Below are 111789 nucleotides of genomic sequence, written 5' to 3'. Positions count from 1 at the left end.
TTAAGGTGCATTACAGAATTTAATCCCGCATAGTTACTGAGATAATCCACAGCTGGAATTTAGTTTTTCATTTAAGTTGGGAAAAGTGATTTTTCATATAGATGTAAATTCTGCCTTTTTGTCCTGGGAAGCGGTATATCGGCTGCATCATTTGGGATGGAAAGGCGATTTAAGAGAACAGGTGTCGGCGGTAGGTGGGGATATGGCGATGCGTCATGGAATCATTTTGGCAAAATCCATTCCAGCAAAGAAATATCGGATACAGACAGGTGAATCAATCTTGGAAGCAAAACAGAAATGTCCAAATCTTATTTTAGTGCCTCCGAATTATGGATTGTATGAGAGGTGTTCCAAAGCTTTTATGGGAATTTTGCAAGAGTATTCTCCCGCAGTGGAACAATACTCGATAGATGAGGCGTTTGTAGATATGACTGGAACGGAATTGCTTTGGGGGACGCCAGTGGAAGCAGCGGAGAAGATGCGGAGGCAGATTAAGGAACGGCTTGGATTTACAGTGAATATCGGTATTTCAGAGAATAAACTGTTAGCTAAGATGGCAAGTGATTTTCAGAAGCCAGACAGAGTGCACACATTATGGAAGTCTGAGATACGGAATAAGATGTGGCCATTACCGGTAAGCGACTTGTTTTTTGTAGGACGGGCAACAACAAAGACACTTTTCAAGTTGGGAATCCGAACAATAGGAGATTTGGCAAAGAGCAATCCTGGCTACTTAAAACAACATTTAAAGAAACATGGGGAAGTAATCTGGGGATTTGCAAATGGGATTGATGTATCTGTAGTCCAGTCTGCCCCACCTGCCAATAAGGGATATGGTAATTCCACAACGATTCCTTTTGATGTGACAGATGCATCTACAGCAAAATTGGTGCTGTTGGCTTTGGCAGAGACAGTAGGAAGCAGACTTCGTGGAGCAGGAGTCAGGGCAGAAGTGATTGCAGTAGGGATCAAGAATTATGATCTCAGTTATGCCAGTCACCAGATGACGCTTCAGAATGCAACCAATATTACGAAAGAGATTCATCAGTGTGCCTGCCAGTTATTTGACCAGCTCTGGGATGGGACACCCATCCGGCATCTGGGAATCCATACCAGCCGCATCAAGGATCAGGTGAATATGAGGCAATTGGATCTATTTGATACGAATGATTATGAGAAGCTGGAAAAAATGGATGAAACGATAGATCAGATCAGAAAACGGTATGGGAATGATTCGGTAATACGTGCGGCTTTTTTAGGTGGGTGTATTGATCACATGAGTGGTGGCATTTCACGGGAAAAACGTTCTGTGGACTATGAGAAATTAAAGACAGAATAGCGGGAAGGGGGAAGAAACGGTGGCATTTGGAATCGGAATAAATACAGAGCATACAGAGCAGGAGCCTTTATCCGGAACCTATCATGAGGTGGCAGTCCAGTGCTGGTTCACAGCTACCGGAAAATCTCTGCCATTGATGCTGAAGGTAAAAGGGGAGGATGAAGAGATTATCCAGATCAATCATATCCAGGTTCTGACTGTAGAAAAGCAGTGGTATGCGGGAATTTTGAACTGGAAGTATAGATGTCAGGCGGTACTTTTGGGAAAACAAATCAATTTTGTGCTTCTCTTTTGTCCGGAGGATTGTGCATGGAAACTGGTTGTATAAGATACCAGGGATGAAGTAAAATAGGAAAAAGGAGGACAGAAAATGTGCGGAAGATATTATGTGGATGATGAAACCTCACGGGAAATTGAAAAGATTGTAAGGAAACTGGACCAGCGTTTAAAGATAGAGCATGGACAGGACATCCACCCGTCTGAATCTGCAGTCGTTCTTACAAAGGGGTGTAGGGAAGTGGCTGCGAGGCAGATGCAGTGGGGCTTTCCGGGGTTCCAGGGAAAGGGACTGCTTATCAATGCAAGGGCAGAGGCGATACTAGACAAGAAGACCTTTCGAGAAAGTGTGCTACATCGAAGATGTGTGATTCCCGCCCGTCACTTTTACGAATGGAGTAAAAACAAAGAAAAATATACTTTTCAAAGTCCAAAGCAGGATGACACATTATTTATGGCAGGGTGTTATCAAATCTATAATGGTCAAAACCGTTTTGTTATTCTGACTACACAGGCAAATGCTTCCGTAGCACCGGTGCATGAACGGATGCCATTGCTTTTGGAACGACAAGAACTGGAAGATTGGATTATGGAGGATGCAGCGGTAGAAATTATTCTTGCTAAGAAGCCCATACCGTTGAATCGGACAGCAGAATATGAACAACTGAAATTATTTTCGTAAAAAGGGAAACCCACAAAAGTTTCCCTTCTTGACATAATAATTTTTGAATTTAGAATTCATTGTTTATTTGTTCTGTTGTTGCAGGCATAGGAGAACTGGATTTTACATAGAGTAATAGTTTCCCGTTCAGATCCAAATCCTGTTTACTCCATTGCCCATTCTCATAAACCTTTTGGGTAATTGTATTGTAGATAATTGGCGTATCCTCTATACGTTCCATATCAACGACAAGGCAATCCTGAAGGGCAATATATGGATATAGAGCATCTTCAATATATGTCCTTAATTTTAATGCCTGCCTGTGCAGTAGTTCCACATCATACAGTTTTGATAAGGTATAGCTCATTTCTTTGAGCATCCCGGATGTTGTAATTGCCTGTTGGATAACAGAAATCTGCTCTTCCAGAGATACATCTGGATTTATCATAAGCTTTGATAATGTAATTTCTTTTACAAAAGCTGTCGCTGTATCACCAATTTGCTTTTTTAGGGTTTCATAAGGCACCCGATACTGTGTTTGTAAAATTTCAAGTGGAACGTATTCTCGGTTTTTCTTTAAAGTTGAAAGCAATTCACAAAGCTTGCTTCCCAATTCATATATGTTATTCAAGCACACATCACTTCCGATACGGTCTCTGGTGTATGAACCAAATGGTAAATGGTATTTTCTGTTTCGAAAACGATACTGTCATTTGATACTTCCAAAATCGTTAGGATAGGAGATGTCAGAATAGAGAAACCATTGACCCCAGAAATAATAGCACGTTCCCCAACACGTAGCGGAGAATGAAACCATCCAGAGAGTGTTGTTATTTGTTTATCTTTCACATGGTGCTTTCGATTTGTCATAGTGTTCACACTCCTTTTGTATAGCCATAGAAAATCTGTTTTTCATGGCTCGTTTTTATGTAACAGGGTAACTCAAACGAAAATATCCTTTCGATACAGGGATATATTCATCTGGGTGTTCATATAAGGTGGCACGGATACGTTCCTGATAATGCGGATTCTTTTTCGCTTTTGGGTGTTCCTTTAATAAAGCGTACAGGTCTTTTAAAGCCACTCTTCCTCCAATACTCTCCATTGTCATCCGGATTAGATGATGCCAAGTCAGTGCAAGAATATCTGTATTTTGTACAGAAAACACACCTTCTTGCCGGATGCTGAAGGGGATAATGAAAGAATCCGTTTTTTTCAGTAACAGAGCATATTCTGTCACAATGGGAATGAAAGGCTTTTTGTACGTCCGATTGTCAGAAACACAATTAAACTGGCCCTTTACCAGAAAGGATTCAAAATCACCCATCCGCATTAAATCATGCTGCATACTATAGAACTTACCATGGAGCCGCATATCGCCTACCAGTATGGCAAGCCTGCCACCTTTCCGAAGTGCCAGGAAAAATTTCCGGATACAGTGATTTAGTTTTTCTAAAAAATCCGAATAGTTTTCACAGCGGGATAGGTCGTCCGGGTGAGGGTTTCCCCAGATATTTCCGGAATACTGGATCATATTATGGTAAGGTGGATGGAAAAAGATGAGATCAGCGGAATCCTCCACTTCATCTTTTAGGGCATTCCAGTTACCTTTTCCATAAGCAGGTGCCGGATTTAGATCATAGAGCAGGGAACGTACCTGATAACGGTCAGCCGCCGCCTTTGAAGTCCCAGAGCCACTCATAGGATCTAAGAGGGTAAAGGTGCTGGTATCTTTTCCGTAATATCGCTTATCGTCCAGGCAATAGCGTAGAAGTGCTGCAATCACTTCGGGAGAGCAGTTACCACGCCACTGGCTGTTACCGCCTTCGCCCCGTTCTGGGTATGCCATGAAAGAAGTCAGTTCCTTTCCCACACGTTTTCGCAATCCTTCCGTTCCAAGCATGTCAGCGACAGTACGCCATTGGGGACCAAATTCAGCTTCTAATAATTGTGCTGCCCGATGCAGCAGTAAGTCATTCATTTTATGTCACCTTCCTTTCATAATTTTGTTGGATGTAGCGGGAAATCGCCGCTGCAGTCATTTTGGCACAGCCTAAATCCATTTCGCTGAAAGGCTGTTGATTTTTTGCACATAGTAAAAGTCCCAGGGCTTCCCCCAATTCGTCTTTTTTAGAAATAGGGAAAAAGGCTGATATGGGATATTTTCCTGTCATAGTAGGGTATATGCGTTCCTTTTCAGAGAATAATTTCATCTTTCCCTGTTGCAGAAGCCTTTGAATACTTTCTGTTACAGGCATATTAAGTGCTGTATGATAATTCTTGGAAGCAATGATTTTGGAATGATTACATAACAGAATCCGGCAAGGGACATTGCTATGTAAAATATCCAGAAAACTGTCTAACCGGATATCCATAGGGATATGGGAGTCGCATTTACGAAGACAGATGTTGCGTGTGTCAGCTTCCAACATCAATACATCGCCTGTATGAAGCTGTAGGGCTTTTCTTACTTTGGCAGGAATAATGATCCGCCCTTGTTGGTCAATATTTAGTGTTGTAGCATAATCCATAGAGATCCCCTTTCCTTTATAAAAAGAAGCAGTCTTTTCGGCTGCTTCTTTGTTGAAATTCTTTAAGCGACATACATACCATTCAGATATTGCTCTTGTGGCTGTCCCTGCATATAGGAAGTCATTTCATCTGGCTGTGACTGTATATTTTGTGCCATTCTTGCTTCCTGTTGCTTTTTAAGCTGTTGTTTGCCGTTTTGAATCAGGAAGGATGCAACATAGGCTTCCCAATTTACGATATAGGAATCAGCACGTTTTAACAGCATATAAAAATCCATATCTGTCAATTGTATAAAAGCACTTTTTTCAGAGATAAAACTTTGAGCCTGCATATAAGTGCCGCCGTTATGATTCTTTTTCTTGATACCTTTTCCGTTATTAATTTGAATTCTCCATGGACTGGTCAGTATTTCCTGCTGGTTGTTATATACGTGGCGGGAAATAAAAAACTGTTGTGCAGTAGAATAGCCATTGCCATCCGGCACACCAAATATTTTACTTTGTGACCATTCAAATTCAGGAAAGCCAGCGGTAACTCTGGACAGCAGAAATTGAATTTGTTCGGGTGCCAGATGAAAACGGGTGATAATATTTTTATCACCAGTACCACTAGAATAATCCTGTATGGAGATTCCAATAAGGGAGTGAACTTTATGACCATTTTCTTCAAATTCTCCTTTTGCATGAAGTTGTGCATAGCTGTTATAACTTGTGTAGCGGAGGCGGTCATACAGTGCAATTAATTTTTTACTGGTCTGTACTTTGCATATCTGATCTGTAATTGAGTTTTGATAATTTTCACTCATGTATGTTTTCCTTCTTTCTATTTCAAATATTGTTTTACAAGCTGTGTCATATTTTTGGGTAAATCTTCTAATTTGGTAATATCTAAAAAACCATCCTGATAGATCCTGCGGATGTTTTCTTTGTCATCACCAATTGCTGCAGCAAAGATCACAATGCCACGTTTACGATATTCATTCTTGATACCACGAAGATCTGCTTCTGCTTCCGTACCACTGTACCCACAATCCGCGGGCTGTCCGTCAGAGATTATGATGAGGAGTTTTTGTGATTCCGGACGCTTTGCCAGGTGTTCCGCAACATAACGAAGTGCAGTTCCATCCCGGTTGCCATTACGGGCAGACATATCCATCAGCCGGTAACGGTCAGAGGCATCCAGAGAATCAAATTCAGCATAGGAATACAAAGCAACACCCTTAGAATCTGTAGAATGCCCATAAATGGTAATAGGAATTCCCAGGCTCATACAGAAATCATACAGCACGATTGCAGTTTTCCGGGCATGGGTAATACGATCTCCCCAGCCCATAGAACCACTTTCATCAACCAAAAGTCCCACGGAAAGTTTTTGTTCTTCATCCGGAAGCCTGGTTCTGGTAAAGATACCGCCGTCCTTTCGGTGTAAAGCCCGCATATCCAGCCTTTTACCAAATAACAGGTTTTTTTGTTTCCCGCCTTCTGCCTCTTCTTTTAATAAAGGAAGAATGGAACTTTGCAGCCTTTTGGAGGTCCGCAAAAGAGGGGAAGCAACTGTTTGATAAGATTTGATAAAAAAGTCGGAAACTGGATTGATGCGGTGGATTGTTACATGGATGCCTGCATGGGCATTTCCGTAATGTATTTCATCCGCCGATTTTTGCAAGTCTTCTGTTAATTCCTGTTCATAATCATTTTGGGCTTTTTCCGTAGCAACATCATTTAGGATGCGTGCAAGATCATTCGCTGCATTTTCATAACCGGAACCGGCATACTGTGATGCGTATGTGATTCCTGGATTATTTCCATCTAATACTGCTGTAGTTTTAGCAAGTTCAATTCTTCCTCCTTCTTCCTGCAGTACCTTTTCTGCCTGGTTGATTGCATCTTGCCTGTAATTTGGATCAAGACCAGATAAGTCACAGGTTATAGGAGTTTTTGATTTTACTGTAGGACCTGGAATGTTTTTAGGGATTCCTCCGTTTTTACCAGTTGGAAGAGGAGATCCGCTACCTGATTCTTTCCGCAGCAGATCCTCCAGAGCATCGCCAACTTGGGTACTATCCTGCTTTTTTAAAGACTCTCTGGTTAACTCTACCATAGGCTGAATATAGTTCCAGCAAAGTACTAAAAGATAGTTGGAAGCACGTAAGCGTTCTTTCCCCTGTGTGGCAATTAAAGCATCGTCAATATAATCCATGCAGTCTGAAAGGGTGTCTGTGTATTCTCCAGAATAATTCGTGCGGTTATTTATATTACCAGTCCGGCAATAAGACAAAATTAAATTGCTCATAATGGAAAACGGCTGATAGCCACAGTCAATTTGTTCCTGTATAGAAGGAATCAATTCAGACATCCGCAGATTATTGATCTGTATTCCCTGCTTAAAAGTTCCGGGATATTCTTCACACATCCGGGCTTCAATGTAGATGTCCTCCAGTATATTATTATACTGTGCAGCACAGCGGGATAGCGTCAGACACGTTGCGTTATCTTTTTCTTCCATGGCATCTAAGATGTCCTGCAGATTTGCCTTGTATCCAGAAGGCAGATTGTCTGGTGCTTCTGGATAGAAGGAACCATTTTCCATATTGGTCAGATAAAGCTGTAGTGATGCAAAATCAGAGTAACGCAGATGTCCGATTTCATGTCCAGTTAGACCAGTCAGGCTTTGTGACCGCAGAAATCGGGAAGGAAAGCTTTGGGTTATCGAGTTTGCGGCGTTACAGTGAATTCTATAATTATCTGTATAAGCGATGTCTGCATTTTCAGAACTGTCCCATTCCATAAGCACCTGAAGTCCATAGCGAGAACGGCCAGTAGCCGCTTTCGCCAGAGATGTTTGGTATTTTTGGAAAGCCGATGAAAGAAAGAGTTCTTCATCAGTGATTTTTGACTCCGTATCCCGGATCATTCTTTTTAAAGCTTTTTGAGTGTTATTCAATTTTTTCACCTTTCTTTCTTTTTCATATTTTGGGTTAGGAGATCTTCCATTGTACAGCCGTAATACTGGGCTAACCGAAAGACGGCGTAAGCAGATGGAAGCGTATGCCCATTTTCATAGTTCATAATTGTTTTTTCCGGTAGATGCAGAAGTCTTGCTACGGCTTTCTGAGAGAGTTTCGTCTGCTTGGATTTTCTTAAATAAACGAGATTTTCTGCCAGAGTTTTGCGTAGTTCGGCTTCGGTATAAAAGGTGTTCCTCAATAGTGTGTTATGATGCAAGAACTGTATCCAAGCAAGAACCTTCAATTTCGATACGGCTTTCAGAATCGGCAGTGACGGAAGATAAAATGGTATAATGAGCAGCTTCCTGTATATCGCCACATACCATAAAAGACTGAACCCAGGCAATTAATTCCCGGACTCCACAGCAGCCATCTGTTATCAGGTTATCCTGACAATACTGTGCGATGGAACGTACAATCTGTGTCATGGTACGTACTGATTTTTTATCGGAACATCCGGTAATAGCAAGAACACGCTCTACCATGGTCTCTTCATCCGGTTCATCCATATCTATGACCATATTCATCCTTGAAATGACAGACTGGTTCATGGGACGACAGCCGGCATAGTCATGATTAGTTGTGACTATAATGGTAGTATCCGGATGCCGATGGATGACTTCCCCGTTTGGCAGAAATACGCTGTTACAACGGTCCAATAGGGAATTAAGTCCTACCAGTACACCAGGATTGGCAATCACCGTAGGCTCCTGTATTTCTACCAGATAGCCGTTTCGGATGGCTTCAACCAGTGGTGTATCCACATAGCGGAACTGTTGGCTGCTGGAGGTAGCAGCTTGTTTCTGCTTCATTTCCTCAGATATATGATGGATCAATTCTTCATAAACTGTATTTTCTGATACCTTTTCATCATAAGTACCCGTTAATTTTTCATAGGCAGTAGCCGGATCGAGGGTAATGTCTTGAAAAGAGGGCAGTTCCCCTACCAAAGAAAGCTGTTTTTCATCTACATCAGGTAAAATCTGTCCAAGAAGGTCAAAAATTTCTGTATTTGCCGAGCAGGTGATGCATCGGTAAGGAAGGTGAAGTCCTGCAGCAATGGCTTTGGCACCTTCGGTCTTTCCCGTTCCAGCAGGCCCACGGAGCATAAAATTCCTCATAGGCTGCTTGCTGTCAGTTGTTAATTTGGCATGTTCGCATATTCTTTGGATTTCTTTTGGGATTACATACCAATCTTCGAGAATAGGAACGGTTGATTCTTCTTGGGGAGTTAATGTCCGAGAATTGGACAGGATGTATTTATCGACAAAATCTTCTTTGGGAATTGAAACGGCGGAAGCAGTATAGTGATGTCCACCTTTTAATACCTGAAAGGTACCCTGGATAATTTCCGTTGGTGCATAAACACCTTTTTGGATATTCAGTGGTGTAAGTCTTTGGAGCACGCCATTTGCAGGAGTGTCAACTTTGATGTTCCCGATAGGAAGGGAATCACCATAACGGATCCTGCGGTACACGTTATCACAAAGAACCGCAGCCGTTTCTGCAGCTTTGGGCAGGTCAGGAAAACCGTCATCACGGTGTTGCTTTAATTCCTGATATTTTTCATTGAATTCGTCATCTGAAAGGAAAGTAGGCATTAAAGCAAAATAAAGAGCACTTCCGGAATCTTCATCTTTTTTAAACTGATATGGCTCTGGTTTACTGTCCAGATCCAAAGGTTTTTCATACTTTCCGGCTATAAATTTCCCAGTCATACGGTTGTAGACCACTACATGCAGCAACCCGGTACGGCTTGGATATTCTGCGATTGTAAAATTGTTTGCCTGGCTTCCAATGGCTCCGAGTTCTTCCTCTGCTTTTCCAGCAGGTGGATTTTCCAAATTCATATAAGAAAAAACTGCCTGCAAAGTAGCAGAATGGAGAGTAGCCCGTTTTTTAGGCTGATTACAGTATTTGGAAGCGATGTCTTTCATCACTGCACTTTTCCCGGAATAGCTGTCAAATGGAGATGGTAGCGTTCTTTCAAAAGTCCAGTTAGGGACAAAGTTTGTATTTGGCATAGTATTTCCTCCTTTATTCTTTTATCCAGGATAATTCTAGTGCCTGGTCCTTTTCTTTTGCGGTCAATTCATCTTTTTGGAAGATGGAAATGAGAATATCCCAATAGTTTCGTGGCGGGAAATAATCAAAACAATCCTTGATTTCCGCTGTATCACCATTTTGGATGTAAATTTGCCCGTTTTCATTAATATAGAGTTTATGGTGTCCTTTCGCATGGAGCTGTCCGATAAGGTTCTCCAGTTTTTTCTTGCCAATTAAGGAATACCAGGATTCCGGATCAGCAAAAGGAACATCGTCCTCATCGGTAACTGTGACAGTCTTTTTGAGGCTGGCAATGGTCAGCATTTGAAGTTCCAGATATCCGTATTGGTTCATACGTGCTTCCGCAAAGTTGTAGTCCTCCGTATGAAAGGTTCTCAGACGTATGGGATTTCCGCAAAGAAGCTGCTTCATGGATGGCGGCTTCTGGAATTCCCATGTTGCATTTGGAAATGCAGCCTGTAGTTTGTCGGTAATCTGATAGCTGATTTGTCTCCAAAGCAATTCTTCTGTTTCGGAAACTGGCTCAGATGATTTCAAAGAAGACCAAGGGCTTGTTTTGCCCTGGTTCTTGAGTAGGTTTAGAGTCAGTTTATAGATTTTAGGAAGAAGTGTGGAAAGAAATAGCAGCAGGATGCCAAGGATTCCGATACTTGCGACTGCATTACGATTTCCATTTCCTGGTATGAATATAGTTGCAATTAACAAAATTATTGTGAGCATACTTAGAACTTTAAGAAATTTCTTTTGTGTATTCACTTCATTTCCTCCATGTTTGTTTCAATAGAAAAAGGAATTGCAGCAGACCAGTAGATACTGGAAAGTCGCAATTCCTTCATTTTAGGGATCTTTGATAATTTACGGGAATGGAAGCTGCTGTGGTGGTGTATTTTCCGGAATATTGGTAAATCCATCACCAGATACATTGCCAGCCGTAAATCCCTGTGGTGCATAAGCCGATCCCCCTGCCGGAGCATAAGACATCTGTTGTGCGGCCTGTGGCATCATATTGTTATTGACTGGCATTGCGCCAGTAGGCACGGTACCGGAAGGATTCATTCCCGGGTTTCCATTATAAGTAGCACCGTTTGCTGGTACTGGTGGAACATTTGGATTTCCGACCATTGGATTCCCCGGTACAGGTGTTGCTGCATTGGTATCATTACGATTCGCAGGTAAGAACTGCCAGTCCTTTACCATAATTTGCGGCGTGATAGCTGCTTGACCTGCATTATTGCCTTTCTGGTGAATATACGGATGGAGTTCTAAATCTCCGTAGACCATGAGACACGTTGATTTTTTGACACCGGCTTTTATCAGTCGATCTGCAAGAAACTTGTTGCAGTAACACTGATAGAAGATGGGTTCTTCCTTTCCGCTTTGACCTCTCTGGTTGGTAGCAAGCCCCAGACTGATGTATTCAGTTCCGGAATTCTTTGCTTGTTGCATAACCGGATCGGCAGTTACCCTTCCTGTTACAATGATAATAGATGACATAAAAATTCTCCTTTCTGCCCTTTGGGCGATAAAATAGTGATAAATAAAAAAAGTGCCATTATAGCACCGTATAAAACGGCATTATAATGACACGATTTTCCAACTTAAACTGCATGTGTACTGGAGATAGTATCCAGACACCCTATAAAGGGATAACACAAAACTTAAATACAATATCATAGTAACACAAGATATAGCGAAGGTCAATGATAAAATACCATATATAGTATTTTGCGATTCGAAATAATAATTTTTGTGTCAAAATGCTTGGAAGTGTAGTATTTTATGAGGATAATCCCAAATAGATATAAAATTTTCATAAAACACTACTACCTTTTCAGAGTAGATAAAATGTGGTAGAATGAGGAAAAATTATTAGGAGGATGCATTATGGCAAGACGAAAAAAACTGGAAAACACATCTTTGGAAGAGCAACTGGAGTATGTGGAACAGGAGATTCGTACAAAAGAGTCCGATTTAAAGGAACTGCGTCATAAAGCAAAAGAGATTCAAAAAGAGATAGAAGAGAAGCAGAAAGATGAGCTGTTTAAGGCTTTGGTAGCATCTGGGAAAACCATTGATGAGGTTATGAGATTTATAAAGGCAACAGGAGAAGATAAAATCGAATAAAAAAAATGAAAGATGCCGTTGTGGGGGAGTGAATCTGCAACGGTGTTTTTTATGGTCAGCTGAAATACAAATGATTTTCATAGACCACAATCACCGTTACCTTGGAAAGGAATATGTAGTGGTTCGAAGTTGTGTCTTTGCATTTGTAATTCGTAGATTTAATATATACTGCGTGGAAGTTAAGCCATTGTAGTGTCTAAAACTACGGATAACTCAGATGGTGCTTGGACGTATGTGATAGTTAATGAAGTGTTTGTGCCTGAAAAAATTGTTGAGGGTATACCTAGTTGTTTGAAAGTATGAAAAAAGTGAATAGGGTAAAAAATACCGTTACAGATTAATCTTTGTAATGGTATTTTTTGCGTGAATTTATTCTAACGGTGTAATTTATAACCTATTCCCCATACAGTATCGATATAAGGGGCTTGGTTTCCTATATGCTCTAGTTTTTTTCTTAGTTTGCTTATATGGACATTGAGAGTATTATCATCTGAAATATAATCTTTTCCCCAAATAAGTTGATATAAAGATTCCTTTGTAAAAGTCTGTTTTGGATGTTTGATTAGTAGCTGTAAGAGGTTATATTCGGTAGTAGTCAGAGTAAGCTCTGTGTTATTTACAAGTACTTTGTGATCATCCACATTTATGCGAATATCTTTAAAGGAATATTCCGTTTGGGGACTTTCGCTGCAACGGCGCAAAACACTTTCTATTCGTGCGAGAACTTCTTCATGATAAAAAGGTTTAGTTATATAATCATCTGCACCGGATCGGAGAAGGTTTATACGAATCTCAGGCTGATTTTTGGCAGATATAACAATAACTGGAATAGAATTGTTGTGTTTTTTTAGGTGAAATAGTATTTTTTCACCAGGCAAATCGGGAAGCATCAAATCTAATAACATTAAATCATATTTTTTAGAGGAAAGAGCTTCAATTGCTTCTATCCCATTGTGATATGCTGAAACATTGTAATGGTTTCTTTTTAATAATTCTGTAAAAATAAAGCAAATTTCTTTATCATCTTCTACTAATAATATATCAATCATAATAAACTCCTTTGGTAATAGGTATGGTAAAAATACTAACATGATTTGTAATTTCATACAAGTTACTGTTTTAAATAATTTGAAGGTTTCATAGGCGAGTGGGAAAATATAAAGATAAATTTATAATTTTATGGAAATTTAAGAACTGATTTAAGAGAAATGTTAGAATTAGACATTATCATTATCATTATAGGATTTAAGAAACGAGGGAAGTGATTAGAATGAAAGAACCCGAAAAAATATTGGAAGCAAAAGATATTTGTAAAGCATACGGAAAAAATATGGTACTTAATCAGGTAAATCTTACGATAAAAGCGGGCGAGATATATGGACTGGTTGGAGAAAATGGTGCAGGAAAAAGTAGCCTGATGAAAGTTATTACAGGACTAACAAAGCCGACTTCAGGTGAGATAAGTTTATTTGGTAAAAAAAATCTTGAAGATGAAAGAAATAAGATAGGATGTTTAATTGAAAATCCAGCTTTGTATATGGACATGACAGCACGCCAAAATTTGGAAATCCAGCGTACTCAACGAGGAATTCCAGGAAAAAGTAGTATTGATGAAGTTCTGGAAATAATGGATTTAAAGGACGCTGGAAATAAAAGAGTGAAGGCTTTTTCTTTAGGGATGAAACAGCGATTAGGAATTGCAATTGCATTGCTTGGTCGCCCACAGTTGCTAATTTTAGATGAACCAATAAATGGCTTAGATCCAACCAAAATTAAATATGTGCGAGAAGTCTTAAAGAATATGAATGAAGAAGATGGTACAACGATACTTATATCCAGTCATATTTTGCCAGAGTTACATCAACTTGCAACTGTATATGGATTTATACATCATGGAAAAATGTTACAACAGATTACAGATAAAGAATTAGATGAGAAATGTCGTCGTCATGTTCATATCGAAGTAGACAATGTGGAAAAGGCTAGTTGTATTTTAGATGAGAGGTATCCAGAAAGTCAAATAAAAGTTTATTTAAGAAATGTGATTAAGGTATTTGGTTATAATAAAAATATTTCTGATATAACAAAAGAATTAGTATATGGAGGAGTTGGTGTAGAAAAAATAGGATATGAAGGAGAAGACTTAGAAGAGTATTACACAAATCTATTATCGGAGGTGAAATCGAATGAGACAGCTTAAAGCAGAGTACTATAAAATGAAATATTCGCGAGCCTCGAAGTGGGTTTTAGTATTTATGGCATTTATTTTTTTTATACCGTTCGTTGTGGGAAATGATACATTGTTTATGACTTTTGGTGATTATAGAAATATAGATAGCATTGGTTGGATTTGCTACATAGACGACATGAATAATGTAAAAGCTGCAGAAATCGCAAGATTTGCATTATCAATTAATTTTTTTTCTTGGATTGGATTAATTGTCTATATTACGACAATGGTATCTGCAGAATTTCATCAAGGAACAATAAGAGCTTCTGTCGTATATGGGATAAATCGAACCAAATTATTTTTAAGTAAATTACTGGTGATAAATGTTCACTTTTTTATTCTCTATTATATTGTGGAAACTGCATTAGGCTTAGGATTAGCATGGAAGTATGGTTTTCATTATAAAGGTGAGGAATTTTTGATTTTTATCGGAATGGTTACCTTAAATATGATAGCTATGATTGGAATGGAAGCTGTGGCGGTTTTGATTACGGTTTTAGTAAAGAATACAGGAATTGTGGCAGCTTTATCATGTGTATATTTCTTTGCAGGTGCGATTACTTATCCTATGGTATATGAGAATTTTCAAAATCAATCAGTGCTTCTTAAAGCATTTTGTGTTATGAACCCGACCACTTATATGTATAATATTTGTGGATATCGGATGACAAATGGGATTGTTGTTGGAACTATTATGTATGGTATGGGTGCGTGCCTGGTGGGGATAGTTTTAATGCATTTTGCATTGAAACGTCAAGAACTTTAATTTGTGTTTCAAGTAGCTCTTACTACTTTGAAATAAATAAATATTTTACAGGAGGATATTGCAATGAAGTGGATTAACAAAGCATCAGAGGACAAAAGTACAAGAATCTGCTGGGTTTACAATGATAAAGGTTGTGGATCTAAAAAGGCTACATGTGTAATTCGTTACTAAAGATATTTGTAGTCAGTAAAGGAAAATGTGCTCAGCAATATGCTGGGCACATTTTCATTATTGCAAAGAACACTGTGAAAACAAGAGATTAAGAAAAGAGGATATAATAATGAAATTATCAAGATACAATATAGAGAAAAAAGAAGATAAAAGTTGTTTGATTTACAATACGGTCACATCTGCAATACTGGAATTAGATACTGATTATGAAAAATCATATTATGAAATGAAAGAAGGGAAAAAATGTTCAAAGCCTGATTTAGAGTCAGCATTATTAGAGGGTGGTATGCTAGTTGAAGATGATAAAGATGAATTTGCAGAATTGCTTATAAGAAATAAAATAGAAAGGTTTGCGGATTCAAATCTTACATTAACTATTGCCCCAACTATGGCATGTAATTTTTGTTGTCCCTATTGCTATGAAAAAGGGAGAGAATATATTACTATGTCTGAGACTGTTCAGGATCAATTAACATCGCAGCTCAAAGAAAAATATCAGCATATACATGAATTAACGGTATCTTGGTATGGAGGGGAGCCATTATTGGCAATTGAAACTATTGAAAAATTAACCAAAAAGATAAAGTCTGTTTTGCCACTTGGTTGCAAATATAATGCGGATATGGTCACAAATGGTTATAAATTGACTAGAAGAGTAGCTGAAAAATTAAAAGACATGGACATCCACTATATTCAAGTTACTTTAGATGGTTCAAAACAAGCCCATGATAGTAGAAGGATTCTCCATAATCATCAGCCTACCTTCGAACATATATTGGACAATATAAGAGAATGTGCGGATATTTTGAATATTTCGATAAGAATTAATGTTGACAAGACAAATATAAACGAAGCAACAGAAATATTTGATTGGCTAGAAAGATATGGTTTAAAAGGTAGAGTTGGTTATTATTTAGCACCAGTAGATGATATTAATGGAGTATGTAATAATCATATATGTATGGAACGACCACAGTACGCAAAAGAAGAGATTGCGTTTTATAAAGAAGGGATTAAGAGAGGCTTTATGTACCAAGGTGTTAAGCCGAGCAATTATGGTGTATGTGGAGCAATTAGCTTAAATTCATTTGTGATAGGTCCAGATGGAGCGTTGTATAAATGTTGGAATGATATTGGATATAGTGAACGAAGTATCGGTAATTTGGAAAAAGGAATCAAACTTACAAATAAATTTGTAGAATGGCTTTCCTATGATGTCGTAAAGGATCAAGAATGTAAAGATTGTTCATTTTTTCCAGTATGTTATGGTGGGTGTGCTGCTTATAAAAATAAGATTTGTTCTTCAGTAAAATGGAATGCAGAAGAGATGTTGGAGCTGATGAAAGAAATGGCTCAATGAAATAGCAGGGAGAATTGGAATGATAAAATTTTGCAGTAAATATGTTTTTCAATATAAAATAGAATATGGGATATATTTTTTGTTGGGTATTATACTGTGCGGGTTAAATACATTTATACCGGCTGCTATGGGACAATTTATTAATATGTTTAATGTGGAAACAACATATTCAGCAATGTTAAAATTCATATTTTTATTACTGTTATTGTATGTTGGTAAGGAAATTGTCTGCTATGTCAATAAAATACTTTATATAAGGATACAGACTAATGCAGCATTTTCATTAAATTTCGAAATTGTAAATCATTTAAAAAAAGTTTCGCCACTCGTAATTGGCAGAACTGATTTATCGTACTTATCTCAAAGGATAAACAATGATGCGAATGATGTACTTATTTTTTTCATCAGCTCCTTGACTGAATTGATATTTTCAGTTTTTTCAGCGGGTATAATCTTATTTATGATTTGGAAAATGGATTCGATTGCTTTTATAGTTACAATGTTTTTATTAGCACTTTATTTTTTTATATATATTGGCTTCAAAAAGCGTATTTATAATTGCAGTTATGGAATGAAAGAGGAGAAATCCAATTTCTTCTCCAGACTGCAGGAACAATTAGAAAAAATAGAGTTTATAAAAATACATAGTATGGATTCATTTTTTTTAAATAGGTTAGTAGCATCATATCAAAAATTATATCGATCTATATTTAAACAACAAGCGACTATCCAGGCATTTGCAAATCTTGAAGGGATTGTAGGGGCAATATCTGTATGCATTTTACTTTGGATTGGAGGAAAAAAGATACTTACTGGAGATATGCAAATAGGATATTTCTATATGATTTCAGTATATTTTAATATGATTTTGGAATATGGAAAAGAAATAGTGGCATACGGTCAAGAATACCAAGAGGCTTATGTATCCTTTGAACGTATAAAATCTATTTTAGAAATTAAGGAGCAGTCTAAGGGGTGTATAAGACTTAATGAAATCAAACAAATTAGAATTCAGGATTTGAATTTTGCATATGACCAGAAAGAAACCATAAAAAGTTTTTCTACAAACTTAAAAAAGGGGAAAGTTTATGGATTGAAAGGAGAAAACGGATGTGGGAAAAGTACACTTATTAAAATTTTAATGGGTATGTATGTAGATGAATATCAAGGGAATATAATATGGAACGATACAGAAATGAGAAATTTAGATATGGATTATATAAGAGAACATGTAATCAGTGTAACAGAACAGGAGCCGACTTTAATAGCAGATACAATATATAATAATATTGCTTTATATCGAAAGCTTGATGTAAAATGTATACAGAGAGCCGTTGATTGCTTTGGTGATAGTATTTTGAAAAGAGATAATTGGGATTTGCAAATTAATGAAAAGTCAAGTAATATTTCCGGTGGAGAAAAGCAAAAAATTGCAATTATTCGCCAAGTAGTGCAAGACGGTCAGGTAATGATTTTTGATGAGCCTACCTCAGCTATGGATGAGAGTGGAAAAAAACAATTTTTACAGTTGATCGATCAAATTAAAAATCATAAAATAATTATTATTGTTTCACATGATAATGCAATCTTGAATACATGTGATGAGATTCTAATATTATAAGGAGATATGAAGTTTGCTAGTTGTCTTTTTAATAACAGGAGTGTTTATATTATTAGGCATATTATACATTTTTCATCTGAAGAGGGAAATTAGAAGAATTATAGAATGGATAGAACATAATGAGCATATCTACTCGGTCAATGTATTGGATAAAGATATTGAGAACCTTGCACTTAGTATCAACAAGCGAATTAAAGAAGATGAACGAAAAGAACATCAGCTAAAAAAACAGGATAAAAATTTTAAAAAGATGGTAGCAAATTTATCACACGATTTACGTACTCCATTAACTGTTATTATTGGTTACTTGCAGTTAATTAGATTAGAAAAAAATGTGAATGAACCTGTTAATAGCTATATAGAACATATTGAAAAAAAGGCGGATTATTTAAAAAAATTAGTAGACGATTTATATTTATTGTTTTGGAGTGAAGCAATAGAGAGCGAAGTTGATATGAAATCAGTCAATATTACAGAGGTAGTCACTTCTTTGTTAAAGGAATATATTCAAAATTCAAAACGTGCCTCAGAACAATTAGATATTAGACTGCCACATGGAAACATTTGGATACTTGCTCAAGAGAAAATATTAATTAGAATTTTATGTAATTTAATAGATAATGCTTTAAAGTATAGTACTGGTGATATAATGTTTTACATGTGGGGAGAATCCGAGTATTGTCATATACAAATAAGCAATCCTTCTGATTATATTAGTGATGAAGAATTAAAATCTATATTTGATTTGTTTTACACAAAAGATGAAGCAAGGATAAAAAGCAGTGGTATCGGATTGTATGCTACTAGAAAGCTAGTAATACAAATAAGTGGTGATATTCAAGTGAATTATGAAGCGGGAATTTTCACTGTCAGTATAAAGTTGCCCTTAATATGAAAAAATTGGTCACAGTAGAAAAATAAAAGATATTGTTACTGCATTTTGAAACCCTGAAAGTGAAAGCACTGTCCATTTTTTGAAGAGTCTTCTGGAATACAATAGATTATTATTCCCTGCGATTGCTGTTATGCTGTCATCCTTGAGACAGAATACGTGGTAGTTCGGAGTGGTTTTTGTCATTTCACTGGGACGGCAGAAGGAAAACTTATAAAGCATAATAGAAGTGGGTATGTGAAAGTGGCATATCCACTTCTATTGTATTTAGAGAAGAAATCTAAGAGTTCTTCGGGGAAACATCTTCATTTAGGGATAATTCCTCATACGCAAGTAAATCCGGAGTAACCTTTTCTTCACCCGAAAGGTTTGCTACATTCCGGAAATATAGGCGATAATAATGTCCAGATAAAAGGCGGATATTTTTATCGAATGTAAAGTGATATTCTTTCTGGTCAGTGGAACGGAAAATAATTTTCTGTTTCTTGGTAAGTGGGCTGACTTCACGTTTTGTACAGGTTCCAGTTAATTCGGTATAGTCATGCATCTTGATGGTATGTAGCAGACTCACAATTCGTATGGCAGTTCCAACACCGATGCAAAGACTCATGAGGAGAAATATCTGGTCGTGCGTTACAAATCCGTAAATACATCCAAATAAGACACAGAAAAAGCCGATTGCCCCATGGACAATCAGCTTATTAAGAAATGGTTTTGGCATAATTTGCTCCTTCCTATAATTTTTCAAATGCAATCTGTTTATTGAGGTACAAATTACTGATGGCTTCCAGTATAGGATAACCGGCATGGGTGAATTGGATATCCTGTGCCAGGGTACGGAATGTTGCATCCGAGGTTTCATAGAGCTGCGTCAAAAGTTGTTCTGTATTTTGTGGATGGATGCCCTGTTCTACACAGGTTACAAGCTCTGCCGTAGAAATCTGTACTTTTTTTGCTATTTGGAGTACCGTGTCCTCTATAGCAGTCCGTGCCGGCTTTTTTAGATAATGGATCAGTTCCTTTGTGTGCAGTTTTTTCTTCATGCAGAGATAGATGCAGGTAAAAAGCCGTACTGAAAAACTGTCCTGCAATGGGCTGATATAAAGTTCTCCTAAGAGGCGGTACAGGGCATCCACACCAGTTAAACCATCCCCTTTTACAACCAGTCCTCGAAGCAGCAGCCGATTCAGGTAGGGTTCAATGGGAATATTTTCCGAACGGTGATGTTTTTTCAAACGTTCCGAAAAGGCAGACTGCAATTCATGGATCTGTCGGATTTGAAATGCGAGGCTGCTCCACAGAAAGAATTCTTCTTCTGTCAGTCCGTATTCCTGCCGGTTATTGATAACTGTCGGTGTTTTATGTTCCTTTATGGAATCCTGGAATCGTAGGATTCCGACTGCAGTATAAAGTGTCAGCATAATCGTTCTCCCTTCAAGATAAAAGAGTATATAATTTGGTATCCTGCTGTAAGTATTTCCGGGCTTTGCTTTGCCATGCCCGGACATGATTCATTGGGACACCATAATGTTTGGAAATTTCTTGGTTGGTATATCCTTTTTGCTGCAGGAGCAGGGCATGTATTCCTTTTCTTAGTGTATTGCAGCTTCTCGCTTCTAAGGACTGCAGGTGCTTATAAATGGGTTCCTGGTTCATACATTGTTCCTGCCATAGTTCGGTTTTTTGGTCTACAAGCAGGGGTTCCATGTCAAATTCGGAAGATGCATACATGGAACAGGTGTATTTTCGTTCTTTTTGCAGTTTTCTCCAATAACTGTAAATGGCATTTCGTATGGCAACTCTGGCGTAAACTGCAAAGGGACGGGTGTTGTCATAGTTCATGGCGGCTTTGCATAAAGCTAAGTTTCCGGCTTGCAGAAGGTCTTGCTGCTCATCGTATGAGACATAAGCACAACGAGTAGTCAATTTTTTTACCATTTCAGGTACCAAATATAAGTACTCCTCTGTCAATCGGCGTTCATCATCTGTCATCGGGATGATCATACATATCCCCCCTTTCAACCAATGGCCCTGAGAGGGATATGGTTATTCTCCAGAATCTTCATGGATTCCAGAATTAGTTGATCACACATATAAGTGCTAAATTCTCCGATGTGTGCTTCCTTGGCAGTCAGACAGAATTTATCAGCAATCCAGCGGTAAGCCTCCGATTTCGTAAAGATGTGGTTTAGCCATATCTGGTCAAACACCCGGTGTGCTTGGATCCTTTTTTGCCGAAGCTCTTTGTTTGCCAGTTTTCCTTTGGCATTGGTAGTGCCAGGATGAACTCCTACATAAGAATTACACTGTGGGAAGTGACTGCACACATAGAGTTTTCCATCTTTCGCTTTATTTCCATATACATAGGACGCATCCCTTAAAATTGCGATGCTGCCGCAGTATGGGCAGCGGATTTGTTTCTGTTTCATAAAGATTCACCTCGCTTACGTGTTTTATACGTATATTGTAAGAAAGCAGGTGATGAATTCCCATAGGATGGGCATAGAAACTACTCCCAGATTCGGACTAAATGGCACAAAATGGCAGAAAATCTAAGAATAGAACAGTGCCTTGATAAGCGGAAAGAAACCGCTGTCTGCAAAACGTGAGTAATTTACTGGTGTAAAGATGAACCCTGCACAGAAAATCCGGATGACATAAACAGAAATCAGAGCTATACATAGCCGATACAGATTTCTGGTGCGTTTGTTCCAGGGCTTTCTCGGACGAAACTTCAGGTACAGGATTAAAAGTGCAGGAATAAAAATAAAGTTCGTAAATATTGTATCGATTCCTTGAATCATAGCAGTGAAATTCAACATAAAATCGCCTCCTTTCTTATCCTGTACGCAGAAAGTGCCAAAAGTGCAACCTTTTACCAGTGATAATGAGATGCTTCCTGGTGCCGCAGTAAAGCAAAACAAGGACATGGCTTATCGGTCAATGCTTCTTTTGCAAAGTAGAGTCCATATAAAGACTGAAATTGTTCCAGTGTTATGGCGGATAGACATTCCGTTGGTTCCGGTATGCGGGAGAAGAGCATACGGGCATCTGCCATGGGCAGGACACATGGACTGCCGTTTTCATCTGGATGATATAAGAAGTGTGGGCCATTACAATAACCTGGGGTTTTACAGGAAACACAGCGAACATAAATACAGGAATGCCAATTTCCATCACAAATATCTAAAAAATGCCGGATGTGTTTGGCATCGGCATTACAACGAGATTGTTCCATATTCATCACCTTTATAGCAGGCAGCCGTAATAAGCTGCCTGTGAGCATATCTATTGATAGTTACTTATCTTTTTTCCGCTTACGGATATATAAGATACCAAATCCTGCAGCAAAGAGGAGTGCGGCACCTGCCAGTAAAAGATAAGGAAGAACGGTTGTTTCATCTCCGGTCTTGACTGGTTTGGAAGGTTCAGGTGTGTCTTTTGGAGCTTCCGTAAGTTTTATCGTCTGTCCTTTATCGTCCAGATCCTCATGGGAAGCAATTTCAAGTGCTGTTTCTCCTTCAAGGGAAAAAAGTTTTTCAAAAACGACTACATCATGTCCAGCCAATGTGCTTCCATCAAAAGTGAAGATGACTTCGACAGAACCATTGGAATCCTTTGGTGTAAATTCTGTTTCTGCCGTGACAGGTTTTCCATCAATCATAACTTCCTTTTGGGTTGTTTTGTCCATCAGTGTGCCGACCAGTTTGTATGGAGTATCCGGAATCAGATTTTGGTAGGATACGGTGTCAATGATGGTTACTTCTTTCGTAGCAACGGCTTCCTGATCCCCATCCGCTTTGTCCTTCGCAGTAGTTCCAATTCCCGGGAAGTAGATAGACTGTTCATGGTCTTCTATATCGGCGTGAACAGCAATCTCTTTTTCCTGATACGTTAAAGACTCAAAGACAACAATTGTTTTGCCGGACAGGATGCTGCCATCAAATGTAAAGGTAAGTTCAATACTGCCAGAGGCATCTTCAGGAGTAAAGGTCGTAGTGGCAGTAATCGGTTTACCATCTGCCTGAAGAGGTTCTTTTGTCTCTTTGTCCATCAAGGTACCGGTAAGTGCATACTCTTTTCCTGGAATTAGGTTACTATATTTAACCGTATCAACAATAGTAATCTCTTTATCGGTTTTGGCAAAATGATCTCCGTCTGCTTTGTCTTTTGCAGTGGTAGCAATTTCCGGGAAGTAGATGGTCTGCCCATTATCTTCAAGATCAGCGTGTGTTGCAAATTCTTTGCCGTCATAAGTAGCAGATTCAAAAACAACTACGGTTTTTCCGGCAAGGGAAGTCCCATCAAAAGAAAAAATCACATCTACCGTTCCAGAGGATTCTTTAGGAGTAAATGTGGTTTCGGCAGTAACCTCTTTCTTATCTATTTCGACAGGTTTTCCGGTTTCTTTATCCATAAGGGTTCCAGTCATAACATATTCTTCGCCGGGCAGAAGATTTTTGTAAGCTACCGTATCTACAAGGGTAACTTCTTTATCTGCCTGGGAAAGATTCATATCTGTTTCCTTATCTTTTGCAGTGGTCCCGATTTCTGGGAAATAGATAGTCTGATCCTGATCTGTAATGTCCGCATGAACAGCCAGTTTTAAATCCTCCTGGTACAGTTCTTCAAATACTACGATTGTTTTGCCCTTCAGAGAAGAGGCATTGAACGTAAAGGTCACTTTTGCAGAACCAGAAGATTTTTTTGGTTTGAAGGTGGTTTCTGCTGTGACAGGTTTTCCATCTATTTCAATTGGCTTTCCGGATTCCTGATCCATCAGTGTGCCGATGAGCTTATAAGACTGTCCCTTCTTTAAGCCTTCGTATTCTACGGTATCAACCAGAGTGATTTTTTCTTCTGGTTTGGCAAAGTGGGAGTTGCTGTCTTTGTCAAGGGCAGTAGTTCCAATGGTAATCTGATCATCCGTTAAAGTTCCCATATCCACGACTACGTGATTTTTATATACAGAGACCTCAATTTTTAAGAGGTTCATACCTTCATTGGAATCGCAGCGTTGTTCTTCCAAAATATAGGTATCATAAATCAGGGCTCCTTTGGTATCATCAGGTTTAGAAGAGCCAAACCAGATTCCGTCTTCAGAAGTTTCCCCACGATTGGTATTTGTAGTGTGCTTATTCCATTCTGAGGAGGTACTGGCATAGCCATTTTTGTCTGTTACAATGGTATGACTTTCTCCTGTAGTTTTGGAGGTAATGGAAAATGGGACATTTGCCAGCCGGTTTAAATCTCCGTCAGATACCTTTACGAATTCTAAATCGCCACGGATTACCTGATTGGAAATCGCTGTTTCTTTTGCAGTTAAATCCAAAATTTTCCCATTTTCTGTGATATGAAACTCCTGAGAGAGTTTTCCCTCGTTCAAATAACCTTCCGGTGCTTTTGTCTCATCAACCCGGTAATGACCATAAGGGAGCGTATCTTTTTTGGTGGAAGCAAGCCCCTTTTCATCTGTCTTCAAAGTGAGAACTACTTGATCTTTTTCGTAAAGGGTTCCATCCACAAGAACAGGATTTGGACCAAGATTGGTGATTGTAAATTCTGCATCCTTTAAAGAAGCATTTCCCTGTGGTTTGGCTTCTCCTGTTTCCAGATCCCGTTTTTGGATTTTGACACCGCCACGGATAATCTGGTTAGAAACAGAAGTCTCTTCTGTTGTTAAATCTACGATTTCTCCATTTTGGGTGATGTCAAATTCAAGAGCCTTTGCACCATCGGTTAGGTATCCGGAAGGCGCTTTGGTTTCTTCTATCCGGTAATGTCCAAGGGGCAGGGCATCAGCGGCACTTGCAGCAATACCATGTGTATCCGATTTGATTGTAAGCACTGCCTGACCATTTTCATAGAGCTTTCCACCTACCCATACTGGCTGTTTGTTCAGAGTGGTAATGGTAAATTCGGCATCTGCAAGAGATGCGGTTCCTTGTGCTTGTGTTCCCTGAGTTTCCAGATCCCGCTTCTGAATTTTGACGCCGCCTCGGAAGACCTGTTCTTCGACAGAAGAAGCGTTATAAATAGAGATAGTTTCTTCCGTACCGGTACTGGTGATTTGCTGCACGAAAACAGATTCGTTTGGAAGATAGCCGGCAGGGGCTTTGGTTTCCTGTACGGTTATTGTACCCAGTGGGAAGCAGACGGTCTTTCCATCACTGGCATAGAAAAATTCATCCCCGGATACCAAATAATCTTTTGTAAAATGGATTTCTCCAGAGGCATCTGTTTTCAATATCCAGGTGCGAACCGGTTTCTTACCATTTGCTCCGGGATCGGTAGCTGACTGCTCTGTATAGAATTTTATTGTAAATTCGGCATTGGCGAGAGAGCCGGTTCCCTGTGCAGAATTTTGCTGTGTGTCAGCATCCAGCTTTTTAAGGAGCAGTTTTACGGGATTATTTTGAGGAATATCCTTTACTTTTACGGTAGATGTTCCTTCTGCTTTTACCGTAACATTATGGGCGGAAGTATCTATAGCAAATCCTTCTGGGGCACTGATTTCTTTAACGGTGTAACTTCCTTCTGCCAGTTCTTTGGATTTTGCATATCCTTTTTTATCGGTAACAAGAGTTTCTACCAGTTCTTCCCCTTTGTAGATTCCGTATTTGGCTCCTTCTAAAGAGTAATTGCCATTTTTATCGGAAATATCGGTATTGGCAGAGGATTTCTGCAGTTCGATAAAGCCGTTTGGAACCTGATACCAGCTTCCTGCAAAAGTTTGGGAAGCATCGCCAGGAACGATAAAAGCACGGAAGGATTCTGGTGGGGCAGGAAGCCCTTCAATGGCGTTGGCAACTTCCAATGCTTTGTCAATATAATTTTGAGGTGCGCCATGGAAGGCACCGGTGTCCCCGTTATTTCCAGCGTGGATATAGGAAACGACCAGATGACCAATGACATAAGAGTTGTCATCGGACCATCCTTGGAAATATTGATCTTTTATGAGCTTTTCGTAGCCGTATCCACCATTGACATAGTAGAGTGCTTTTCTAAGTGGGGAATCCTTTCCTAAAAGATTATAAGGATATTGTCCGGAAGCAGGTGTTTTCTTTAATGGTTCAACGCAATAAGCCGTATTATTACCATCAAAACTCATGCGGGAAGTATAATAGTCCCCGTATGGAATTTTGGCTCCTGCCGTATAATCAATGGTTCCATCTGCAGCATAAGCGGTATGGGCATTGAAAAAGAGTGTGCTAAGAAACATCGTGACACAAAGAAAAAGGGCGGTTAGCCGGATATGAGGTTGTTTTGCTGGTTTTAACATAAATCTCCTCCTTTGTTAAAAAGAAAAGCAGCCATATTCGGGCTGCAGGTAACATTAACCGACTTTTTTATCCTGGCGTTTCAAGATTTCCAGGAGTTCCTGTCGGTCTGTGGTAATTAATTCTTTTTCCAGGTTGGAAGCTTTAAATTCCACAGTGATATTATTGTTGTTTGTTGAAATCAGTCCGTTTCCACGTTGGAAATGGGTGATATTCATAACTTCGGTTTCGGAAAGACGAAGAATGGTTTTTACACGTTGTGCCTCTTCATCTTCCATGTTAAGAATAATTTTGGTTTTACAGTTATTGATAATGCCTTTTCCATATTTTCCGTCATCCAGAGCAAAAAAGTCATTAAGATCCTGGGTTGCAAAAATACCGGCACCAGAGTATGCCCGGATAATCTTGGCAATCTCCAAAACAAATTCAGCGGCCAGGCGGTTACTGGAAGCACCGATGAGCTGCCATACTTCATCTACGAAAATAGCTTTTTCTTCGGTACGGTTTTCTTTGGCTTTATCCCATACATAGTCCAGAGCAACAAACATCCCCACCGTTAAGAGATCGCTGGAGCCGGTCAGCTCTGAGATGTCCAAAACAGTATATTTATTGGTCAGGTCTACATTGGTCTGCTGGTTAAAAGAGGAAGCAGAGCCATGGACAAGACGGTTCAGGATGTGAGCCAGCCGTTTGGTATCTTCGGTTTCCATCAAAACATCATATACATCTCCAAGAATTGGCATCGCTTTATAATGCTCCGGGTGTTTGGGATCAATGAGGGATTCATTCTTATGGGTGATTCCCTTTCTTGCATAGGTTTTAATCAGTGCTTCGTCCAAAAGCTGTTTTTCCTCATGGCTCATATCTGGAATGAGCAGAGAAAAGAAAACGTGCAGACGCTGAATCTTACTGGCTAAGGCAGATGCGTCTAAAGTTGGACCGTCCAGCAGCTCATTGACAGAGTTATCTACTTTTCGGATCTCCATGACATTGATGCAGTTTTGGCTGGCAGGAGAAATCTGGATAAAGGTTCCTCCTACATTTCTGGCAGCCCGATAAAACTCATGACCTTTTAACGGTGCGATGATAAATACCTGGATTCCTTTACGCCGCATACGAAGTGCCATAGTCTGCATGGTAAAGGTTTTTCCGGATCCAGAAGTGCCAAGAATCGCAATATTGGAGTTTTTATATTGTTTGGAGTCAAAAATATCAGCAATCACTAAAGAGTTGTTATGCTTATTTACTCCAAATAGGATGCCGTTGTCATCGCAAATGCTGTAGCTGACGAAAGGATAGCAACTGGCAGCTCCGGTGGTTAAGACATTTCGTTTTGAGAGTTCATAGAGCTTCTTATCCAGGTTTACAAGAGGAAGGGAAGATAAAAATCCCTGTTCTTGCAGGAAGTAACAAGACCGCAGATCCATATCCTGTGAGATGAGAAGTTTTTTCATCTCCTGAATCCGCCATTGCAGTTCTTCCAGATCACCTGCCGTAATTGTAATCAAAAGATTCATGTAATAGAAATCTTCATTATTAGCAAGTCCCTGTTTGAGGAAATAGCCGGAACGGATGGCAGAATCCAGATCATCAAAATCCGCATTGGTATCAGAGGCATCTTTGATCTTTGAACGGTTGATCCGGATTTGCTGTCCAAGACGTTGCTGGATCTTATCTTTGGGCTGTTTATGCAGAAAAAAGTCAATGTCAATTCCTTCGCCAGCATTGATAAGCAGGGACAGCCAACCTGGCATTACTTTTGCTTTGTAACCATCGCACGGCACCAGCAGGTAAGAATGGTAGATGCCATTTACCAGCACATAGTTGCTGTGCTTAAAGTCCAAAGACTCTGGTGCAATGAATTCATTGATATGGATGTTATCCACTTCCTGCTCACGGCCAGATTCCATATAGCGGGTAAGTACCTGGTTAATCCGTTTTGGCAAAGGTGTTTCGGTACATTTGGTACGGTTCAGTAAAGTGTAGAGTACATCGGTTGTAAACTCATCTTCATTGTCATGAACCAGCACATCGTTGCCGCATTGATATAGAAAGGTTTTTGCGGTCTGTGCAGCAGTTTCCAAAGCTGCCAGGATTTCCTTTTCCTCCACCTTCCGATTCACATTGAAAGGTTCGTATTCAAAGATTAGGAAAAAACGTCTGGAAACCGCTTCTCTGGAACTTAACTGCCGGACAAATTGGATATAGTCTTTTTGTAACTGCCGGCAGTTAGGATCTGATTCCCGTTCCATTTCCAAACGGGACTGTTCCAGATGTTTGTTGATATCCGCTTTTTTGGAGATCATCTTAATCTGCAGTTTCACAGGACTGATTTTTAGGTAGGAGATGAAACTGAAGATGATCCCCTGTTGTTCCCTGGCACTGCGTAAGAGGAAATTGATCGGTTCAATCTCCAGGATTTTTACATAACGATGGTCTGTCGTGTAGATAACACCATTGGCAATCTTATCAATAGGAAGATAATCTTCCAAGGTGATTTCTTTTCGCTTTTTCTTTTTGCTTTTCCCGGAAGCAGGAGGCTGGTTGGAAGCTTTATTCGCAGTTCTTTCTTTTTTTCGTTCCTCCGAAAGTTGCTGCTTTATCTGTTGTTTTTCAAGTTTTGCCTGCCTTTTCGCACTTTTACGTGCAGCGGTTTGTTCTTTTTTTAATTGTCGGGACTCATATTTAAGAATCCGGATGTCTTCACGAGCCTGTTTGCGTATTCCACGTTTTGTAGAAGTGTCAAACTGCCGGCGTTCTTTTTTTTTAATAGCAGAGGATTCTTTTGTCTCCTCTTCGGAAGACATCTGTGAGCAGTTCTTTTCAGAAGAAGATTCTGCAGGTTGTTTTGGATGCCGTTTGCGTTTCTTGGTTTTTGGTTCTTTGTTGCGGGGCTTTTTTATCCGGTACTTTTTTTTCGGCTCCGGATGTACATCCATACGGTAAATAACCCGGCGGTTTTTCAGAAAACGCAGAGCGTTCATTAAAAACGCAGTAATGCTTTCTCCACCGATTCCAATTAGAGAAATCATAGCTGCAGGCAGAGCAGTCATACAGAGAATAATAATCCTGACAGTGAGTGTCAGAGGCAGATTGATAACAGGAATGGTGATCAGGATTGCCAGGACACCGCCTTCGATGGCATTACGGATTTTAAACATTCCGCCCATAAAGGTCCCTTTTTCTATAAAATTGCGAGGGATGAAGACAGGATGTTGTTCTTCAGTATTGTTCATGGCTGCACCTCCTTTGGTTCTTCCATGGAAGGAGTTTCAGGAACTTCTGTGACAGGGGCAGCTTTTTCCGAATTCACGGAGGTATCGTCATAACCTCCTTCTTGCAACTGTTCAATTTCCTCTGTTGTGATGGAAGGAAGTTTGTCATCTGTCGGACGTTCATAGATGATTTCTTTTCCAGAATCAGGGGTACGTTCCTCACCGAAAAAGAATCTTCCAGTAGGGGAAGTGTAGTACACAGGAAGAACGGACTTATCCGGAAGCTGGAACAAAAAATTAATATCAGAAGCATTGGGATAGGTAGTATCATCAGCAAGGAAACGGATGGAAGTTAGAGACATCTGTTTTACGTTTTTAAGATAGGAGGTCAGTTCTTCCTGAAAAAGTTTCACCTGTTCCTTGGAGAAAAAGTATTCCAAAGCTTCAAAATCCTGAAAGCTTATGGATTCGTTATTTTCTGCTTGTTCTGTCTCGGTATTTTCATTATTATCGTGTTGAGTATTTTCTGTCTCGGATTTTTTGTTTCCTTTTTGGGATTTCCAGATGGAGGGAAAGACAAATCCGATGATAATTAAAAAGGCCATCATAAAGATAGCCAGAATTGCTTTTTTTCTGTTCATAAGTGTCTCCTTTATTTTTTAGCGAAGATCCAATAGGCATTTGCGGTTGCATGCACTTCCGTCATCATATCGAATTCACGGTTGATGTAGTTTTTGGAGGAACTGTCATTGGGATCATTGACTAATACTTTACCTCCAGCCGTTACACCACGAAGGACAATAAAATGTCCGCCACTGGTAAAAAGCCCAGCTCTTTGGGAACTGATGACCGGATGACCTTCAGATAAAGCCTGAAGTACCTGGTTGGGATCACTGGTCTGTGTGACAGCCCCACACCCAAAATGATCGGACGCTGCCTGGAAATAAGACCAGTAAGTGCCGACTCCTGGTTTGTAATAGGAATTTCCGCACCAGGATATTGCATCAATAGGTGTAATGGTAGTGCCTGTAAGATAACTGGCAATCATAGCAAAGCTTGTCGGACCGCATCCGCTGCTGGCGATGGAACCCCCGCCGTATGGAATGTTTCCATAGTCTGTCTGGAGATAGTGTGGAATCTGCATACCGTTTGCGGGATAGCTGCCACCACTGGCAGTAATTTGGTAATACCGAAGGACATGATCCACATATTCTTTATCACCATACAGGTCATAAGGCCAGCTTGGTCTTGCACACATCATATCAGAGTAGGCAATCGCATTTTCCTTGGTATAACCACCGTCACGCTCCATTGCCCAGTCAATGTATGCAGAACCGTAGTTGTAACCCTGAAGAGCCAGTTTAATCCGGTCTAAGTCCGTAGGTCCGGTACAGCCGGCTTTGTCGAGGGCATATTTTAATTCCTGTACTCCACATTCAATGGAGTATTCAGGATCTGTAATCCCATTTGGCACATGGGGATAGCGGGTATTAAATCCACCTTCCGCTGCTTGCATAACATCCAGCCCTCGTCCGCCAGATTCCTGCATCATGACTGCCAGAATTAAATCCACATAATCACTCATACCATATTTCGCAGCAGCTCTTTCTACAGCAGGGCGGTAGGACAATACCTCATCGCTAAGATTGATAGCAGCTACTATGCCGGAAGAAGCAGTACCAAAGAAAGCAGTCAGGTTTTCGGCATAGTTTTTGGCAAGTTCTTTCTGCTTGTCTGTAAGATGGAATACATGGTCTGCAAAATAGGAATCTCCAGCATAAACAACGGTATAGGTGTGTTTCGTAAAAGTAACCGTCTGTGTTTGTGCCTGCCCCTGTTCTGTGCCGGCTTCTCCTTCTGCATCGCCATCAACGGTAACTTCCATGGTAACTGTCTCGGTTGCTACATCATAAGAAAAAAGTCCTTCTTTGTTTTCACGGATGAGTTTCTTTAATTGGTTTAGGTTGATGTTTTTATAGTCATCCTGGCTGGCACAAAATTGTGAAATCAGCAGATTGGCATTGACGGAGATGCTGTATGTATAGGGGTCATTGATGGATGCAGTATCACCTTGTGGAAGACGGGAAATTGCTGCATGGATCTCTGCCAGAATGTCTTCATGGCTTTCTTCTAACACTTCAACGATGGCTTCACGGGAAGCACGGATGTTTTCACTGATCATAGAGTTGCTGTTCAGTACATCGCTTTGTTCGGTCAGACTTCCAAAGATCAGACCAGGGAGCATCACAATAAATAAAACCGGAAGCAGCAGTATGGCGAGAATAACAAGGAGAATTTTAGCGAACTGATTCCGGTTGGCTATGACTGCTCCAATCGCTGCTGAAAAAGGCCCGCCAAGGGCTGCACCATATCCTGCTTTGGAGAAAGTGGCTGCTGTTTTTAAGGACTTTAGGTGAGAAATGGTACTGGAGCCTACATCCATTGCTTCGTCAAGTCCAGAGCGTTCTGTATCCATCACTAAATCCGATCCTTTCTTGGAGGAGTAGGAGGAAGCTTTTGGACAATGGATTCGTTGTAGGCTATCTTTCCATCGCCAGCATCATAAGGAATTTTGGATACCGTATTTTCAGCATACTGTTTGTACCAGGTAGCTCCGTCTACAGATTGAACAGTTTCATAGGTTCCATGGGTAGGAGCCGTATATTGATCGGCATGGTACATAGCAAATTCCCGGCTGTCTCCATTGGAACCGGACTCAACTCCTGTTATCCTGCCGCCGCCAATTTCAACATTGGTATAGGAATGATCTGTTTTATCTTCATTTTGAATTCCCATGTAGGATTGAAATGCAGAAACAGCCCCATCACCTTTGATCGAGCCAACTTGACCATAGTTTCCCTGAGCAATATTGCTGATAACGTTATTGGCAAAATCTCCGCCCTTTTCAAGGGAAGACTGATAGAGTGCATTTCCGATACTTGGTCCTTCGGTATATCCGGTGGCTGCATTTACCGCAGAACGCTCTGTCTGCCTTCCAACGGCTCCGGCTAATCCTCCGGAAAGGAAAGAACTTTGTACTGCAGCACTTCCGGGAGAGGAAGAATGGGAACTACTATGGCTTCCACCTCCATGCCCTCGAAAGGAACTTGCAAGACCTCTTCCGGCGATTAAAAGTTCAGCCATCATATTTCCACCAGTATTTCCAACATTGACTCCCAGACTTGCCATAAAGCTGTCAATCTTTTGAGAAACCTTCAAAAAAGCAATGGCACACAGAAACCAGATAAAGACATTACCGGTGACCGTTTCTTTTCCCTGTGCATCTACAGCTTGCTGCACCTCTGCTTCTGTAAGTTCAGCGGCAAAGACCGGCATGGAAGTTACAAGAATCAGACAAGAAATCAATAGCAGGCTGCAGAGCAGTGTTTTCTTATGTTTCATAATCTCCTCCTTCCTAGAGTGATAAAGGGTTTGCAAGGAATGTTCCGACCATGGAAGTAAACAGCCGCAAACACCAGGCGTTCATTAAAAGCAAAAAGAACTGTCCGCCGAGCATACGGCACCAGCTCTTAAAAACATTTCCGGTAGCCTGGGAAGCACCCGTGGAAAACGCAACAGGTGCGGTGTAGACCAGAACTCCAAGTAGTATGTAACGTTCCGCAGCTTCAAAAAGCAGCTTGATGTAATTCCAGGCAAGGATCAGTACCAGTATGAGGGCAACAATGGCAACAGCACCATTGGCACATACCCCCAGGATTACTGTGATCACAGAATTGAATTTGGCAAATTCCAGTGGTGGAAGATCTTCAGTCAGAATCCAGCTATACGGGGTTCCTGCAATATTCAATAGAAGATCCACGATGTCCTTGGCATAGAATGTCAGGAAAAGGAACATAAATGTCCGCAGTGATAATTTGATTGGATCTTCAGCATCAATCCCTGTCCCCATAAAATAATTCTTAAAAAGCTGCCAAACCCAGTTTAAAAGGATGAGTCCGATAGCCAGTGCCAGAAAAATCTGGTACATTGTTTCCGCTGCTGGAAAATAACGGAGAAAAGTATCCATGGAACATCCCAGTGCACCCAGAACAGAAGTAGTAATCAAATCCAGAATGTTCATGACCTGTTCGGCAATCCATTCTACAATTCCGTCAAGTATTCCCATGACAGAGCCACCTCCTTATCTGCATTATCCATTCCACTGCCCGCCGGCAAAGAACGGTGTAATGTAAGCCATGATAAATCCCAGACCATTGAGAATCGCCCATGTAATGATGATTCGTTTGAGCCATGCCCTGGATTCATCCACGGTTTTTCCAGATTTGGAAAAATTCATCAAGAGCAAAGCAACCGATGCAGTTACAACAGCCGCAATGGTGGAAATCAGAATAATCTGGTTATATACGTCTTTCATGATTTCTGAAGCTTTGTCCCAGATGGTAGCAGCCATAACGGGTTGTACATTACAGGCAATCAGAGTGAAAGCGAGGAAGGCAGTATAGAGATATTTTCCATAGTTCCGATGATGTTTCATGCCCGGTGGGGCTTCTTTGTGTACATGGTTTTTCAAGTAAATGAACCTCCTTCATAAAAAGAGGGCAAAGTGAGATCTTTCACTTTGCCCTGGCTTATAGTTTTCCTGCCTCATAAAAGCTTCAATCCGGTCAATACGGAGGAACGCTTATTCTATATTTAGTTGTGATACTCCTTTCCATGCACTAAAAAACGCAGCTTGTACCAGAGAAGAGGCATTCCCTGGAAAGCTACGTTTTCGCTACATATAATTTTGACAGTATCATTCTAACATGGGTAGATTTCCCTGTAAATCGCAGAAGTGTGCCAAGTTGGGACATAAAAAGGAATAGTATGCGCCAACGAGGAAAGAAAAAAGACAATGTAGACAAAAAATATTACTAAAAAAAAGAATAAGGGTATATTGAAAATGTCTTAGATAGTTGAACATAAAAAATAAGCATATAGATTGATACTGGGATATAGCTTCGGGGATTAGGATTTATGTTTATGTGAATATGAATTTTAAAAAAGAGAATGAACGTATGGAATAAGATCTAAAATGAAAGGGGGAATGAGTATAATGAGGATTGGTGTGATTGATTCAGATGCCATATTTCAACACCCGTTTTTTTATGGCAAAAAGATAGAAATAAAAAGAATGAATCCAGGATATTGCATTAAAAATAAAAATTTCCCATTTTCTCATGCGGAATATGTATGTGCATGTATTTTGTTGGAAAATCCTACGTCTGAGATATTACTTTATAATATAATAGGTGGCAATGCTGGGAATGAGGGAGAACTACTTTACAGAAGTTTGGAAGCATTAATTGAAAAAAATGTAGATATTATTAATATTAGTTTAGGAGTAGAGATTCCATTCTCAAAAGAGCTGTATGATTTATGTAAAAAAAGTCCAGTGCCAATAGTGGCAGCACATGCAAATAATAACCAAACTGCATATCCTGCATCGTATGATAATGTTATTGGTATTAGGCGTGAGTTTGACGGAAATGTTATTCTCAAAAGGAGTGGAAATCAGAATTTATTATTGAATAATAAGACTTATGTTTCGTTTAAACAGTTAGATCAAGAACATTTGATGCAAGGCAATAGTTGGTATACAGCGAAACTTACGGGAATAATAAGTTGTTTTAGAGAAAACAAAAATCTGGGGATTGAAGATATAGTTGATTTAATAATGTCTTCTAGTCTGAACCAGATAAGTAGCGTTAAACAGAATAATTCTGAAAATGCAATTTTGGTAACTAATAGGAGTGATAACCAGAGGCAAAAAGAATTTATCAAACAATGTTTTTCTAAAGTTCATATTATAGACATAAATAATTTAGAAGCACAAAAAATAGTTGGTTATTACGATAAGTTGTTTATAGATATTGATAAATATAGCGATTTTATGTCAGCTAAAAAGGATTTGCTAAATTTTGTATATGATATCCGTGATGCTTATAAGCACTGTTATATTCGATATCCTTTTTTGGGGTATTATGATAGATACAGGTTTTTGACTGAGAAAGGAATTTTAATAGAACAGCTATATTTTTAGTAGATGATAGGAGAGTAAATGTATTCATTAACATTAGAAATTACTAAAAGATGTAATTTGAATTGTTCATATTGCTACGTGGAAAATAAAGAAAAAGTGAATATGAAATGGAAAACAGCACAATTGGCAATAGATATAGCTATGCGTGAGGCCATCAAGCAGAAAGATAAAACTTTAAGTGTGTATTTTATTGGTGGAGAACCTTTGCTTGCTTTCGGGCTTTTGAAAGAGATTATTTTTTATATAGAAAAGAAAAACGAACAAATTGGATTAAATATTTTTTATAGTACCACTACAAATGGAACTGTATTTACAACAGAGATTATAGAATTTATGATTGAAAAAAGAGTACGATTCAAAATTAGCATAGATGGTTTAGAGGATGTTCATAATGAAAACAGGAAATTTGTGAATGGTGTTGGAAGTTATAGTGAAGTTAAAGAAAAACTTGTATACAAAGAAGAATTTGAGAAAATGACAGGAATTGCTGTACATGCAGCACAACTTATTAATACTAATACGTATACTAAATTTTCAGCTTCATTTAGGCATTTACATGAATTGGGATTTCGATATATAGAAACGGAGATAAATGCCTATCAGAAATGGAATAAGGAAGATAAAATTTGTTTGTTTCAGCAAATTGATGAGGCATTTGAGTATTACATTTCTTCTAGAAATAGAGGACAACTATGGGTATGGAAATTTTATAATGATATGTTAGAAGGCTTTGTAGCAGATTATTTGCCTTTTTTCCCTTGTAAAGCAGGATTGGTTTCGTTATTTGTAACAGTGAAAGGAGAGTTATATCCTTGTATAGAAACTGGGAAAAAATATATGATAGGAAGTGTAGACAAGGGGTTAGATGCAGAGTATATAAGAAAAATTATTAAAATAGAGAAAACGCAAAATACGAGATGTTTACAGTGTAAAGAGTATAAAGAAAATAAATGTAGAATTTGCAGTTGTTTATTTGGAAATTACGAAAATACAGGAAATTGTTATATACCTTCTGAAATTAACTGTGAACTTACTCGACATGTAAACAATATATTTCGAGAAAAATATAGTGAAGAACAAGTAGCAATGCTTCGAAAGCATTATAGGAGAGAGTTGTAGTATGGGATATAAATATAGGGTGGTGGAAATTGGAGAATATGTTCTAATTATCCAAAGAGAAAAAAATATTTGTTTTAAAATGAAGAAAAAAGAATTTGAAGAAGAGGGTGACATAAAGATTCGGGAAATTATAGATGGAATTTCAAAAATGCGAAAGAAATATGATGTGACATTTCCTGAGAATAAAAAACAGATGAATACAATTTATCTATTTGTTACGGATTATTGCAATCTGAACTGTGAATTTTGTGCTATGCGTTCTAATAATAAGGATATCAAAAAAGAGAAATTGTCTCAACTTGAAGTAAAAGAACATGTAATTGATAAAATTAGGAAGGCTAACCCTAGAAAGTTAATAGTCAGTGGTGGGGAACCGTTTGTCCTAGAGGACATACTAGATATTCTTAAAGAGTTGAAGGAAAATATTAATACAAAAATAATTGTTCAGACAAATGCGACTCTATTAACAGAAAAGACTATTAAAAGCCTTAATGGAATTATTAATTCCATAGAAATTAGTACAGCCCATTATAAAAATACTGAGCAATTAAAAGAAAAGATTGCTTTATTGAATAAATACAAAATAGATGTAGTGTTAACATTTACATATCAGAATGAAAAGGAAAAGATGTTGCTTCGAGAAATCATAGATATGGCTGCATATTACGATGCTGATTTTTTGTTGCATTTTGTAGATTATGCAGGGAGTGCAGCAGATAGAGGTTATCCATTATTAAATTATCAAGAAAGGTTAAAGGTATACTGCTATTTTGCTAAATATATCATAGAAAAGGGCTATACGAATAAACGTTTTGCCGGAAATCTTTTTCATGCGGTAGAATTGAGCCATCCATGTTCAGCATTTGGAAAAATGGCTGCTTTTTTCCCTGATGGAAATATATATTTGTGTCATTCTCTGGTTAAAGAAAAATATCGAATAGGCAGTATAGAACAAGAGACGGATATAGAGCAATCGATCGAAAAAATATTGTCTAATGACAATGTGGAAAAGTTATTTTATATGCCTAATGAAAAATGTAAGACTTGCAAATTTAATTGTGTTTGTGGAGGAATGTGTCCAGCACTTATAGAAGAAGGAGTAGATTCTGACTGCACATTAAGAAAAATTATGTTTATATATAGCATGTTTATATTTGATAAAAATGAAAATATAGCAATAAATTTGGAAAGATTTATAAAATTTTGTGAAGAGGAAGAGTATCAGCAATTTTTGTGATATGTATATAATTAGTGAAAACTATTTATATAAATTTTTAATGAAAGGAGGAGTCAAAATGCTGGAACATAAAGAGAATAAGGAATTAACAGAGGCAGAAGTTAATGCGTATGATCTCGTCATTATTTGCTACGGTAAACTGAGAAAAGATTGCTTAACTGATTGCTTAGACGGTACTTATTGGTTATCACCAGAGCAGTAAGATGTGCTAGGAAAAACCCATTTTCAAAATCAGAATTTGGTTTTGAAAATGGGATTTTTCGTAAATTTATATAGAATTGAGGTAGGAAAAATGAAAGGCAATAATGAAAAAAAGGTAATAGGGCATTTAGCAAGACAGGATTTGAATAGTGTGAGGTTAAAGAAGTTTTGTGGCATTTTAACGATAATATTGTCAACAGCATTAATTATAGTGGTAACACTTTATTTTGTACAAACACAACGTTTTTCAATTCAAGATGCTGAAGGTCGGTATCAAGCGACATTTATGGATGTTAATTCTAAGGTTGTCAATAAAATGAAAGCCATGAAGAATGTTGAAATGGGAGAAACTAGAACACTGGGGACATTAAACCAGGGGACTTATAAAATTACTATAAGAACAATGACAGAGTCGTTACTAAAGTTAGGAAGATATCCCGAATTAAAGGGGAAATTACCTGAAATGGAAAAAGAAGTTGTAGTAACTGATTCATATTTAGAAGAGGTTCAATCAAAGGCCAAAATAGGTGATTCTATAGAGATAGATTTAGGAGATGGAAAAGAAAGCTATGTTATTGCAGGAATTTTACCTATGCAGAGTACTGCAGATACACATTCGATATATGTATCTGATAAATTGATTGAAAGAAAAATGCCAGGGGCTTTATATAGCATATATTTTAAAATTAACGATACTCAAGGCTGGAACGAAGCCGGAATAAAGAGTGAAATTGATAAAATAGCACAACAATTAGATGTACCAAAGGATAGCATTGTTTATTCATCTTATTATTTTTCTCTTATTAGTCAGAAAAGTATTCAATATATAAGTGTTATTTTGGGCGTGAGTTTAGTCATTGCAATTATATCAAGTATAGTTATTTATAGTATATTTTTTGTTTCTGTTTTGGAGAGAATTGGAAAATATGGACAGATGAGAACATTGGGTATGACTAAAAAGCAAATCAGAAAAATAATAAAAATAGAAGGGAATGTTTTAACTCTAAAAGGTTGTTTTTGGGGATGTGTTTTTGGGGGTATTATAGCTTACTTTATTCAACCAAAAGGATGGTATTTAGTGAATACTATTTTAATATCAGGTATGGCGAGTGCGTTTGTTTATTTTGTTGTAATGTTATCTCTTTATAAACCAGCAAAAATAGCATCTGCAGCCTCTCCAATAGAAGCATTACGATATTTTGCAGATACAGAGGTAAATATAAATAGGAAACATTCATATAAAAAAATTACATTGTGGAGATTAGCATTGTTAAGTGTGCAGCGTAATAAGAAAAAAACGTTTTTAACAATACTTTCTTTAGGAATTTGTGGAATAGTTCTTATGGCTAGCTCTTCCTACTTAAATTCTATTGATCCATATAATATGGCAAAAAAATCAATGCCAAATGGTGAAATAAAAATTGAACTTGGAACATACGGACCACAGTCTTATACGAGTAAACAATATTTTGATTTACAAAAAAATAATATTTTAAATCAAGAGTTGCTAAAAAAATTAGAGGATATGCAAGCTGTCGAATCAATTAAACAGTATAAAGGAACAGTTTGTGACATAACATTACCGAATGGCGATACAGATATTTTTGTTGTGGACGGAATACAATCGGGGGATATTACTAATTTAAAGAAATTTTTAGTAGATGGTGAAATAGATTTTAAGAAAATGCAACAGAAAAATGGAATTGTAGTTTCGGAAGCAAGTGAGTGGGAAACTTTATGGGATTGGGAAGTTAAAATTGGTGATACAATTAATATTTTAGATAGCGAGGGTGTACCAGTAAAATATGAGGTTGTAGGAATTGTAGAAAATGGTGCTGATTATGGCGGCTACAATATGGTGTATATGCCTTTATCTAATATGGAAGAATTAAGAAAAGATGTATTAAATTTAACTTATCAATTGAGTATAAAAACAACAAGTGATACAAATGTTTCAAAAACAGAAGATATGATTAGAAAGATGTTTCAAAATGAAATGCCTATCCAATTTACTACCATAGATGATGTTGCTGCTTCATATAAACAAAGGATAGATGCATATAGAAAGCCAGTTTATGGTTTAGTTATATTTGTAGGAATTTTTGGTATTGTTAATTTGCTAAATATGCTGTTTTCAAATATGGCAACACGTAAACGAGAATATGGAATGCTACAATGTGTAGGTCTAACTGATAAACAATTATCATCTATAGTAGTAAAAGAGGGAATCTTATATTCCGTTGGTTCGATTTCAATTTCTTTGATTTTTGGAACTATTTTTGGGATTATACTGTGTAATGTATTTAGTTCCTTTAGTGTTTTTGGAAAAGTGATATATCACTTCCCATTTAAAGAAATGACGGTATATTTTTCAATACTTATTATTGTTCAAATGATATTTGCCTATATAATTATTAATTTTTACAAGAGAGAGAGTCTGATAGATAGAATAAAATAGAGTATATCTACTAATAAAAGAATTTTATAAATTAATATATGGGCATTGTATTTGTTCTTTTGCTTCATAAACTGCAATATATTTTTGGTTTGAAAATTGAGTATGAGGGTGAGAAAAGATAACAGAAAAGGTAGGAAAGCGTTCAGTTGATTTCCTACCTTTCACATTATGGACTGTTAAATACTCTGTTTAATAATACGAGTGATAATCCCCACTGCAACATTCCGTTCTTCATCAATATGTGTCACAACAAAGGACACCTTATCTTTCTTCCCAACGGTGCGGCTGTCGTAGCAACTGTGAGCAATGGCGTTGACGCCCAATTCTAACCGGACAAAAACAGTTCCTTTGTGGATGTCTTCCACCGTTCCGGCATATTTTCCCTGTACCCGACAACTTTTCAGATTTTCTTTGCTGGTGTTGCCTTCCACGCTTTTTACATCTGCATGGATGGAGAGCGTTTCTGGGGAATCTCCCGGGATAGTTAAGATTCGGACCAGAATATGTTCCCCTACCTGGAATCGTTGTCAGATTATTCTAGTATGGGTGAATTTTTTTTAATTGTAGAGGTTTGTCAAGTTGAGATGAAGAAATAAAAATTTGATATATAAAGAGTTAGCCAAAATGGTTCGATATATGAATTACAAGAATATTGTAAGATACAAACGGTTAATATAGTGATAAAATAATTACCAATATAATTGTTGCAATCAATTTGAAGAGATATACATATTACTGGAGGCTTGAGATGAGAAAAGATATTATAATTATTGATGATGATAGGGATTTATGTACACTCTTGCAAGAGAGTCTTTTGCAAGAAAATATTTGTGCAGATATTTCATGCAACGGTTTTGATGGGATAAAATCAGTAAAAGATAAGGAATATCAATTAGTTGTATTGGATGTGATGATGCCAGGAATCAGTGGTTTTGAAGTTTTAGAAAGAATACGAGACATGAGTAATGTACCAATACTAATGCTTACAGCGAAAGATGACAGCACCTCAAAAGTAAAAGGGTTGCGGGCGGGAGCTGATGATTATTTGACAAAACCTTTTGAAATGGAAGAGTTTTTTGCAAGAGTATTATCTCTAATAAGACGTTACACACGTTTAAATAATATGGCTAGTAAAGCAATTTTGAAATATGGCGATTTAAGAATTGACTTAGAAAGTGGCATAGTAGAATTGTCTGGTGAAGAGCTTAAATTATCTGCAAAAGAATATGATGTACTTATATATCTTGCAAAAAATCAAGGAAAAATTCTCACGAAGAAACAAATATACGAAAATGTTTGGAACGAAGAGTATGTATATGATGATGATAACATAATGGCAGTTATTAGCAGATTGAGAAAGAAAATAGAGCGAACAGCAGAAAATTCGTATATTCAGACTGTAAGAGGTCTTGGATATAGATTCAATAAGGAGTTATGAGATAAATGAAATTATTTTATGTGGTGCTAGTCATACTTTTATTTTATAATTTGGGATTGACACTTTATGTGTTTAAAATTAATAGAAGACTAAAAGAGTTCAATCAAATACTTTTAGAAATAGAGAAAGGTCAAAGCAAACAAAAGTTTCTATTGAAAAAAAATAATAGGATAGATCAAGTTGGATTTAGAGTAAATTCTATATTGTATAAATATGAAAAAAGGATCGAAGAGAGTAACATAGAGTTGGAAGCAAATAAGCAACTCATGACAAGTTTATCACATGATGTCAGAACACCCATGACAACCTTAATAGGGTATTTGGACGCTCTAGATTTAAAACTGGTAAGTTCAGATAAAGAGGAACAATATCTAAGACTAGCGAAAGAAAAGGCGTATGACTTAAAAAAATATATCGAAGTGTTATTCGAGTGGTTTAGGATTAATTCAGATGAGGAACAGTTGGAAATAAAAGCAGTTGACATTACTGAAGAAACCAGAAGGATTTTTTTGGATTGGATCCCTATAATAGAAGAACATCGAATAGGATATAATATAGAAATTCCTGAGAAAGCTATAATTGTTGAGATTGATGAGGATTGTTATATGAGGGCTATAAATAATATTGTGCAGAATATTTTTACTCATAGCAAAGCAGCAAACATATCAATAACAGCATCAGAGGGGAATGGTAAATTTAGACTCGAGATAGGTGATGATGGGATAGGGATAGCAAAGGAAGATTTGAATTATATTTTTGAAAGATTATACCGGTGTAATAAAGGAAGATCCGGAAAAGGGAATGGACTGGGATTAAATATTTCAAAATTATTGCTAGAGAAAATGGGTGGGACAATTAGTGCATTTAGTGAACCGGGTAAAGGAACAGTATTTTGTATTGAATTTTCAGTTATACAAAGGTAACAAAAAAGATGATACGTTCGAGTATCATCTTTTTCGTATTAAATAAATTACAAGGTTCTTGTCAGGTTTCTGTCAGGTTCCTGTCAGAAAAATATATTATACTGTAAAACATAGAAGATTCTGAAAGGAGAAAAACCAAATGTCACAATACATTATACAAACACGTGATTTAACTAAAACATATGGAGAACAGAAAAGTGTTTCCAATCTAAATATGCATGTAAGAAAGGGAAAGATATATGGACTTTTAGGGAGAAATGGAGCTGGAAAAACCACAACTATGAAAATGCTGCTAAACCTCATAGAACCGACATCAGGTTCCATACGTATTTTTAATAGAGATATAAGGCTTGAAGAGAAAAAAATATTACCTCGAATAGGATCACTGATTGAAAGTCCTGGATTTTACCCTAATTTGACAGGTACGGAAAATCTTAGAATTTTTGCGAAATTGAGAGGAATCCCAAGAACTGATGCTATCGAACAGGCATTAAAACTTGTTAATTTACCATATAAAGATAAAAAGTTATATTCGCAGTATTCATTAGGAATGAAACAGCGATTAGCTATAGCATTAGCGGTAATGCATGATCCAGAAATATTAATTTTGGATGAACCAATTAATGGCTTAGATCCGATAGGAATCGCAGAAATAAGAACATTTATAGAAGATTTATCTAAAAATAGAGGGAAAACTATATTGATCTCTAGCCATATACTTTCAGAAATTGCTGTTTTAGCAGACGATATTGGTATCATTGATAAAGGCGTACTCATTGAAGAGGGAAGTATGAAGGAATTAGAAGAAAAAAATGGAAAATATATACACTTCAAGGTTTCTGATAATGCCCAAGCAGCAAGAATACTGTCAGTGTATTATAAAGAATCAAATTTTAAGGTATCAGGAAACCAAGATATAAATGTGTATAATCTCAGTATATCAATACCAGATATAGTTCGTTCCTTTGTTCAAGAAGGAGTAGACGTGATGGACGCTCATTTGTGTGAAGATACTTTAGAGGACTATTTTAAAAAAGTGACAGGAGGGGAAGGAATTGCTTGATTTAGTCAGATGTGAGTTTACAAAATTGAAAAGAAGGAAAATCACGCTCATGCTGATTGTATTATCATGTTTTTTCCCCTTAATTGTGGTTATGACAACTAAGAACGGGATGTCTGGTGATCTGAGCACACATTATTTGAAAATGAGGTTTGATTTATCCTTTACTATGACACAGGGCTATGGTCTTGTATTCCTTGCACCTTGTTTAATAGGAATGCTTGCGACAATCTTGTTCTTTATGGAACGAGATAATGATACATTTAAAAATATTAAAACAGTGCCCGTGACAATTACCAAAATGATCCTTGCAAAGATCTGTGTACTTTTTATATATGGAACTCTTTTTAGCCTGACGAGTGTATCATTTACAATATTCTTTTCATGGATATTGAAGGTTGGTATTATATATGATTTAGCATACAAGCTAGGATTTAGTATTATATTTGGGCTTGTGATAACGATAGCGTCACTTCCTATTGTGGTTATAATAGTATATTTTAATAAATCCTATTTAGTGTCTACATTGTTGGCATTTTTTTATTCGATTCTAAATTGGGGAATTATCGGTTTATTTGAAACAATGGCAGTGAAAGGTACCGCAAAATTTCTAAATCTATTTCCAGTTATATGTGCGATGGACTGGACAAGCGGTAAACTGGTAGATCATGTAATAAAAGATAATTTGTCAAAAGAAGCATATATTATGTTTCCGTCAGATCTTTATGCATTTTTGGTATTAGGAGTAACATTGTTCTTATCTTTAATGCTTATGATTAGATTTTATAAAAAATGGACGAGGTAATTTAAATGGGAAATATTATATCAACAGAGTTATTAAAAATTAAAAGATATTCAGTTGTAAAAGCTGGATTAGTTATGATGTCGCTATCTGTGTTAATGAGTTGCTTTTATTCAATTGCAAGCACAAATAAAGTATGGGATTTTCAGTATTTTATACAGCAGGTAATTATTAGTAATTGTACATTATTTTTCCCGATTATTATTACATTAGTCGCTGTGTACATTATTTCCAGAGAAACAACAGATGATACATTAAAATCTATTTTAACAGTACCTATTTCATATAAAAAGTTACTTATTGCTAAATTTTGGCTGCTTTTATTTTTAACTATAGTATTTAGTATTTTTAACGCTCTTTTGTCAATATGTTTTAATGCTTTTTTAGGATTTTCTGGAATGAATATTCATATGATGCTGATGTCAGCCGCTCAGATTATTGTATCTGACATATTGGTGTATATATCAGTACTTCCCATTATTATTGTTTGTGCTTTTGCAGAAGGAAAATCATTGCTGGGAGTTGCCGTTGCATTCATCTACGGATATTTTGCAACAATGGAAGGAAGTATGCTTAATTGGTTTCCAATCAAGGCTGCAATGATACTTGTTGATCCTAAATGCGGAAGCGAATATGGAATAACATATAAAATTCCTCCTGCGGCGATGTCTATAATTGGGGTTTTGGTGGTTTCCATACTATTGTTTCAAATGCTAAACAGAACCAAAAAGAATGTTTATATGAAATCAAAAAGAAAAGTAAAGGTAAAACAAACAAGACGGAAAGGGTGGTAAAAAATGGTGGATTGAATGTAAAGAAATGTTGTCCGTAATCATAATCATAAACAATTTTAATATATGTTTGTAAGGAAGGAGAAGAGAAAATACATACTGCTAGTCAAGTGAACTTAACAGAACCTTTTAAGGAAATGAGAAATGAAAAAATAAATATCTTAGGATGAACCTGAAGGGTTCTGTATTCCTGCAGTATTTTGTGAAAAATTAAATCGTATAGATATAGACATTTTGAATTTACATATGGTATCTATGCAAGAAGCAGTTAGGAGCGTGCCTTATGAAGAAAAATTATAGAAATCCAATGACAAGACCAGAAAATTTTATGAATCCGGCAGGAAATGTAATGAAGGAAATTAAAGAGGCGGATTTAAACAATTTTTCCGCAGGTGCTGGTGAACCAAGAGTTTCCGATGGCTCTCAGTTCTGTACATCAACAAAAGAATGTAACTGGGGAACAATTATGTTTGTTTGCTGTTAGTTTATGAGAGTGGTATGAAACCACAGGTATGATGACTACTGAATGAATAGGTTTGGCTTCTATGCATAGATATCATATGCAAATTCAAAATTTTTTACGTAATGGAGGAGATTATTATGGATAAAAATAATTGTGACAATAATTCCTATTTTTATGAAAGAAATTATTATAAGGATGTTCCAATCAAAGATACTCAAATATTAGAATATTGGAATAACATTTTAGGTAAAGATGTTATTGAATTAATAGATAAGGCTTATGGGGTTTCTATAGAGCAGATATTATTTTCAGAGTATTCGTTAAATCATAAATATATTAGCTTTGCAACGTTAAATCAGGAATATTCTGATATGTGTAATGAGAAGGCTATATCCTATTTGACTAAAAAAGGAACAAAAGTATTATTTGATCAATTTGTTCTCAGGTTTCTGGGATATGGGAAACGGGTTTTAGAAAGAAAGAGTAGAAAAGGATATATTGTTAAAGTAGTTCAGGACTGTTTTTTGAAAAATTTAGCGGAAAGGATTTTAGATGTTTCTTTAAGCACTCTTATTTTTGAAATGTATTTAGCAAAAGAACAAGGAGAACTTAGAGGAAATGATGAAGCAGAAGAATATAAAGACTATAATCAGAGATTTCTTGGTAATGATAAGTATATAAAAGAATTATTTTCCATATATCCAGGTCTTAAAAGAATGCTGATAGAATTAATGGAAAATTTGGCAAATAATTATATATTATTGCAGGAAAGAATGGAAAAGGATACTTTACTTTTAGAAGATAAATTTGGTGGGAAAAAGGGCTGGACTGAAGTAAAAAACATAAGAACGAGTGGTTCAGATTCACATAAGAAAGGAAATAGTGTTTTTTTAATTCAGTTTCAAGATGGAAGAAAAATAGTTTATAAACCACACGGACTGAAGGTGGAGAAAGCATATCAGTCATTTTTGGAGTTTATTTCTTCCAATTGTAAAAAGGACTTTAAGCAATTTTTGATTTTAGATTGTGGGGACTATGGATGGGAAGAATTTGTAGTTAATCTTCCTTGTAACAGTGAGGCTGAAGTCAGGAATTATTATTATCGGATAGGAGTGCTTGTTTTTTGCAATTATATATTAAATGTCAATGATATACATACTGAAAATCTTATTGCTAATGGGGGATATCCGGTTGTTGTAGATGCCGAGACTGTCTTAGATAATAAAAGGGAGAAAAAGAAAAAATCAGGTAGAGAAAAAATTTACGATAAGATACATGAATCAGTGTTGTATTCTGGAGTACTGCCTTTTTATAAATACACTAAAAATGGAAAAGGTATAAATATGAGTGCTCTTAATGGCCAAGAGGGAGAGCAATATCCAATACTGATTCCAAGATTAAAAAATGCTGGGACATCAAATATGCATTATGAATATGAAAGACCTATTACTCAAGCTAGTAATAATTTACTGAGACTGGGGGAAAAGGTAAAAGAACCTAATCAGTATATAGATGAGATATGCGAAGGTTTTTTTGACGCATATACATTTTGTTTGGACAATAAGAAGCTTATATTAAACTATGTTTCGATATTTGAAAATATTGAAGTTAGGCATTTAGTCCAAGATACTCAGCGGTATTCCATGCTATTGCACACATCATACAATCCGGATTTTCTTCAAGATGCGAAAGATAGGCAACTATTTTTGTGTGCAGTGTTAAAAAATGTGGAACAGATGCAAGGGAATATGGAAATTGCAAAACTGGAAATAAAGGATATGCTGAATATGGATATTCCATATTTTTATAGCAATACTTCAAAAGAAGATCTTTATGGATCAGAAGGGGAAGTGGTGAAGAACTATTTTGCTGAGTCTAGTATTCAACATCTTAGAAATAAGATCTGTTCTATGGGCAAGAAAGATAGAGAAGAACAGATTAGATTTATAAAAATAATTTTAACAGATTTGAATGATGTAAAAGTTGAGAAACCTAAAAAAGATATAAATGAACTTTGTATAAGTAGAAGCGATAATGAACATGGACAAAAGGAATATAAAAAAAATGCCATATTAAAAATTTTACATACATTAGAGCAAAAAGCTTTTTATGGTGATGATGGGCAGGATATAAATTGGATAGGAATAACATCTATTGGAAATTCTGAAAATTCTTCTTGGAATATCCAACCATTAGGGGTTTATTTATATGAAGGATTAGGAGGAATTGCCCTTTTTTATAATGCACTACAGCAATCAGATTTTGATGTGGATTTGTCAGCAGCCTGCAAAGCATTTGAGACCATGATGTTTCAATATACCGATGATATGTTGGAACGATCCACGGATTTAGAAAAGGAAAGTAGCGGTGCTTATGCGGGGGAAGCTTCTGTTATATATGTATACGAAGTTTTATATAAGATAACAGGAAAACAAAAATATTTAGAATATGCAGAAAAACATTGCAAAATTTTAGAGTATGCATTGAAAGCAGATGAAAATAATGATCTGATTTATGGTAATGCAGGTGCCGTTATTGTTCTTCTTAATCTTTATCACTTAGCTCAAAAGGATATATATTTGCAATTGGCGTGCGAAGCAGGGAACATTCTTATAAAAAATCAGAATAAGGGTAAGTGGTGCTGCGGAAACGGGCAGAGCTTATCTGGGCTGTCACATGGAATTACAGGTATAATTTATGCTCTTACAAAGTTAAATAATGAGCAATTTCATATTGAATATCAAAAGGCAATACACTCTGGATTAATATATGAAAATACCATGTATTCTGATAAATATAATAATTGGTTAGACAATCGGGAGGAGGCAAAAAAAGAAGAAAACTCTGATAATAGATGCATGGCAGCATGGTGTCATGGGGCACCAGGGATTTTATTGGCAAGAAGTAAGATGTATAACCTGGTTAAAGACAGTAGTGATTATATAACAGTACAATGTGATATTGAACGTGCACTATTTGCGACAAAAATGTATGGATTTACAGATAATGACTGTCTATGTCATGGGAATTTGGGGAATACAGAAATATTACTTGAATATTCAAAAGAATGTAATGATGAAGAAGTAAGACATATGATGTTGTCTGCGAGAACACAAATTGCTATGGATATTATAAATGAAAATTACGATTGTGCAAGGTCTTATTTGCATGGGTATAAGATACCAGGATTTATGACAGGAATCTCAGGAATGGGATACTCTCTATTAAGAGATTTGTACCCAGAATTACCATGCATTTTGGCTCTGGAGATTTAGGAGCGTAATTGCTAAGTAATATTTAACAAAGGGAGGAACTTGATGTTTCAAAAAAAAGTGCATTATGTTTCACAGCTAGGAAGCATGGATTGTGGCATAGCATGTCTGACAATGATTCTTAATTATTACGGGTGTAAAAGTGATATCGTGGACATAGGGGCAGAGATTCAGATTGGCAGAGACGGTATGACCTTAGCTCAAATGAAAGAATTAGCAGAAAAGTATGGATTTAAATTTGCTGCATACCAGTATAATCATGAAGAAAAAAACTTAATAGAGTATCTTCCAGCCATTTTGTGTAATGATTCCCACTATGTGGTAGTTGATAAAACTAAGAAGAAAGGAAAATATATTCTGTTTGATCCAGCAAATGGAAAAAGAGTTGTCGATTTTTTAGAATTAAAAAACGGATACAAGGATATTCTTGTATCCGTTATTCCAAGTAGAAATATTAAGAAAATAAAAAAAACCAAATTTAAAATAGAGGTAAAATTCTCTCAATTTATGATTGCAATTATGTTGATGCTTATGTGTCAACTTATTACATTAGCTGTTCCAATGGTTGTGCAAAAAGTAATAGATAGTTTATCTTCTGCCCATATTACAATTCATATATGGAAAATTACACTTTTAGTTCTTCTGATTATGTGTGCCCATTTTGTATTGAGCTTACTAAGACAGAAAATTTTATTGAATATTAACATGAAACTTTTTAAAACAATGATTTCTAATATGATTCATAAAATTTTCCGTTTGGATGTAAGTTTTTTTGAATGGCATTCCGCAGGTGACATAGGGAACCGTTTCAATAGTATAAATCAGTTGAACGACATTCTTACCAATGGATTTATAAACATTATAATCCAAGGGATTACATCCTTGGTATGTTTAGCTGTTATGACCAGTATATCTCCATATTTGACTGCATTTGTTCTAGTTGTTTCTATTATACAGATCGCCATAATGATTTTATTAAATGGTAAAAATCTCATAAAGACGAAAGAGTATATATACTCACAGAGTACAATACAGGGAGAACTGATAGATACTCTGGAGAATATAATGGAAATAAAATGTATGGGGATGGATAATGCAGTTAAATCAAATTTACAAAATTCTTATAGTAAGTTAATAGAAAGATTCAAGGGAAAAACTCGAATTAGTAATTTGATGAATAGTTTTTCCTCAACCTTAAACTTGATTTTCCCTTTAATGATTTACGTGATTGGAAGTTATAGTGTGAAGCAAGGAGGGTTAACGATAGGACAACTTATAGCCTATGCAACCTTAGTGGGATATTTTACAGCACCTTTTACTACCGTTGTATTGTTGTTACCGAGTATCAATAGTATTAAAGAAGTGCTTTTACGTTATAAGGAACTAATGATTTTTAGAGAAAATTATCATACGGGAGTTCTTGTACCTGGAAAATTTGAAAATTTAAAAATAAGTTCGGTTTCATATTGCTACAATAGTGGGCAGGCATACGCATTGAATAATGTTTCTCTTGATCTTAGGCGAGGCGAGAGAATTGCTATTGTTGGTTTATCGGGTAGTGGAAAATCAACCTTGATAAAAGCCATACTGGGTGCCGTGGATATTAATCAAGGATGTATTGAGATAAATAATTATGATATCAGATCAATGTCGAAGGAACAGATTTATAAATGGTTTTCAGTAGTTACTCAAAATCCTATGTGCTTAAATGCAAGTATAAGAAAGAATATTGATATTATAGGTGATGCTCCGGATGAGAAAATATGGAAGGTACTAGACATTGTAGCATTAAAAGAGGAAGTTTTAAGTATGCCGTTGGGATTGGATACACTTGTTGGAGAAGGAGGACAAAATATTTCAGGTGGTCAAAAACAGCGTATTGCCATAGCAAGAGCTCTGCTTAGCGATACGGAGGTAGTTATTTTTGATGAAGCTACCAGTAATCTGGATCAGCTTACAGAAAAGAAAATTTATGATAACCTAAGGTCTACCAATAAAACGCAAATTATCATTACTCATAGACTTTCCTCTATTCGAGATACGGATTATATCTATGTATTGAACAGGGGAAGCATCATTGAACAGGGAACACATTTGGATTTGATGAAGAAAAAGGGATGGTATTTTGAGAGTATTCAATGACAGATAGGAATTAAATTATGATATGAAAAGCCATTGTATGGGGAGGTATTACAGATGAAGAAGAAAGAGATAGTTATTGGGGTGAGCGTACTGATTAGTGCATCACTTCCCATTTCAGTTTATGCTGCTTCAAATGAAAGTATGAGTTCTAGAGGTTTTATAATTGATGAAACTAATGAGTTTGAGGATATCGTTAAGCAAATTTTAGATGTTAAGTCAAAACATCCGGAATGGAGTGAACAGCAGATAAGTGATTTTATGGATCAGATTCATGCTATTAAGAAAGATGGCGTCATAGACATTTGGAACGCACTTACTTCTTCTGAGAAAAAATTAGTGATTCGATATCCGTTTGATGCACTAAAAGTCAATAAAGCAAAGGAAATTGCCACTAAACAAACCGAAAGAAAATTCGGAAAAAATGGTTTGGGTGACAGGAGTGACGCATTTAGACACGGAATATGGAATGCCGAAATGACAGTTTTGATAGGAAGTGAAAAAGCAGAGCTTTTTGCGACAGCACATGAAGATAAAGATACTACTGGAAACGAAAGCGATGGATATACAAAAGATGAGCACAAAAAAATGGATTTACATAACAATGAAATAGGGAGGAAATTAGGTGCAGATAACCTATCTGCACCAGAAGAGAAAATGGCGGAAATCATATATGACGAGATAATGAGAGAAGATTCGCTGTTTGTATGGCTGCATGAATGAAAAAGTTAGAACGTATGAACTGAAATGAAATATATCTCTAAGACAGTCGCAGATATTTTATTGATGTTTAGATATCTGTGACTGTTTTTGAATAGAAATAATAGTCGTTAAAAATGTCTGCTCTGACTAAATTTGAAAGAAGAATCAGAATGAGAACCAAGTACTAATGTATAGCCATGAATTAGATGTGAAATCTGTTAAATGATGGTCAAATGAGAATGAGGGGGCTGTAGAAAAATATTTATCAACATATTATTTGTCGATTTAGTTTAAGTAATGACAATAACAATAATAAAGGGGGACTTGATTTCTCATATCCCCCAGTGTATAATCTAATTAAGAAAGGTAATCAGATGCAAGATCTGATGCCCTCAGTAAAATTTAATTTTTTTCTATGTTAAGACATAGCATCCATCAAACTTTCTCAGGGTTTATCGTGGATGCTATTTCTTATCATGTCGATTATCTATGTAAGTCAGAGCCGCAAAAACTACTAAAAGCAATGTGAGTACTTCCATTGTGTTCATGGGCATCACCCTCCTTTAAAAACTAGAGGGCTGGTCGAAATTGCATCCGCATCTCTTTCTCGATTAGCTATACTCGCTCAGTATAGCATGGAATATCTTGTATCGCAATAAGAAATGGATGTAGTGAGCTCCTTTTCATATTGCTTTTGGTAATCAGATATTTTGTTTGATAATCCTTGTAATGATGCCAACAGCAACATTCCGTTCTTCATCAATATGTGTCACAACAAAGGACACCTTATCTTTCTTCCCAACGGTGCGGCTGTCGTAGCAACTGTGAGCAATGGCGTTGACACCCAATTCTAACCGGACAAAAACAGTTCCTTTGTGGATGTCTTCCACCGTACCGGCATATTTTCCTTGTACCCGACAATTTTTCAGATTTTCTTTGCTGGTGTTGCCTTCCACGCTTTTTACATCTGCATGGATAGAGAGCGTTTCCGGGGAATCTCCCTGGATAGCTAAGATCCGGACCAGAATATGTTCCCCTACCTGGAATCGTTCCCTGGCATCACCCAGCCAGTCAAAAGACAGATCTCTTGCAAGGATGGAAGTTTCTACACCAAAGATTTCTGCCCGGACTACTTTTTCAGCAACGGCAATGACTCTGGCCTGCACAATACGGTCTTCGTGGATTTTATTCTGTCCGGAAGAGTCCTGATCAAAATAGAAAATCTGACGTTTCTTCAGCATAGCATCTTTCCGGCTGGCAACGATGCTTCTGGATTTGGTATCCAGTCCTTTGATTACAAAGTCGATTTCACAACCAAGCATGTTATTAAGGACTTTGTTCTGTCTAAGAGAGAAATCTCCGTAATCATGAGTTTCATCTTGGATCAGATTGATCATCATTTCCGAGATAGGGATGACTGCCCGATAATCTTTATAGTAAATAATTGCTATTAAGCTGCCGGCTTCGGTCTTTTCAATACCTCCCAGAATGCCGGTGAGAATTTTCCGGGTACGATAGGCATTTTGGATGTCATGCCAGATTAAATCCGCTTTTGATTGAGCAGTTTCTAATACAGTATCGGAGTCAAGGGTTAAAATAGGGGTGTTCAGGTTCATTGTTTCGTTTGCCATAAATGTTATCTCCTTTCAAAATGTGTTATGACATGATGGAATCTTTATCTAAAGGAACCATGCCAGAGTCGGGGGAATCTTCTATAAAATTTTCCTGAAAGAAATGAATAATCCGGTGCCCGTGTCCCTGCTGTCCGGTGACAGGAAACCGCAAATCCGTTTTTTAGGAAACCATCCTTCCGGTAGTGGAAACCTTTATCATAAATCCTTTAGAATGTAATCATGCACCAGCTGGTGTAAATTCATTCAAAGGAGGTCATGACCATGACCAAGTATCGAGAGATTCTCAGGCTAAAAAGTCTGGGACTCAGTCAGCAGAGCATTGCCGACAGCTGCAATGTCTCCAAGAAAACGGTTAATCGCGTTTTGAAGCGTGCAAAGGAATTAAATATTTCCTGGCCGCTTGATAAAAGCGATACCGATGCTGTTCTTGCAGAAATGTTTTTTCCTTCTACAAAGCAAGTCAGATCCAATAAACGGATGCCTAACTACGATTATGTCCATAAAGAATTACTCCGTAACGGAGTCAGTAAGAAACTCTTGTGGACAGAATACATGGAGGATTGTCATGCAAATGGCGAAGAACCACTTATGTATTCCCAGTTCTGCTATCACATCCAGCAGGATGAGCAGAAACGACGTGCTACCATGCATATCAACCGGAAACCTGGTGAGCAGGTTGAGGTCGATTGGGCAGGAGATCCTGCAACAATCCTTGATCCGGATACCGGTGAGATCACCAAAGCCTATATATTTGTCGGCGTGATGACTTATAGTCAGTACGCATATGTGGAAGCATTTCTGGATATGAAGCAGAAATCATGGATTAATGCCCATGTTCATATGTATGAATATTTTGGTGGTGTTGCCAGAATTCTCGTACCGGATAACTGTAAAACAGCGGTTGTCCACAATGGTGGCTTTAAAGACCAGCAGGTCAATGAAACTTATCAGGAAATGGCCGAATACTACGGCACCGCTATTATCCCGGCGCGTGTCAGGGCTCCAAAAGATAAGCCGAATGCTGAGGGGACAGTAGGAAATATTTCTACTTGGATCACAGCAGCTCTTCGGAATGAACAGTTCTTCTCCCTTGCCGAATTGAATCTAGCAATCAGAGATAAGCTGGAACTGTTCAACCAAAGGCTCTTTCAGAAGAAAGAGGGTAGTCGGCGAAGCTTATTTCTTGGGGAAGAAAAACCATTGCTGTCACCATTACCTGCTACCCGTTTTGAACTGAGTGACTGGAAAGCAGCCACTGTCCAGTTCAATTATCACATATCTGTGGACGGAATGCTATACTCCGTTCCGTACGAATACATTAAAAAGAAAGTTGATATAAGGGTAACAGACACCACGATTGAAATTTTCTACAACCATAACCGCATTGCTTCCCATCGTCGTCTAAAAGGACGCCCTGGGCAGTACAGCACCATTACTGAACATATGCCGGCAGACCACCAGAAGTATCTGGAATGGAACGGTGACCGCTTCCGTAAATGGGCTGAGCGGATTGGCATAAATACGTACACTGCAGTCAATGCAATATTGACCTCCAAAAGTGTGGAACAACAAACCTACCGAAGCTGTATGGGGCTTCTTAAGCTTGCTGAGAAGTACTCAGATGCGTTACTGGAAGCTGCCTGTAAAAAGGCATTATCCTATACAGCATCACCCAGTTACAAGAGTATTAAAAACCTACTTGTAACCGGTTCAGAAAAGCTGGCATCGGAAGCAATCGATACCAAGACCACACATAAAGCACATGGCATCACACGAGGTGCCGATTACTATCGGAGGTAAACACATATGACCAATCAGAGTACAATGGATAAGTTAATAGAAATGCGCCTTACCACAATGGCAGATGCATTCCGCAATCAACTCAATGACCCAAAATTCAAGGAGGTTCCCTTTGAGGATCAATTCGGTATGCTGGTGGATATCGAATACAGCAGTCGCAAAAACAACCGTCTCAAAAGACTGATCAAGAATGCCGGTTTCGATCAGCCGGAAGCGAATATCATGGATATCAACTATACTTCCGGACGCAAGCTAAACAAGGAACTGATTCGCAGACTTGCTACCTGCGAATATATATCTGAACATCGGAATCTTTTTATTACCGGTGCTACAGGCTGCGGTAAAACTTACATGGCCTGTGCCTTTGGCATGGAAGCCTGTAAGCAGTATTACAATACCAAATATATCCGTCTGCCTGATCTGCTTATTGATCTGGAGGTGGCACGGACAGATGGCAACTACAAAAAGGTGATGGCTAAGTATGCCAATCCCGTTGTCCTGATTTTGGACGAATGGCTTCTATTGAAACCAACGGAATCTGAACAAAGAGATATCTTCGAACTACTCCATCGGAGACGCAAGAAATCTTCAACGATTTTTTGCTCCCAGTATGAGTTCGAGGAATGGTACGACCAACTGGGTGGTGATGATAGTCCTCTGGCAGATGCAATCATTGACCGCATTGCTCATGACAGTTATCGTATCAACATTACAAGCATTGATGCCGAACATGATATCTCGATGCGAGAGGTTTATGGCTTGGACAAAACATTACGTGAGTAAACTCGCATAAGCGGTTCCCGCTAGCCCGGACAGACGGTTTCCCGTCTGCCGGACTTGCGGTGTTACCGCACAAGAATATTCAAGAAATCCTCCATAAAATCATCGGGAGTAGGTTCCTGATAAACGGGTTCGGATGTAAAATGTGGTTTCTGTTTTGCTATTGACGCAGAAGATGAACGGCGTTTCCTTTTGGCTGATCCGGGTGAGGGCTGTGGTCGATACTCTGTTTCTTCCGAAGACCCATTTTTGCGCCATTCAGGTATGTGTTCCGATGCTTTTCTTGGTGTCAGCTTTTTGGCATCTGGATGCAGGGTATAATCGTACTTTTCTACTTTTAGGACTTTTTGCCCACGTAGGATAACCAAAGCAGTATCAAGCGGGAGCCGCAAGATTTCATCTGGTGTTAAGAGTTTTCGTTTGCCGATAGATTTTGTCTGCCGGTATTCCGGTGTATAGTCGGATACCCGCCAGCTATTGAGCTGCTTGGCTTCGCTGCTTACCCCTACGGTCACATCGCCGCTGCGGTTGCTGATAAAGGTAGCAGTAACTTCATCTGTGCAGCCCAAAAAGAGCTGGGTATCACAGTTGCCAATGATTTCCTGCCATTGGTTATAAGGATAGCGGTTCTGCATCTGGGGCAAATTCTGAAAGATGCAGGAAATGCTGAGATTCCGGCTTCGGATTACACTGATTTTCTTATTCAGTTCCAGGATAGCTCCGGTGTTGGCAAGCTCATCAGCCAGTATATGTACAGCAACAGGAAGTTTTCCTTCTTCTCCATACTTATCTGCATAACGGACCAGTTTGATGAAGATGAAGGTCATAAACAGGGAAGATAAAAAATCGAAGGTGCTGTCCTGGTCTGAGGTAATGCAAAAGTAAGCACATTTCTGTTTCCCTGGAAGTGTCAGATCAATCTCATCATAAGAGGTAATCTGCCGAATGAGTTTATTCTGAAATACCTGAAGTCTGGCACCCAATCCGATAATAACTCCGCTTCGCACGGTATCACTGGCTTGTTTGTAGATGCAGTAAGGAACTTTTGCTGGATGGGACACTGGGAGCAGATCAAAAAGACTGTTCAGCTCCTTTTCGGAACTCATGGTCAGCAGCTTATAAACCTGTCCAATATTTCTGGCTTCCGGCGGAAAGCCCTGATCTACATAGAGAACCAGGGCTTTTAGCAGGTTCATCTCCGCATTATCCCAGAAATGATCTCCTTTTCCGGAACCTGTATTCTGGATAATGACATCTGCAAATACCTGAGCCATCGTTTCTTGTCCATTGATTTCACCCAGACAATTCCAACTATCCGAGTTTTCCGGATTGACCAGATTAAATGCTTTTACTACATAGCCCTCATTTTCCAGATAAGCAGACATGCTTTCATAGAGTTCGCTTTTGGGATCGGTAATGATTAAACTTTCCCCGGAAGCGTTGTTGCCTTCCTGCCCTCTGGCGACACACTGGAAAATCATATTCCTGGCAAATGCCCTGGATTTCATGGAACCGCTGGCACCATACACGGCGATATTTTTATTCATTCGTGTTTGATATGGAAGACATACGGCTTTGCCATTTAATTTTCCTAAAATGGTTCCTTTATTTTTCTTGACATCTCCGGTCAGTTCCAAAACTTTCATCATTTCATCTGGAGTCATGAATCCGGATGTACCGTAGGTTCCTTTTGTAGAGTAATTTAAGTTCCGGTCATGGTCACTAATTTCCCCGTTTCTGTCATATCCCATACGCATAAGTAAAAAAGTAAGAAGCCCAAAGAGAACCAGGCAAAGAAAAATCCCATACAAATTGTATGGGAAATCGGTAAGGGCGGTATGAAAGCAGACCAATGGGTGTAAAGAAGCTGCTTGCGGATAGGTTCCGTTGCCGGCAAAGTTTCCGGCAGAAGTCCATTCCTGATAGTTTTTAATAAATTGTGCTGCGTATCCTCCGGCATACAGAGTGCAGACGCTTATGGGAAGCAAAAACAGGAACTTCCACCATTTACGGTTCATTGAAAAACCTCCTTTTAAACTTTTGAAAATCAATGCTGGAGAAGTGTATATCTGCAGTTAGGTATTTTTTCAGGCAGGGAAGCTGAAAGTCAAAGCAAATCAGGTTCCCGGATAGCCCATATACATTTAATCCAGTATTGAAGCGGTTGATACGCTGCATGTCAAAATCATACGCAAGCAAAATAGGATTTTCCTGGCTGTCTATTCCATCATGTTCAATTGGCAGATCCTCACGCTGGGGAAAACAGTCGGACAGTAGTAGCTGATTGAGCTGCATCATACGCTGGGGTTGTACCAATAAACGGAGCAGGTATTCTCCGTAGCTGTTATTGGGCAGGAAATAGAAGTGTTCATACGAAGTATCCAGCATGAACAGTGTTTTTTTGTATCCACCGGTACTGGTAAGGAGCCGGAAAGCCATATCCATATCACTGCCAGTCATGATGGCATAAACGGTAGGTGGCCCATGGTAAGGAAGTCCCTGAAGATAGTGCTGCAAAAAAGCATTGAGTCGGACTTCCGTTTTGTATTCCCATTTTAGAAGTGTATTTCCGGTATTATAAACAGCATAGACACAGTGAGGAGCCATCAGGATTCCTATACAACGGGAATTTTTAATTTTGGTAGTGGATGCTCCAAGATTTTTTATTTCTCTGGAAGAGTAAAACAGAGGAAGGCTTCGCACAGGAAACGTAGCCGCTTCGCTGGATTCAGAAAAAAGCAGCGGCTTTTCATCTGGAAAGAATGGGATTCCGGCATGTGAAAGCGTTAAATAGGTTTCTGCTTTTTGATGAAGTCGCAGCCGTCTTGGTAATTCACTACGTATGAGGTTGGTTTCTGCATTTCCGGTTAAATAGTTTTGAAAACGACAGGGATTTTGCGAAAGCAGCAGTTCTTTTGCCCGTTTGGTAAGGCGATAACCTCGTAGGCCATCTTTATAGTGTGTTCTTATAAGCTTACTCTGCTTTAAATCTGTAACCACCTTCTCTGCATAGGAATCACTCTCAATCAATCTGTTAAGCTGTCCGGAAGGGAATTCCCCACATAGCCCAACCATTTCCAAAAGCTGATATTTTATAGAATCGGTTTTTATCAAATAAGCATCACCTCAGTTCGATTTTTACCTATGACAGCCTATACTTGGGTAAAGTAAGGGCGGTATTAAGCATAAAAAATGCAAAGAATATGGCTTCTTTGCAGAAAAATTACCCATATCGGAAAAAGAAAGAAAAATATCAGGAAATTTCCGATATGGTTTTGATAGACTCTTTTCTATCTTTCAGCCAGCCAGGAAAGATTTCCGGTTCCATTACAAAGATAACGGTGTGATCGTAATTCCCCAGTTCCGTAGTGTGATAGGAGTCGCAAAAGAGTCCCGTATCATCAACCAGAACATAGGAAGCGATAGTATCTAAAATCTGTTTGAACTCCAAATTATCGTAATCACGTATCCGTTGTAAAGAAAGGCTCTGGTCATAAATTTGACTAAAACAGACCACACATCTTTTATATAACGGAATAGAATGTTCTGTCACATAAGTCTGCAAGGCAAGGTTTAATGGCTCATGTAGAAAAGCGGTGTTGGTTCGCAATTTACGTTTGGGCAGTAGTCCTGGCATGGTAATGGAAAGAACACTATTTGAAAAAGAGATTTTGATTCCCTGCACAGCCGCAGCCTGTTTCAGATAGTCTTTCTTTCCAGTGTCAGTTGTGGTATATACCAGATTTCTGAGCTGGCAGGCAATCCTTTCAGAACGTAGGGCAGCACTGATACTCAGCTCTTCGTATTTGTCGGCATACGCTTGAATATCTGTTGTTTTCAATGCAAAAATAGTGTTGTGAAGTTTTTGGACTTCATCATCAATGCTCTGTAAACGGTCAAAAACAGTTTTGGTGTTCATACATACCTCATTTCTTTGCATAATAGCTGACAGATCCGGTAGAGGAGTCTACAAGGCAAAAGGCAATCACGCCTGTGATATGAATTTTTGCAGCCTGTTCTTCTGTTTCTAATACAACCAGCCGTTTCGCATCGCTTTTTGTCTGGCTTTCCATGACATGATTGATAAGATATTCTTGTTCCTGGGGGACATAGAGGACTTCATACCACTCATCTTTAGAGAAAAAGTTCAGTTTCACAGGAAATTCACCGTCAGTATGGTACACAATGGCTGTTTTGAAGTCCAAAAGCACCCAAAAGGATGCAATCATGCCATAATCAGGATTGTTTGCAGATTCCTGGCTGTCGAAGAGAAGCCCGTTCTCCTTATCATAGATAATGCGTTTTTGTTTTACCAGACTTGTGATCAGAGATTTGATAGACTCTCTGTTTTTGGAAAAGAGCCGTAAGACCTGTTCATATTGCAACGAATGGTAAGTTGTAATGAACCGGAGCAGTTGGGCACCTTCCCCTTGATAGATTTCATTTCTTGTTTTCATGGTAATCTCCCTTCATTATATAATAGGAAGTTTTACTTACACTGTACGCACAGAATACGTTTTATTTTAGGGGAAGTACGCTGTACGTACTGTGTAAGTATTGGCTACTGTCAGCGAAAGGTTTACGGGTACAAAAAAAGCACCGATTAAGGTGCTGGGGAAAATAGGAATACTATAAGCAATACCTATTGTAACATGGGTAAAATTACCCTTCAATCGCAGAAGTGTGCCAAGTTGTGGCATATTTAGGAAATGATAAAGACAGTTGAAAACCAATTAGGAAGAAAAAATGTCAATCTATACCAAAAATAAAGACGAAATTCGGAGATAGGATATAATAAAAATCAAGATACTTAGGTATCAAAAGGCCCTAGTTCTGAAGAAAGGAATGGTGGATATTATGAGAAAATTTGACAGAACAAATATGAAATATAACAACCCGGCTGGAGATCTTTTGACAGAATTAGAAGCAGCAGATTTGACAAGTAACAAAGTTGATAGTTTAGCTTCATCAGGTGTGGTTTGCACAATTTCTGTTGAATGCGGAAGTATTTTTACACTTGCTTGTTGCTAATTAACCAAAGATGATTTTAGAACTAGGGCCTGGATTAAGAGAAAGGGAGATAACATGAAAAAATCTAGTTATTTATCTGAAAGAGTGTATGATGCTATTCCGTCTGAAATAAATATGGAGTCTTTAGAGTATTGGAAGAAAATACTGAAGGAGGAAGGATTACAATATGTAAAGAAAAACCACCTTGAGTATTTTTTTGGTTTTATAAATAATTGTGCTTTTAGTAGCCACGAGAAGAGTCAACCACGAAATTTTGTGAAATTGTCTTTGAACAAAAAGGCGTTTAGGCATGAGGGTGAGAAAATGGTTTTCGGAGCATTTTATGATCCTTTTGTGCAAGAGGCAAATAGACAGCTTAGAGAAATAGTTATACAAAGACGATATATCAATGAATCGATTCTATTTGATTTTCAGCAATTTTTGTTTAATTCGCTTAATAATCTTTGTATCCGAACTTTAATTTATGAAATGCATATATGTGGACAAGAAGGCGTGTTAAGGGGAAATGAATCTGAACAGTATCAATATTATATCGACCATTTTTTAAAGGATAAACAATATTTGAATGATTTATTTTCGCTTTATCCAGTGTTAGAAAGAAGGATAAATGAAATTATACAAAATGCGATAGATATTTACAAAGAAGTGATAGAGCGCATTGAGAAAGATGCAGATGTTTTAATGAAAAAATTTAATATCACTGAAAAAGGATTTGTCGTAAACCATCTTTCGACAGATTTTTCTGATTCGCATAAAAAAGGGAGAAGAGTATTTTGTGTGGAATTTGTATCGGGAGATAAAATTTTATATAAACCACGAAGTTTGCAAAATGAGATTAAGCTACAAGAGATTACAAATTATTTCTATAGAATATGTAATTTGGGAAGTTATGAGTATTCTATACTTGATAAAGAAATGTATGGTTGGTGCGAAATTGTAATACAAAGAGATTGTAAGTCTATAGAAGAACTTTCAAGATATTATCAAAGAATAGGGATTATTTTGTTTATAAATTATCTTTTGGAAGGAGGAGATATTCATTTTGAAAATCTCATTGCATGCAATGAATATCCAGTTATTATTGATGCGGAAACATTTATAGGAAATATAGAAGAGAATAATGGGAAAAGTGCAGCAGAAAAAGTGGCTAGTCTTTTAAGAAAATCGGTGTTGTATTCAGGAATACTCCCCTTTTATTCATGGAATAACGCAGGAGATACAGGAATCAATATGAGTGCCATTAGTGGAGAAGAAGGACAAAAATTCCCGATAAAAATCCCCTTTATTATCAATCCGAAGTCGGTTAACATGAGGGTTGTCTATGATTATCCAGTATCGAAAGGAAATCACAATTTGGCAATGCTAAAAGGAAGGTTTATTCAACCCTCCGAATTTGCAGATAAAATTATCCAGGGATTTGAAAGTGCATACTTAGGTGCAATGGAAAATACAGAAACACTATTAAGAATCATACAACAATATGGTGAATTAGAGGTGAGATATCTGATTAGAAATACACAACAGTATGCAATTGTGTTGAGTAGTTCATATCATCCTGAATTATTAGTGGATGGAGGAGCACGAAATTTATTTTTTTATTCATTGGCAAATGGAAATCTTCAAAATCAAAGGAGTAGATCTCTTATTGAGTATGAAATTGAAGATTTATTAAGTGGTGATATACCGTATTTTTATTTTCGTGGAAGTAAAAAAAACATTTATACTTGGGATGGCAGAGAAGTAAAGGATTTCTTTAGTAAGCCAGCTTTGCAGCAAATTGAGGAAAATATACAGAATTTGTCCTATAAGAATTTAGAACAACAGACGCAATATATTAAAATTACTTTTAATATGGAGAATGCAGGAACAAGGAAAATAAAGAATAAAAGGTTAAAACTAGATCTTTATAGTAATATGGCCAAAACGGCAGAAGAATTGGCAAAAGAGCTGCTAGATAAAATAGGAACAAATGCGATTTATAGCGAAGATGGAGCAGACGTTAATTGGATTGGCGTAAAATTATTTGGTATAAAAGAAAATCAGTGGATGATCCAGGCATTACCGAATACATTATATGATGGTACGGTTGGGATTAATTTGGTATTCCATTTATATGAATGGATATACCATGACAGAAAATATCATAAGATTTGTGAGGTTTTAGATAATCGTTTGTTGAGGTATATTGATACTATAAGTGAAGGGGAACAGAATATCGAAGACTTTAATACAGGAATCTTTAGCGGCGAAGGTTCGATTTTATATACGTTGGGTATTTTATATGAAATATATGATGATATCAAGTATAAGGAATATTTCGATAAGTGGCTAAATTGTATGGAAACACTTATCTTAGAAGATCGTTTGTTCGATATGATTTCGGGAAATTCGGGAATAGTTTTGGTTCTGATTAATATGTATAGAAAAACAAAAAAGCCTATTTATCTACAAAAAGCTATACAAATAGCAGAACAATTGATAGAGAATATGATTACTGAAAATGGAAAAGTTGGTTGGAAATCAGAGGTGGTTCCTGAAGTATTGGCGGGATTTGCACATGGAAACAGTGGTTTTATAGAACTATTTTCAAGATTATATGAGGTATATCCACAAACAAAATATTTAGATATCCTTTCAAGTTTAGTAGAATATGAAAATTCTTTATACTCAGAAAAGGATAATAATTGGATTGATTTAAGAAAGTTTTCAGAGGTTGATCAGCATAAGAGTCAACCAATAGCGTGGTGCCATGGAGCTGCGGGTATTCTGTTATCCAGATTAACCTTATATAATGCCATCAAGAATTTAGGAGAAACTGCATTGCTTCAGCAAGCTATTAAAGATATAAGCCTTGCTAAAAATAAATTAATTGAAGACGGGTTACATGCAGGTTTCTGCCTATGCCATGGAAACATGGGAAATTTATTGATTTTAAAAAGATATGCAGAAATTTTTGATGATAAGCAGGTAAGAAGCATTTGTGATTCTCGATTTGAACAGATTTTGGAATTCCTTAATGAGGAAAATATATTACCAACAGAATTATACAATCCAGGTTTTATGACTGGTTTATCAGGAATCGCTTATGCTTTGTTAAAATATAAGATGCCCAAATTACCATTGCTTATAGGAGTTGAGGGAATATATGATAGAAATGAAGTTTAGTAAAAATGATGAAGAAGATGGGTTGTTCCGCATAAGTTCGAGAGACATAGTTGGATTTTATAATTGTAGTAGTAAACAAGAGCGTAAGATAACAGACATTATAAAATGCTATGGAACAACAAAAAGCATAAAAGAAGTTGAACTGAAAAACATGAAGCCAGAGGATAATGTTACAGTATCTCGGTATATAGAGAGAAATGTAGGTTCAATTATAAACAAAGATTATGTGATTGAAGGCTTTCTGGGAATGGGGAAGTTGTCCGATTGTAAAGACGAAATGGTTAGCAGATTGGATATATCTAAGAGATACTGCTTAGAAATATTAGTGGCATTTCTTCAAGAAGCAGACATTATTATTTTGCATGAAATGTTTGAAAATGTTTGGAATCATACTATAGAGGAAATTTTAGTTGAATTTTCACTAAGAGGAGCAGTGGTTGTGTTCTCAGAACATGGTGAAGAATCATTGATGAAATTACCAATGCACAGTTACGACCTAAGTGGTAGGTGTGTTGGATGGTAGAATAATTGGGGAATATGATTTTTCATATTCCTTGAGATATATAGGGTAGAAAATATATTTAGCTGCAATGTTTTGTCCCTCCATAGTTAACGAATCTATCTAAATAAGAAATAGGTTATATCAAACAGATTTTACAAAGGAGAAATACATGGAGAGAGTTTTAATAATATCTTATATTATCAGTATGATACTTACGGCAGGCTTTATTTATTGTATTTATAGAGAGAAATATTGGGTTTTTGAATTTGTAAACAGAATAAAGAAGCCGATACAGCAACTTGTTTATGTTTTTCTTATGCTCCTATCATCGTATGCCTATATATGCTTTTCGTTACTCATAAAGGCTGATTTTAATGCTGTGATATGTGCGGTGCTATTACTTCTTTTGATTTGGGCTATGGACTATCTGTTTTCTTTATGTTTTAAAAAAAATGATTTGGGGATAAGTGAAAAAAAACGCTATATTTTTATGGCGTATGTGGGAGCCTGCATATCGGGATTTATTATTGCAAGTCGTGATGCTTCGAAAATGGCTTTAGAAATTCCAAATATAACAATTAGCGTTTTGATCGGAGCTTATGTACCTTTTACATTATTATTAGAGGATGGGAAAAAAGGGAAAGTAGAATTGCAAAGTATGAAAGAAGAATGGGAGGAAAAGTATAAGAAGACATTTCGTGAACGTAAGGTCAAAGACATTCTTTCTGCTCTACTATTTGCGATGGTATATGGCGTTTTACTGGTAGGGGCGTTATCTCCTGCTCAAAATATCATCAATGATATTGCTTCAGGGATAGGAATGGGGATGGCTACAGTGGTTGTTGCCTTTGTAGGGTTGGTTGAAGTGAAAAACAGGTTAACGAAAAGGAGGAATAAAAGAGAAGACGCAGATCAAGAGAAATCCGATACAGAGTAGAAGGGGCAAGACAGCAAGGAGTATTTAGCCGGAATTATTTCAAATGTACCTCACAAGATTGGATGTTGATGCGATATAAATGATATGATATACTGAAGTCCATATTATTAGATTTGTGGAGAAATAGGGATAGCCAAGAGAAAAAATATAAAATTAAATTTTGCAGAAAGAAGGCATTTTTATGAAACTTGTAGGAAGCAGAAAATTAACATGGGGAATTTGCAGTATTGGTGTTTTATTAGCAATAGTAAGCGTGTTTTTCTTACCTCAGATTATTCCTGTTCATTTTGCAAATGGGATAGCAGATGATTTTGGAAATAAGGTAGAGATTTTTTTATTTCCTATTTTGTTAATCATAATTACACTTTTGACTGGAAAAGAAAACATTAAATATTTCCTGACACATTCAAAAACATTTTTGACAGATATACAGTATAATTTGATGATAGATGGCGTTCTCGGAATTGTTTTGATTGCAGAAATTTATGTTATTTATGCTTCATTTGTTTAAGTGTTTCAACAAAAAATTCCAGTTTCTATAAAGAGCAAAGGAGAATGGTCATGATTGATATGCAGAATCAAGAGGAAATTCCGATCTTAGAGGATTTTGCGGCATATATTAGAAATCCAGTATTTATGAAATTTTGTTCCGAGATTAAAAAGAAGTACAGGTGCCATGAAAAAATAGAATTTAGCCGTTGTAGTTTAGAACGTGGTTGGAATGTAAAATTTAAAAAGTCTGGGAAAAGCCTGTGTACGATATATCCAAGAGAAGGGTATTTCACAGTGCTGGTTGTGATTGGTTCAAAAGTAAAAGAAGCAGTTGAGAATATTTTATGCGACTGTGCCCCAGAATTAAGAGAACTTTATGAAAAAACAAGATGGGGAAATGGACAAAAATGGCTTATGATTGATTTAGAAGATCAAGGAGAAATGTTTGCGGATGTACTTCAGCTTATTGAAATTCGCAGGGGATAATCAATTTTGGAGTGTGGAACAAGGAGTAAAGACGGAAGACTGCGAGGTAAAGATTGAAAATGAGAAGTAGAGGGTATCCATTACCTTAAGCACACGACAAATAAGCCATCTTTCGGTGGCTGCTTTAAAAATTGAATATTGAGAAGTTAAGGTTATGCGGTTGCTGACTTGATTTTATAACCCTGATTTCTTGCGATAAGGATTGCCTGTTCTACCGTAATTTCACGGTCAACTGGAGGCAGGTCTGATTTCCTGTAAAGTTCTGCATTATAGTTTTCACCGTTTTTCAACATGTGGTATAATGCGGTAAGAAGCATTCTTGCTATGGCAATGATTGCTTTCTTGTGACCGCGACGCTTTTTGAGACGGAGATAACGGTTACGCATTTCAGGATGCTTTGAGCTTTTAACAACAGCGTTTGCGCACTGTACTAAAAGCGGCTTGATATAGCATCCGGCTTTGGAGACCCGGACAGATTTTTTCTTCCCTGCGCTTTCATTGTTGGTCGGAGTAAGACCAGCCCATGAGCATAAGTGTTTCGCCGAAGGAAAAGCCTCCATATTGGTACCGATTTCGGAAATAATTCCGATGGCAGTGAAGTCACTGCTGATACCAGGAGCGGTTTGAAGAATGGCAAATTCCTGCTGATAGGGAGCAGCGAGCGCAAGAATGAGTTCTTCAAGCTCTGCTTTCCGGGATTCAAGGCTTTCATAATGAGCCTTGATTATCTTGAGTTTTCCCGCTTGTTCCGGTGTGATATAGCCGTCAATGGCATCACGCAGTTCGGGAAGTTTCTTTTTCAAACTTTTGAAAACAAGGGGTTCAAGGTCAAAGGAAGTATCTTCAGGGTTTTCTAAAATCTTATCCAGTATTGCCTGAGCAGATTTGCCGAAGGTGTCCGAAACAACGTTTCCCAACTGGATATTGGAAACCGTGAGACAGTTCTGCAAACGATTCTTTTCGCTTGATTTGAAGCAGGTCAGTTTGAAACGGTAACGCATAAGGTCACGAAGCTGGCGGATGTCAGCAGGAGGCATAAAGCTACCGGAAACAAGGTCATGCTTAAACAGGTCAGCAATCCATTTGGCATCTTTCTTGTCAGTTTTCTTTCCACGGATAGCCTTAACATACTTTGGATGAGCAAGGACAATCGAACAATCTTTTTCGAGAATGTTATAAACAGGAATCCAGTATTTACCAGTAGATTCCATACAGACATCCTTGCAATTATGTTCGAGCAGCCATTGTAACAAATTTTTCAAACCCTTCGTGTAGGTAGAAAAACGGTGGCGCTCGTAAGAGGTAACGCCGTGCTTGTCAGTAGAAGCAATGCAGGCGACTACAAAAGTCTTGTGGACATCAATGCCACAACAGATTTTGTACACGATTTTTAAAGCCATAGGGACTCCTTTCAGAACCGGAGCGGTTCGCTAAAGATTATAGGGAGAGACGGAATTGACTGACTGTCTAAGCCATAAACGAAGTTGTTTAAACAGAGATAAGATTTCGTGCTTGGTGTCACACTTATTTGTGCCTGAAAAGACAGTCTACACATATAACAATACGGTCATCCGGCAAGCCGGACAGCCCACTCACCTCCTCGTGATTTGTAGTATACCGAGTTCCCTACAAGAAGAATTATAAAGAAAAAATAAGCTCAGGGAAACATTTTCATTACGTTTTGTGCCTGAGCGAAGCGAAAGGAATGGATATAACGATGAAGACGTATGAAAATAAAGAGGAACTAAAGGCAGAAATCAAGAGGGCTTACGACAAATATATTGCAGAGTTTAAGGATATCCCGGAATCCTTGAAGGACAAACAATGTATGGAGGTAGATCGAACACCTGCAGAAAATCTTGCATATCAGGTTGGGTGGACCGCATTAGTATTGAAATGGGAAAATGATGAACAGGCTGGACTTCCAGTGAAAACACCATCGGATGGTTTTAAGTGGAATCAATTGGGGGAATTGTATCAGTGGTTTACCGATACCTATGCCCATTTATCTCTAAAAGAACTAATGGGCATGCTGGATGATAATATACAGAAAATTTTTACAATGATTGATTCTATGACGGAAGAGGAGCTATTTTTACCACATAAAAGAAAGTGGGCAGATGAAGCTACCAAAACAGCAGTATGGGAAGTTTATAAGTTTATTCATGTAAATACAGTAGCCCCTTTTGGAACATTTCGGACAAAGATTAGGAAGTGGAAGAAGCTTTTACTTTGACACACAGATAGAGTTTTAGAAAATATCGTGCTTTTTTGTGCAAAAGAAAATAAATATATAATGCTATTTGGAGTGCATATTCAGTTTCAGGATATGCACTTTTTTAATAAAATAAAAGAGACAAACATTATTCAGATTCAAAGGGTAAGAAATTGTGATAAATCTATACGGTATGCTTTAATGGTTTTGGAATTTAACTTTTTTATGGTTTCACATGTTTTGAGATATTCGGATATAAAATTTGATAATTGATCCATAATAGGCACCCTCCTTTGTTTTTTTCAATTATGAGTGCCTATATGGAAAATGTCGATTTTATTTTGGGAAAAACTTATTTAAAGTTTCCAGTGTCCCCTTTGCAGAAAATCCCCATAGTATGCTGCTAAGAGCGTTAATAGCAGCCTGCCTCCTTCGGTAGTACGTCCGGTAGGAGATACTGGGAACGTGCTTTTCCAACTCTTCCAGGATTTCCTCTGTATTTTTCAGTTCATGGGGAGACAGAAAGGCGTAATATAATATCCAGTAATATTCTTCCCCATGCTTATGATTTTTCCGGAGCAGATCCACAGAAGAGAGAAGCAGCTTTATCATTTTGTTACTGCGGGCAATGCTTTTTGCCCATTCTTCAATCTGGCTGTCTCCCAGATCTGCTCCTGCAGCATAGATGGAATCTAGAAATTCGTCTACACTGGTGTTGTATTCCAGTTGGAATTGAATTTCCACCTGCCGGACAGCAACCATCAGGCTATAAGTAGAATCCCGGTAACAACGGAGCAGCTTATAGGTATCATGGTACAACGGATTATTTTCTACTTCAGCAGAAACAGGGTGGTGATTTTTCTTTGCCATTATACAACCCCTCCTTTCAACAGAACTTCTGGGATTTCAGCGAAGGCAGGTAAGGTATGCTGCAGAGGCGGAGTATGCCCTGGGACGTTGGTGACGGCGTGATTTTCCGGTTTTAGTTTTAATTCAAACTGATAGGCTGCTTTCCCCCAGGGGCAGATAATACGTAGTGAATATAGATATATACTATCCTTGCAGGCTGATAAAGGAGATAATATATACTTTGTTTTGGGGCATCTACAACAAGAAATGCCTTGTATTTCCAGTATTTCAGCGACTTTGCGAACAATGACTTTGATGTGCGATTCTGGAACGCAGGAGCCTTCCTGTGAAACGATGATTTGTTCGTCAGTAATAGATTCTGAAACGCATTCAGAATTGTTTTTGTCAGGCAAGGTATCTTCGGTTATATGTATTGGCAGTTGCATTTTCATGGCAATTTCCTCCTTATCAATCATGACATCACTGATATTAAACATAACGGACAGATAATTACGCAGATATACCATGCTACCATGTTTCCCGGAATAGGAAATCAGTGTGATCATGTCGGTATCTTCAAGTTTTTTAAGCAGACGGGATACAGAAGATTTCGACTGTTTCCAACGTCTGGCAAGTTCCTGATAACTGAACAAGGGATTTCCAGTCTGATTGCGAAAATATACTACTGGACCGGCATCAGAGCCTTGCACAGATGGATCATTATAGACTGCATGAATCCAAAGATCCAAAAGAGCATCCATTTCTGAACATTTTCCCAGTCCGATTAGTTTATGAACATCTGCGATTGGAAAAAAGAAAAACCCGATGTCTTTTTTGCATGGGTAATTATAGGAAAGGGCAGTATTATCTTTTGGCCAGTCTTTGATCTTGTATTGGATAATCTTATTTTTTTCGTGTAGTGAGTAGGTTAGAAGGTTTTGCTCTACCAGGGTATCCAGTATGGATATGACCTGGTGCTGGAATTTTTGGCGGAAGTGAATCTGTAGTTCTTTAAGAGAACAGATCCATTCTCCAGGAACAACTTTGTAAGTAAGGTGTTCGATGTTCCGATAAGAGGAACTGTAATTTGCATAAGAACATAAAATGAGAAAATAAAAAAGACAGGAACCTCCGTTGGTACGGATGCTTCTGTCTTTCATAAGGGTTTGTATAAATTCCCGGTAAATCCGGCAGCGTGGAAAATCCACAATTTGTTTTAATTCTAATTGATAATTCACGATAAACCTCCATATAATATTGTAGTTGTAGTAAAATAATTGTAGACGAAAGATACTAAAATGTTTATAATATGCCTATAGGGGTGCTAAGTGGCATAGATTTGGCACAGTAAAATACCTGATATGGCATGAAAGCAACATGAAAATTAGGGTGGATATAAGGTGGACAGTTTGGAAAACCTTAGAGTTTTAGAGGGTTCCGAGGTTTTTTTCCGGGGTCTGCAACACCTCTATCCCCGGTTCAAATCCGGGTGGCACCTCTACCAGAGTCCAGAGTTTAATGCTCTGGACTTTTTTGCGTATATAAATATTTTACGGACTTCATCACACAAAAGCGATATGCTATAATCTTCTTATAATGTAACGAGAGAGGGGAAATATAATGCTGGACAGATTTAATAAATTTATAGAGAAATGGATGGCTTTTGTTACGCCGTTATGTTTGCTGGTAGGAGTGTGTTTTCCGGATGTTGCGAAACATGGCCTTCCATATGTGACATATGTATTTGCATTTATGACATTCACAGGAGCATTGAAGTCCAGGTTCCGGGATGTGGCAAATGTGATCCGTAATCCCGGAAGTTTGATCACGATCATGCTTATGCTTCATATAGCGATCCCGGCAGCGGCCTACGGGATGGGACATCTGCTGTTTCCGAATAATATGAACCTGATTACGGGAATGGTACTGGAGTTTTCGATTCCGACAGCAGTCGCCAGTATGATGTGGGTATCGATCTTTGATGGAAACAGTTCCCTGTCACTTTCACTGGTCGTGATCGACACGGTTCTTGCACCGTTTATCATTCCCTTTACCCTGCATTTTCTGATCGGTTCCAATGTATCAATTGATGTTGGGGGCATGATGAAAGAACTGCTCTATATGGTGGCTTTGCCGGCAGTCGCAGCAATGTGTCTGAACCAACTGAGCCACGGAAAAGTCATGGAAACCTGGCCAAAGAAACTGGCACCTTTTTCCAAGATGGCACTGATGTTTGTCGTGACTTCAAATTCATCTAAAGTAGCACCATATATCCGCCAGATGAATTTACAGCGCGTTGCGGTAGCGGTAGCGATCCTTGTACTGGCGGCAGGCGGTTACTTCCTTGGCTGGCTCATCGCCAAACTGACACATCAGGATCAGAAGACGACCATTTCCATGGTATACGGAACCGGCATGCGAAACATCAGTACAGGAGCTGTCCTTGCGGTAGCTTACTTCCCAAGTGAAGTCGTATATCCAGTCATGATCGGAACCCTTTTTCAGCAGATTCTCGCGGCGATTTCAGGAAAAATGCTGACAAAAAACAAATAAAGTGTCTCAGAACCCAACAAAATAAATACGGATAACGTTTTCACAAAATAAACCTCAATAAGCAAAAATACACGAAAAACTGCAAGATTTCAGTTCAAAAACAACTGGATCTTGCAGTTTTTTACGTAGAAAAAGACATCGTTTTCTGATCTTATGATTTCTTTCTCGCAGAAAATATGGTTTTATAGTGTCACAGCAAAACACAACACGAAACCATACAGGAAAGAGAGGAAGAGTATTATGAAAAAAAGACTTTTAGCATTAGGAATCGCGGCAGTTCTTGGAGCAAACATCGCAGGCACATCAGCAGTGTGGGCGGCAGATAAGGTGGAGATCACAAACGTATCCTACGATCCGACCAGAGAATTATATGAGCAGTACAATAAGGTATTTGCAGAGCACTGGAAAGAACAGACAGGACAGGAGGTGGAAGTGACACAGTCTCACGGCGGCTCAGGCAAACAGGCACTGGAAGTTGCAATTTCAGAGCAAATAAAAATTTCCCCCGGCAGGACAGCAGGACCGCTGCACCGGGGGAGATTTTTTGCCGAAAATAATTTATTTATCCACGATAAACGATCTTTCCATTGCAGATCGTGTAATGGATCTTTCCATAAAGTTCTGCGCCTTTGAATGGGCTGTTGGAGGCTTTGGAGGCAAAGTCTGTAACGGTCCATTTTTCATCAGGATCAAAGATCACGAAATCAGCAGGAGCGCCTGCCTGGATACTGCCGCCCGGAAGTTTGTAGAGAGAAGCCGGATTGCAGGTCATTTTTTCCAGAAGCTCTGTCAGAGTGAGGTATCCTGGCTTTACAAGGGAAGTGATGCCGAGACCAAGAGAAGTTTCAAGGCCTGTGATACCGCTTGGGGCTTCTGTGAGAGGCCTGGATTTTTCTTCAGTACTGTGTGGAGCGTGGTCGGTGGCGATCAGGTCGATCGTGCCGTCTTTGAGACCCTGAATGATCTCCTGGCGGTCTTTTTCGGTGCGGAGAGGCGGATTCATCTTGGCAAGTGTACCGTGCTCAAGAAGTGCTTCCTCTGTAAGTGTGAAGTGATGCGGGGTTGCCTCTGCGTGGATGTCAGCACCGAGTTTTTTCGCTGTGCGGACAAGCTCTACGGAGTTTCCGGAACTGATATGCTGGATTACGACAGCGGCACCGCTTCGAAGGGCAAGCATACAGTCACGGGCAACCATCACTTCCTCGGCGATCGCAGGTGAACCGACGACACCAAGCCTGGCGGATGTTTCTCCGGCGTTGATTCCGTTATTGGTGATGAATGCTTTGTCTTCTTCGTGGAGACTGATCGGCATATGAAGTTCAGCAGCTTTACACATTGCTTCATAGCAGAAAGTGGCATCGAGAAGCGGGATCCCATCATCGGTAAATCCGCAGGCACCGGCATCTGCCAGGGCATCGAAATTTGTCATTTTTTCGCCGCTTAAGCCGTAGGAGACGGAGGCAGTCTGATAGATATGTATGTTTTCGTCCTGGGCACGTGTAAGGATGTCTTTGAGCGTGCCTACGGAGTCAACAGTAGGTTTGGTGTTTGCCATGCAGATGACGGAGGTAAAACCGCCTTTTGCCGCGGCAAGGGAACCGGTATGGATATCTTCTTTGTAAGTAAGTCCCGGGTCACGGAAATGTACATGTGTATCAACAAGTCCCGGTGCGACAGTCAGACCGGAAAGATCAAGAACTTCTTCATTATCTTTGGCAGAAAGATCTTTTCCGAGTTCGACGATCGTTCCGTTCTCAACGCGGATGTCCACAGGTTCGTTGGTTTTTGTAGCAGGATCAATAAGATGACCATTTTTCAAAAGCATAATTTTGCCCTCCTGACGGAAAATATTAAAATCAGTATAGAAGAAACCGGAGAGCTTTGTCAAGTCGACAGAACCCTCCGGTTTCGAAATAATTATTAGAAATACTACTTAATTAAAGATCTACAGTATCAATATGCTGTTCTTTGATATTGTGTTTCTTTGCATATCCTGTAAGGATCAGGGTCAGGGCTCCGTCGCCTGTTACGTTGCAGGCTGTACCAAAGCTGTCCTGAAGAGCAAAGATAGTAAGCATCAGAGCTGTTCCTGTTTCGTTGAAACCAAGGACACCGGTGATGATACCGAGTGATGCCATAACAGTACCGCCAGGAACACCAGGAGCGCCCAGAGCGAAGATTCCAAGAAGCAGGCAGAACAGGACCATGGTTCCCGGAGACGGGATGGAACCGTAGAGCATCCTGGAGATCGTCATACAGAAGAAAACTTCTGTCAGAACGGAACCGCACAGATGGATGTTGGCAAAAAGCGGAACACCGAACTGCACCATATCTTTACGAAGTGGCTTTGCCTTGCCTGCACACTGTAATGCAACGGCGAGAGTGGCAGCAGAGGACATGGTTCCGACTGCAGTAAGGTATGCAGGACCGTAGTGGCGTACAACTTCCCATGGATTTTCGTGAGAGTATGCACCTGCGAGGACATACAGAAGTGTCATCCAGATAAAGTGGCCGATCAGCACGATCACGATGACTTTGAGGAATACAGGAAGCTGTTTGGTGATAGAACCTTCATATGCCAGTCCGCAGAAAGTCAGTCCGATGAAGAATGGAAGAATCGGAATGATGATCTTTGATACGATGGAAAGGACGATCTTCTGGAATTCATCAAGGAGTCCTGTGATGAGTTTTGCTTTGTTCCAGGTAGCGGCAAGACCAACCATGATGGAGAATACAAGTGCACTCATAACGGACATGATCTGCGGGATAGAAAGTTCAAATACGACTTCCGGAAGCTCTTTCAGTCCTTCTACGTTTGTCACGATAGAAAGATGCGGGATCAGCGTATAGCCGGCTGCAACAGAAAACAGGGCTGCGCCGATGGAAGAAACGTAAGCGATCACCAGAGCAACACCAAGCATGCGGGAAGCACTGTTTCCGAGTTTGGTGATGGAAGGTGCGATAAAGCCGATGATGATCAGCGGTACACAGAAGTTGATAAGCTGCCCAAGGACATATTTCAGAGTAACGACAATATTCAGGATTGCCATAGTGACAGAAGAAGAATCTGTACTGCTGAGGATAAGTCCTGCGATAATGCCGAGTACAACGCCTACCAGAAGTTTAAAAGGCAGGCTGGTAAAAAAACTGTTTTTTTTCATGGATTTGATCCCCCCTGTAAAAGTTTGAATAAATTTCAGCAGTCCTGATCGATATCTGCCTGGTCAATCATGACATTGAGAATTTCCGTATCGGTAGCGCGCATTCCCACACGTCCGATATAGCCCATGCTCTTGATTGTTTCCTCGATATCATCCTTGATGATACCTTCGCCTGGCAGAAAGCTCTTGTTCTGGATGCTGAGCTGGAATGCCATCAGAGCCGCATCGACAGAAGATGCGATCTTGGCAGCGCAGGATGGTTTGGCACCGTCACAGACGATACCGCCTACATTTCCAAGCGTGTTGATGATCGTCAGAGAAACCTGCTGATAAGTTCCGCCGTACATATAGGTGATCCCTGCACCGGCACCGCAGGCAGCACTGACTGCACCGCAGTAAGCGGAAAGACTTCCTATATAATATTTCTGGTGGATGGCGATCAGGTTGCTGACAACGAGAGAACGGCAGAGTTTCTCGTGTGAAACTTCCCATTCGGCGGCAAAGACGATGACAGGAAGTGAAACCGTCATTCCCTGGTTTCCACTTCCGGAGTTGATGACAACCGGCATGGAACAGCCGCCCATACGTGCATCGCTTCCGGCAGCAGCTCTGGCACAGGCTCTCGTGGTGACACCTTTGCCCCATACATGCATCAGTGTCTTGCCGATCTGTGCACCATAGTTGTTGTCAAGCCCCTCCTGTGCGATCGCAGAATTCATTTTGATCTGACGGTCGATGGTCGGCTGGATATCCTCCATTCTGACCTGATCGGCAAAATCCAGGATATCCTTCACTGTAAGAAGAGATTTGTCAACGGTTGCTGTGACAGCAGACTGATAAGGATTGTCAAGGATCACCTCGCCGTCCTTCTCAATCCTTGTGATGTTGGTGTGCTGATGCTCGATCGTGACAGAAGCGGTGTGCTCACCACTGGTAACGATGGCTGTGATAAAAAGATTATCAACACCTTCGACCAGGGTACAGGAACAGACTTTCTGTGCGATGAGCTTGCGGGTCCTGGCAATATCCTCAGGGGTGACTTCACTGAGTACCTCAAGGGCACGGTCGGCATTACCGCCGACGATACCAAGAACTGCCGCTACATCGATTCCTTTGAGTCCGCCGGAATTGGGAACAGTGACACCCTTGACATTCTTGATGATGTTGCCACTCAGGTGCATTTCCACATGCTCCGGGAACTCTCCGAGGACCTGCCGGGCTTTTGCCGCTGCATAGGCAATGGCGATCGGTTCTGTACATCCAAGGGCAGGAACAAGCTCCTGTTTCAGGATGTTCAGATAGTTTGCATATAATGCAGAGTCCATAGTTTTTCTCCTTTCCATTGATCACGCGAATGCGTTTGTGCAGATAGTATAGTCTATTTCGACAAATAATACAATACTTTATGCAAAATAACGACAAAAATAAAACCGAGTTAGTTGGTATTTATTGGAAATAAAAAAATTTTCAAAAAAAGTTTGTGTTTCGACAAAAAATACTTTACAAGCACAAATTTCTATGTTAGAATAATTAGCTGTGTGATATATTTTCATATCCTTGCTCTCTGTAACAGGCAGAGGGCCTTAAAGACCATAAGGAGGTAAGAAAGCATGAACAAGTACGAATTAGCATTAGTTGTGAGCGCTAAAGTTGAAGACGAAGTTCGCGATGCAGTAGTAGAGAAAGCAAAAGCTTACATCGCTCGTTACAACGGAAACGTCACAGAAGTAGAAGAATGGGGTAAGAAGAAATTAGCTTACGAAATTCAGAAAATGCATGAAGGCTTCTACTATTTCATTCAGTTTGAAGCAGACGCACAGTGTCCGGCAGAAGTAGAAAGACATGTACGCATCATGGACAACGTATTAAGATACTTAGTCGTTCGTAAAGACGCATAATCTTTTTACAGATGGATTTTAGAAAGCACCATTAAGAAACCCGTTCACTCACTAAGAAGAAAGAGGTATTACAATGAACAAAGTAATTTTAATGGGACGCTTAACAAGAGATCCTGAGGTGAGATATTCCGCAGGAGAAAACGCACTGGCAATTGCAAGATACACATTGGCAGTAGACAGAAGATTTCGTCGTGACGGCGAGGCGACCGCTGATTTTATTAGCTGTGTAGTATTCGGACGTGGCGCGGAATTCGCAGAGAAGTACTTCCATCAGGGCATCAGGATCGTAGTGAGCGGCCGTATCCAGACCGGAAGCTACACCAACAGAGAAGGACAGAAGGTTTACACAACAGAAGTTGTTGTTGAGGAGCAGGAATTTGCCGAGAGCAAAGCATCCAGTGACAGCTATGCAGCATCACATCCTCAGCAGAGTGCACCGTCTGCACCATCCATGCCGAATCCTGTTTCAGCATCTGCTGACGGATTTATGAACATTCCGGACGGAATCGACGAAGAACTTCCATTTAATTAAACTGAAAGAAATTATATAAGGAGGAAACCATCATGGCTTACAATAGAGGCGAAAGACCGGACTCTCCTATGAAAAGAAGAGGCGGACGCAGAAGAAAAAAAGTTTGTGTATTCTGCGGTAAAGAAAACAATGAGATCGATTACAAGGATGTAGCAAAACTCAGAAAATATGTTTCTGAGAGAGGTAAGATCCTTCCGAGAAGAATCACAGGAAACTGTGCAAAACATCAGAGAGCTCTGACTGTTGCTGTTAAGAGAGCACGTCATCTTTCCATGATGCCATACGTTCAGGACTAATTTTTAGTTGAACATCAGGCTGCCATGAATCTGTCGGACAAGCATTTGCATGTGGACCGCAGACGAATGGCAGCTTTTTTTATTCAATAAAACGCTTATAAAACACGATTATTGACATTCATATGGTAAAATGTATAGAAATCTGCTATAATAGCAGATAGCATCTTGAAAAAATTATAAAAAGAATGGTAAAGAATGTTATGAGTGGAAAATTAAAACTAAAAGGTCATCTGAAGCATCTTGCACGTTGGCCTCTGTATTTGTCTGTTCTGCTGATAGCTTTGAACGTTCTGGTGTATGTGATCAGCATCAAAGCCGGAATAGTGGTTACAATGGGAATCATTCTGTATGTAGGTGCAGCGATCGGGCTGCTCTTTTACCATCGGCCACTGATGTTCAATGATCTGATAGCCTTTGCCAGCCAGTATGAATTTCTGGAAAAAAGGGTTCTGGAGGAGTTTGCTCTTCCATATGCAGTAATGGATATGCAGGGAAGGATGATCTGGTCCAACAAGGTATTCTCACAGATCACCGGCAGGGATCAGTTCTACCGCAAAAATGTCAATACGATTTTTGCAGACATCACAGCAGACAAGCTTCCGACAGAACCTGACAGAGAAATCACAGAGATCAGTACACAGTTTGGAGAGCACATTTATCGTGTATCCATGCAGAGAGTCCTCCTTGGAGAATCCGTGGCACCATCGAAACTTCTGATGGATATCCCGGACAGCACCAGCCTGATTGCCATGTATCTCTATGACGAGACAGAACTTAAGGATTATATTCAGGCGAATGAGGACAACAAACTGGTAGTTGCACTGGCATATCTCGACAACTACGAGGAAGCACTGGAGAGTGTGGAGGATGTAAGACGTTCTCTTCTGATCGCTCTGATAGACAGAAAGATCACCAAATATTTTTCCAACTATGATGGTCTGGTACGTAAGCTGGAGAAGGACAAGTATTTCCTGATCATGAGACAGAGTTCTCTTGAGGCACTCAAGGAGCAGAGGTTCCATATCCTCGAGGAAGTCAAGACCGTAAATATCGGTAATGAGATGAATGTGACCTTAAGTATCGGTGTCGGACTGAATGCCGCTACTTATCTTCAGGATTATGAATATTCCCGTATCGCGATCGAGATGGCACTTGGACGAGGCGGCGATCAGGTCGTGATCAAGAATGGCGACAAGATCACTTACTATGGCGGCAAGGCACAGCAGATGGAGAAGACCACCCGTGTCAAGGCACGTGTCAAGGCGCAGGCCCTCAAGGAGTTTATGAGCACCAAGGAGCGCGTTGTGGTCATGGGACACAAGATCACAGATGTCGATGCACTTGGAGCTGCCATCGGTATCTACCGTGCAGGTAAGACACTTGGTAAACCGGTTCATATCGTAGTGAATGACCCGTCTACATCCATCCGTCCGCTGATGGCAGGATATATGAACAACCCGGACTATGAGCCGTCCATGTTCATCGACCGAAACCAGGCGATGGAGCTTGTAGATGATAATACGGTAGTAGTCGTTGTAGATACCAATAAACCAAGCTATACAGAATGTGAGGAACTTCTCTACATGACCAGGACGATCGTTGTTCTGGATCATCACCGCAGAGGCAATGAGGTCATCCAGAATGCAGTCCTGTCCTATGTAGAGCCGTATGCTTCCTCCACCTGTGAGATGGTAGCGGAGATCCTGCAGTATTTTTCAGACGATCTGCGTCTGCGCAACATCGAGGCAGACTGTATTTATGCCGGGATCATGATTGACACGAACAACTTTATCACAAGAGCCGGAGTGCGTACCTTCGAGGCAGCAGCATTCCTGCGTCGTTCCGGAGCAGATATGACCAGAGTGCGCAAGATGCTCCGTGACAACATTGATTCTTATAAGGCAAGGGCAGAAGCAGTGCGTACTGCTGAGATCTACCGTGGCTGCTTTGCCATCGCGAAATGCCCGAGCAAGGGACTTGAGAGCCCTACTGTTGTCGGTGCACAGGCGGCCAATGAACTTTTGAATATTGCCGGAGTCAAGGCTTCATTTGTACTTACAACATATAACAAAGAAGTTTATGTCAGTGCCCGTGCGATCGATGAAGTCAATGTCCAGGTTATGATGGAGAAACTTGGCGGCGGCGGTCACATCAATATCGCCGGAGCCCAGGTAAAACGTCCGATCGACGAAGTAGAAGATATGTTAAAAGAAATCATTGATGAGTTATATCAGGAGGAAGAAAACAAGAAATGAAAGTAATTTTATTGGAAGATGTCAAATCTCTTGGAAAAAAAGGCGAAATCGTTAATGTCAGTGACGGATATGCAAGAAACATGATCATTCCGAAGAAACTCGGTCTGGAAGCAACTCCGAAGAACCTGAATGATCTGAAACTTCAGAAGGCAAATGCAGCCAAGGTAGCACAGGAAAACCTGGAAGCAGCACAGGCTTTTGCCAAAGATCTCGAGACAAAGGAGATCATCCTCACACTGAAAGTAGGAGAGGGCGGAAGAACCTTCGGTTCCGTATCTACCAAGGAAATTTCCGAAGCTGCCAAATCACAGCTTGGTCTGGATATCGACAAAAAGAAACTTCAGCTTCCAAGCCCGATCAGAAACCTGGGCGTTACACAGGTTCCGGTCAAACTTCACCCGAAGGTAACAGGAAGCCTGAAAGTATGGATCAAAGAGGCGTAAGTGCCGGGAGAAACTAAATGGAAGAAGCACTGATAAAGCGTATCCTGCCTCACAGTATCGAGGCAGAGCAGTCGGTGATCGGTTCCATGCTTCTTGACCGTGATGCGATCCTCGTGGCATCAGAAATCCTTACCAGCGACGATTTTTATCAGAACCAGTATGGTATCATCTTTGATGCGATGGTGGAGCTCTGTAATGAGGGCAAGCCGGTTGATACGATCACACTTCAGAATCGTCTGAAGGAGAAGGATGTTCCACCGGATATCAGCAGTATGGAGTATGTGAGGGAACTTCTCGAAGCAGTTCCGACTTCCGCGAATGTTAAATATTACGCCAATATCGTAAGTGACAAGGCACAACTCCGTAAACTGATTCGTGCAACGGAGGAAGTGGAGAATGCCTGCTATCTTGAGAAGGACAGCACAGAGACGATCATGGAGGAAGCAGAGAAGAAATTATTCAATATCCTCCAGAGAACGGTGGGCGGAGATTACGTCCCGATTCAGCAGGTTGTCCTGAATGCGATCAATAATATCGAGAAAGCATCCAAACTCAAGGGCAGCGTTACAGGAATCCCGACAGGTTTTATCGATCTGGATTACAAGACCTCCGGTATGCATCCGTCAGACCTGGTGCTGATCGCGGCCCGTCCTTCTATGGGAAAGACGGCGTTCGTTCTGAATATCGCACAGTATATGGCGTTCCGCAAGGATGTCACCGTTGCGATATTCAGTCTGGAAATGTCCAAGGAACAGCTCGTGAACCGTCTGCTGGCGATGGAATCCCATGTGGATTCCCAGAATATGCGTACAGGTAACCTCAAGGATGAGGACTGGACGAAGCTGGTAGAGGGAGCAGATATCATTGGGCGTTCCAACCTGATCATTGACGATACACCGGGGATCAGTATTGCGGAGATGCGTTCCAAATGCAGGAAATATAAGCTCGAGCATAATCTTGGAATCATCATGATCGACTACCTTCAGTTGATGAGTGGAAGTGGCAAGAGTGATTCCAGACAGCAGGAGATCTCTGATATTTCCCGTTCGCTCAAGGCTCTGGCACGAGAGCTGGATGTTCCGGTCATTGCACTGTCACAGTTAAGCCGTGCAGTAGAGCAGCGCCCGGACCACAGACCGATGCTCTCAGACCTTCGAGAATCCGGAGCGATCGAGCAGGATGCCGATGTGGTAATGTTCCTGTACCGGGATGATTACTATCACAAGGACACAGAGAAGAAAGACATTGCCGAAGTTATCATCGCCAAACAGCGAAACGGCCCGATCGGAACCATCGAACTGGTATGGCTGCCAAGATATACGCAGTTTGTAAATATGAAGAAGTAAAATTAAACAGACATAGAGATGAAAGTAGCAATATTTTATCTCTATGTCTGTTTTTTTGTGATTTATCAGGAAATCCTGTGAAGTTCTGTCAAACGGTTTTCGTTGAATTTACCGGGATTCCTGCTTATAATGATAGGTGATGAATTTCATAGGGAGGTGCACCGCCATGGAAACGAGGTATACCGTCAGACAGGCAGTGGAGATGACCGGAGTGAAGTCGTATGTCCTGCGGTACTGGGAAGAAGAACTGGAACTGCGGATCCACCGGAACGAACTTGGTCATCGCTATTACACCGGATATGATATTCAGCTTTTTATGAATATAAAAGAACTGAAGAAGCGTGGACTCCAGCTCCGCGCAATCCGCGAGCTGATCCCGAAACTTGCCCGGACAGCACCAGGCTCCACAGAAAGCCGAACGAAACTCCTGGAAGGAGAGATGGTGGAAATACCGCCGGACAAAGAAGAAGTTGTGACAGAAGAGATCATAGAAGATCCACATAAGGACAATGATGAGAAGATCCTGGAATTCCAGACGATCCTCGAGCGTCTGATCGCGCAGGAACTGAAGCTTCAGAATGAAAGCGAAGATGAAGAGAGATGCCGCTCTCTGGATCTTGCAATCCGCAGACAGCAGATGGCAAGGAAAGAAGCCGCGGCAACTGTTGAAAAAAGACAAAAAAAGAAGCTGTAGCATAATTGCTACAGCTTCTCTCAATTCTGTCTGTATGAAGCTTATTCAGCTGGGTGAATAGCTTCGGTTGGACAGGCATCTGCACATGTTCCGCAGTCAAGACATGCATCAGCATCAATCTCGAAATGCTCTGCGCCCTCAGAAATAGCCTCTGCTGGGCATTCTGCTGCACATGTTCCGCAGCTTACACAATCGTCAGAAATTACGTATGCCATAATGATATCCTCCTTTATATCTTTCGTACCCTTTACAGGTATCCATAAGGCTATTCTAATATATATCCGGCAAGAATACAAGTATTAATTTATAAACAAATTTTTATAAATTATGTACAGTTTTTTTGATGTCGGGCGTTGCGTACTGGTGGGTTTTATATTATAATGAGATCTATCACTGGGAATACGGATTTCGGTCTCATCCCTGAGAAAAGGAGGAAAATATAATGGCAAAGGTTACAAAAGATATGCTGATCGGCCAGTTAATCACTTTAGATCCGAATATTGCACCGATTCTTATGAGAGCAGGAATGCACTGCCTTGGATGCCCGTCTTCACAGATGGAATCTCTGGAAGAAGCAGCTATGGTTCATGGAATGGACGCTGATGTTCTGGTTCAGCAGATCAACGATTTTCTTGAGAACAACTAATTAATACCAAAATAAAAGACTGGCAGAGATGCCAGTCTTTTTAAGTCATGGTTAAAGCTGTATTAACTGTTGCAGAACATTGGTGGAGATCAGTTCTCCATGCTCGATCAGGTGAGCCTCGCCGGCAGGTGTGCAGGCGCGTCCCTTGCCATATTCAGAAAGAATATTGCAGACCTTGTTGAATTCCTGTGCTGTGTGAGAAGACTGGTGAATGATAAGCTGATAGCTGCCATTGCCAGGGATCTTGTATAAGCTGTTCTCGCCGGTAAAGAATCCATTCAGTCCATGAGATGCTGCGATTACATCATCCAGATGAGTGAATGTATACTGACGGATCAGATTTACAGCGGAAGATTCGCCGGAATCGGAAGAATCTTCTGTTTCCTGAGACTCTGAGGCCTGTGAAGATTTGCCCTTGAGCTTGGATTCGCAGATCTTCTGGAAGATATCAATGATACTGTCCGCTCCGTCAAGCTGAAGCGGTTCCGCCTGGGTATTCTCTTTATATGGAGAAAATTTGGAAAAGCGGGTATCTAATTCTTCCGGGTCTTCGACTTTGGTAATGATGAGGATAATGCTGTCAAGATTTACAGGAATCGCCTCGATCATCAGCGGAATGTTGTCCGCCTCAAAACCAAACTCTATCTGAGCCTGCTGCATCATATCGCGAAAAAGTTTCTTGGCTTTCTCTGAGCCGTAAGCCAGTTCACGTAAATTTACCTGATGCATTTCCAGATCTTCTCGTGTTAAGGTACAACGAATCTGATTGTCGTTGATCTTCTCTAATTTCATTTCATCACATCCTATTCTTCGGATCCTGTTGTATTATATGAATATATATAGAAATCAGGATATAGTCCATGACTTATATGGTTACTGTTCACTACGTTCACAGTAACTTGGTCAAAATCCATTCCAAATCACCTTCGGTGATGGGATTTTGCCCTGTATGTCTCGGGATTTTGCCATATTCATGGCAAAACACCTCGCGGGATACTACCTGTTCACAGTAACCTTGTGTATATTATATACCACAACCATAGCGAATGTAAAGAAATTAGAATTACCTATTTCTAAAATATTTGGAAATAAAGCGGGAATTTTTCGTCAAATAGAGAAAAGTCCTTGCAAGCACAGAATAAATCTGTATAATAAAGGATAAGAAAAAATACAGATTCTGTGATTGGACAACTGAAGACGTAACATCTAACTTACATAGTAACCATCATTTTCTTATTTCTACAAACAAGTCATTGCCATCATTTACATGTCATGCAGCGTTTCAGGCTGCGGCAGATGCAATTTCCATGAGATTAAATTCAATTATAGAGGCTTATTTTTTCTTGCAGGTGTTTTCTAAAATCTTATTCCGAGAGAAAGGAGGAAAGACCAGCGAAAATATGTCACATGCAAAGTGCAGCAGGAAATCCATGAAGCCTCTCAGAGAAGAACTGAAACTCTATCAGAAGAGCGGGATACAGCTTTTTATGGATGGAGAGCCAAGTACGCCCAAAGATATTGCGAAAGCCTGTTTGATCGCAGAGGGCGGAGGCTACATGAGAGATTACACCGAAGATGAATCGGGCAGGATCGCGAGAGTTGATTTTGACCGGATCAGTGAAGCTCCCCGTAAGAAATACCGATACAGATAAACACCGGAGTGCAGATCCTGCGGAAATACATAAGAGCAGGCAGGGGGATCTCCCGGAGAAAAAGGTTTCCTCCGTATACTTGACCATTTGGGAAAATCCTCCTGCAAAAGTGAAAAAACTATAAAAACTCCTAAAATATATAAATAAACAATACATTCAAAACAAAACATGATATAATGATACAGAATCTTTACAAAAAACAGGATTTTATACATTTTGAACCGAAAGAGAGGAACGAATGAAAAAGTCAAACGATATACAGAGCCGGCGTAAGCAGCTTAAACTCAGGATCACCATTGTTATTCTGATCTTTTTGCTGGCAGCGATCGGACTGGGTGTACACGTTGTTCAGAATTATATCCCATCCAGGGAGCATATGAGTCTGACAGAGTACTATGGTCAGCCGTCAGACGGTGAGATGGTTGTTGTACTTGGTACAGATATCATGGAAGAGCGGGCTCTGAAATCAGGAGATCAGATCTATCTGCCTCAGACTATGGTAAGCACCTATCTGAATCAGAGATATTACTGGGACAGCGCTAACCAGCAGATTCTGTATGCAACACCGTCAGCACTTGAGAATTATCCGGCATCAGAATCAGGAGACGGGGATGTCTGGCTTAAGGATGGGACCGTTTATCTGAATCTCGCACTGGTACAGAAATACACAGATCTCGATACTTATACTTACGAAGATCCATCCAGGATCGTGATACAGCATGAATTTACAGGAATCAATACAGCAACTGTCCAGAAGGACACAAGTGTCCGTTATCGTGGAGGTATCAAATCACCGATACTTACAGACGTAAGCAAGGGCGATACCCTGATCTATATGCAGGCACTGGAGGACTGGGTACAGGTTTCTACCCTGGACGGCTATATCGGATATGTACAGAAGAAGGTTCTTTCCGATATGGAGACGACTGATTTCGAGAGAAGTTTTGAGAAAGAAGATTATACCTATCTCACCATGGATGACAAGGTCAATATGACCTGGCACCAGATCACCAACACGGATGCAAATGCTTATTTCGCGGATATGACAGCGAATGTCAGCGGTCTGAATGTGATCTCTCCGACCTGGTTTTATATTCAGGATACTTCAGGCAATCTTGGGGATCTTTCTTCCGCAGATTATGTGACACAGGCACATCAGAAGGGCTATAAGGTATGGGGCTTGGTGGATAACTTTACAGCAGATGTGAGTACGACAGAGACTCTGTCACAGCTTGCTTCCAGACAGAATATCATTAAGCATCTGGTGCAGACAGCAGCCAATATCGGAATGGACGGCATCAATGTCGATTTTGAATCGCTCAGTGAAGATGCGGGTCCGCATTTCCTGGAATTCCTGAGAGAACTTTCGATCGAATGCCATAAGAACAATCTCGTTCTTTCCGTAGATAATCCGGTTCCAGAGGATTTTACAAGCCATTATGACAGGAGAGAGCAGGGACTGGTTGTAGATTATGTCGTGATTATGGGATATGATGAACATTATGTCGGTTCCGATGCAGGTTCTGTTGCGTCCCTTCCGTGGGTAGAACAGGGCGTAGAGGATACGCTGGCAGAAGTTCCGGCACAGAGAACCATTCTTGCGATCCCATTCTACACCAGACTGTGGAAGACAACAGGCGGCGCTGTGACAAGCGAGGCGATCGGTATGACAGAGGCCCAGAATGTCCTTACAGAGAATAAGGTAGAGACTGTATGGGATGGAAGTATAAGCCAGAATTACGGGGAATACGAGAAGGACGGCTCTACATACCAGATCTGGATGGAGGATGCACAGTCGATCGCAGAGAAAGTCAAGCTGATCCCGAAATACGATCTTGCCGGAGTTGCACAGTGGAGACTGGGATTCGAGAGTAATGATATATGGAGCACGATCAGTGAGAATCTTCAGAGTGCTTCATAAATAAGAAATTTTCTATATGATAATAGAATGAGAGCATAATAAAAAACACACTTTGCAGGGGATGCAGAGTGTGTTTTTTGTTAATTATATAAATGGGAAAATAAAAAAAGTTCCATAAATGGAAGGAGGCCGGTACTTTCGTACCGGCGCGTATGAAAAAGAAAAATATTTTATAGAAAGCATATCGCCTTCTATGACTAATACTATACCCTATAAATGTGAAGAAAGTGTGATGAACTTTTGAAGAAAACGTGAAGAAAACATAAAATTTAACGTGCTTTATACAGCGTTTTTACGTGAAAAAGCAAAAAAAATTCCCTGCCGCTTAAATGTAAGGGCAAGGAAGGGATTACTGCATCAGAATTTTTTCCAGGTTCCTTTGAAGAAGAGCAGGAGAAGCGGGAAGATCTCCAGACGTCCTGCAAGCATATCAAAGATAAGGACACATTTGGACAGATAGGAAAAAGAACTGAAATTTCCCATCGGACCAACGATCTCAAATCCCGGACCAACGTTGTTGAGTGTAGCTGTTACCGCCATGAAGTTTGTGATCAGATCAAAATTATCGATCGCGATCAGCAGAACAGATGCGGCTAAGATCATAAGATACAGACTGATATAAATATTGGTGGATCTCAGGATATCATGGGTGATGACCTTGTCATCCATCTTGATCTTCTTGACTGCATTCGGATGAAGGTAAAGCTGGAATTCTTTCTTGGCAGCTTTACACAGGATCAGAATACGGGAAACCTTGATTCCACCGCCTGTACTTCCGGCACAGGCTCCGACAAACATCAGAAGGACCAGAACCGTCTTGGACAGAGCAGGCCATTGGTTGAAGTCGGTGCTCGAAAAACCGGTCGTTGTGATAATGGAACCTACCTGGAATGCAGCCTGCTGGAATGCAGTCAGGAGGTTGCGGAACAGGTGGGCTGTATTCAGGGCGATGATCACGATCGCCACAGCAATGATCCCGAAGTAATAACGAACCTCCTCATATTTGAATGCCTGGCGGAATTTCTTGGTCAGGATCAGATAGTATGCGGAGAAGTTGACACCAAACAGGATCATAAAGATCGTAGTAACAACCTGGCAGTAAGTGCTGTAGCTTCCAAGACTGTCATTGACAATACCGAATCCACCGGTTCCGGCAGTACCAAAGGTAATGCACAGAGAATCAAAAAGCGGAACCCTGCCGATCAGAAGCAGAGCCAGCTGGATCAGTGTCATTCCAAAGTAGATCGTATAAAGGATCTTTGCAGTGGACTGTACCTTCGGGACAAGTTTGCTGACGGAAGGCCCCGGGCTCTCTGCTTTCATAAGGTTCATATGATAACCTCCGGCAAGCGGAAGAAGAGAAAGCAGGAACACGAGGACGCCCATACCGCCGATCCAATGAGTGAAACTTCTCCAGATCAAAATACAATGAGGGAGGACTTCCACATCTGAAAGGATACTGGAACCGGTCGTTGTAAATCCGGAAACAGTCTCAAACAGTGCATCGATCGGATGTGGGATATATCCGCTGACAACAAACGGGATCGCACCAAAAATACATAAGGCAAGCCAGCTCAGTGCAACGGCAACGCAGCCATCCTTGATATAAAAGACCTTGTTTTTGGGTTTCTTGCGGGTAAGCGGAACGCCAACGACAAGGCACACCAGCATGGCAAGCAAAAAGGCTGAAAAATCCTTTTCACGATAGATCCCTGCCGTAAGAAGAGGCAGTATCATAAAGGCCGCCTGAAAATTACATACCCAGCCTACAATATAGGCGATAATACGAAAATTCATAATACCACCCCGTTCTATGCAAGAATATCGCGGATGTCGCGAAGTCCCTTGTTGGTGGTTACGATGACAACATTATCCCCGATCTGAAGCGTATCCTGGCCTCGTGGAATACGGACAGTACCCTTGTGGGTAAGACAGCAGACCAGAAGATTGCTCTTGAGGTTCAGCTCGGCAAGCGGAATACCGACAACAGGAGAGTTGTCACGGATGATGAACTCCAGAGCCTCTGCCTGGTTGTCCAGGACGTGATACAGAGTCTCTACATTACTTCCGATCGTATTCTGCATGGCGCGGACATAACGGAGAATGGAATCCGAAGTGATATATTTCGGATAGATCACACTTCCGAGATCCAGGTCGTCAATAACATCCTTGTACGGCAGGCGGTTGACCTTGGCAACCAGCTTGGCGTTGGTAAGTTTCTTGGCAGAAAGTGACAGGAAGATGTTTTCCTCGTCCATATTGGTGAGGGTTACAAATGATTCGACAGTTGCAAGCCCCTCCTCCATAAGAAGAGAACGCTCAGTTCCGTCTCCGCAGATGATCGTTGCCTCCGGGAGCATGTCACTTAATTCTTCGCAGCGTTCCTTATCCTTCTCGATGATCTTGACATTGATCTTGAGATCGGACAAAGTTTTGGCAAGGTAATAAGAAATAGTACCTCCTCCGATGATCAGTGTATTTCTGACCTGATGGGTCTTGAGACCGATCTTCTTGAAGAAAGTAGCGGTATTCTTAGGTGTGGCGATAATAGAAACAAAATCTCCATTATGAACAAGATGATCACCACCTGGGATCGCCAGGGTATCCTTGCTCTCAATTGCGGCAAAAAGAATGTCGCAGCGGTACTTGTCTGTGATCTGAGAAACAGACATGCCATCCAGTCCAAATTCAGGCAGGACCTTGAATTTGAGAAGTTCTACACGGCCTTTGGAAAAAGGATCGATCTTGATCGCGGCCGGAAAACGGAGCAGACGGGAGATTTCCCGTGCAGCAGCCAGTTCAGGATTCATGATCATGGAAAGTCCCAGACGTTCCTTGATGAACCCGATCTCCTTGCTGTAGATCGGATTTCTTACACGCGCGATCGTCTGACAATGACCGGTCTTCTGTGCGATAAGGCAGCAGAGAAGGTTCAGTTCATCAGAAGCGGTGACAGCGATCAGGATATCGGCAGTCTGAACACCGGCCTCCATAAGAGTATTTATACTTGCGCCGTTTCCAACAATTCCCATAGCGTCGATATCTTCTGTGAGATCGTTGATAACATCGGCATCCATATCGATCAGAGTCAGGTCAGTTTCTTCTTCCTGAAGCTGTTCTGCAAGAGTGCGTCCAACTTTGCCGCACCCGACAATTATGATATGCATGATTCCCTCCAGTAATAAAAAATAATTATTATAAGCTAATCTATTATATCACTCTACATAAGGTTTTTAAATAGAGAAAATGTAAATTTCATGGTATACTGGCTGCAGAAGCCGCTGTGAACAGCAGCTTACAGAAGTTAATGAGAAAAATGTTATAGTACGGAAAACAGAGAGGAAGTGACGGACAATGGATACACTGAGTGAAACCGCGGATAAAGTCGATCAGAGTCTCCAGAATATGGGGATTGATGGAACTTCCGTGAAGCAGAGCATCAGGGACTTTCTGGATTTCAAGGAATATCTGGCAGAGCAGCTGCCTGCATTTACCGGATTCTGTATCAAGGTAGTTCTGTCGATCATTGTATTTTTTGTAGGCCGCAAGATCATATGCTGGATCGTGAGCATTATGAGGCGTTCTATGGAGCGTGCCAATGTGGATGCTGGAGTTGTCCAGTTTATCTCATCGGCGGGCAAGGCTATTTTGTATACACTGTTGATCTTTAATATTGCGATTAGCCTGGGAGTCAAGGAATCTTCTGTTGCAGCACTTCTCGGAACTGCCGGTGTTACGGTAGGTCTTGCACTGCAGGGCGGTCTTGCGAACCTGGCAGGTGGTGTACTGCTTCTGATGTTCAAGCCTTTTGTTGTGGGGGATTATATCATTCAGGACCAGGCAAATGGCTGTGAAGGTACTGTTTCCAAAATCGAGATTTGTTATACCACACTTTTGAGTATTGACAACAAGAAGATCGTAGTACCGAACGGAACTCTGTCAAACAGCATGATCATCAATGTGACAGCAAAAGAAAACCGTAAGCTTGAGATCAAAGTAGGAATCTCCTACGAAGCCGACATCCGCAAAGCAAAAAAAATCCTTGAGGATATCCTGAAGGCAGACCCGGACACCAAGAGCGACAATGCAGAGATGGTGGTTTTTGTAGATGAACTGGGAGAGAGTGCGGTCATCATGGGACTTCGTGTCTGGGTACCGACAGAGGCGTACTGGGCAACGAAGTGGAGACTGAACCAGCGGATCAAGGAAGAATTTGACGCAAACGGAATCGCGATCCCATACAACCAGCTGGAGGTTTACGTACATCCACGCAAATAGCTGTTTATGAGAAAACGTAAACCGGAAATAAATAATAGGTTGACAATCCGAACTTTCCTGTGGTAAAGTAATGCACAGAAATTACAGAAGCTGTGAAAACAGTTGTTTATCAGTTACTGTGAACAGTAACGTTTATCACGAGGAGGACAAGATGAGTACGGTGGCAGTTCAAAGAAGCAAAACATATGATATTGTTTACATTGCAGTGTTTGCAGTGATCATGGCAATCTGTTCCTGGATTTCCATTCCGGCAGCAGTACCGTTTACATTACAGACATTTGGTGTTTTTATCGCAGCAGGTGTTCTGGGAGGCAAGAGAGGAACTTTATCTGTTCTGGTATTTATCCTGCTCGGTGCAGTAGGAATCCCGGTATTCGCAAACTTTTCCGGTGGGATCGGAGTCCTGGCGGGACCTACAGGCGGATATATCATCGGATTTTTATTTTCCGCACTTGTGATGTGGGCGATGGAGAAACTTCCTGGTAAGAAATCCATTATGCAGATCGTGTCCATGGTCGTAGGACTGGTCGTATGCTATGCATTCGGAACCGCCTGGTTCATGGTAGTCTATGGCAAAGCAAACGGACCGGTAGGACTTGTAACAGCCCTTGGATGGTGTGTATTTCCGTTCATCATCCCGGATCTTATCAAGATCGCACTTGCCTATGTGCTTTCCCGAAAACTGCGTAAATACGTAGCATAAAAAATAAAACAAATACAGCCGGAGCGTATCGGATGATATGTTCCGGCTGTTTCTTATATGGTAATGAAGCGTTTATTTGTTAAGAGGTGTACGTTCTGCAAAGATAAATACGATCACGGCACCGAAGAGTGCAGAGACTGTTGCGAACAGAAGCATGGAACTGACTCTCGCGAAGTCAATAAGCGCACCTCCGAGGAAGGAACCGATCACGCTTCCAAGTGTATAGGTCATCGTGAAATACGCCTGTCCTTTGATGGCATCTTCCGGTTCCATGATGGCGTTTACGTAGTAGACAGAAGCCGCAGTCAGAAGTCCCCAGCCGAGCATCTGGAAAACCTGAACTCCATAATACATGGAAATTCCGGGAGCAAGGAAAGTCCCCAGCGCCTTCAGCACAAAGAAGATCCCCGCGAAACGGACCAGGAGGTCACAGCGGATCTTTTTGATGATATATCCAAAGAGAAACAGCGTAGGAAGTTCGCACATTGCTGCGATCGCGGATGCAGTACCCATTTCTGCACTTCCTCCGCCTTTACCCTGTGCGATCTGGAAATTGAAGTTATTCAGGAGCACATGACTGAGGTAGATAAAAATACAGCCAATCAGTACCAGTGAAAAACGTCTGTATTTCCGGAAAAACAGAAGAGGGTTTGCCAGGCTTTTGCTGTCGGATGATGTCTGGGCAGATTTCTGTGTCTTGACGAAAGGAAAGATGATCAGGCAGCCAAGTGACAGGACGGTGATGATCGTCACGGAAGCTGGGATGGAAAGCACGCCGGCTTTGACGGTGATGATCCCGAGTACATAGCAGATGACTGCATAGGCGACAGAGCCCATTCCACGCGCAAGTCCGAAGTTCAGCTTCTGACCCTGGTTGATGCTCTCCATGCCGAGCGCGTTGATGAAAGGAGTCATAAGCTGCAGCAGTGCGATGCTGATCCCGTAGAGAAGTCCGGTCAGGATAAGCGTTCTGGAAAAAAACAGCCCGATTCCGAGAAGCAGCTGGATGACATAGAGAATCTGGATGATCTTTTTGAGGGATGGGCTGTCCGGGCGGTCTGCGTAACCCGCGAGCACAGGCTGCAAAAGTGCAGACATAATGCCGGCAACAGCGGCGATGATGCCGATCTGAGTATTGGAAAATCCCCCTCCCAAAAGGAAAAATCCGGAAAAACTCATGATCGCAGCGAAATACATCCAGTACAGAGCCTGGATACAGGAATAAGATCCCGTGAGGTTTTTGCTTTTGGCAGATGACATGATAAAATCTCCTTATGTATGAATAATTATTTCTATTATACAACAACAGAGAACAAAAAGCTTGCCAAAAAGCGGTCATTATTTTATGATTAATAGCAGAAAACAAAGACAGATCAGGAGGAATTCATATTATGAAGAAAAAAATAGACGTATATGAACATATGGGAGAAATCCTCAAAGGAGTGAAATCTGGTGTCCTGGTAACAGGCAAGGCAGATGACAGAGTAAACTCCATGACAATTTCCTGGGGAATGGTTGGTATCGAATGGGCGAAACCTGTATTCGTAACCTTCATCAGAGAAAGCCGCTTCACCAGAAGCCTCATCGAGAAAAACGGCGAATTCACCGTTAACATCCCGGTAGACGACAGCGCAAAGAAAATCCTTACATTCTGCGGCTCCAAATCAGGAAGAGATGTGGACAAAGCCAAAGAACTCGATCTTACTTACGAAGAACCGGAAACCATTTCCGTACCTGGAATCAAGGAACTTCCGCTGACTCTGGAATGCAGAGTAGTCTACAAACAGACCCAGGACATCAGCGCAATGACCAAAGAAGACCAGGGAAAATTCTATCCACAGAATGTAGACAGCACATTTACCGGCTCCAACAGAGATACCCATGTGGCATATTATGGTGAGATCGTAAATGCATATATTATTGAAGAGTAAAGGTAATTACAACAGGGCATTTCCTCATATCAGAATGGGAAATGCCCTGTTTTGAGTTAAGGACTGAAAAGATGCACTTTTCTGTTGCCAGAACATAAAATATAAAGAGCTCTTCTGAAAGGTCTTGTTTATGGAAATCTATCAGACATCCCGGCCCTGTGGCCGCCCATATAATGCAACCTGCGGTATGGCACGTGAAATGATGGGAAACCAGCCATGTTCCTGCCGTCCATCACCGCGAAACTCGAGAACACCGTCCGCACCATGCCCATCCTGCCGCATGCCGTCTGCATCGTCCAGAGATCCTGAGATGTATACGCATATTGATGAAATGCAGATCGCGATGGCATATGTACCCTGTCAGAAATTTTCGACGACTTATGATCTTGGTTATGCTTTAAATGTTGGAACAGTTTTCCCTGATCTGTGCAAACCATTTTGCGGAAAGCGAGGTGGCAGACGATGATGTGTCCGAATCAGTGCACCCCAAAAGAAAAACTCCTTCAGCGGATCAATGAGGTCAGTTTTGCTGTCAACGACATTCTTCTCTATCTCGACACGCATCCATGCTGTCAGGAAGCACTTGCATTTTATCAGGAATGCGCCGCCGAGCGCAGGAAACTGATGAAAGAATACGCCCAGTGCTATGGACCTCTCACTGTCGATGATGCACTGGAGACAGACGGCAACACCTGGAAATGGATGGAACAGCCATTCCCATGGGAGCAGGAAGGAGGGTGCAGATAGTCTATGTGGAATTATGAAAAAAGATTGCAGTATCCGGTAAATATCAAGACTCCGAATGCAAAGATCGCACAGTATATCCTAAGCCAATATGGCGGTCCCGACGGGGAGGTCAGCGCATCTCTCCGTTATCTTTCCCAGCGATTTACGATGCCGAACCGTATGGCTGCCGCCGTCTTAAATGACATCGGTACGGAGGAACTCGCACACCTCGAAATGGTCTCTACCATCGTTCATCAGCTCACACGCGACCTCTCAATGGAAGAGATTGAAAAGAGCGGTTTCGGGCCGTACTATATTGACCATACAGTTGGTGTCTGGCCGCAGGCGGCGGGCGGTGTTCCGTTTAATGCGTGCGAATTCCAGAGTAAAGGTGATCCGATCACAGATCTGTTCGAAAACCTTGCTGCCGAACAGAAAGCCCGCTCGACTTACGATAACATTCTCCGCGTAGTACGTGACATTCCGGAGATTGCCGACCCGATTAAATTCCTGCGTGCAAGGGAGATCGTTCATTTCCAGCGGTTTGGGGAAGCTCTCCGAAGCATTCAGGAAGAACTGGATGCCAAGAATTTCTACGCATTTAACCCAAGTTTCGACAATCCATGTAAAGCCTCGTGTAAAAGTTGAATGAAATAAAAAGTGTCTGGCACATTGACACCAGGCTTAGAATGTAGTGAGAAATGGTGCTGGGCTTATAACTGGCGCCATTTTTCCTTAATAAAACATAGCATCTCACAAGTTATTCCAAGGCAAAATGTCTTCATAATAGAGTTTTGCCCCGGAAAATGAATAACCGGTTAAATCCGATGCCGATAAACTGCCTGAGCATTAAAAAGGAAGAACTGCCAGATTTTGAACCATGTTTTTCCAGGCTATAAATCTGAATTCCTTGTCATTTACACTTTACTCTGGTAAAATAAAACCGAAAAAAATCCCCGCCAGTAGAAGCAGGGACAAAAAAGACAGACAGGGAGAGAAAGATAAATGGAATACTGGGATATCTACGATGAAAATAAACAGCCGACAGGCCGCACAATGAAGAGAAACGACTGGTGTCTGAAAGACGGGGAGTATCATCTGACCGTGCTTGGTGTTGTTGCAAGACCGAACGGCACATTCCTGATCACCAAACGAGTTATGACAAAAGCCTGGGCTCCGGGCTGGTGGGAAGTTTCCGGCGGCGCGGCACAGGCAGGAGAGGATTCCTATGAGGCAGTGCTCCGTGAAGTAAAAGAAGAAACCGGTCTGGATGCAAGAAACGCAGAAGGCGGTTATCTTTTTACCTATAAGAGAGAAAATCCGGGCGAGGGCGATAACTACTTTGTAGACGTTTACCGCTTTGTCATGGACATTGATGAGAAAGACCTGACACTGCAGACGGAGGAGACAGACGGACACATGTTTGCAACTCTGGAACAGATCCAGGCATTTGCAGCAGAAGGCAAATTCCTCCATTACGACAGCATCCGCAAAGCCTTCGAGATGTAGGAGGCTGCCATGGAATTTGCAGTATTAGGGCTGTTTTGCGGCATCCTTATTCTGTGTATTGTATGTAATGTTTCTATTATATATGCATTACTGGCAGGTTTCGTGATCTTTGGCTGTTATGCAAAGAAAAAAGGATTTTCAGTAAAAGAGATCCTGCATATGGCGGGCGAGGGAATCTGGAAGGTCAGAAACATCCTGATCACCTTTATGCTGATCGGAATGCTGACCGCACTCTGGAGACAGGCAGGAACGATCCCGGTGATCATCTGCTATACGATCCATTTTATAAAACCATCGGTCTTTCTTCTGATGGTATTTCTTTTGAACTCGCTGGTTTCGGTGCTGACCGGAACTTCGTTTGGGACAGCGGCAACAGTAGGCGTTGTCTGTGCGACGATGGGCTCTGTCCTTTCGGTATCTCCGTGGCTCTGCGGCGGTGCGATCCTTTCGGGAATCTTTTTTGGTGATCGCTGTTCACCGGTCTCGACCAGCGCCCTTCTTGTGTCAGAACTGACAGAGACCAGCATTTACAGGAACATCAGAAATATGCTCCGCAGTGCACTGATCCCCTTTGTACTGGTCTGCATCCTGTATACAATGATCGGAATGAAGACTTCCCATACACAGGAACTGCCGGATCTTACCGGAGTTTTTCATCAGGAATTTCGGATCGTCTGGTGGACACTTCTGCCGGCACTGGTGATCCTGGCTTTGTCCGTGGCGCAGCTCGGAGTCAAAATCTCTATGCTTGCAAGCATTGCCGTGGCACTTGTCTTATGCGTCTGGATACAGGGGATGCCGCTTATGGAACTCCCGCACATCCTTATCTTTGGCTTTCACAGCGAAAATGCAGAGATCGCTTCCATGCTGGATGGAGGAGGGATCGTTTCCATGCTGAGGGTCGGTGCGATCGTGTGTCTTTCCTCATCCTATTCAGGGATTTTTGAGAAAACGGGGATCCTCGACGGGATCCAGGCGACCGTAGAAACTCTGGCACAAAAAACATTTCCGTTTCTTGCGATCCTGCTCACATCAGCAGCAGCCAGCGCGATCGCCTGCAACCAGACACTTGCGATCATGCTGACACAGCAGCTCTGCGCCAGAACAGAACGAGACAAAGAAAGGTTTGCGAATGACCTGGAGGACAGTGTCGTGATCCTTGCACCAATGATCCCATGGTCGATCGCGGGGGCAGTTCCGCTTACGGCAGTCGGTGCACCACAGAGCAGTATTTTATTCGCGTTTTTCCTGTATCTGCTGCCGCTTTGCAGGGTATTGGATGGAATTCGGAAGAAAGGATAAGAAAAATGAAATTTACAAGAGAACAGATAGCAAAAGCGCTGAAACTTTATGTCATTACGGACCGAAGCTGGCTGAAAGAAGACGAGACACTTCTTTCTGTCTGCGAAAAGGTGATCCAGAACGGGGCAACCTTCCTTCAGCTCCGAGAAAAAGAACTGGGTGCAGAAGAGACAAGAAAAGAAGCCATAGAACTTCAGAAACTCTGCCGCAGGTACAATATCCCCTTTGTAGTGAACGACAGTGTGGAAATCGCATTGGAAATGGATGCGGACGGTGTACATGTCGGTCAGTCAGACATTAAGGAAAGAGACATCCGTGCCATGATAGGACCGGACAAAATCCTCGGGATGACAGCCAAGACTGTTGAACAGGCGATCGCAGCCGAAAAAGCCGGAGCAGATTACATCGGAACAGGGGCGGTTTTTGGCAGCACGACAAAGAAAGATGCCAAATATCTTTCCATGGAAGAACTGAAGAAGATCGCAGCCTCTGTCAGTATTCCGGTCGTGGCGATCGGCGGGATCAACAGCGAAAATGTCTCACAGCTTGAGGGCAGCGGAGTCAACGGTGCAGCCGTGATCTCGGGGATCTTTGCAGCGGAAGATCCGGCAGCAAAAACAGCACAGATGAGCAGGCTGACCGATATATTTTGTTAAAAATAGCCCAAATGTATTGTAATTTGTCAAAAAATATGATACTGTATAGAAAATTGAATAAAGAAGATAACAGGTGCCGAGGGCATTGTTCATGAGGTTAAAAGGGAAACAGGTGAGAAACCTGTACGATCTCGTCACTGTAAGCACGGAGTACGGTTCTGTATGCATTAAGCATGATCACTGGGAAACTGGGAAGATAGAACCATATGTTGAGCGGCAAGTCAGGAAACCTGCCTGTTGTCTGGTACGGGAATATGGATTCCAGATCACGAGTAATTGGTCGTACCGTTTTTTGATAGACCACTTACCCCTTTTTTGAGGGCTTTTTTTGTGTGCAGGATTCTGTTCAGTTTTCGTACTGTAATGTCAAAGGAGGACAAAAACATGAAAAACAAAACTGTAAAAGCACTTGCAACACTGTTAGCGATCACAACTGTATCTATGATGGGTACAGCAGGAGTTATGGCTTCTGACAACACCGCAGAGGACACTGCAACAGAGGCAGCAGCAGATGACGCAGATGACGCAGAAGCAGCAGACGATACAGCAGAGGCATCTGATGATGACCAGGCAGCAGCAGACAACGTTGCAGCACTGATCGACAAGATCTACGTTCAGGAAAGAAACGACACAACAGATGAGGACTGTAAGGCAGCCAAAGAAGCATGGGATGCTCTGACAGACGCACAGAAAGAACTGGTAGAAGGTGAAGAAGCAAGCCCGGAATATTTCGGACGTGACACAGGCGATGCTTCCAAGGATGACCCACGCAACCAGGATGAGATCGGTGAGAACGAACTTCTTGTTGTAAGCTTTGGTACTTCCTTCAACGACAGCCGTGCACAGGATATCAAAGGAATCGAAGATGCTCTGGCAGCAGCTTATCCGGACTGGTCCGTAAGACGTGCTTTCACAGCACAGATCATCATCAACCATGTAGAGGCAAGAGATGATGAAGCAATCGACAACATGGATCAGGCTCTTGACCGTGCAGTAGCAAACGGAGTTAAGAACCTTGTTGTTCAGCCTACACATCTGATGCATGGTGCTGAGTACGATGAGATGGTAGAAGTAATCGACAACTACAAAGACAAATTCGAATCTGTAGCAATCGCAGAGCCAATGCTTGGTGAAGTTGGTGATGACGCTACTGTGATCAACGACGACAAGAAAGCAGTTGCACAGGCTATCACAGATGAAGCTTGCAAGGTAGCAGGATATGACAGCATGGAAGCAGCCGCAGAAGACGGAACAGCATTCGTATTCATGGGACATGGTACTTCTCATACAGCAAACGTAACATACGATCAGATGCAGACACAGATGGAAGACCTTGGATTCACAAACGCTTTCATCGGAACTGTTGAAGGTGAGCCGGAAGACACCGCATGCGAAGAAGTTATCGCTAAGGTTAAAGATGCAGGCTTCAAGAAAGTCGTTCTTCGTCCGCTTATGGTTGTAGCTGGTGACCATGCAAACAACGATATGGCTGGTGATGATGAAGATTCCTGGAAGAGCCAGTTCGAGGCATCCGGAGCATTTGACAGTGTTGACTGCCAGATCGAAGGTCTTGGGAGAGTCGCAGCAGTTGAGGATCTGTATGTAGCACATACAAAAGATGCTATCGATTCTCTGGGAACAGCTGATGATGCAGCAGAAGTAACAGATGACACAGAAGAAGCTTCTGATGATGCAGCAGCAGAGGAAACAACAGACGATGCAGCTGATACTACAGAAGAAGCAGCAGAATAATAAAGAAACAGTTTTTATGTAAGATAACGGGGCTGCCCGGGAGGATCTAGGTCTTTCCGGGCATTTCCTGTAAAAGCAGGAGGAAAATATTATGAAACGTTCAGTGGCAATGATGGCATGCGTATTAAGCGGAGCACTTATGTTTGGAAGCTTTACGCCGGTTCTGGCAGAAACAGAAGTCAAGTCAGTTTCTACAGCAACAGCAGATGCCAAGAAGGATGATGCCAAGGCTGATACAACCGATAAGAAGGACGATGCAAAGGATGCAGTTCTGGAAGATGGCACCTACAGTGCTGAGTTTGACACAGACAGCGGAATGTTCCATGTAAACGAAGCAAACGATGGCAAGGGAGTCCTGACAGTCAAAGACGGTAAGATGACACTTCATGTAAGTCTGGCTTCCAAAAATATCGTAAATCTGTTTGTGGGAACAGCAGAGGATGCACAGAAAGATGGTGCAGAACTTCTCCAGCCGACAACAGATACTGTTACATACAGCGATGGAATGTCAGAAGAAGTTTATGGTTTTGATATTCCGGTTGAAGCTATTGACGAAGAATTTGACCTTGCCCTGATCGGAAAGAAAAACAAATGGTACGATCATAAGGTAAAAGTCACCAATCCTCAGAAAGAATCTGATGAGACAGCAGCAACAGAAGAGACGAAGGACACTTCAACAGACGATACAAAAGAAGCGTCAGAGAAATAAAATTGTCTTTGGACAAAACGATAACCAAATATGCAGTACAATAAAAATATCCTGTACGGATCCAGTGTCATAACTGAACCCGCCAGGATATTTTTTTATGTAGTAATATCGATCAGTGAAACTGAGGGATATTATTTGATGCGGATCTTGAATGTTGCTTTCTTTCCAGATCCGTCTGTTGCTTTGGCAGTGATGGTAACTGTACCTTTTTTGCCTTTGATGGTTTTGACTTTACCGTATTTGTCAACGGTAGCAAGTTTTGTATTGCTGGAAGACCATGCAAGTGATCTGTTTGCGCTTCCGCCCTGAGAAGTAACGGCTGCGGTTACTTTTGTGGACTGACCGTTGGTAACGGTAGTTTTTCCGGAAAGCCTGATGCTCTTTACAGAACCTTTCATGCAGGCAAGGGTGATTCTTGCATATTTCTTGCTGCCATCTTTTGCAGTAGCTGTGATGGTGACTTTTTTGCCGCCTGCATTTTTGTTGAAGGTTACAATACCGGTAGAGCTGACAGTTGCGATTCTGGTATTGCTGGATTTCCAGGTTACTGCTTTGTTTGTTGCATTGGAAGGAGTGATTGTAGCTCTGAGCTGTACTCTTTTGCCTGCTGTGATGTAGCGGGAAGGAGCAGCTGCAAGTTTGATGCTGGTTACTTTGTAAACTGGGTTGGCAACAGTAACTTTGCATGTTGCTTTTACTTTTCCTGCCGTAGCGGTGATCACAGCAGTACCTGCTTTCACTGCTTTTACAGTACCGTTAGCGGATACAGTTGCAACTTTGGTATTGCTGGATTTCCATACAACTTTGTCTGTTGTATTGGAAGGTGCAACAGTGGCCTTTAATGTAAAGGACTTACCGGTAGTGATTTTTTTGCTTGTAGCATTCAGCGTAACTTTGGCAGCGGCTACAGGTTTCTTAACCAGTGCTTTTACAGCTGCTGTAATATCAGAAGCCATCTTGTCAACATCGGCCTGCTGGTATACGGTACAGTTTTTGTTAACTGCGTCTACAGCAGCTCTTACAGCAGCAACCGTTTCGTCAGTGTAGATGGAGAGATCCTTTGGAACAGCAGCCAGAGCCGCATCTACAGCGGTGTAATCAGCAGCAGCAACCGGTGTAATGGTAAGTGTGCCATTTGTCTTGCTTACATTGAAGACACGCTCATACCAGGTACCATTTTTTACAGAATGGAAAGAGAAGATTACTTCTTTGTCAAGATAATCTGTAGTAGCTTCTCCACCCATAGCGTTTGCCTTCATATTGAAAGAAACTTTGCGGTCTGTGATGTCAGCCGTTGTTTCAGCTTTTGCTGCATCTTTGGCAAAACCGATAAATACTTTGTCAAAGCTGTCGCTGCCCATGGTCAGGTGAAGGATTTCCTTATAATTGTTAGAATTTGGTCCGCCGATGGTTTCAAGAGAAGCAGCAGCAACGTTGAACATCTTAACGCTGTTGTCAACGGTCAGATCTTTTGTATGATCGTAATCACCGGTAACTAAAGTAGCAGCGTCTTGATCGATCACAGCCTGGCGAGGATAGAAAGCTCTTTTCAGAGAGTTCTTGCCTTCTTCATATTTGGTAAGGTAGCTGTTGGAGATAGCTACGATCGGAAGGTATGTCTCGCCTTCTGCTACAGGGACAGTAAACTGCCATTTACCGTTAACTTCTTCACCGGCGATCCAGTTGTCTCTGTTATCACCATTTGCAACAGCTTCTTCATAAGTACCTTTGTACAGATAATGATAACCTGTTCCGTGAAGGGTAAGGATGAGATTGCCGTCTCTGAGAATAGCTTTTTCAACGTTAAACATTAATGTTTCGTTTGTAACAGTGAGAAGTCCTCTTTCAACCAGAGCGTTGACCGCATCGGTGATAGCGGTGGCCAGTTTGTCAACGTCATCCTGTGTTGCAGCTTTGTATGTACCGCTAAGTGCTTTCACGGCAGAAGTAACAGCATTGGCTGTTTCGTCTGTATAGATGGAGAGGTCTTCAGGAACAGTTGCCAGAGCAGCATCTACAGAAGAATAATCCAGGGCAGCCTGTTTGTTCATGCCGGAAGCATCAATATCGCTCTTGTCAGTATCTGCCATGGAGGTGGTGTCAAAAGTGATGGCCTGGACATTGCTCCATTTTGAGCCTTTGTTGACGTTTGTGGTCTTACTGAAGCTTGCATAAACAGTATCACTGAGGCTTGCAACAGGAATGGTATAATAGTAGGAAGAATCCGCAACATACCAGTCAACCTTGTGCTGAGTAGCAGCAGCTATGTCGTCTGCCGTTGTACCATTTACGAGAGCCATGTAGTTTCTGTTCTCGTTTGCCTGATGCATTTTTACGAGATAAGTGCCGTCGTCCTGCTTGGTAACGATAGCATCATCCATGGCATACATGCCGGAAGCAACACCTTCACTGTTGGTAACAGAAACTTTGATGGAATGAGTCTTGGCTTCTTCTACAGCTTTTTTGACCAGAGCATTGACTGCATCGGTGATGGCCTGTGCCATCTTGTCAACATCAGCCTGCTGTGCCATAGTATAATCTCTTTTAACTGCTGCAACGGCAGCTCTTACAGCATCAGCTGTTTCATCAGTGTAGATGGAGAGGTCTTCCGGAACAGTGGCCAGAGCTGCATCTACAGATGTGTAATCAGCAGGACCGTTTGTAGCCGGAAGTTTGTTGATATCGGATGCAACTGCATCTCTTTCTTCGGTTTCTGCCATGGAACTGACATCAAAGGTGATTGTCTGAACATTTCCCCAGGCTTTGCCTGCATTTACATTTTTGGTATAGCTGAAACTTGCATAGAGGGGATCTGTCAGACTGGCAACAGGAATGGTATACCAGTAGCCGTCGTCTCCACCAGCAACATACCAGTCAACCTCATGATTGGTTGCTTTGTTTTTATCATCTGTGAGAGCCATGTAGTTTCTGTTTACGTTTGTCTGGTGCATTCTTACCAGATAAGTGCCATCGTCCTGTCTGGTGACAACAGCACTGTTCATAGCGTACATGCCGGAAGCAACCCCTGAACTGTTGATAACAGAAACTTTGATAGAATGAGTTCTGGCTTCTGAGACATCCTGTTCAGATGTCTCACCAGATGTAAATACATCTGCTTCATCCGCACTGAAGGTAGATGTATCTGCTGTAAATTCATCAGTTGTCAGGTCAGAATCCTCTGTCGTAATGTCGGCCGCTAAAACAGAATCCTCTGTGGAAGTGGAAACTTCTTCTGAATCAGAAATTTCTTCTTCGGGTACTACGTCAATTTCTTCGACTGCTGCAAAATCCAGATCCTCCGCAAGAACTGAGACTGAAGCTGCCGGAGTAACTGCCAGTGATGCACTGAGAAACAATGCTGTCAGAATTTTACTTCTTTGTTTCATTTTCATAATCTCCTTATTATTGAATAAAATTGAGGCATCATGAAGGATGCCCTGTGCAACTGGAATGTCCCGCGAATTACATTCTGTTATTAATCATATCACTTCTTGTTAAAAATAACAAATGCTAACAAGAAAAAACACTGCTTTTTCTGTGCATATTGGCACATTTTTGGCAGTACAAATCAGGCTCAGACTATTGCACTAGGATGCATATATTGCTATAATAAAGCAGAATATAGGAACTCCAGTGCTGTCACTGACAGATAATAGGGAATCAGGTGCGAATCCTGAACGATCCGGTCACTGTAAGCGTAAGAGAGGATTGCAGAAGCCATTGCATGTGAAGTTGTGTGAGAAGGCGTGATCTTAGAATACTCTGCAAGTCAGGAAACCTGCTGGAGAATCAGTGAAAAGCTTCCGAAGAAAGCAGAATTTCACAGAAACGAAACATCCGGTTATGCAAAGAAGGATGTTTTATTTGTGCGACTGAAGTCTACTCATCTGGATCGGAGAGTAGGCTTTATATTTTTGCAGTGTAAGAGGAAAAATCCTATATGAGATACTTACAGAAATGCGTTTTATAAGAGGAGAGAGGCATATGCATTCGAAAAAATTTCTCGCTGCATTCCTTGCATTGAGTATAACAGCTGCACCACAGGCATCGGTCATGGCATCAGCAGAAAATGCATCGGCGCAGGAAAGCAGTGAAGACTCATCAGGAGAATCTGATGAAAATACAGCTCAGGAAACAGAAGAAACTGATGCGGGCGAAACAGAGCAGAACACAGACGATGTATCATCAGGAGAAGAATTCCTTCAGATAACAGACAAAAAAGCGTATGCAGAGGATGATTCCATTCTGATCGAGATTGTCTCTGCCAATACAACTTATAACAGAGTATATATCGGAAACAGAACAGACGAAGACCGCACACCGGTAATTGAGGGCTCTCTGGATGAAGCGGGCAGATATCATTATCTGTTTTATATCGACCCGAAGTACCTTGGTGAAAAAGCGGCTTATGTCCCGGGAAATACAGAGGATGACAGCTGGTATACAGAGGAAGAACTGTATTTTATGCTTCCGTCTGAAGTATCAGAAACACCTGTACAGGAAACAACGGATACAGCAGAACCTTCTGAAACAGTACCGACAGCAGAAGAAAATACTTCTGCAGATAATTCCGGCGAAGGAATGATTTCAAAGAGCTCAGACAGTTCAGACAGCGATTCTGCTTCTCTCTGGCAGATCGGAGCACTGGAAGAGACTGGTGCAGAGCAGACTACAGCAGCCGAGGACTATCGTATTGAAAGTCTGGAAAAAGACAATACGACAGAAGACAGTATTGCTGAGACAGAAGCAGATGCCGTTTCCATGGCAGATGGTACGTATAAAGCAGATGATTTCTCATTCAGCGGCGGTACAGGAAAAACAAAGATCACCTGTGAAGGGATTACTGTAAAAGACGGTCAGACCTATGCAACGATCAAATTCAGCAGCAGCAGTTTTACGAAACTGGTTGTGGACGGCAAAGAATATCAGCCTGCAAGTAACGAAGGCGGTTCTTACTTTGAGATTCCGGTGACTTTTAATACAGATATGACGATCACCGGAACGACGATCGCCATGACAGAGCCGCATGATATTGAATACGTTATCCATATCACAAAGAGCGGTGCAGCCACACCGGATGCCACTCCGACAGTCACACCACAGCCGACAGCCACACCGAAGCCGACTTCTGCACCATCCAGTGATATTCCGAAGGATGGAACCTATACAGGCACGGTGACACATGTATCTGGTACGGCTACGATGTTCAAGATCAATGCATGTGAGATTACGGTCAAGAATGGTAAGGTTACTGCAAAAATCACATTGAGTGGAACAGGATACGACAGGCTGTTTCTTGGAACCAAAGAAGAGGCTTTGAAGGCGGCAGACAGCAAGCTGATTTCCTACAAAGTTGATGCAGAGGGTAAATATACCTATGAATTTGCATTGGAAGGTCTGAACAAAGATACGAAACTGGCTGCGCGCTCTCATCGTTACTATGAGGCTGGTGATAAGGATAAAATGTGGTATGACCATACGCTGAAATTCAACGTAGATACCAGCAATTCCGGAACTGGCGGAGATGGTTCCAAAGATGATAATTCGAACGGAAATAATTCAGGGAATAACTCTAATGGAAATAACAGTTCCAATGGAAGTAACTCCAATGGAAGCAGTTCCAGCGGCAGCAACAGTTCCAATGGAGGCAGCACCGGTGGAAGTGGTTCTAATGGAAGCAGTTCTGGCGGCAGTTCAACTGGTTCCGGCGGAAGCAGTGGATCCGGTGGAAGCAGCTCGAGTACAAATAACTACAAATCAAATACAGATGGCAAGACAAGCCAGGTAGATTCTTCTGCCGGCGGCTTAAAGGATGGGGAATATGGCTCTGATCAGTTCTCTTTCTCCTGGTCAGGTGGAACAGGTACGCATGGCCTTAATATTACCTGCGACAAGATCAGCGTCGAAGATGGACAGGCATGGGCGTATGTGACATTCAACAGTGGCAAATGGATCTATGTGAAAGCAAGTGGAAACCAGTATGATCCGGTAGATCAGGGGGACAAATACAGTACCTTCAAGATCCCGATCCAGCTGAATGCCAACAATAAAGTCGTAGGCTGTACAACAGCGATGTCCAAGCCGTACGAGATTGAATATACTCTGTATTTCGGCATGGATATCCCGGACAGCAGTTCCGGCAGTAAGAGTTCCGGTGGCAGCAGTGTGACTGCAAAGGCAGCAGGAAATTCCACAAAGCTTGCAGACGGTCAGGAAGCCGAGACAGATGCTGGCACCGTATACAAGGATGATGCGGCGCCAAAGATCACAGGTCTGGAATATATGAGCTCCCTGAAACTGGAACATTCCAAAATGTTCAAGATCCATTATTACAACAACGATATGACCGTGCTTGAGATCACTCTGAATGATGAGTTTGGCAAGGACAGTGTGGATCTTACACAGAATAACGCGGCACAGACTTCCACAGACGGCACGAATGAAGAAAGTACAGCAAAGACTTCCAGTGCGGATGGAGAGGAGAACGCAGCGACAGAACAGGATTACGCAAAACTTTATAAGCAGGAAGTCATCCGCTACCTTCTTGTTCCTGAGGACAAAGCCGATCAGATTCCGGCAGGAATCGACAAATCTATTATTGTGATCCAGCTTCCGATGGACAAGACATATGTTGCTTCTGACGTGGCACTGGAAATGATCGATAAGATCGGTGCAGACAAAAATGTATCTGCGGTTTCTGCGACAGCAGACGACTGCAAGATCGCTGCAATCAAAGAATCCCTTGGAAAAGGCGATATCATTTCAGCAGGCACTTATGATAAAGCAGACCTGAAAGAACTTGTAAAAAATAAATGCAAACTGGCGATCGTACCGTCCGATATCCTGACAGCGAAAGCAGAGGATACAGGGGACGACAGTACGGAAGATACTGCTGATGCAGAACAGACGGATGATGCACAGAGCGATGAAAACCAGATCGCAGCGAAATATCCGGAAATGACTGCCTTTGCAGAAAAACTTGCAATCCTCAAGATCCCGATGATCCTGGATCGTTCCAAAGATGAGAAGGATGTCCTTGCAAAATATGAGTGGAGCAAAGTATATGGGGCTCTGTTCGGATGTGAGAAGGAAGCGTCCAAACTTTATGAAGCTGCTGTAAGCGGACATAGCGGAGATAACTCAGAAAGCTCAGACACATCGGAAAGTACAGATACAACAGAAAATACAGATACAGAACAGTAACACAGTAATCATGGGAGCGGGCGGTCTTCGGATCGCCCGTATATAAAAATCGGAGGATAAAATAAGAATATGAAAGAAAGAAGTACAGGAAAACTGTGGCTGCCGCTTATGGCAGCATGCCTTCTCATGATGGGGATTTTCAGCCTGTCCGTGAGCACAAAAGCAGCAGATAACGATTCCTCTGCACCGGAGATCCCCGGCCTGACTTTTCAGTCAGAAATGCAGAATGAGTTTGCAGAATGCTTCCATATATACTATTACAACGATGACTATACTCTGATCGATGTGCCGGACAGCGGCCAGTTCCTTCTGGTACCGGAAGGAAAGAGTGCCCCTGACGGACTGGATGAGGATATCGTGGTGCTTCAGAAGCCGCTGGATAATATTTACCTGGCAGCGACATCTGCAATGTCTCTTTTTTCTTCCCTGGACGCACTGGATGACATCAAGTTTTCTTCCCTTCAGGCATCTGGATGGTATGTTGATGCGGCAAAACAGGCAATGGAAAACGGCGACATCGTTTTTGCCGGCAAATACAGTGAGCCGGATTATGAACTTCTCGTAAATTCCGGATGTAATCTGGCAATTGAATCAACGATGATCCTTCACACCCCGAAGGTACAGGAGATGATCGAGCAGATGGGAATCCCTGTATTCACAGACCGTTCCAGTTACGAAAACCATCCGCTTGGACGTACCGAATGGATCAAAGTTTATGCAGAAATGGTTGATAAGAGAGATGAGGCGAAAGAATTCTTTGACGAACAGGCAAAGATCATCTCTGATCTGAAAGATTTCAAAAATACAGAAAAAACAGTCGCTTTCTTCTATATTAATACAGATGGCTCCGTAGTCGTAAGAAAACCATCCGACTATGTGCCGAAGATGATCGAGATCGCAGGCGGTCGTTACGTTCCGACACAGGTGGACTCTGAGGAAGAAACAAAGCGTTCTTCCGTGCCGATGACGATGGAAGAATTTTATACACAGGCGATCGATGCGGATTATCTGGTATACAATGGAACGATTGATGATCCGATTAACAGCGTGGATGACCTTCTGCAGAAGAGCGAACTTTTTGCAGACTTCAAGGCTGTCAAAGAAGGCAATGTATGGTGTGCCGGCAAATATCTCTACCAGGCAACCGACATTGTAGGAAATATGATCACAGACATTCATCTGATGCTCACCGGCGGAGATGCGAGCCAGATGACCTTTATGACAAAAATTGATTAAATACAGGAGAAAACATGATGAAAGCACAGACAGGTGAGGGCACCGGAACCTTCCACATGGAAAACTTCCGGCGGCGTTCACGTTACGCAGCAGTATTTGCAGTACTTGCAGCGGCACTTTTTGCAATTCTGATATTAAACATCAATACCGGAACGACAAACATTCCGGTCTCACGTATCCTGAAGATCATTTTCCTGCGGGAAGGTGCACAGACAGAATACAATATTATCTGGAAGATCCGAATGCCGCGTCTTCTGATGGCGGCGATCCTGGGCGGTGCACTGTCCCTTTCCGGATTTCTGTTACAGACCTTTTTTGAAAACCCTATCGCCGGACCATACCTGTTGGGTATTTCTTCCGGAGCCAAAATGGTCGTAGCACTGGCAATGATCTATTTCCTGGAGAAATTCAACAAAGTTTCTTCCTATACATTAGTAATTGCCGCTTTTATCGGATCTCTGATAGCAACAGGATTTATCCTTCTGGTATCCAGACGCATCAAACATATGGCGACACTTCTGATCGCCGGAACTATGATCGGTTATATCTGCTCTGCGATCACGGATTTTATGGTTACGTTTGCAGAGGATTCCGATATCGTAAACCTTCATGGCTGGTCCCAGGGAAGTTTCTCCGGTATGAGCTGGAGTAATGTACATATTGCAGCAGTGATCGTAGCTGTTGCAGTCGCACTGACATTTATGCTCTCCAAACCGATCGGTGCCTATCAGCTGGGCGAAGCTTATGCACAGAGCATGGGCGTTGATATCAAGGTCTTTCGTGTGACACTGATCCTTCTGTCCAGTATCCTTTCGGCTACAGTAACTGCTTTTGCGGGTCCGATCTCTTTCGTGGGAATCGCAGTTCCACATCTGGTAAAACAGGCACTGAATACTTCCAGGCCACTGGTCGTCATTCCGGGAACCTTCCTGGGAGGAGCAGTCTTCTGTATGCTCAGTGACCTGATCGCAAGAACAGCATTTGCACCGCTGGAACTGAACATCAGTACCGTAACTTCAATCTTTGGCGCGCCGGTTGTCATCGCAATGATGCTGAAACGTCAGAAAGGAAAACAGTGATATGGCAGAGCAATATATAAATATGGATAATCTGGCAGTTGGCTATAACGGAAAAGCCCTGATCCATGACATCTGTATCGGAATCGAAAAAGGAGAGATCGTGACACTGATCGGACCGAATGGTGCCGGCAAATCCACGATCCTCAAAAGTATCACACGCCAGCTCAAGATCATTTCCGGAAATGTAAAGATCGCAGATGCAGATCTCTCTAAGCTGTCTTTCCGTGACCTGTCTACCAAGATGGCGGTAGTCCTGACGGACCGTATGAAACCGGAACTTATGACCTGCCATGATATTGTGGCTACCGGACGTTATCCATATACCGGCAAGCTTGGAATCCTGAGCAGGGAAGATGAGCAGAAGGTTGATGAAGCGATGGAAGCAGTCCATGCACAGGAACTTGGCGACCGTGATTTTAACGCGATCAGTGACGGACAGCGGCAGCGAGTTCTTCTGGCAAGGGCAATCTGTCAGGAACCGGAGATCATCGTTCTGGATGAACCTACTTCATTCCTGGATGTGCGTTACAAACTGGAACTGCTTTCAATCCTCAGAAATATGGCAAAGAAAAAAGGAATCACCGTGATCATGTCGCTCCATGAGATCGATCTGGCTGAAAAAGTGGCCGACAAGATCATCTGCGTAAAAGGCGATCGCATTGCACATTACGGAAAACCGGAAACGATCTTTAAGGAAGAAGCGATCCGTGATCTTTATGGAATTGACAATGGATATTTTGACCCGGTCTTCGGAAGCCTGGAACTTCCAAGACCAGAAGGAGAACCAAAGACCCTGGTCATCTCCAGCGGTGGAACCGGAATCCCAATTTACAGAGAACTGCAGAGAAAAAATATCCCATTTGCAGCCGGGATTCTCTATACCAATGACATCGACTATCAGCTGGCACGCCTTCTCGCTGTACGGACTGTGACAGAGAAGCCGTTTGAGGAGATCAGTGATGAGACATTTGCAGAAGCCATGAAATTGGTGGATTCCTGTGAAAAAGTCATTGATGCCGGAGTAACAGTGGGGAAAACGAACAGCAGAATCGCAGAGTTGATCGAAAAAGCAAAGAATGATAAAAAACTTGAAAAAAGATGACAGAATCACGGGGACGGAGTTATATGGCACTTCAGGGTCATTAACTCCGTCCCCGTGGTTCGTCATGGGTATAACTATCCAGTATCCCATCGATCGACCGATGCAGATACGGCCTATATTCACTGA

100 protein-coding genes and 2 riboswitches (1 of these 102 cut by a window edge) are annotated in these 111789 nt (G+C 40.5%); of the genes, 59 read left to right on the top strand and 41 right to left on the bottom strand.

Annotation, left to right across the window (positions count from 1 at the left end):
• Nucleotides 1–76 precede the first annotated feature (76 nt).
• The 3 genes from WMO75_RS00970 to WMO75_RS00960 are packed head-to-tail and all read left to right on the top strand — an operon-like array spanning nt 77 to nt 2297.
• Nucleotides 77–1339, top strand: a complete 1263-nt coding sequence (locus WMO75_RS00970) for a Y-family DNA polymerase (RefSeq protein ID WP_195196771.1) — start codon at nt 77–79, stop codon at nt 1337–1339.
• A 19-nt stretch (nt 1340–1358) separates the two neighbouring features.
• The gene (locus tag WMO75_RS00965; protein ID WP_054337543.1) at nt 1359–1667 is read left to right on the top strand and encodes a hypothetical protein; all 309 of its coding nucleotides are present in this window, start codon (nt 1359–1361) and stop codon (nt 1665–1667) included.
• Between the two features lie 42 nt (nt 1668–1709).
• Nucleotides 1710–2297, top strand: a complete 588-nt coding sequence (locus tag WMO75_RS00960) for an SOS response-associated peptidase (protein ID WP_015526831.1) — start codon at nt 1710–1712, stop codon at nt 2295–2297.
• 49 nt (nt 2298–2346) lie between these two features.
• Here WMO75_RS00960 and WMO75_RS00955 read toward each other — a convergent pair whose 3' ends face one another.
• The 10 genes from WMO75_RS00955 to WMO75_RS00910 form a co-directional block, all read right to left on the bottom strand.
• The gene (locus WMO75_RS00955; RefSeq protein ID WP_347028937.1) at nt 2347–2913 is read right to left on the bottom strand and encodes a hypothetical protein; all 567 of its coding nucleotides are present in this window, start codon (nt 2911–2913) and stop codon (nt 2347–2349) included.
• Nucleotides 2904–3146 carry a hypothetical protein gene (locus WMO75_RS00950; RefSeq protein WP_015526832.1) on the bottom strand — a complete coding sequence of 81 codons (243 nt, stop codon included), beginning with the start codon at nt 3144–3146 and terminating at the stop codon, nt 2904–2906. The genes WMO75_RS00955 and WMO75_RS00950 overlap by 10 nt, the downstream gene beginning before the upstream one ends.
• A gap of 55 nt (nt 3147–3201) precedes the next feature.
• Nucleotides 3202–4257 (bottom strand): TRM11 family methyltransferase, encoded by a 1056-nt coding sequence (locus WMO75_RS00945; protein ID WP_139009985.1) that lies wholly within the window; start codon nt 4255–4257, stop codon nt 3202–3204.
• Between the two features lies 1 nt (nt 4258).
• Nucleotides 4259–4807 carry an AbrB/MazE/SpoVT family DNA-binding domain-containing protein gene (locus tag WMO75_RS00940; RefSeq protein ID WP_004223741.1) on the bottom strand — a complete coding sequence of 183 codons (549 nt, stop codon included), beginning with the start codon at nt 4805–4807 and terminating at the stop codon, nt 4259–4261.
• 62 nt (nt 4808–4869) lie between these two features.
• Nucleotides 4870–5613, bottom strand: a complete 744-nt coding sequence (locus WMO75_RS00935; protein ID WP_349054918.1) for a hypothetical protein — start codon at nt 5611–5613, stop codon at nt 4870–4872.
• Nucleotides 5614–5630: 17 nt separating this feature from the next.
• Complete coding sequence (locus WMO75_RS00930; RefSeq protein ID WP_349077484.1) at nt 5631–7760, bottom strand: vWA domain-containing protein; 2130 nt, start codon at nt 7758–7760, stop codon at nt 5631–5633.
• The gene (locus WMO75_RS00925) at nt 7757–8134 is read right to left on the bottom strand and encodes a helix-turn-helix domain-containing protein (RefSeq protein WP_225084396.1); all 378 of its coding nucleotides are present in this window, start codon (nt 8132–8134) and stop codon (nt 7757–7759) included. Before WMO75_RS00925 ends, WMO75_RS00930 begins: the two co-directional genes overlap by 4 nt.
• Complete coding sequence (locus WMO75_RS00920; RefSeq protein WP_015526834.1) at nt 8022–9839, bottom strand: AAA family ATPase; 1818 nt, start codon at nt 9837–9839, stop codon at nt 8022–8024. Before WMO75_RS00920 ends, WMO75_RS00925 begins: the two co-directional genes overlap by 113 nt.
• 13 nt (nt 9840–9852) lie before the next feature.
• Entirely contained in the window at nt 9853–10638 is a 786-nt protein-coding gene (locus WMO75_RS00915; protein WP_055151549.1) for a hypothetical protein, read from the bottom strand.
• Nucleotides 10639–10737: 99 nt separating this feature from the next.
• The gene (locus WMO75_RS00910; RefSeq protein ID WP_015526835.1) at nt 10738–11376 is read right to left on the bottom strand and encodes a single-stranded DNA-binding protein; all 639 of its coding nucleotides are present in this window, start codon (nt 11374–11376) and stop codon (nt 10738–10740) included.
• Nucleotides 11377–11766: 390 nt separating this feature from the next.
• Here WMO75_RS00910 and WMO75_RS00905 point away from each other — a divergent pair, with 390 nt between their 5' ends.
• Nucleotides 11767–12006: a hypothetical protein gene (locus tag WMO75_RS00905; protein WP_025580526.1), complete on the top strand. Its 240-nt coding sequence runs from the start codon at nt 11767–11769 to the stop codon at nt 12004–12006.
• A gap of 374 nt (nt 12007–12380) precedes the next feature.
• Here WMO75_RS00905 and WMO75_RS00900 read toward each other — a convergent pair whose 3' ends face one another.
• The gene (locus tag WMO75_RS00900) at nt 12381–13055 is read right to left on the bottom strand and encodes a response regulator transcription factor (RefSeq protein ID WP_225084395.1); all 675 of its coding nucleotides are present in this window, start codon (nt 13053–13055) and stop codon (nt 12381–12383) included.
• Between the two features lie 221 nt (nt 13056–13276).
• On the opposite strand from WMO75_RS00900, the gene WMO75_RS00895 reads away from it, so the two are divergent.
• The 5 genes from WMO75_RS00895 to WMO75_RS00875 all read left to right on the top strand — a co-directional run bounded on the left by WMO75_RS00895 (nt 13277) and on the right by WMO75_RS00875 (nt 19049).
• Entirely contained in the window at nt 13277–14206 is a 930-nt protein-coding gene (locus WMO75_RS00895) for an ABC transporter ATP-binding protein (RefSeq protein ID WP_015526838.1), read from the top strand.
• Nucleotides 14193–15002: an ABC transporter permease gene (locus tag WMO75_RS00890; RefSeq protein WP_054337552.1), complete on the top strand. Its 810-nt coding sequence runs from the start codon at nt 14193–14195 to the stop codon at nt 15000–15002. The genes WMO75_RS00895 and WMO75_RS00890 overlap by 14 nt, the downstream gene beginning before the upstream one ends.
• Before the next feature lie 280 nt (nt 15003–15282).
• A complete protein-coding gene (locus tag WMO75_RS00885; protein ID WP_025580532.1) occupies nt 15283–16533 on the top strand; it encodes a radical SAM/SPASM domain-containing protein in 1251 nt (416 codons plus the stop codon).
• Nucleotides 16534–16552: 19 nt separating this feature from the next.
• Nucleotides 16553–18154 (top strand): ATP-binding cassette domain-containing protein, encoded by a 1602-nt coding sequence (locus WMO75_RS00880; RefSeq protein WP_059085286.1) that lies wholly within the window; start codon nt 16553–16555, stop codon nt 18152–18154.
• A gap of 13 nt (nt 18155–18167) precedes the next feature.
• Nucleotides 18168–19049, top strand: coding sequence for a sensor histidine kinase (locus tag WMO75_RS00875; RefSeq protein WP_179966168.1), 882 nt, complete (start codon nt 18168–18170; stop codon nt 19047–19049).
• 277 nt (nt 19050–19326) lie between these two features.
• Here the strand turns inward: WMO75_RS00875 and WMO75_RS00870 are convergent, their stop codons facing one another.
• The 11 genes from WMO75_RS00870 to WMO75_RS00820 all read right to left on the bottom strand — a co-directional run bounded on the left by WMO75_RS00870 (nt 19327) and on the right by WMO75_RS00820 (nt 34036).
• Nucleotides 19327–19767 (bottom strand): hypothetical protein, encoded by a 441-nt coding sequence (locus tag WMO75_RS00870; protein WP_059085287.1) that lies wholly within the window; start codon nt 19765–19767, stop codon nt 19327–19329.
• Nucleotides 19768–19780: 13 nt separating this feature from the next.
• On the bottom strand, nt 19781–20467 hold the full coding sequence (locus WMO75_RS00865) for a cell division protein (RefSeq protein ID WP_349054915.1): 687 nt from the start codon (nt 20465–20467) through the stop codon (nt 19781–19783).
• A gap of 13 nt (nt 20468–20480) precedes the next feature.
• Nucleotides 20481–21050: a sigma-70 family RNA polymerase sigma factor gene (locus WMO75_RS00860; RefSeq protein ID WP_054337558.1), complete on the bottom strand. Its 570-nt coding sequence runs from the start codon at nt 21048–21050 to the stop codon at nt 20481–20483.
• A gap of 14 nt (nt 21051–21064) precedes the next feature.
• Nucleotides 21065–21475, bottom strand: a complete 411-nt coding sequence (locus tag WMO75_RS00855) for a zinc-finger-containing protein (RefSeq protein ID WP_004223692.1) — start codon at nt 21473–21475, stop codon at nt 21065–21067.
• Between the two features lie 869 nt (nt 21476–22344).
• On the bottom strand, nt 22345–26328 hold the full coding sequence (locus WMO75_RS00850; RefSeq protein ID WP_349054912.1) for a VaFE repeat-containing surface-anchored protein: 3984 nt from the start codon (nt 26326–26328) through the stop codon (nt 22345–22347).
• A gap of 54 nt (nt 26329–26382) precedes the next feature.
• Nucleotides 26383–29562 (bottom strand): TraG/VirB4 family ATPase, encoded by a 3180-nt coding sequence (locus WMO75_RS00845; protein ID WP_117457431.1) that lies wholly within the window; start codon nt 29560–29562, stop codon nt 26383–26385.
• A complete protein-coding gene (locus WMO75_RS00840) occupies nt 29559–30182 on the bottom strand; it encodes a DUF5038 domain-containing protein (RefSeq protein WP_117942314.1) in 624 nt (207 codons plus the stop codon). The genes WMO75_RS00845 and WMO75_RS00840 overlap by 4 nt, the downstream gene beginning before the upstream one ends.
• Nucleotides 30183–30193: 11 nt before the next feature.
• Nucleotides 30194–32017 carry a lysozyme family protein gene (locus tag WMO75_RS00835; protein ID WP_025580267.1) on the bottom strand — a complete coding sequence of 608 codons (1824 nt, stop codon included), beginning with the start codon at nt 32015–32017 and terminating at the stop codon, nt 30194–30196.
• Between the two features lie 2 nt (nt 32018–32019).
• Nucleotides 32020–32943, bottom strand: coding sequence for a hypothetical protein (locus WMO75_RS00830; protein ID WP_025580265.1), 924 nt, complete (start codon nt 32941–32943; stop codon nt 32020–32022).
• Between the two features lie 13 nt (nt 32944–32956).
• Nucleotides 32957–33667, bottom strand: a complete 711-nt coding sequence (locus tag WMO75_RS00825; RefSeq protein ID WP_004223652.1) for a conjugal transfer protein TrbL family protein — start codon at nt 33665–33667, stop codon at nt 32957–32959.
• 24 nt (nt 33668–33691) lie between these two features.
• The gene (locus WMO75_RS00820; protein ID WP_044996742.1) at nt 33692–34036 is read right to left on the bottom strand and encodes a hypothetical protein; all 345 of its coding nucleotides are present in this window, start codon (nt 34034–34036) and stop codon (nt 33692–33694) included.
• A gap of 561 nt (nt 34037–34597) precedes the next feature.
• Here WMO75_RS00820 and WMO75_RS00815 point away from each other — a divergent pair.
• The 5 genes from WMO75_RS00815 to WMO75_RS00795 are packed head-to-tail and all read left to right on the top strand — an operon-like array spanning nt 34598 to nt 40599.
• A complete protein-coding gene (locus WMO75_RS00815; protein ID WP_025580261.1) occupies nt 34598–35584 on the top strand; it encodes a S8 family serine peptidase in 987 nt (328 codons plus the stop codon).
• A gap of 18 nt (nt 35585–35602) precedes the next feature.
• Entirely contained in the window at nt 35603–36703 is a 1101-nt protein-coding gene (locus WMO75_RS00810) for a radical SAM protein (protein ID WP_117843972.1), read from the top strand.
• 1 nt (nt 36704) lies between these two features.
• The gene (locus WMO75_RS00805) at nt 36705–37940 is read left to right on the top strand and encodes a radical SAM/SPASM domain-containing protein (RefSeq protein WP_025580259.1); all 1236 of its coding nucleotides are present in this window, start codon (nt 36705–36707) and stop codon (nt 37938–37940) included.
• Nucleotides 37941–37998: 58 nt separating this feature from the next.
• A complete protein-coding gene (locus WMO75_RS00800) occupies nt 37999–38142 on the top strand; it encodes a hypothetical protein (RefSeq protein ID WP_173684410.1) in 144 nt (47 codons plus the stop codon).
• Nucleotides 38143–38145: 3 nt separating this feature from the next.
• A complete protein-coding gene (locus WMO75_RS00795) occupies nt 38146–40599 on the top strand; it encodes an ABC transporter permease (RefSeq protein ID WP_025581297.1) in 2454 nt (817 codons plus the stop codon).
• Nucleotides 40600–40775: 176 nt separating this feature from the next.
• Here the strand turns inward: WMO75_RS00795 and WMO75_RS00790 are convergent, their stop codons facing one another.
• On the bottom strand, nt 40776–41030 hold the full coding sequence (locus WMO75_RS00790; protein ID WP_226824571.1) for a hypothetical protein: 255 nt from the start codon (nt 41028–41030) through the stop codon (nt 40776–40778).
• 317 nt (nt 41031–41347) lie between these two features.
• On the opposite strand from WMO75_RS00790, the gene WMO75_RS00785 reads away from it, so the two are divergent.
• The 9 genes from WMO75_RS00785 (at nt 41348) to WMO75_RS00745 (ending at nt 52210) form a co-directional block, all read left to right on the top strand.
• Nucleotides 41348–42037: a response regulator transcription factor gene (locus WMO75_RS00785; RefSeq protein ID WP_025580962.1), complete on the top strand. Its 690-nt coding sequence runs from the start codon at nt 41348–41350 to the stop codon at nt 42035–42037.
• A gap of 5 nt (nt 42038–42042) precedes the next feature.
• Nucleotides 42043–42960 carry a sensor histidine kinase gene (locus WMO75_RS00780; RefSeq protein WP_117843973.1) on the top strand — a complete coding sequence of 306 codons (918 nt, stop codon included), beginning with the start codon at nt 42043–42045 and terminating at the stop codon, nt 42958–42960.
• A 139-nt stretch (nt 42961–43099) separates the two neighbouring features.
• Nucleotides 43100–44023, top strand: coding sequence for an ABC transporter ATP-binding protein (locus WMO75_RS00775; RefSeq protein WP_055151469.1), 924 nt, complete (start codon nt 43100–43102; stop codon nt 44021–44023).
• The gene (locus tag WMO75_RS00770; RefSeq protein ID WP_059085304.1) at nt 44016–44825 is read left to right on the top strand and encodes an ABC transporter permease; all 810 of its coding nucleotides are present in this window, start codon (nt 44016–44018) and stop codon (nt 44823–44825) included. The genes WMO75_RS00775 and WMO75_RS00770 overlap by 8 nt, the downstream gene beginning before the upstream one ends.
• Nucleotides 44826–44830: 5 nt before the next feature.
• The gene (locus tag WMO75_RS00765; protein WP_117843975.1) at nt 44831–45616 is read left to right on the top strand and encodes an ABC transporter permease; all 786 of its coding nucleotides are present in this window, start codon (nt 44831–44833) and stop codon (nt 45614–45616) included.
• A 280-nt stretch (nt 45617–45896) separates the two neighbouring features.
• Nucleotides 45897–46097 (top strand): plantaricin C family lantibiotic, encoded by a 201-nt coding sequence (locus tag WMO75_RS00760; RefSeq protein WP_025580957.1) that lies wholly within the window; start codon nt 45897–45899, stop codon nt 46095–46097.
• 116 nt (nt 46098–46213) lie between these two features.
• Nucleotides 46214–49351 carry a type 2 lanthipeptide synthetase LanM family protein gene (locus tag WMO75_RS00755; RefSeq protein WP_271727088.1) on the top strand — a complete coding sequence of 1046 codons (3138 nt, stop codon included), beginning with the start codon at nt 46214–46216 and terminating at the stop codon, nt 49349–49351.
• 42 nt (nt 49352–49393) lie between these two features.
• A complete protein-coding gene (locus WMO75_RS00750) occupies nt 49394–51490 on the top strand; it encodes a peptidase domain-containing ABC transporter (RefSeq protein ID WP_025580955.1) in 2097 nt (698 codons plus the stop codon).
• Nucleotides 51491–51544: 54 nt separating this feature from the next.
• Complete coding sequence (locus WMO75_RS00745; RefSeq protein WP_025580954.1) at nt 51545–52210, top strand: DUF6973 domain-containing protein; 666 nt, start codon at nt 51545–51547, stop codon at nt 52208–52210.
• Nucleotides 52211–52890: 680 nt separating this feature from the next.
• On the opposite strand, the gene WMO75_RS00740 is transcribed toward WMO75_RS00745, so the two are convergent.
• On the bottom strand, nt 52891–53820 hold the full coding sequence (locus WMO75_RS00740) for an RNA-binding protein (protein WP_114002470.1): 930 nt from the start codon (nt 53818–53820) through the stop codon (nt 52891–52893).
• A gap of 264 nt (nt 53821–54084) precedes the next feature.
• On the opposite strand from WMO75_RS00740, the gene istA reads away from it, so the two are divergent.
• Entirely contained in the window at nt 54085–55623 is a 1539-nt protein-coding gene (gene istA, locus WMO75_RS00735; RefSeq protein WP_025579562.1) for an IS21 family transposase, read from the top strand.
• 6 nt (nt 55624–55629) lie between these two features.
• On the top strand, nt 55630–56406 hold the full coding sequence (istB, locus tag WMO75_RS00730) for an IS21-like element helper ATPase IstB (protein WP_019161580.1): 777 nt from the start codon (nt 55630–55632) through the stop codon (nt 56404–56406).
• A gap of 62 nt (nt 56407–56468) precedes the next feature.
• Here istB and WMO75_RS00725 read toward each other — a convergent pair whose 3' ends face one another.
• From WMO75_RS00725 to WMO75_RS00710, 4 genes are all read right to left on the bottom strand, one after another.
• Complete coding sequence (locus WMO75_RS00725) at nt 56469–58421, bottom strand: VirD4-like conjugal transfer protein, CD1115 family (RefSeq protein WP_349054774.1); 1953 nt, start codon at nt 58419–58421, stop codon at nt 56469–56471.
• The gene (locus WMO75_RS00720) at nt 58411–59517 is read right to left on the bottom strand and encodes a hypothetical protein (RefSeq protein ID WP_226854332.1); all 1107 of its coding nucleotides are present in this window, start codon (nt 59515–59517) and stop codon (nt 58411–58413) included. Before WMO75_RS00720 ends, WMO75_RS00725 begins: the two co-directional genes overlap by 11 nt.
• Nucleotides 59518–59656: 139 nt before the next feature.
• Nucleotides 59657–60322, bottom strand: coding sequence for a DUF6100 family protein (locus WMO75_RS00715; RefSeq protein ID WP_025579351.1), 666 nt, complete (start codon nt 60320–60322; stop codon nt 59657–59659).
• Nucleotides 60323–60329: 7 nt separating this feature from the next.
• On the bottom strand, nt 60330–60860 hold the full coding sequence (locus WMO75_RS00710; RefSeq protein ID WP_054338136.1) for a DUF5697 family protein: 531 nt from the start codon (nt 60858–60860) through the stop codon (nt 60330–60332).
• Nucleotides 60861–61260: 400 nt separating this feature from the next.
• Between WMO75_RS00710 and WMO75_RS00705 the strand changes: the two genes are divergently transcribed.
• The 6 genes from WMO75_RS00705 (at nt 61261) to WMO75_RS00680 (ending at nt 67016) form a co-directional block, all read left to right on the top strand.
• The gene (locus WMO75_RS00705) at nt 61261–61434 is read left to right on the top strand and encodes a plantaricin C family lantibiotic (protein WP_114002469.1); all 174 of its coding nucleotides are present in this window, start codon (nt 61261–61263) and stop codon (nt 61432–61434) included.
• Between the two features lie 54 nt (nt 61435–61488).
• A complete protein-coding gene (locus WMO75_RS00700) occupies nt 61489–64599 on the top strand; it encodes a type 2 lanthipeptide synthetase LanM family protein (RefSeq protein WP_117843977.1) in 3111 nt (1036 codons plus the stop codon).
• Nucleotides 64580–65122, top strand: coding sequence for a hypothetical protein (locus tag WMO75_RS00695; RefSeq protein ID WP_054338131.1), 543 nt, complete (start codon nt 64580–64582; stop codon nt 65120–65122). Before WMO75_RS00700 ends, WMO75_RS00695 begins: the two co-directional genes overlap by 20 nt.
• 148 nt (nt 65123–65270) lie before the next feature.
• Entirely contained in the window at nt 65271–66038 is a 768-nt protein-coding gene (locus WMO75_RS00690; protein ID WP_114002467.1) for a hypothetical protein, read from the top strand.
• Between the two features lie 181 nt (nt 66039–66219).
• On the top strand, nt 66220–66549 hold the full coding sequence (locus WMO75_RS00685) for a DUF1648 domain-containing protein (RefSeq protein WP_054338147.1): 330 nt from the start codon (nt 66220–66222) through the stop codon (nt 66547–66549).
• A 50-nt stretch (nt 66550–66599) separates the two neighbouring features.
• Nucleotides 66600–67016: a DUF3788 domain-containing protein gene (locus WMO75_RS00680; protein ID WP_054338130.1), complete on the top strand. Its 417-nt coding sequence runs from the start codon at nt 66600–66602 to the stop codon at nt 67014–67016.
• 152 nt (nt 67017–67168) lie between these two features.
• Here the strand turns inward: WMO75_RS00680 and WMO75_RS00675 are convergent, their stop codons facing one another.
• Nucleotides 67169–68416 carry an IS110 family RNA-guided transposase gene (locus WMO75_RS00675; protein WP_055153447.1) on the bottom strand — a complete coding sequence of 416 codons (1248 nt, stop codon included), beginning with the start codon at nt 68414–68416 and terminating at the stop codon, nt 67169–67171.
• A gap of 317 nt (nt 68417–68733) precedes the next feature.
• Here WMO75_RS00675 and WMO75_RS00670 point away from each other — a divergent pair, with 317 nt between their 5' ends.
• Entirely contained in the window at nt 68734–69252 is a 519-nt protein-coding gene (locus tag WMO75_RS00670) for a ClbS/DfsB family four-helix bundle protein (protein WP_054338129.1), read from the top strand.
• Nucleotides 69253–69567: 315 nt separating this feature from the next.
• On the opposite strand, the gene WMO75_RS00665 is transcribed toward WMO75_RS00670, so the two are convergent.
• Together WMO75_RS00665 and WMO75_RS00660 are read right to left on the bottom strand one after the other, a co-directional pair.
• Nucleotides 69568–70101, bottom strand: a complete 534-nt coding sequence (locus WMO75_RS00665; RefSeq protein WP_015526878.1) for a hypothetical protein — start codon at nt 70099–70101, stop codon at nt 69568–69570.
• Complete coding sequence (locus tag WMO75_RS00660) at nt 70101–71318, bottom strand: MarR family transcriptional regulator (protein ID WP_055154206.1); 1218 nt, start codon at nt 71316–71318, stop codon at nt 70101–70103. Before WMO75_RS00660 ends, WMO75_RS00665 begins: the two co-directional genes overlap by 1 nt.
• A 382-nt stretch (nt 71319–71700) precedes the next feature.
• On the opposite strand from WMO75_RS00660, the gene WMO75_RS00655 reads away from it, so the two are divergent.
• Nucleotides 71701–72633, top strand: a complete 933-nt coding sequence (locus WMO75_RS00655; protein WP_118698966.1) for a bile acid:sodium symporter family protein — start codon at nt 71701–71703, stop codon at nt 72631–72633.
• A gap of 240 nt (nt 72634–72873) precedes the next feature.
• Nucleotides 72874–73266 carry a hypothetical protein gene (locus WMO75_RS20065; RefSeq protein WP_330427667.1) on the top strand — a complete coding sequence of 131 codons (393 nt, stop codon included), beginning with the start codon at nt 72874–72876 and terminating at the stop codon, nt 73264–73266.
• Here WMO75_RS20065 and WMO75_RS00645 read toward each other — a convergent pair.
• From WMO75_RS00645 to WMO75_RS00635, 3 genes are all read right to left on the bottom strand, one after another.
• Nucleotides 73196–74458: a dihydroorotase gene (locus WMO75_RS00645; protein ID WP_118251967.1), complete on the bottom strand. Its 1263-nt coding sequence runs from the start codon at nt 74456–74458 to the stop codon at nt 73196–73198. The genes WMO75_RS20065 and WMO75_RS00645 overlap by 71 nt on opposite strands.
• Nucleotides 74459–74570: 112 nt before the next feature.
• Nucleotides 74571–75794, bottom strand: a complete 1224-nt coding sequence (locus WMO75_RS00640; RefSeq protein ID WP_118698967.1) for a dicarboxylate/amino acid:cation symporter — start codon at nt 75792–75794, stop codon at nt 74571–74573.
• A 35-nt stretch (nt 75795–75829) separates the two neighbouring features.
• Entirely contained in the window at nt 75830–77119 is a 1290-nt protein-coding gene (locus tag WMO75_RS00635) for an L-cysteine desulfidase family protein (protein ID WP_291579871.1), read from the bottom strand.
• 285 nt (nt 77120–77404) lie between these two features.
• Here WMO75_RS00635 and rpsF point away from each other — a divergent pair, with 285 nt between their 5' ends.
• The 7 genes from rpsF (at nt 77405) to WMO75_RS00600 (ending at nt 83258) form a co-directional block, all read left to right on the top strand.
• Entirely contained in the window at nt 77405–77692 is a 288-nt protein-coding gene (gene rpsF / locus WMO75_RS00630; protein WP_118251964.1) for a 30S ribosomal protein S6, read from the top strand.
• A 73-nt stretch (nt 77693–77765) separates the two neighbouring features.
• The gene (locus tag WMO75_RS00625; RefSeq protein ID WP_118251963.1) at nt 77766–78224 is read left to right on the top strand and encodes a single-stranded DNA-binding protein; all 459 of its coding nucleotides are present in this window, start codon (nt 77766–77768) and stop codon (nt 78222–78224) included.
• A gap of 32 nt (nt 78225–78256) precedes the next feature.
• On the top strand, nt 78257–78520 hold the full coding sequence (gene rpsR / locus WMO75_RS00620) for a 30S ribosomal protein S18 (protein ID WP_005427218.1): 264 nt from the start codon (nt 78257–78259) through the stop codon (nt 78518–78520).
• A gap of 200 nt (nt 78521–78720) precedes the next feature.
• Nucleotides 78721–80775, top strand: coding sequence for a DHH family phosphoesterase (locus WMO75_RS00615; RefSeq protein WP_349077479.1), 2055 nt, complete (start codon nt 78721–78723; stop codon nt 80773–80775).
• Entirely contained in the window at nt 80772–81218 is a 447-nt protein-coding gene (rplI, locus tag WMO75_RS00610) for a 50S ribosomal protein L9 (RefSeq protein WP_022214909.1), read from the top strand. The genes WMO75_RS00615 and rplI overlap by 4 nt, the downstream gene beginning before the upstream one ends.
• A 17-nt stretch (nt 81219–81235) precedes the next feature.
• Nucleotides 81236–82564: a replicative DNA helicase gene (dnaB, locus tag WMO75_RS00605; RefSeq protein WP_022214910.1), complete on the top strand. Its 1329-nt coding sequence runs from the start codon at nt 81236–81238 to the stop codon at nt 82562–82564.
• Between the two features lie 166 nt (nt 82565–82730).
• On the top strand, nt 82731–83258 hold the full coding sequence (locus WMO75_RS00600) for a MerR family transcriptional regulator (protein ID WP_022214911.1): 528 nt from the start codon (nt 82731–82733) through the stop codon (nt 83256–83258).
• Nucleotides 83259–83299: 41 nt separating this feature from the next.
• Here the strand turns inward: WMO75_RS00600 and fdxA are convergent, their stop codons facing one another.
• Nucleotides 83300–83473: a 4Fe-4S ferredoxin gene (gene fdxA, locus WMO75_RS00595; protein ID WP_022214912.1), complete on the bottom strand. Its 174-nt coding sequence runs from the start codon at nt 83471–83473 to the stop codon at nt 83300–83302.
• Between the two features lie 227 nt (nt 83474–83700).
• Here fdxA and WMO75_RS00590 point away from each other — a divergent pair, with 227 nt between their 5' ends.
• On the top strand, nt 83701–83904 hold the full coding sequence (locus WMO75_RS00590; RefSeq protein WP_022214913.1) for a DUF1858 domain-containing protein: 204 nt from the start codon (nt 83701–83703) through the stop codon (nt 83902–83904).
• A gap of 51 nt (nt 83905–83955) precedes the next feature.
• On the opposite strand, the gene WMO75_RS00585 is transcribed toward WMO75_RS00590, so the two are convergent.
• Nucleotides 83956–84696, bottom strand: coding sequence for an adaptor protein MecA (locus WMO75_RS00585; RefSeq protein ID WP_022214914.1), 741 nt, complete (start codon nt 84694–84696; stop codon nt 83956–83958).
• Nucleotides 84697–85334: 638 nt separating this feature from the next.
• Here WMO75_RS00585 and WMO75_RS00580 point away from each other — a divergent pair.
• Together WMO75_RS00580 and WMO75_RS00575 are read left to right on the top strand one after the other, a co-directional pair.
• Entirely contained in the window at nt 85335–85556 is a 222-nt protein-coding gene (locus WMO75_RS00580) for a hypothetical protein (protein ID WP_022214915.1), read from the top strand.
• 238 nt (nt 85557–85794) lie between these two features.
• Nucleotides 85795–87477 carry a glycosyl hydrolase family 18 protein gene (locus WMO75_RS00575; protein ID WP_291580857.1) on the top strand — a complete coding sequence of 561 codons (1683 nt, stop codon included), beginning with the start codon at nt 85795–85797 and terminating at the stop codon, nt 87475–87477.
• A 357-nt stretch (nt 87478–87834) separates the two neighbouring features.
• On the opposite strand, the gene WMO75_RS00570 is transcribed toward WMO75_RS00575, so the two are convergent.
• Nucleotides 87835–89274: a TrkH family potassium uptake protein gene (locus WMO75_RS00570; protein WP_291580860.1), complete on the bottom strand. Its 1440-nt coding sequence runs from the start codon at nt 89272–89274 to the stop codon at nt 87835–87837.
• Between the two features lie 14 nt (nt 89275–89288).
• Nucleotides 89289–90644, bottom strand: a complete 1356-nt coding sequence (gene trkA / locus WMO75_RS00565) for a Trk system potassium transporter TrkA (RefSeq protein ID WP_291580863.1) — start codon at nt 90642–90644, stop codon at nt 89289–89291.
• Nucleotides 90645–90831: 187 nt separating this feature from the next.
• On the opposite strand from trkA, the gene WMO75_RS00560 reads away from it, so the two are divergent.
• Both WMO75_RS00560 and WMO75_RS00555 read left to right on the top strand, forming a co-directional pair.
• The gene (locus tag WMO75_RS00560) at nt 90832–91755 is read left to right on the top strand and encodes a mechanosensitive ion channel family protein (protein WP_302247358.1); all 924 of its coding nucleotides are present in this window, start codon (nt 90832–90834) and stop codon (nt 91753–91755) included.
• A gap of 151 nt (nt 91756–91906) precedes the next feature.
• The gene (locus tag WMO75_RS00555) at nt 91907–92458 is read left to right on the top strand and encodes a biotin transporter BioY (RefSeq protein WP_299319781.1); all 552 of its coding nucleotides are present in this window, start codon (nt 91907–91909) and stop codon (nt 92456–92458) included.
• Between the two features lie 72 nt (nt 92459–92530).
• On the opposite strand, the gene WMO75_RS00550 is transcribed toward WMO75_RS00555, so the two are convergent.
• Nucleotides 92531–93718: an MFS transporter gene (locus tag WMO75_RS00550; protein ID WP_022214921.1), complete on the bottom strand. Its 1188-nt coding sequence runs from the start codon at nt 93716–93718 to the stop codon at nt 92531–92533.
• Nucleotides 93719–93849: 131 nt separating this feature from the next.
• On the opposite strand from WMO75_RS00550, the gene WMO75_RS00545 reads away from it, so the two are divergent.
• The 9 genes from WMO75_RS00545 to WMO75_RS00505 all read left to right on the top strand — a co-directional run bounded on the left by WMO75_RS00545 (nt 93850) and on the right by WMO75_RS00505 (nt 101043).
• The gene (locus tag WMO75_RS00545; RefSeq protein WP_349077474.1) at nt 93850–94389 is read left to right on the top strand and encodes a flavin reductase family protein; all 540 of its coding nucleotides are present in this window, start codon (nt 93850–93852) and stop codon (nt 94387–94389) included.
• A gap of 130 nt (nt 94390–94519) precedes the next feature.
• Complete coding sequence (locus tag WMO75_RS00540) at nt 94520–94855, top strand: spore coat associated protein CotJA (protein WP_227222101.1); 336 nt, start codon at nt 94520–94522, stop codon at nt 94853–94855.
• Nucleotides 94852–95136, top strand: a complete 285-nt coding sequence (locus WMO75_RS00535) for a spore coat protein CotJB (RefSeq protein WP_118698970.1) — start codon at nt 94852–94854, stop codon at nt 95134–95136. Before WMO75_RS00540 ends, WMO75_RS00535 begins: the two co-directional genes overlap by 4 nt.
• Before the next feature lie 3 nt (nt 95137–95139).
• Entirely contained in the window at nt 95140–95763 is a 624-nt protein-coding gene (locus WMO75_RS00530; RefSeq protein ID WP_022214924.1) for a manganese catalase family protein, read from the top strand.
• Nucleotides 95764–96120: 357 nt separating this feature from the next.
• Nucleotides 96121–96624 carry an NUDIX hydrolase gene (locus tag WMO75_RS00525; RefSeq protein WP_118251959.1) on the top strand — a complete coding sequence of 168 codons (504 nt, stop codon included), beginning with the start codon at nt 96121–96123 and terminating at the stop codon, nt 96622–96624.
• 9 nt (nt 96625–96633) lie between these two features.
• Complete coding sequence (locus WMO75_RS00520; protein WP_118251958.1) at nt 96634–97926, top strand: Na+/H+ antiporter NhaC family protein; 1293 nt, start codon at nt 96634–96636, stop codon at nt 97924–97926.
• A gap of 5 nt (nt 97927–97931) precedes the next feature.
• On the top strand, nt 97932–98582 hold the full coding sequence (gene thiE, locus WMO75_RS00515) for a thiamine phosphate synthase (protein ID WP_118251957.1): 651 nt from the start codon (nt 97932–97934) through the stop codon (nt 98580–98582).
• Between the two features lie 54 nt (nt 98583–98636).
• Nucleotides 98637–98834, top strand: a riboswitch (cobalamin riboswitch).
• Nucleotides 98835–98966: 132 nt separating this feature from the next.
• Nucleotides 98967–100334: a sirohydrochlorin cobaltochelatase gene (locus WMO75_RS00510; RefSeq protein ID WP_349077471.1), complete on the top strand. Its 1368-nt coding sequence runs from the start codon at nt 98967–98969 to the stop codon at nt 100332–100334.
• A 91-nt stretch (nt 100335–100425) separates the two neighbouring features.
• Nucleotides 100426–101043: a hypothetical protein gene (locus tag WMO75_RS00505; RefSeq protein ID WP_243002327.1), complete on the top strand. Its 618-nt coding sequence runs from the start codon at nt 100426–100428 to the stop codon at nt 101041–101043.
• 131 nt (nt 101044–101174) lie between these two features.
• Here WMO75_RS00505 and WMO75_RS00500 read toward each other — a convergent pair whose 3' ends face one another.
• Complete coding sequence (locus WMO75_RS00500) at nt 101175–104429, bottom strand: Ig-like domain-containing protein (protein ID WP_349077469.1); 3255 nt, start codon at nt 104427–104429, stop codon at nt 101175–101177.
• 228 nt (nt 104430–104657) lie between these two features.
• Nucleotides 104658–104843: riboswitch (cobalamin riboswitch) on the top strand.
• Between the two features lie 184 nt (nt 104844–105027).
• Here WMO75_RS00500 and WMO75_RS00495 point away from each other — a divergent pair.
• The 4 genes from WMO75_RS00495 to WMO75_RS00480 all read left to right on the top strand — a co-directional run bounded on the left by WMO75_RS00495 (nt 105028) and on the right by WMO75_RS00480 (nt 111663).
• Nucleotides 105028–108246: a hypothetical protein gene (locus WMO75_RS00495; RefSeq protein WP_349077468.1), complete on the top strand. Its 3219-nt coding sequence runs from the start codon at nt 105028–105030 to the stop codon at nt 108244–108246.
• Nucleotides 108247–108315: 69 nt separating this feature from the next.
• On the top strand, nt 108316–109482 hold the full coding sequence (locus tag WMO75_RS00490; protein WP_022214932.1) for an ABC transporter substrate-binding protein: 1167 nt from the start codon (nt 108316–108318) through the stop codon (nt 109480–109482).
• Nucleotides 109483–109499: 17 nt separating this feature from the next.
• Entirely contained in the window at nt 109500–110561 is a 1062-nt protein-coding gene (locus WMO75_RS00485) for a FecCD family ABC transporter permease (RefSeq protein WP_118251953.1), read from the top strand.
• A gap of 1 nt (nt 110562) precedes the next feature.
• The gene (locus WMO75_RS00480; protein WP_022214934.1) at nt 110563–111663 is read left to right on the top strand and encodes an ABC transporter ATP-binding protein; all 1101 of its coding nucleotides are present in this window, start codon (nt 110563–110565) and stop codon (nt 111661–111663) included.
• Nucleotides 111664–111703: 40 nt separating this feature from the next.
• Here WMO75_RS00480 and WMO75_RS00475 read toward each other — a convergent pair whose 3' ends face one another.
• A protein-coding gene (locus WMO75_RS00475; protein WP_022214935.1) for a TetR/AcrR family transcriptional regulator crosses the window boundary here: on the bottom strand, nt 111704–111789 show its final stretch. Its footprint extends 535 nt past the window's final position; only the last 86 of its 621 coding nucleotides appear in the window; the start codon falls outside the window, past its right edge — the gene reads right to left on this strand; its stop codon occupies nt 111704–111706.

Origin of the sequence: Blautia intestinihominis (assembly GCF_040096655.1) — a bacterium.
Lineage (GTDB): Bacteria > Bacillota > Clostridia > Lachnospirales > Lachnospiraceae > Blautia_A > Blautia_A intestinihominis.
The sequence above is the reverse complement of the archived record's forward strand: the minus strand, read 5'-3'. Positions and strand labels throughout refer to the sequence as shown.

Excerpts from the sequence above, each read along its gene's own strand:
- WMO75_RS00960 (WP_015526831.1), top strand. The coding sequence starts at position 1,710 with ATGTGCGGAAGATATTATGTGGATGATGAAACCTCACGGGAAATTGAA.
- WMO75_RS00950 (WP_015526832.1), bottom strand. The coding sequence starts at position 3,146 with ATGACAAATCGAAAGCACCATGTGAAAGATAAACAAATAACAACACTC.
- WMO75_RS00945 (WP_139009985.1), bottom strand. The coding sequence starts at position 4,257 with ATGAATGACTTACTGCTGCATCGGGCAGCACAATTATTAGAAGCTGAA.
- WMO75_RS00940 (WP_004223741.1), bottom strand. The coding sequence starts at position 4,807 with ATGGATTATGCTACAACACTAAATATTGACCAACAAGGGCGGATCATT.
- WMO75_RS00935 (WP_349054918.1), bottom strand. The coding sequence starts at position 5,613 with ATGAGTGAAAATTATCAAAACTCAATTACAGATCAGATATGCAAAGTA.
- WMO75_RS00920 (WP_015526834.1), bottom strand. The coding sequence starts at position 9,839 with ATGCCAAATACAAACTTTGTCCCTAACTGGACTTTTGAAAGAACGCTA.
- WMO75_RS00910 (WP_015526835.1), bottom strand. The coding sequence starts at position 11,376 with ATGTCATCTATTATCATTGTAACAGGAAGGGTAACTGCCGATCCGGTT.
- WMO75_RS00905 (WP_025580526.1), top strand. The coding sequence starts at position 11,767 with ATGGCAAGACGAAAAAAACTGGAAAACACATCTTTGGAAGAGCAACTG.
- WMO75_RS00900 (WP_225084395.1), bottom strand. The coding sequence starts at position 13,055 with ATGATTGATATATTATTAGTAGAAGATGATAAAGAAATTTGCTTTATT.
- WMO75_RS00895 (WP_015526838.1), top strand. The coding sequence starts at position 13,277 with ATGAAAGAACCCGAAAAAATATTGGAAGCAAAAGATATTTGTAAAGCA.
- WMO75_RS00890 (WP_054337552.1), top strand. The coding sequence starts at position 14,193 with ATGAGACAGCTTAAAGCAGAGTACTATAAAATGAAATATTCGCGAGCC.
- WMO75_RS00885 (WP_025580532.1), top strand. The coding sequence starts at position 15,283 with ATGAAATTATCAAGATACAATATAGAGAAAAAAGAAGATAAAAGTTGT.
- WMO75_RS00880 (WP_059085286.1), top strand. The coding sequence starts at position 16,553 with ATGATAAAATTTTGCAGTAAATATGTTTTTCAATATAAAATAGAATAT.
- WMO75_RS00870 (WP_059085287.1), bottom strand. The coding sequence starts at position 19,767 with ATGCCAAAACCATTTCTTAATAAGCTGATTGTCCATGGGGCAATCGGC.
- WMO75_RS00865 (WP_349054915.1), bottom strand. The coding sequence starts at position 20,467 with ATGCTGACACTTTATACTGCAGTCGGAATCCTACGATTCCAGGATTCC.
- WMO75_RS00860 (WP_054337558.1), bottom strand. The coding sequence starts at position 21,050 with ATGATCATCCCGATGACAGATGATGAACGCCGATTGACAGAGGAGTAC.
- WMO75_RS00855 (WP_004223692.1), bottom strand. The coding sequence starts at position 21,475 with ATGAAACAGAAACAAATCCGCTGCCCATACTGCGGCAGCATCGCAATT.
- WMO75_RS00850 (WP_349054912.1), bottom strand. The coding sequence starts at position 26,328 with ATGTTAAAACCAGCAAAACAACCTCATATCCGGCTAACCGCCCTTTTT.
- WMO75_RS00845 (WP_117457431.1), bottom strand. The coding sequence starts at position 29,562 with ATGAACAATACTGAAGAACAACATCCTGTCTTCATCCCTCGCAATTTT.
- WMO75_RS00840 (WP_117942314.1), bottom strand. The coding sequence starts at position 30,182 with ATGAACAGAAAAAAAGCAATTCTGGCTATCTTTATGATGGCCTTTTTA.
- WMO75_RS00835 (WP_025580267.1), bottom strand. The coding sequence starts at position 32,017 with ATGGATACAGAACGCTCTGGACTTGACGAAGCAATGGATGTAGGCTCC.
- WMO75_RS00830 (WP_025580265.1), bottom strand. The coding sequence starts at position 32,943 with ATGAAACATAAGAAAACACTGCTCTGCAGCCTGCTATTGATTTCTTGT.
- WMO75_RS00825 (WP_004223652.1), bottom strand. The coding sequence starts at position 33,667 with ATGGGAATACTTGACGGAATTGTAGAATGGATTGCCGAACAGGTCATG.
- WMO75_RS00820 (WP_044996742.1), bottom strand. The coding sequence starts at position 34,036 with ATGAAACATCATCGGAACTATGGAAAATATCTCTATACTGCCTTCCTC.
- WMO75_RS00815 (WP_025580261.1), top strand. The coding sequence starts at position 34,598 with ATGAGGATTGGTGTGATTGATTCAGATGCCATATTTCAACACCCGTTT.
- WMO75_RS00810 (WP_117843972.1), top strand. The coding sequence starts at position 35,603 with ATGTATTCATTAACATTAGAAATTACTAAAAGATGTAATTTGAATTGT.
- WMO75_RS00805 (WP_025580259.1), top strand. The coding sequence starts at position 36,705 with ATGGGATATAAATATAGGGTGGTGGAAATTGGAGAATATGTTCTAATT.
- WMO75_RS00800 (WP_173684410.1), top strand. The coding sequence starts at position 37,999 with ATGCTGGAACATAAAGAGAATAAGGAATTAACAGAGGCAGAAGTTAAT.
- WMO75_RS00785 (WP_025580962.1), top strand. The coding sequence starts at position 41,348 with ATGAGAAAAGATATTATAATTATTGATGATGATAGGGATTTATGTACA.
- WMO75_RS00780 (WP_117843973.1), top strand. The coding sequence starts at position 42,043 with ATGAAATTATTTTATGTGGTGCTAGTCATACTTTTATTTTATAATTTG.
- WMO75_RS00775 (WP_055151469.1), top strand. The coding sequence starts at position 43,100 with ATGTCACAATACATTATACAAACACGTGATTTAACTAAAACATATGGA.
- WMO75_RS00765 (WP_117843975.1), top strand. The coding sequence starts at position 44,831 with ATGGGAAATATTATATCAACAGAGTTATTAAAAATTAAAAGATATTCA.
- WMO75_RS00760 (WP_025580957.1), top strand. The coding sequence starts at position 45,897 with ATGAAGAAAAATTATAGAAATCCAATGACAAGACCAGAAAATTTTATG.
- WMO75_RS00755 (WP_271727088.1), top strand. The coding sequence starts at position 46,214 with ATGGATAAAAATAATTGTGACAATAATTCCTATTTTTATGAAAGAAAT.
- WMO75_RS00750 (WP_025580955.1), top strand. The coding sequence starts at position 49,394 with ATGTTTCAAAAAAAAGTGCATTATGTTTCACAGCTAGGAAGCATGGAT.
- WMO75_RS00745 (WP_025580954.1), top strand. The coding sequence starts at position 51,545 with ATGAAGAAGAAAGAGATAGTTATTGGGGTGAGCGTACTGATTAGTGCA.
- WMO75_RS00740 (WP_114002470.1), bottom strand. The coding sequence starts at position 53,820 with ATGGCAAACGAAACAATGAACCTGAACACCCCTATTTTAACCCTTGAC.
- istA (WP_025579562.1), top strand. The coding sequence starts at position 54,085 with ATGACCAAGTATCGAGAGATTCTCAGGCTAAAAAGTCTGGGACTCAGT.
- istB (WP_019161580.1), top strand. The coding sequence starts at position 55,630 with ATGACCAATCAGAGTACAATGGATAAGTTAATAGAAATGCGCCTTACC.
- WMO75_RS00725 (WP_349054774.1), bottom strand. The coding sequence starts at position 58,421 with ATGAACCGTAAATGGTGGAAGTTCCTGTTTTTGCTTCCCATAAGCGTC.
- WMO75_RS00715 (WP_025579351.1), bottom strand. The coding sequence starts at position 60,322 with ATGAACACCAAAACTGTTTTTGACCGTTTACAGAGCATTGATGATGAA.
- WMO75_RS00710 (WP_054338136.1), bottom strand. The coding sequence starts at position 60,860 with ATGAAAACAAGAAATGAAATCTATCAAGGGGAAGGTGCCCAACTGCTC.
- WMO75_RS00705 (WP_114002469.1), top strand. The coding sequence starts at position 61,261 with ATGAGAAAATTTGACAGAACAAATATGAAATATAACAACCCGGCTGGA.
- WMO75_RS00700 (WP_117843977.1), top strand. The coding sequence starts at position 61,489 with ATGAAAAAATCTAGTTATTTATCTGAAAGAGTGTATGATGCTATTCCG.
- WMO75_RS00695 (WP_054338131.1), top strand. The coding sequence starts at position 64,580 with ATGATAGAAATGAAGTTTAGTAAAAATGATGAAGAAGATGGGTTGTTC.
- WMO75_RS00690 (WP_114002467.1), top strand. The coding sequence starts at position 65,271 with ATGGAGAGAGTTTTAATAATATCTTATATTATCAGTATGATACTTACG.
- WMO75_RS00685 (WP_054338147.1), top strand. The coding sequence starts at position 66,220 with ATGAAACTTGTAGGAAGCAGAAAATTAACATGGGGAATTTGCAGTATT.
- WMO75_RS00680 (WP_054338130.1), top strand. The coding sequence starts at position 66,600 with ATGATTGATATGCAGAATCAAGAGGAAATTCCGATCTTAGAGGATTTT.
- WMO75_RS00675 (WP_055153447.1), bottom strand. The coding sequence starts at position 68,416 with ATGGCTTTAAAAATCGTGTACAAAATCTGTTGTGGCATTGATGTCCAC.
- WMO75_RS00670 (WP_054338129.1), top strand. The coding sequence starts at position 68,734 with ATGAAGACGTATGAAAATAAAGAGGAACTAAAGGCAGAAATCAAGAGG.
- WMO75_RS00665 (WP_015526878.1), bottom strand. The coding sequence starts at position 70,101 with ATGGCAAAGAAAAATCACCACCCTGTTTCTGCTGAAGTAGAAAATAAT.
- WMO75_RS00655 (WP_118698966.1), top strand. The coding sequence starts at position 71,701 with ATGCTGGACAGATTTAATAAATTTATAGAGAAATGGATGGCTTTTGTT.
- WMO75_RS20065 (WP_330427667.1), top strand. The coding sequence starts at position 72,874 with ATGAAAAAAAGACTTTTAGCATTAGGAATCGCGGCAGTTCTTGGAGCA.
- WMO75_RS00645 (WP_118251967.1), bottom strand. The coding sequence starts at position 74,458 with ATGCTTTTGAAAAATGGTCATCTTATTGATCCTGCTACAAAAACCAAC.
- WMO75_RS00640 (WP_118698967.1), bottom strand. The coding sequence starts at position 75,794 with ATGAAAAAAAACAGTTTTTTTACCAGCCTGCCTTTTAAACTTCTGGTA.
- WMO75_RS00635 (WP_291579871.1), bottom strand. The coding sequence starts at position 77,119 with ATGGACTCTGCATTATATGCAAACTATCTGAACATCCTGAAACAGGAG.
- rpsF (WP_118251964.1), top strand. The coding sequence starts at position 77,405 with ATGAACAAGTACGAATTAGCATTAGTTGTGAGCGCTAAAGTTGAAGAC.
- WMO75_RS00625 (WP_118251963.1), top strand. The coding sequence starts at position 77,766 with ATGAACAAAGTAATTTTAATGGGACGCTTAACAAGAGATCCTGAGGTG.
- rpsR (WP_005427218.1), top strand. The coding sequence starts at position 78,257 with ATGGCTTACAATAGAGGCGAAAGACCGGACTCTCCTATGAAAAGAAGA.
- WMO75_RS00615 (WP_349077479.1), top strand. The coding sequence starts at position 78,721 with ATGAGTGGAAAATTAAAACTAAAAGGTCATCTGAAGCATCTTGCACGT.
- rplI (WP_022214909.1), top strand. The coding sequence starts at position 80,772 with ATGAAAGTAATTTTATTGGAAGATGTCAAATCTCTTGGAAAAAAAGGC.
- dnaB (WP_022214910.1), top strand. The coding sequence starts at position 81,236 with ATGGAAGAAGCACTGATAAAGCGTATCCTGCCTCACAGTATCGAGGCA.
- WMO75_RS00600 (WP_022214911.1), top strand. The coding sequence starts at position 82,731 with ATGGAAACGAGGTATACCGTCAGACAGGCAGTGGAGATGACCGGAGTG.
- fdxA (WP_022214912.1), bottom strand. The coding sequence starts at position 83,473 with ATGGCATACGTAATTTCTGACGATTGTGTAAGCTGCGGAACATGTGCA.
- WMO75_RS00590 (WP_022214913.1), top strand. The coding sequence starts at position 83,701 with ATGGCAAAGGTTACAAAAGATATGCTGATCGGCCAGTTAATCACTTTA.
- WMO75_RS00585 (WP_022214914.1), bottom strand. The coding sequence starts at position 84,696 with ATGAAATTAGAGAAGATCAACGACAATCAGATTCGTTGTACCTTAACA.
- WMO75_RS00580 (WP_022214915.1), top strand. The coding sequence starts at position 85,335 with ATGAAGCCTCTCAGAGAAGAACTGAAACTCTATCAGAAGAGCGGGATA.
- WMO75_RS00575 (WP_291580857.1), top strand. The coding sequence starts at position 85,795 with ATGAAAAAGTCAAACGATATACAGAGCCGGCGTAAGCAGCTTAAACTC.
- WMO75_RS00570 (WP_291580860.1), bottom strand. The coding sequence starts at position 89,274 with ATGAATTTTCGTATTATCGCCTATATTGTAGGCTGGGTATGTAATTTT.
- trkA (WP_291580863.1), bottom strand. The coding sequence starts at position 90,644 with ATGCATATCATAATTGTCGGGTGCGGCAAAGTTGGACGCACTCTTGCA.
- WMO75_RS00560 (WP_302247358.1), top strand. The coding sequence starts at position 90,832 with ATGGATACACTGAGTGAAACCGCGGATAAAGTCGATCAGAGTCTCCAG.
- WMO75_RS00555 (WP_299319781.1), top strand. The coding sequence starts at position 91,907 with ATGAGTACGGTGGCAGTTCAAAGAAGCAAAACATATGATATTGTTTAC.
- WMO75_RS00550 (WP_022214921.1), bottom strand. The coding sequence starts at position 93,718 with ATGTCATCTGCCAAAAGCAAAAACCTCACGGGATCTTATTCCTGTATC.
- WMO75_RS00545 (WP_349077474.1), top strand. The coding sequence starts at position 93,850 with ATGAAGAAAAAAATAGACGTATATGAACATATGGGAGAAATCCTCAAA.
- WMO75_RS00540 (WP_227222101.1), top strand. The coding sequence starts at position 94,520 with ATGGAAATCTATCAGACATCCCGGCCCTGTGGCCGCCCATATAATGCA.
- WMO75_RS00535 (WP_118698970.1), top strand. The coding sequence starts at position 94,852 with ATGATGTGTCCGAATCAGTGCACCCCAAAAGAAAAACTCCTTCAGCGG.
- WMO75_RS00530 (WP_022214924.1), top strand. The coding sequence starts at position 95,140 with ATGTGGAATTATGAAAAAAGATTGCAGTATCCGGTAAATATCAAGACT.
- WMO75_RS00525 (WP_118251959.1), top strand. The coding sequence starts at position 96,121 with ATGGAATACTGGGATATCTACGATGAAAATAAACAGCCGACAGGCCGC.
- WMO75_RS00520 (WP_118251958.1), top strand. The coding sequence starts at position 96,634 with ATGGAATTTGCAGTATTAGGGCTGTTTTGCGGCATCCTTATTCTGTGT.
- thiE (WP_118251957.1), top strand. The coding sequence starts at position 97,932 with ATGAAATTTACAAGAGAACAGATAGCAAAAGCGCTGAAACTTTATGTC.
- WMO75_RS00510 (WP_349077471.1), top strand. The coding sequence starts at position 98,967 with ATGAAAAACAAAACTGTAAAAGCACTTGCAACACTGTTAGCGATCACA.
- WMO75_RS00505 (WP_243002327.1), top strand. The coding sequence starts at position 100,426 with ATGAAACGTTCAGTGGCAATGATGGCATGCGTATTAAGCGGAGCACTT.
- WMO75_RS00500 (WP_349077469.1), bottom strand. The coding sequence starts at position 104,429 with ATGAAACAAAGAAGTAAAATTCTGACAGCATTGTTTCTCAGTGCATCA.
- WMO75_RS00495 (WP_349077468.1), top strand. The coding sequence starts at position 105,028 with ATGCATTCGAAAAAATTTCTCGCTGCATTCCTTGCATTGAGTATAACA.
- WMO75_RS00490 (WP_022214932.1), top strand. The coding sequence starts at position 108,316 with ATGAAAGAAAGAAGTACAGGAAAACTGTGGCTGCCGCTTATGGCAGCA.
- WMO75_RS00485 (WP_118251953.1), top strand. The coding sequence starts at position 109,500 with ATGAAAGCACAGACAGGTGAGGGCACCGGAACCTTCCACATGGAAAAC.
- WMO75_RS00480 (WP_022214934.1), top strand. The coding sequence starts at position 110,563 with ATGGCAGAGCAATATATAAATATGGATAATCTGGCAGTTGGCTATAAC.